Origin of the sequence: Mitsuokella apri (assembly GCF_047974105.1) — a bacterium.
In the GTDB taxonomy this organism is placed as follows: Bacteria; Bacillota; Negativicutes; order Selenomonadales; family Selenomonadaceae; genus Mitsuokella.
Genome location: NZ_JBHYRS010000005.1, coordinates 1 through 115,343, shown reverse-complemented (window position 1 = coordinate 115,343; position 115,343 = coordinate 1). Strand labels below are relative to the sequence as shown.

Here is a 115,343-nt window from a genome sequence, read left to right as displayed (position 1 = left end):
TTTCTTTTGGTAGTGCAATGACTACGTTGATTTCTGTTATTATTATAGCACGAGTCCTTTTTTTCGGCAAGCATTGACGTATTTTATAGGATGTGTTTGGACATAGGTACATTAAGATGATTCCTTTTTATTGCGGGGGGAACGTCAGACTGCTATACTTTAGTTAAGAGCAATTCGTTTTGGAAAGAAGGGGCAGACATGAGCAGAGATCGCAAGGGACAAAGAGGTGCAATCCTTGTATTGACGGCATTCCTGCTGCCTTTTATTATCGCGTTTACCGGCATGGCCGTGGATTTTGGCAGTGCCTATGTACGCCGTGCGCAGCTGCAGAATGCGGCAGATGCGTCCGTCTTGGCTGGTGCTTATCATCTGGATGATAATAAAGCCGATAATGTTGTACTGACTTATCTTCAGGATAATTTGGACAAGCAATTTGCGAAGTATTACAAACAGACGGGAGAGGATTATCCTTCGGATGCAGATACGCTGAATTATAGCACGACTAAATCAAAGGATGAACTTGACGTAACGTTGAGAAGTAGTGTAAATACGTATTTCTTGAAGGTATTTGATATCAATAGCATACCAGTTTTTGCCACAGCAAAAGCAAAAGTATCTGGGGAAGATTCTCCCACAAAAGCTGATGATATTTTTGATTATGGATTAACGGCAGGAAAGACTCCACCATATCAATATCATTATCCAGGTGATCAGTCGAAAGATGATTCATCAATATTAATAGACCATCAAGATGTAAAAATAATAGGAAATATAGCTACTAATGGACGTATTGCATTTAATCAAACTTGTATTGATACATTAACAGGAAAGATATATGCATCATATGATGTATTCAGTGGAATACCATATCCTCCCAAATATTTTAATAATGGAGCCGTATATAAAAAGTATACGCCTGATGTGTGGGGAACGATTAATTGGGTAGATTCAGATGATAAAACATATAGAGTAGAGTCATATTTAACTTTTAAGGATGACTCTGATCCACCTAAACCCTTTACAGAAACACAAGTTTCTCATGGAACATATAGAGATGTTTCAAGGCCTGATAAGGTAGAGTATGTACATCACATTGATGTATCTCGTGATGCAAATTCTGGAATTAATGAATTGATTAGTAAATATGAAAATATGAAGCCAGAAGATCGTATAGCTAATCATGTATATTATAATGGAACAGATAGTCTGAACCCATATTTTTGGACTAGATCAGATGATAATGCGGGATATCCTGGATGGACAGATGAATATACTAGATGGTATCGTGTTATTATTGCTAAGGGGGATATAAGTGTTGGAAGCCAATATAAAAATGATCCAACTGATGATGAATATGCTATTGTGATATCATTGGAAGGAAGTATACATTTTAACAATAATAAACCCTTTAATGGGATTATCTATGCACCTAAGGGAACTGTCACTATCGATGGAAGCGGCCCGGTGACAGGAAGTGTTGTAGCAAATAAGATTATCATCAATCATGATATGACATTGACAGCGAAAAACTTTTTTAAGGGATCATCGGGAGGTTCAAGTTCTACGGGTAAAAAAACAATAAAGTTAATAAAGTAGTAGATAGAAAAAAGCTGCGATGCCTGTGCATCGCAGCTTTTCAAATACAAAAGCGGGAACTACCGAACGTTCCCGCTTTTGCCGCCTCTATACCTTCTGCCACCTACCACATACTAGATGTAGTAGGCCTCCCATGACTATATTACAACAAATGGGGGAGGATTTCAACAAACATTTTTGGTATTTTATAGAAATTTTCTCGGCGGGAGAGAGGGAACGGGCGGGCAGATGACGAATCTTTAAGAAAAGAACTCATTGGCCGTGAACGGCTGACGGCGCCTGAGGGACGCCGATTTGAGGAAGGGGACGATTTGATGTATTTCTATTGTGAAGCATGCAAAAAAGAATATCCATTGAATACACATTCGTACAAATGTGAGTGCGGGGGCATGTTCCGCCTGCACAAGGATCCGCATGAAGAGGGGGCAAAGGGCATTTCGCTCGGGGAGTTTGTGACGCCGCTGCTGCCGTATCAGGCGGGCAAGCTGGACTTTTTGCTCAAGATGGAGCATCTTTTGCCGACGGGGTCTTTCAAGGACCGCGGGGCGTACAGCCTCATCAATGAGCTGCACAATGTCGGCATCAAGAAGATTGCTCTGGATTCGTCGGGCAATGCCGGTGCGTCGGTTGCGGCTTATGCAGCTGCGGCCGGTATGGACTGCACGGTCTATGTGCCGGATGATATCTCGCAGGAAAAAGTCAAGCAGATCGAGGCGTACGGCGCGAAGATTATCAAGGTGGCCAACGGCCGCATGAAGGCCTGCGCTGCCGTCAAGCAGAATCTCGGCGATGCCTACTATGCTTCGCATGTTTACAATCCGCTGTTCTTCGAGGGCATCAAGTCGATGGCGCATGAGCTTTACGAGCAGCTGGGCCACCATGTGCCGGATTACATTTTCATGCCGGTCGGCAATGGCACGATGCTCATCGGCCTGTTCCTCGGTTTCATGGAAATCGGCCGCCTGCCGCATTTTGTCGCCGTGCAGTCGTCGAAATGTGCGCCTCTCTATGAGGCGTTCCACGAGGTGCCGGCTTCGCCGAAGCGCGCGACGATTGCCGAGGCCATCCGCATCACGCAGCCAAAACGCCTGAAAGAGATGCTGCAGGCCGTCAAGGATTCGGGCGGTGATGTCATCACGGTGCAGGATAAGGATATTTTGAAGGCACAGAAGGAGCTCGCACATCACGGCATTTACGTCGAGATGACGTCGGCCGCAGCTCTTGCCGGTGCTGAGCAGTTCTTCGAAAACGGCAAGCCGGACAATTACAAGGTCGTCATCCCGCTGACGGGCAACGGCCTGAAGCGCTGAGCAAAAAAAGAAATCGGAATCAAGGGGAAGCTTATGTTATACGGAATGATTGATATCGGTTCGAACACGGTCCGCATGGCGATTTACCGCATTGAGGGCGCGCATGTCGAGATGCTCATGAAGAAAAAACATACCGTGGGGCTCGCGGCGTATCTTAAAGAAGGTGTCATGCAGCAGCAGGGCATCGACAAGGCCGTGGAAATCCTGCAGGAGTTCAAGGCATTTCTCCTGGCCTTTGATATCACGCATGTCGTGGCCTTTACGACGGCGGCACTGCGCAATGCGAAGAACAGTCAGGCGGCGGTCGGCGAGATCGAGCGGCGCACGGGGCTGCCGATTCGCGTGATCACGGGCGATGAGGAGGCGACTTACGATTTCATTGGGGCCACGCATGACCTCAATGAGGACGCGGGCCTGCTTATAGACATCGGCGGTGCGAGCACGGAGATTGTCTCGTACAGTTCGGGCAAGATTCAGCAGAAAATCAGCCTGCCCATAGGCTCTTTGGCATTCCGTACGAAATACGTCCATGGCATGCTGCCGACAAAGGTGGAATGTCAGGCGATGCGCGGGGAGGCCGAGGCGACGATTCGTTCGGCCACGGCTTTTGCCGGCCTGCGCGAAGCCTCGATTGCCGGCATCGGCGGCACGTTCAAGGGGGCTGCCGCTCTTTACAATGCCCTTTTTGGCAAGCCTCTTGACAATATGAAGATGGAGACGGACAAGATTCCTGAGATTATCCGGCGTTTTGACGGCGGCCACGAGCTCAATGAGGATATGACGGCCATGCTGATGAAGACCGTGCCCGACCGCATCCATACGGTCATTCCGGGCCTCATCATCGCCGAGGTCCTCGCGGAGCGCTTCCACAGCAAGGTCATCACGTACAGCGATTCCGGCGTTCGCGAAGGGTATATCTATGCGGAAGTCCTGAACCGCTGAAATCGCGCTGCAAAAGTCCATCAGCCCTTATGATATGGGGGCTTGATGGACTTTTTGCGTCAGAAATGGTATAATTAAATGCTAAATGATTTTGCAGGAATTCAATTTTTTTGTTTTTTAGATTTTGAGGTGAGATTGTGGATTTTGGTCAGGGAAAAATCGTACCGGTCAATCTGGAACACGAGATGAAGAACTCGTACATCGATTATGCTATGAGTGTCATCGTCGCGCGTGCTCTGCCGGATGTCCGGGACGGCTTAAAACCAGTACACCGCCGCATCCTTTACGCGATGCAGGAAGCGGGCATGGGCTCGAACAAGCCTTATAAGAAATCGGCCCGTATCGTCGGTGAAGTCCTCGGTAAATATCATCCGCATGGCGACTCTTCTGTATACGATGCTATCGTGCGCATGGCGCAGGATTTCTCGATGCGCTATATGCTCGCTGACGGCCACGGCAACTTCGGTTCGGTCGATGGCGACCCCGCGGCTGCCATGCGTTATACAGAGGTCCGTATGTCGAAGATTGCGGAACTCATGCTGCAGGACATCGATAAGGATACGGTGGATTTCGCGCCGAACTATGATGAATCCTTGAAGGAGCCGACGGTGCTGCCGGCGAAGTTCCCGCAGCTGCTCGTCAACGGCACGTCGGGCATCGCCGTCGGCATGGCGACGAATATCCCGCCGCACAATATGTGCGAGGTCATCGATGGCACGCTGATGCTCATCGACCATCCGGACGCGACGATTGAGGACCTCATGAAGGTCATCAAGGGACCGGATTTCCCGACGGCCGGCCTGATTCTCGGTCAGGACGGCATCCGTCAGGCGTACACGACGGGCCGCGGCGTCATCAAGATGCGCGCGAATGCCCGCATTGAGACGCTGTCGAACGGCAAGCCGCGCATCATCGTCACGGAGCTGCCGTATCAGGTCAACAAGGCACGCCTCGTCGAGAAGATTGCCCAGCTCGTCCGCGACAAGCAGATTGAAGGCATCACGGCCCTCAACGATGAGTCGGACCGCGGCGGCATGCGCATCGTCATCGACCTGCGCCGCGACGCGAATGCCAACGTCATTTTGAATCAGCTTTACAAGCACACGCAGCTGCAGGACAGCTTCGGCGTCATCATGCTCGCCCTTGTCGACGGCAAGCCGAAGGTCCTGAATCTCAAGGAAATCCTTCATTATTATATCAAGCATCAGGAAGATGTCATCACGCGGCGCACGCGCTACGAGCTCAAGAAGGCAGAGGCCCGCGCCCATATCTTGGAGGGCTTGACGATTGCCCTCGACCATCTCGATGCCGTCATCACGACGATTCGCGAGAGCCGCACGGCCGATATCGCGCGTGCCGCCCTCGTCACGGGCTTCAAGCTCTCGGAGAAACAGGCTCAGGCCATCCTCGACCTGCGTCTGCAGCGCCTGACTGGCCTCGAGCGCGAGAAGATTGAAGAGGAGTATCAGGAAGTCTTGAAGGCCATCGAAGAGTACAAGGCCATCCTCGCGGACGAAACGCGCATCCTCGGCATCATCAAGTCGGAGCTCACGGACGTCAAGAAGAAGTACGGCGATGCCCGCCGCACGCGCCTGACGGTCGACACGAGCGAAATCGATGTCGAAGACCTCATCGCCGAGGAAGATGTCGTCATCACGCTGACGCACAACAATTACATCAAACGCATCGCGCTTGACACGTACCGCCGCCAGAACCGCGGGGGCAAGGGCATCAAGGGTATGCCGACGAAGGAGAAGGATTTTGTCGAGAATCTCCTGATTACGACGACGCACCATACGATTCTGTTCTTCACGAACCGCGGCCGCGTCTACCACCTCAAGGCCTACGAGATTGCCGAGGCCAGCCGCACGGCCAAGGGCACGGCCATCATCAACTTGCTGCAGCTCGATAAAGATGAGAAAATCACGGCTGTCATTCAGGTCAAGGGCTTCAATCCGGACGCGTACCTCTTCATGGCCACGAAGAAGGGCATTGTCAAGAAGACGAGCCTGGTCGAATTCAAGAACCTGCATAAGGGCGGCCTCAATGCCATCAATCTCGACGAGGACGATGAGCTCATCGGCGTCAAATTCACGGACGGCGAGCGCGATATGATTCTCGGCACGAAGTGGGGCATGGCCATCGTCTTCGGCGAAGAAGATGTCCGCTCGATGGGCCGCGCAGCCCGCGGCGTCAAGGGCATCAGCCTCAACGACGGCGATGAAGTCATCGGCATGGACACGCTTTCGCAGAACGCCGAAGTCCTGACGGTCACGGCCGAGGGCTACGGCAAACGCACGGAAGCCAGCGAATACCGCACGCAGAACCGCGGCGGCAAGGGCCTCATCAACCTCAAGGTCACGGAAAAGACCGGTGACGTCATCGGCCTGCGCGTCGTCCATCCGGAGCAGGAACTCATGCTCATCACGACGGAAGGCCTCGTCATCCGCACGCCAATCAACGAAATCTCGGTCATCAGCCGCAATACGCAGGGTGTCAAGCTCATGAGCACGGCTGAAAATGACATCGTCGCTTCGATGGCGGTTATGGACCAGAAAAACTAAATACTGCTGAAATAAAAGAAGAGCATCCGCGCGGATGCTCTTTTTTGTGTCTTGTTATAAAAAGTCAGCAGGTCTCGCCCTCTTGAAAGGTCATGGGCAGAGGCTTTAAGGAAGGGAGTGCCTCATGGCGGATGCGGCGCACCATGGTCTCGGCAGCCAGACGGCCGAGGGCCGGAAGGGGCTGGACGACGGCCGTCAGTGTCTGGGGGCCGAGTCTCGTCAGATATGTGCCGTCGTAGGCCACAATGGAGAGGTCCTCGGGAACTCTGCGGCCGCGGCGTACGGCCTCGCGCAGGGCGCAGATGGCACCGAGGTCCGCACTTGAGATGGCGTCGACATCGGGATAGGTCTCAAAAATCTCGCGGGCGGCAAGGGCAAAATCCTTTGGCTGCAGGGCATTGGCCGGCATGACAATCGTGTCGAGCCGGACGCCGGCCTCTTTGATGCAATGGGCAAAGATATCCTCGTGTTCGTGGGCGGTCGTGTGGATGGTCGGAGCACCGGTGATTTGGACGACGTGACGCGGCTGGCGGCGCAGCAGGGCCTTGGCGCCCATTTCACCGCCCTGATGGTGGTCGGCGCGGACAATCGGGATTTCGTCGCAGAGATAGCGGTCAAAAGCGATGACAGGCAGTTCGATATGGCGGTAGTTCTCAATGTGCAGGGCATGTGCGCCGATGATCAGGCCGTCCATCGTATGGCGGCGCAGCATGTCGAGGAAGGCGAGCTCCGCATTTTTCTTTTCTCCGGTCGAGCAGACCATCGTCTTATAGCCAAAATCGTAGAGGGCAATCTCGATTTCGTGCAGCAGGGCCGCAAAAAAGGGATGTGCGACGTCGGGGATGATGACGCCGATGAGATTCGTGCGGTTCAGCGAGAGGTTGCGTCCAACCTCGCTCGGGACATAATGCAGTTTTTCGACGGCCGCTTCGACTTTGGCCCGCGTGGCCTCGGATACATATCCCTTGTGATTGAGCACGAGGGATACCGTGCTCGTGCTGACGCCGGCCAGTTTGGCGACATCCTTGATTTTTGCCATACAAAACAATCCTTTCCAGCTTTCCTGCCATTTGTTTTAGTCTATCACAAATGACGGCAGGATGTATATCATGCCTATAATTTATGTTATTTTCAGATAAGTATAAGGAAAGCAACAAGAAAAATAAAATGGATAAAATGATTGACAAAACGAGTGAACATGACTATAATCAAAGTATCGAAACGGTTCGATAAACAAACATCCCGACTAAAATGGCCGTTTCGATTTTATCAGCATGGTTCTCGAACCGATTCGATATACATTATGAGGTGAAGAAAATGACGACGACAAAACAGGAGCAGCTGACGCCGGATGAATTTATCGCGGCTAATGAGGCAAAGGTCAACAAGCGCTGGTATCCGTGCTTCCACATTGCGCCGCGCGTGGGCTGGTGCAATGACCCAAACGGTTTTGCTTATTTTGACGGTCAGTACCATCTTTTCTATCAGCATTATACATACGAGCCGAAATGGGGCCCGATGCACTGGGGCCATGTGACGAGCAAAGACCTCGTGCATTGGGAGCGTCAGCCTGTCGCACTGTTCCCCGACCATCCCTACGACGCCGACGGCTGCTTCTCGGGCTGCGGCATTGAAAAGGACGGCAAATTCTACCTTCTTTATACGGGGCATGTCGACCTTTTGAAAAAGCCGGGCCAGCCGGACCGCATCGAGACGCAGAATCTTGCGGTCAGCACGGACGGCGTTCATTTCACGAAGTCGGACAAAAATCCGGTCATCAAATTGCCTGTTGAGCAGGTCTCGACTGGTGAGGACCATCATTTCCGTGACCCGAAAATCTGGCAGCACGGCGGCCGCTATTATGCGGTGGTCGGCGCGCAGACGGCAGAGGAAACGGGGCAGGTGCTCGTCTTCACTTCGGAAAATCTTGAGGATTGGCAGTTCAAGCACGTCATGGCGAAGGCCGAAGGCAATCAGGGATTCATGTGGGAATGCCCGAATTTCGCGGAGTTCGACGGCCATGAGGCCTTGATTCTCTCGCCGCAGGGCGTCAAGCCGGAAGGCAAGCTCTACCGCAATCTGCATCAGTCGGGCTCGATGCTCGGCAAGATGGATTATACGTCCGGCATTTTCTATCACGATGATTTCAAGCTGCTTGACTACGGCTTTGATTTTTATGCGCCGCAGGTCGCACAGGCGCCTGACGGACGCTGCCTGATGGTCGGCTGGCTCAACATGTGGGAGTCGGCGATGCCGGAACAGGCCGACGGCTGGTGCGGCCAGATGACCGTGCCGCGCGAGCTCCACTACCGCAATGACAAAATCGTGACGCCGCCCGCCAAAGAGCTGACGGCGCTGCGCGAAGAAGCTTTTGCGAAACCGGATATGATATTGACCGAAGAGACCTCTTTTGATGAATGGTCGCAGGAGACCGGCGAGCTCACGGCTGACTTTGACCTCACGGAGGCCAGGGGCCTCGCGCTGCATTTTGCCGCGGGCTTTGACGATGAGGTATCCGTCCGCATCGAGAAGGAAAGCGGTGAAATCGTGCTCACGCGCAAGTCGGCCGCGACGGGACGCGCGGAAGAACGCTTCGCCAAACTTCCCGCAGGTCAGGAAAAAATTTCGGTGCGCGTCTACGAGGACCGCTCCTCGCTGGAGATTTTCTTCAACGGCGGCGAAGTCGTCATGAGCACGCGTTTTTATCCGAAGACCGCAGAGCGCGTCATCGTCTTGGAGCCGCAGGAAGGCTCTGTGCGCATGAAAAATGGCGTATTCTATAAACTCTCATCTATTTTCGCATGAGGTTATGATTTTAGGTATCATAGAAACGATAGAAACAATCGGGGATTTTCGTATTGAAAGGGGAAAAAATCATGGGCAATCTGCTCAAGGCATTTACCAATCCGTTTTACAGGACAAGTTCGCTGGAAATCCTGTTATTCTTCGCCGGCTGGGGCATCTGGTGGTCGTTCTTCCAGATTTGGCTGACAACGAAGCAGGGGTTTTCAGGCGTACAGGTCGGCACGATTTATTCCTTTGGCTGCGCCGTCTCGCTCGTCCTGATGTTCGTCTACGGTTCGCTGCAGGACAAGCTCGGCATGAAGAAGACGCTTTTGAAATTCTTCGTCATTTGCCAGCTCTTCGTCGGGCCGTTCTTCACCTGGGTCTATGTGCCGATGCTCGCAGCAAACTTCTACATTGGTGCGGCGATTGGCGCCGTTTATCTCACTGTTTCGTATCTCGCGGCCTGCCCAGTCTTTGAGGCCGTTACGGAGCGTTTGAGCCGCCGCTATTCGTTTGAATACGGTCAGGCCAGAGCCTGGGGCTCCTTTGGCTACGCCGTTTCGGCCCTCTGCGCCGGCTTCCTCTTCACGATGAATCCTTACCTGATTTTCTGGACGGGCTCAGCCGTCGCGGCTGTGCAGCTCATTGTACTCTTGGCCCTGCGCCCCGAAAATGACGCCGCACTCTGCCAGCAGTATGAGGTCAAGGCCGAAAGCGTCAAGGAGAGCAAGACTCCTTCCTTCAGCGAAATCATCGGCGTGTTCAAAATGCTCGATGTCTGGAAGATGATTGTCTTTGTCGTCATGAGCTGGACGTTCTACACCGTCTTTGACCAGCAGATGTTCCCAGAGTTCTTCACGCGCTTCTTCTCGACGCCGGCAGAAGGCCAGCAGGCTTACGGCGTACTCAACTCCATCGAAGTCTTCCTTGAGTTCATCATGATGGGGCTTGTGCCGATCCTCATGCGCAAAATCGGTGTGCGCAAGGCGATTCTGCTCGGCTGCTGCATCATGATCGTCCGCATCGGCGGCTGCGGCCTCGTGACGAATCCCCTTGGCGTCGCCATCATCAAACTGCTGCATGCACCGGAGACGGCCCTGTTCATCCTCGCGGTTTTCCGCTATTTTACGCTGCATTTCGATACGCGCATCTCGACGACGCTTTACATGGTCGGGTTCCAGATTGCCGCACAGGTCGGCCAGATCATCTTCTCGACGCCGCTCGGCGCCCTGCACGACAGTATCGGCTACCAGAGCACCTTCCTCGTGATTTCCGGCATCGTCTGTGTGGCCAGCATTTACGCCTTCATCATCCTCAAAAAGGATAACGAGAGCGTCGAAGGTCAGCCCCTCTGATAAATTTATTTCCATAGAAAAAAGCCCCGTTCCCAATCGGAACGGGGCTTTTGCCATCTGTTTTAATGAAAGGAAAGATATATGCGGCCGTGCCCGTCAACGCGGCTCAAATGGCGCAGGAAGAAGCGGGCGAAGACGCCGGTCAGCAGGGCGGAAAGCAGTGTGCCTTCGCGGATGCCCTCGATGGTGCCGAGGCTGACCATGGAGACGATGGCGGCGATGATGACGAGACCGACATCATTGCCGACTTTGACCTTACCGAAGTCGATATGGAATTTATGTGCAAAGGTGTAGACGGCACCTTCGCCCGCGAGCATGAGCACGTCGGCAATGCCCTGTCCGGCGACGCCGAGGGCGACAAGGGCCGTGCCGACGATGCACAGGGCGATTTTCAGGGGATAGGCCTCGGGTATGATGGTAAACAGGGCCATGAAAAAGTCAATGCAGAGACCGAAGATAATCGTCACGGGAATCTGCAGCCAGAAGACAGTCGGAAAGCTGCGGCCAAGCATTAAAAGCTCAAAGACGACGAAAACCATATTGACGGCAAAAGTCGTCTGACCAAAAGTAAACGGTGAAATCAGGCTCAGGACATACGGCACGCTCGAAATCGGCGAGGTGCCGAGCAGGCTCTTGACGACGAAAGCAATGCCGGCCGACTGAATCATGACGGCGATGATCAGCAGAATATAGCGTTTTGGCGTAGACAAGCAAATCCCCCTCTTATGATGATGCGATACGTTCTTTCTGTGATATTACTAAAAGTATACTACTGGAGAGCGGGAAAAGAAAAGCCAGATGGCATCTTTTGCGTTAATTGCGGGGGCTCGTGCGTGCAGAAACAGTAAAATGCTCATGGTTATACTATCTTTTTGGGTACTATGCTACAATAAAGTGCATTCTTCACAAAAGGATTCTTTGCGGCTAAAATGAAATCATCAGCTGAAAGAGCCGCTACGGCGAAAAAATTCAAGAACAGAAAAAAGGATTTTATACGTTACGGAGGAATATTATTATGTTAAATGAAATCAATTGGCCGCACGATTACCTGCCGGGCCTGACGGATAACTTCGCTTCCAATGAAGTCATCGTCAAGGGCATCAACGCCGAAGAAGTATTTGCAAATCTCATCGATACGAGCATCTGGCCGACATATTACAGCAATGCCAGTGACATTGAGTTTGACAATACGAAGGGCACGAAGCTTGCGGCCGACACGCGTTTCCGCTTCAAGACGTTTGGCTTCCCGATTGAGGCGGAAATCACGGAATTTGAAGCGCCGCAGGGCGACAAGCCGGGCCGCCTTGCCTGGCACGGCTGGGCTGAAGGCGATGCCGAGCACCGCCTTGACGTCATTCACGCCTGGCTCATCGAAGACCTTTCTGAGGGCCGCGTGCGTATCCTGACGCAGGAATCGCAGAAGGGCAGGCCGGCGGCAGAACTGCATAAAGATCCGAAGGACCCGATGAACATCGGCCATCAGGAATGGGTTCGCGGCTTGGCAGTGACTGTGCTGGCAGCCAAACAGAAGTAAAGTATATTTTATGGAAGCAAAGATGAGGGGGAAACGAAATGGCCAGGAATACCATCTTTCACTGCCCGGTTGAGGCTTCTTTAAGCCTGATTGCGGGCAAGTATAAATGTATTATTCTTTGGCATCTCATGCAGCGCGAGCATCGTTACGGCGAGCTGCACCGTCTGCTGCCGCAGGCTACGCCGAAGATGCTGACGCAGCAGCTTCGCGAGCTTGAGGCCGATGGCGTCATTCACCGCAAGGTGTATCCCGTCGTGCCGCCGCATACGGAATACAGCCTGACGGAGCTTGGCTGGAGCCTTTCTCCCATCGTCAATGCCATGTGCGAGTGGGGCAAAACACATATGCAGGATAAAATCATGCCCTCTGCACAGTCCGGCAAAGAGAAAGATACGGAAAAGAAACAGAATATCAGGAAGTGAGTTTGCATGAAACAGTTATTTTTATTCTGTCTGGCAGCCATCCTCGTACTGCCTTTCTTCAGCAGTCATTCGGAGGCGGCCGCCAGCAAAGGGAAGATTCTCGTCGTGGCCTCAAGCCAGCAGCAGATGGAGCTGGCCGATAAGAGCATCATGAACGTCGGCTTCTTCCTCAATGAATTTGCCGTGCCGACAGAATACCTCGCAGGGCAGGGCTATGAAATTGTCCTCGCGACGCCGAGCGGCGCCATGCCGGTCATGGATAAGGGTTCGAACGACAAAAAATTCTTTGGCGGCGATGAGCAGGCCCGCGCTCAGGCGGTAGAATTTGTCAACGGGCTTAAGCCGATTTCCCTGAAAGATGCGATTGACGGCGGCCTCGGCCAGTATGCGGCTGTCTTCGTGCCGGGCGGCCACGCGCCGATGACCGACCTCATGCAGGATCAAGACCTCGGCACGATTCTGCGTTATTTCCATGAGAAGCAGAAGCCGACGGCCTTTATCTGCCATGGTCCTGCTGCCATGCTCGCGGCCCTGCCAGATCCTGCTGCCTATCGTCAGGCCCTCGTTTCGCATGATGCGAAAGGTGCCATGGCAGCAGCCAAAGGCTGGATTTACAATGGTTATGAAATGACCGTTCTCTCGGATGCCGAAGAATGGCCGGGCGAAGTCGCCAAGGGCACGGAAATGCCGTTCCACGTCGAACAGGCCCTGCAGATTGCCGGTGGCAAAATGCGCGTCGACGGCATGTACGGCAGTCATGTCGTGCACGACCGCGAACTCATTACGGGGCAGAATCCAGCTTCGGATATTGAGCTGGCTAAGGAACTCGCTAAAACCCTGCAGGCAAAATAAATTTTTGTCCGTCTTTTATAGAAAAATCCCGCTGCACTCCTTACTGGAGACAGCGGGATTTTTTCATATATGCAGTTATATGCTGTGCAGCTTCTTAAGAGACTTAGTTGTTGGCATGTTCTTCGGCGAGGAGCTTGCGCGTATGCTCGGCAACGTCTTTGCCGGTGACATTCGTGAGACGGGCGACGCCGCTCTTGATGGCAGCTTCGGCTACGGCAGCTGCGACCTGCGGGGCAACGCGCGGGTCAAACGGGCTCGTGATGACATGGTCTTCCTTGAGCTCGTCGCCTGCGACGAGGCTGGCAATGGCCTCTGCGGCAGCCATCTTCATTTCTTCGTTGATCTTTGTGGCGCGGACGTCGAGAGCGCCGCGGAAGATGCCCGGGAAAGCCAGCAGATTGTTGACCTGATTCGGGAAGTCGCTGCGGCCCGTGCAGACGATGCGGGCACCGGCAGCCTTTGCTTCATCCGGCATGATCTCAGGCGTCGGATTGGCCATGCCCATGACAATCGGGTCCTTCTTCATCGAACGGACCATATCCTGCGTGACGGCACCGGCGATGGAAACACCGATGAAGACGTCGGCATCCTTGATGACATCCGCGAGCTGACCTTCTTCATTCTGCGGGTTCGTGATTTTGGCGATATCGTCCTTGTACGGGTTCATGTCTTCCTTGCGGCCTGCGTAGATGGCACCCATGCGGTCGCAGAGGATGATATTGCGGCCGCCCATGCTGTAAATCAAGCGCGTGATGGCCTGACCGGCAGCGCCGGCACCGTTGAGGACGAACTTGGAATCCTTGAAATTGCGGCCCGTGAGCTTGAAGGCATTGATGAGGGCCGAGACCACGACGATGGCCGTGCCGTGCTGGTCATCGTGGAAAACAGGGATATCGAGCTTCTGCAGGCGCTTCTCAATGTCAAAGCACTCCGGAGCCTTGATATCTTCGAGGTTGATGCCGCCGAAAGTCGGAGCCATGAGCTCGACAGCGCGGACGATTTCATCGACATCCTGCGTATCGAGACAGATTGGCACGGAGTCGACGCCGGCAAAGCCCTTAAAGAGGATGGACTTGCCTTCCATGACCGGCAGGCCGGCACCGGCGCCGATATTGCCGAGGCCGAGAACGGCACTGCCGTTCGTCACAACGGCGACCGTATTGCCCTTGTTCGTGTAATCATAAATTTTATTGTAGTCTTTCTTGATTTCGAGGCACGGTGCAGCCACGCCCGGGGAATAAGCCAGCGTCAGGTCTTTTGCCCTCTCAAGAGGCACCTTGCTCTGCATCTCAATCTTGCCGTGATGTTCTTTATGTAAGGCCAATGCCTGATCGGTTAACTCGCTCATGAATAAAACTTCCTTTCCCGTTTGCCGTGTCTCTTGCTGTGAAGGCTGGCAGATACTATATGTGAGATAAATACAATAGGCTGTAATAAATGTTACACTTTTTTGAAACTTTACATCAAATAAATGTTAAGTTGTAAAACTGTGTTGAGTACTATTATATTATGTTGTGTCCAAAATACAAATATAAATTATTTATAATACCATAAAATTTATAAATAATATAAGCCTCCCTTATGATGAAGGGAGGCTTATATTTATATGGATATCATTGTGTTTTGCTGGTATTGGCAGAGTGCGTCGGTGCGGCTGGTGCCGTACTGGAAGAAGCTGCCGATGATTTGGAGCTGCTGCCCGAAGCTGAATTGGAACCGCCGGCAGAATGGGATTCCGAGGAGGAGCTGCCCGATGTATGACTGCTTCTCGTCGTTGACGAACTGCTGCTCGATGAACTCCTCTGCGTGCTCTTCTGGCTGCTGCTTGACGACGAGGACTTCGCAGACGGAGCCTTGCTCGTGGCATTGGCCGGAATTGAGGATTCGTATTCATGCTGAGCCTTTTCAAGCTGTGCTTTTTCACTGGCGTTCAGCGTGATGCCAAGCGTATCGGCAAGGGTCGTGCGCAGTTTCTGCAGGTCCGGAATCCAGTAGCTGACACCGTCGATGTAGAGCGGCTTGCCCGGGACCATCTCGGTTTTGAGGCCGTTCTTCTGGGCCTCTTTCAGCGTGCCGGCAAACTCGAGCATCTGACGGAACGAAAGGTCAGTTTTGACGGACGACATGACTTCCTTGATGACGGACGGCAGCTTCGGGATGATGGCCGGCGAGGTGACTTTGTCCATGCAGGCCTTCATGAATTTCTGCTGGCGCTTGATGCGGCCGATATCGCCTTCTTCGTCGCGGTAGCGGACGTAGGTGACCGCGGTCTTGCCGTCCATATGCTGCATGCCCGGCTGCAGGTCGATGATGAGACCGCCGTCGTCGTCCCACGGGTCTTCGTAGTACATGCGTTTTTCCACGTCGATATCAATGCCGCCGATGGCATCGATGATTTTCTGGAATGCCTGAATGTTGACGACGACGTAGTGGTCCATGTTGACGCCTAAGAAATCCTCGACTGTGCGCTGGGCGAGTTTTTCGCCGGCCTCAGAACCGCCCTTGGCACTGCCGTAGGCGTAGGCCGCGTTGATTTTGTCCCAGCCGTGTCCCTTGATTTTGACGCGCGTATCACGCGGGATGGACATTAGGGCGGCCTGGTCTTTTTTCGGGTCGAGCGTGGCGACCATCAGGGTGTCGCTGCGGCCGACATCGTCATCGCGTTCATCGACGCCCATAATCATGATGGTCGTCTTGTCCTTGGCAGTCAGCAGGCCATCCTCTACAACGTCGTCAGCCGACTTGTCGAGAAGGCTGTTGGACGCAAAGAGAGCCCCCGCTGCAGCTGCCGCGATGAAAGCGACGGCGAGGAGAACCCAGAGGAAACCTCGGTGCTTGCGGCGCGAACGGCGCGGGGGAATCGGAGTTGTTTGCAAAATGATACCTTCTTTTCTGAAATCATGCATGAATCCCTACTATTGTAGCAAAGTGTATTTACATTTTTATTATAAGGAAAGCTTGATAGATGCGCAATTACTTTATTCGTATCCCGCCCATATTTCAGCGGCATAGTCAATTAGTTTCATGATAACCCCTTTTTATGAAAATCAGGGGGAACAGCGGTGAGTTTTCACTGTTTCACAAAAAATGACAGTAAATCGAGGGCGGTATTAGAGAGGCGATAGTCAGGCATAATGGTAGTCTAATTTTGATTCATAAAAAATGATCGAAAGTGCCACATGACATGTTTTTGAACGCGGTTCTTTGTTAGAATAAGAACCATCCATAGTAAAGCATACAGATTATGCGTAAGAAATGATTTGGGAGGGATTTCAATCTGCTCGGTCTCTTGGTGTTCATCGGGATTGCCACGGCGTTCTCGAAGAAGCGCAAAGAGATCTCGTGGAAAACAGTCGGCGTGCTCGCGCTTTTCAATCTGTTCCTGGCATGGTTCCTGACCTCGTTCTTTGTCGGACGCAATATCGTCCTGTTCTTGGCTGCGGGGTTCCAGTGGGTTGTCGACGTCTCCTATACTGGTATCGCCTTTGCGTTTCCGGACTGGGTCCATGTGGAACGCATGAACTTCTTTACGGACGCACTGCTGCCAATCCTCATGATTGTACCGCTATTTGATATCCTGTCGTACATTGGCGTCATGCCGTTTGTCATCCGCTGGTCGGGCAAGCTGCTCTCGAAAATCACGGGCCATAAACGCGAGAGGGAGCCGTTCTTCTCCTTCCTCGGCAACTCCATCATCAGTTCGGGCCGCCTGATTCTCATCATCGTCGCAATGGTCATTGCCTTTGTCGCTCCTGTTGCACTCATTGACCAGCTGCTGGCGCTCATTAATCCGGCCGTTTCGCTTGAAAAGATGCTTGGCTTTGTGATGTTCCCGTTTGCCTGGCTGCTCGGCCTTGATTTCAGCGAAGCTTTCCAGCTCGCTGAGTACATGGGCATGAAGATTGTCACGAACGAATTCGTCGTCATGGGGCAGGTTGGTCCTATCATGGACACGTTCAGTCATCATATGCAGGCCGTGCTGACCGTCTTCGTAACGTCGTTTGCCAACTTTGCTTCCGTTGGCGTTATCCTCAGTGCTTTCAAAGGCTTCATTGATGAGGACCGCATTTACCTGATTCCGAAAAACGTCGGCTATATGATGCTTTCCGGTATTCTCGTTTCACTGCTTTCCGCAGCCTTTGCCGGCCTCTTCATTTGGTGCTTGCCTATATATGCCGTGTTTTTCTACAGAGAACAGAATGAGAGAGAACTAGGGGGAGTTTTTAACCTAATCCGCCAGAAGGCCTCCACCTCTTAGGTGAGGGACTTCTGGCGGGTATGGCGAATTTACGTAAGTAATTGAGCCATACCATTGCTCTGTAGATAGTTCTGTAGTATAATCAGTCGTAGATGAGAAAGGATTGATTATACTATGAAATTGGATAGCAATAACCATTCAGTATTCTTACTCTATTACCATCTTGTTTTGGTGGTAAAGTGTCGCCGCAAAGTATTCTCTGACCAAATGAGCCAATACGCTAAAGATATTTTTGTCCGCATTGGTTCATCGTATAACATAACGTTGGAGGAATGGAATCACGACCAAGACCATGTTCATATCATGTTTCGCGCTCATCCCAATACAGAACTATCAAAATTCATCAATGCTTATAAAAGTGCCAGCTCTCGGCTGATCAAAAAAGATTTTCCAGAGGTTAGGCGTAAATTGTGGAAAGAAATGTTTTGGTCAAGAAGTTATTGCCTGCTGACAACAGGCGGTGCTCCTATGGAAACCATACGAAAATACATCGAACATCAAGGCAGGTGAGATTATAGTGAATAAGGCATACCGATACAGGCTCTATCCAACAACTGAACAAAAAATTATGTTTGCCAAGACGTTCGGCTGTGTCCGATTCATCTATAACAAGATGCTTGGCGACCGCCTTGACTACTACAAAGAAACCGGCAAGAAACGGAACAATACTCCCGCACCGTATAAGGAAGATTTTCCTTGGCTGAAAGAAGTGGACAGTCTTGCTCTTGCCAATGCACAGATGAACCTGAACAAAGCGTACAATAACTTTTTTAGAAATCGAAAACATTTTGGCCAGTCACGCTTCCAATCGAAAAAGACAGGCCATGTTTCGTATTCTACGAACAACCAACACGGTTCTGTAAGAATCGAGGGGAACAAGGTCAGGCTGCCCAAAATAGGTTTGGTGAAATTGTGCCTGCATCGTCCCTTGATGGAAAACAGTACGATAAAGACGGTAACCATAAGCAAAACATCATCAGGAAAATATTACATCAGCATTTTGGCAGAGTACGAAAACCAAATACTTCCCATCATACCGAAGAAATTTCTTGGCTTGGATTTTGCTATGCACGGACCAATCAACGCCGCGACTTCCTGCATAAAAAAGCCCGCTACTTGGTAGACCACTATGATGCCATAGGTATCGAGGATATCAGCGTCAAAGCGATGGCGAAGTACAAGAAAGGTGGTAAGTTCAGTTTTGGCAAATCTGTAGCCGACAATGGCTGGAATATGTTCACAAACATGTTAGAATATAAGCTGGCTTGGCAAGGAAAACAGCTTATCAAGATAGACAAGTGGTATCCAAGCAGTCAGCTATGTCATGTTTGTGGCTTCCAAAACGATGCAACTAGGGACCTATCTGTAAGGGAATGGGATTGCCCGAAATGTGGCAGTCATCATGACCGAGACAAGAACGCTGCCATAAATATTAGAGAGGAAGCTAGGCGCATATCCGCCGCCTAATGTAACGCATAAAGTACCGTGGGTCGCACGGAAACTTACGCCTGTGGAGAGCGTGTAAGTCGCCACAACTCTTCAGAGTCAGTGGTGCTGTTCTCGCTGAAGCAGGAAGCCCCTGCCTCTATAGGCGGGGGTACGTTCACTGAAAAAAGGTTCGATCTTAGCGATGACAGCCATGACAATGACAGCTGCGCTGATGTGTGGGGAATGCTCCGCAGCTTCTGTCAATCTGTTTGCTGATGTGCCGAAAGACCATTGGGCCTACGATGCAATCGAGACGCTGGCGCAGGATGGCGTGGTAGATGGTTATGGGGATAACACCTACCGCGGGGATAAAGCCATCATGCGCTACGAGATGGCCCGGATGGTCGCCAAGGCCATGGCAAGAACGGATGTTTCGGCTGCGGACCGCAGCGTCATTGATAAGCTCGCCGCGGAGTTCTCGGCAGAGCTCGGGAACCTCGGTGTCCGCGTGGCAACCCTTGAGCGCAATGCCGACAGGGTCAAATGGAACGGCGTCATGGAGTACACGTATACGAGCACGCGTCACGATACGCAGGACCCGTCCCATAAGACGAAGCATAATGATGACGACCTGTTGTTCCGCTTGGAACCGAATGCTGACCTTGACAGCCATTGGTCGGCTCATGCCCGTCTCGATGCACAGACGAAGCTGCAGAAGGATTCGGGCGTGCGCGGCTGCGAAAAAGTCGAGCTCAAGCGCGTCTGGGCCGAGGGACGTTTCCCGGATTGGACGGTCAAAGTCGGCAAGATTCGTCCTGCTGATTGGCAGGTATTTCAAGGGCAAGGATATCGTCGCTGACAGGGATGCTGAAAAGCTGTTCGGCCGCGTGGATTTCTTCTTCTAAGATAAGAAAGAATCAGGCGGAATCGCTGTAAAGGGCACTGCTGCACGGAGAAGCATCGAAAATCCATGACGCAAAGGGGGATTATGATGAAAAAAATCATAGGAGCAGTCTTAGCAGTGCTGCTCGTGCTGGCAGGGGTCTGTTACGATTATATCGGTGAGCATCAAAAGAATAATGCCGCGGGAACGGCGGAAGCACAGCAGTCACAGCAGACTCAGCAGGAAAATGAAGACCTGACAAAGTCACCGCTTGATGGCAAAGCCGCGCCGAAACTCGCGCTCAAGGCATTGGACGGTAGGGACGTGACGATAGACGGGACAAAAGACAACACGATTTATGTGCTGAACTTCTGGGCCACGTGGTGTCCTCCCTGCCGTGCCGAACTGCCGGAAATCCAGAAATTTGCTTCGGCGAAACACGAGCATGTGAATTTCTATGCCATCAATATGCAGGAGAGCCCTGAAAAGATTCAGAGCTTCCTGAAGGAAAATGGCTATGAGCTGCCGGTGCTGCTGGATCCCGAGGACAAGGCGGCTTCGGATTATCTGGTGAAGTACATCCCAACCACGCTGATCATCGATGCGAAGGGCATCGTGCGCTATCAGCAGGTCGGCGGTACGACCCAGGAAAAGCTGGAGTCGGAAATTGAGAAACTGAAGGCAGAGGAAAAATAAACCGATGCAGGAGGTATCTTTCTTTATGGCCGTGCTGGCGGGGTTCATTTCTTTCGCTTCGCCCTGCGTTGTGCCGATGCTGCCGGTATTTTCGATGCTGCTTGTCCAGTCCGATGGGGAAGCGGCAGGACATCGCTATATGATGGTCACGTCTTTTCTGGCGGGCTTTACGCTGATGTTTGTGCTGATGGGAGCGACAGCTTCCTGGCTTGGACAGTTCCTGCTGCTGCATGGTGAGGCCATGCGGCGCATCGGGGCTGTACTGATGATTATCATGGGAGCTTTTATGGCGGGGATCATTCATTCTTCTATCCTCTCACGCGAATGCCGCCCGCTACTCTCGCCTAAGCTCAGGGGGCTCGGTCTCTTCGGCACATTCTTACTCGGTGCTGCGTTTACACTGGGCTGGACGCCCTGCACGGGCCCTGTTCTTGCCGTCATCCTCTTTTACGCCGGACAGACGGCGAAGGTATGGCAGGGGGCATGGCTGCTCTTTGCCTATGCCCTTGGCTTTGCTGTGCCGTTCTTCCTTTTGACGGCCGTCTGGCAGAACTGCCTCGTGCGCCTGCGCGTGGTCTATGCCTGGCTGCCAAAGCTTCAGGCCGCATCGGGCTATGTGCTGATTCTCTTTGGCCTACTCGTCTGGTTCAATGAAATCAATCGGCTGGTTGGCTGGCTTTGGCAGTTCTTCCCAGGTATGTGATGCTAAATTTTCCATTCGTTAAGCAAAAGTCTCTAAAATCTCAACGCAAAAATCTCAATGAAGCGGTGGCTCTTCCTCTGCTTCATTGAGATTTTTGTTTGTGTTTTATTTGCGGGGATAAAAAAAGACCGGAAGCATTTTGCTTCCGGTTCTATGGGGAAAATCAGGACTCAACGGCGAGAATGCCGTAGTCGCGAAGTTTCGTTTTATCAATTTCATCGTTGTAGAAACGGTCGTTGCTCATGACATTGCCGACGCGAATGAGTGTCTTGGCGCCGTATTCCGTGATGAGCTCTTTCGTGTAGATGGAGATGGATGGAATGCCCATGCCCGTGCTCTGGACGGAAATGCGTTTGCCCTTGTAAAGGCCGGTGTAGCCGAGGACGTTGCGGATATTGCTGTAGCATCTTGCGTCGGTCAGAAAGGTCTCGGCGATGTGTTTGGCGCGCAGCGGGTCTCCCGGCAGCAGGACGCGCTCAGCAATTTCTCCTCGTTCGGCGGCAATATGTGGTGTACTCATTGGCGTACGCTCCTTTCTTTTTCTATGTCTTTATTCTATACTGAAAGAAAGGCGCAAAACAGGACGCGTGGCACTTTTGAGAATTATTTCGTAAGGAAGTGATTTGTTTGGAATTGCTGGAAGCACTGAACAACATGTCGGAGGATATCGCACGCTCCGTGCATAAGAAGAAAGTCTCGAAGGGAAACGTCCTCATGCAGAAGGGGGACCCGGTCAAATTCATCTACGTTTTGCTCAGCGGCAAGGTGCAGATCAGTAAGGATTATCTCGATGGACGCCATTACATCTTTGCGACGCGATACGGAGTTTTTCTTCACGGTGGCGCGCATCTTTGCCGATGCCGTCGGCGCGACGATGACGCAGCTCGGCAATATCAAGTACATTCCGGCGCAGGAGCGCCTGTCCTCGTATCTTCTGGCCGAGACGCAGGATATGGGCCGCGAGATGGTCATCAAGACGACGCGCCGCCAGATTGCCGATGAAATCGGCATGAGCATCCGCACACTGCAGCGCTGCATCGACAGTTTTGTGGAACAGGGCTATATCGGCCTGTTCCATGGCAAGATATGCCTGACTGCGGCACAGCGGCAGAGACTGCTGACGGAAATGGCAGAAGCATAGAAAGGGGCAGGAATATGGCAGAAGAAATCGAGCGCAAATTTCTCGTGAAAGAGGGCTGGCGGCCCCAACATAAAGGCGTGCGCATCGCGCAGGGGTACCTTTCGTCGGCGCCGGAACGCACGGTGCGCGTGCGCATCAAGGGGGATAAGGGCTATCTGACCGTCAAGGGACGCAATGAGGGCATCCGGCGGGCGGAGTTTGAGTATGAGATTCCGCTGGCCGATGCTGAGGCGATGATGAAGCTCTGCGAGAAGCCCCCTGTGGAAAAAACGCGCTATCTTGAGGAATATGAAGGTCATACGTGGGAAGTCGATATTTTTGCCGGAGCAAATGAAGAGCTCAGGGTTGCTGAAATTGAACTGCCGGCCGAAGATACCGTTTTTGCGAAGCCGGCGTGGGCCGGTGCGGAAGTCTCAGGGGACGAGCGTTACTATAACTCGAGTCTTAGCCTTCATCCTTATCAACAGTGGGCTGCGGATAAGAAAAAATGAGCCTGGGGATATCCACAGGCAGAAGTGGGAAAAGTCACAGGCTAAAACCCAAGATATGGGAATGGTGGATAACTTTATGCGTATATATGGGGTTATCCACGGACTTATCCACATTATCCACAGATTTTAGGCAAGTTTGGGGAAATATTTAACCACAGTATGCACAAGAGGCTGTATATATTATAGTAGGAAAGTGAAAGGAAAGGAGTGTTCATAAAGAGATATCCACAGCTGTGGATTTCTTTGTGGATAAAAAATTTACATGATATTAACATCGGAAGAACTTCTGCTGCGTCTCGTTTTGTCCTGTATCTTGGGCGGCATCATCGGCTACGAACGTCAGGCCCGCCGCAAATCCGCGGGGCTGCGCACGAATATGCTCGTCTGCCTCGGCTCGTGCCTTGTCATGATTATGTCACAGAGCATCTATGCCGAGGTTGAGGGGCATACGAATGCGGACCCTGCGAGACTCGCGGCGCAGGTCGTCAGCGGCATCGGCTTTCTTGGCGCCGGTGCCATCATGAAGGAAGGGCTGACGGTCACGGGACTGACGACGGCGGCCTGCCTCTGGGTCGTCGCGGGCGTCGGACTCGCCGTGGGCGGCGGCTTTTATCAGGGGGCGCTTTTGACGACGGCACTTGTCTTTGTGACGCTCGGGGCACTGTCACGCCTCGATGAATGGGTCGACCACGAGACGAATTTTTCCCTGTCCGTCCATACCGTTGACAAGCCCGGTCAGCTGCTGCTCATCAATAACTGTCTGGAAGAGATGAATCTTCATATCCGCAGCATTAAGGTGAAAGGCGAGGATATCGAAGAGGGGGAACGCGAGAAAAACAGGCCGCACCTGCTCTATATCGACCTTGAGGTCTACAATCCCAAGGGAATCAAGGGCGTCATTGTTGCTGACGCCGTGCGCAGCCTTGAGGGCGTACAGCGCGTCGACCTTGCCTGAACGCAAAAGGACATAAAAAAGGAACATCCCTGCAAGTATTGGTCTTGCAGGGATGTTCCTTTTTATTAGTTCAATCGTTTATTTGTTTATGTTGCGATTAGGCTTCTTCACCCTTCTTGAGCGGTTTCTTGAGTATCGAGAGGATGATGCAGCCGACAACAGCACCGACGAGAATCGATACGAGGTACATCAGCGGGTTGCCAATGGTCGGTACGACGAAGATGCCGCCGTGCGGAGCACGCAGCGTGCAGTCAAAGGCCATCGTCAGGGCACCCGTGACGGCCGAACCGATGACGCAGGATGGGATGACGCGCAGCGGGTCAGCTGCGGCAAACGGGATAGCACCTTCGGTGATGAAGGAAAGGCCCATGACGTAGTTCGTGACACCGGCTTTGCGCTCGCTCTCCGTGAAGCGGTTCTTGAAGAACGTCGTGCAGAGGGCGATGGCAAGAGGCGGGACCATGCCGCCGGCCATGACCGCAGCCATGACGTGGAATTCACCGGAAGCTAAGAGGCCCGTGCCCGTGACATAAGCAGCCTTGTTGATTGGGCCGCCCATATCGACAGCCATCATGCCGGCGACAATCATGCCCATGAAGATGCGGGCGGACGGGTCCATGTTCTTCAGGGTCTCGACCATCCAGCTGTTGATGGCGGAAACCGGCGGAGCGATGATGAACAGGCTGATGAAGCCCATGATGAGGATACCAAAGAACGGATAGATGAGCATCGGCTTGATGCCTTCAAGCGATTCTGGCAGGCCCTTCGAGATTTTCTTGAGGAAGTTGACGATATAGCCGCCGAGGAAACCAGCAATCAGGGCACCGAGGAAGCCAGAGCCCGTCGTGCCGGCTAATGCACCGCCGACAAAACCTACGGCAAGGCCTGGACGGTCGGCAATCGACATGGAGATGAAACCAGCGAGGACTGGCAGCATGAAGCCGAACGAAGCACCGCCGATATCCTTGAAGAATTTAGCGAGCGGCGTGTTGGAGCCGAAGTTTTTCGGGTCGATGGAGTAATCATCGAACAGGAACGCGAGGGCGATGAGGATACCGCCGCCGACGACGAACGGCAGCATATGGGATACGCCGTTCATCAGGTGTTTGTAGATCTGACGGCCGAGGCTCTCGCCCTGTACGTCTGCGGCGCTCTCTTCCGTGTCGGAGCCCGAAGCGTGGTAAACAGGAGCTTCACCGGCAAGGGCGCGGTCGATGAGTTCATCGGCCTTGTTGATGCCGTCGGCAACTTTCGTGATGACGACTTTCTTGCCGTTGAAACGGGCCATGGCAACGTTTTTGTCGGCAGCGACGATGATGCCGTCTGCTGCGGCAATTTCGTCATCCGTCAGGATGTTCTTTGCACCGCCGGAGCCGTTCGTCTCGACCTTGATGGAAATGCCGCGTTTCTTGGCATGCTGCTCAAGGCTTTCGGCTGCCATGAACGTATGGGCAATGCCCGTCGGGCAGGCCGTGACGGCGAGGACCTGGATGTGGTCGCTCTTCGGTGCTTCTTCAACAGCAGTTTCTTCCGAGGCGTCTGCCTTCGGTGCTTCGAATTTGCCGTCTTCCTTGAGGTCGATGAGGTGCAGGAATTCTTCCTTCGTCTTCGCGGCAATCAAAGCTTCCTTGAAATCCGGGTCCATGATCATCATGGCCAGCTGCTGCAGAATCTGGATGTGCGCGTCGTTCGCGGAATCCGGTGCGGCAATCATGAAGAACAGGCGGGCCGGGTTGCCGTCCATGGACTCAAAGTCCATGCCTTCCGGCACCGTCATAGCGGCGAGGCCGGCTTCTTTGACGCCTTTGCTCTTGGCATGCGGCGTGGCAATACCGTCGCCGAGGCCCGTCGTGCCCGATGCTTCGCGTGCGAAGACATCTTTGAGATACTGATCTTTGTCCGCAAGGTTGCCAGAAGCTGCCATGAGGTCAGCGAGCTGACGGATTGCTGACTCTTTGTCAGTAGGTTTTACGCCCAGAGCGATGCTTTCGCTCTTGAGCAAGTCCGTAATACGCATTAGATTCTCCCCTTATCGTATGCTTAAATTATTGAATTAGATGCATAAAAGCAAATCACATTAACAAATGGTCTTGAGAAGTGCCTCGACTTCCGGACGCGTCGCGAGATTTTCGCTGAATGCGGAAGCAGAGCCCGTGGCTACGCCCATGAAGAAAGCCTTTTCAAGGTCGCCATCGGATTCGAGGCAGCCCGTGAGGAAGCCTGCTACCATGGAGTCGCCAGCGCCGACGGAGTTGACGAGTTTGCCTTTCGGGGCCGGGCTCTTGAAGTGTCTGCCATCGGCCGTCAGCAGGATGGCGCCGTCGCCGGCCATGGAAATCAGGACGTTCTGAGCGCCTTTTTCCTGCAGCTTCTTGGCGTACGTGACAATTTCTTCATCCGTCGTGAGCTTGACGCCGAACATATCGCCGAGTTCGTGGTTGTTCGGTTTGATGAGGAACGGATGGTACTTCAGGACGTTCAGCAGCAGCTTCTTTTCGGCGTCGACGACGATGCGGATGCCGCGGCCTTCAAGGCGTGCCATGATTTTTTCGTAGATGTCATCCGGCAGCGTCTTCGGGATGGAGCCGGCGAGTACGAGCGTATCGCCTTCCTGCAGTTTGTCGAGCTTGGCGAAGAGCTCTTCGCGCTTGGTTTCGCTGATGTCAGGACCCTGACCGTTGATTTCGGTCTCTTTGTCGGCCTTGACTTTGACGTTGATGCGCGTAAAGCCGTTTTCAAGCTGGACGAAGTCATGTTTGACGCCGAAGCCGTCGAGCTGGCGCTTGATTTCTTCGCCCGTGAAACCTGCCGTAAAGCCGAGGGCCGTGCTCTCATGTCCGAGATTGCCGAGGACGATCGAGACGTTGATGCCCTTGCCGCCGCCTAAGACCTGTTCGTAGTTGACGCGGTTGATTTCGCCGGCCGTGAAGGAATCGAGGCGGACGATGTAATCGAGCGACGGGTTGAATGTTACGGTGTAGATCATTTCTTCTCTTACTCTCCTTCCAGGATTGTCGTGCAATCCCGATACTTCTTGTCTCTTAGATGCCCGGTGATGATGGCAGCACTGGAGATGTTGGCAAAGGTGATCGGCGAAATCTTGTTGAATTTCGACTGATCGGCCAGCACATAGGCGTGTTCACAGCGCGAAAGAGCTTCGCTCTTGACGAGCCCTTCGCTCGCATCCGGTGTGGAAAAGCCGGATTTGATGCTGATGCCGTTGACACCGAAAAATCCTTTGGTGAAATTGTAGAGTTCCAGATTGTGCAGAGCCTCAGTGCCGATGACCGCTTCGGTGAGGGATTTGAGTCGGCCGCCTAGGATGAACACCTTGAAACCCTTGAGGGACAGACGTGAGGCATGAGGCAGTCCGTTTGTCACGTAGACGGCCTGACGCTCCTGCAGAAAATCCACCATATGCAGCGTGGTCGAGCCGGCATCGATATAGACAAAATCTTTGCGCGTCACGAGACTTGCTGCCCGGCGCGCAATGGCGATTTTTTCCTCGGTGCACTGGCTGTTCTTCGTCGGCATATCTTCTTCCATAGCGGTGTAGTTGTTGTCGATGGAAGTAGCGCCGCCGTAGACCTTGTAGAGAAGTCCGCGTTTGTGGAGTTCTGTGAGGTCGCGGCGAATCGTGGATTCTGAGGTGCAAAGAGCACGTGTGAGTTCCGGTACCGTCACAGCCCGTTTCTCTTTGAGAATGCGGAGGATAGTGGCATATCGTTCTTCCGTAAGCATGACGTTCACACCTTTCTGTACTTTCATAATATCATCAAAGTCAGTCAAAGTCAATCAAATTCAACAAACAATATGAAGAAATAAGTATAAAGAATCGAAAAGCATGGACGCTTATGCGAATGAGCAATACAGAAGGATTTTTGTAACACATGGAGAAAAATTCATGATAATTTCATGGAGGATTGTATCGTTTTCCTATATAATGGAACTATAATATGAAGAAAGTCAATTGCAAATAGGAGAGAGATAAATGACTGATATCCATCATTTGCCGGGAACAACGGAGGCCAAGGCTGTCATCCGGCAGCACCGCAAGGCTTCGTTCTATGTAAAAAAATACCTGATGATCATCCTCGGTGCGCTGATTGCGTCCATCGGACTGGAGCTTTTCCTGATTCCAAACAATGTCATCGATGGCGGCGTGGTCGGTATTTCCATCATGATGTCATCGATTACGGGGCTGTCGCTCGGCGTGTTCCTGATTCTCTTGAACATTCCGTTCCTTTACCTCGGATATAAGCAGATTGGCAAGAATTTCGCGATTGCCACGACCATTGCCATCTGCATTCTGTCGTTCTGGTCGGCCGTGTTTGCCCCTCTGCCAAAGGTTACGGACGACCCGTTCCTCGCGGCGATTTTTGGCGGCATCATCGACGGTCTCGGCGTCGGTCTCATTATCCGCGCGGGCGGTTCGCTCGACGGCACGGAGATTGTCGCGATCATCATGGACCGCCGTTCCGTCTTTTCGGTCGGCGAAGTCGTCATGTTCATCAATCTGTTCATTCTGTCGAGTGCCGGCCTGCTCTACGGCTGGGACAAGGCGATGTATTCACTCGTCGCGTATTTTGTCATTTCGAAGATGATCGATGTGGTCATCAAGGGTCTTGACGAATCGTATGCCGTCATGATTGTCACGAACGAGCACGAGGAAATCACCTCGGCTTTAAATGACCGCCTCGGGCGCGGCGTGACGCTGCTGCACGGGCAGGGAGGCTACACGGGCGAGGCCAAGGAAGTGCTTTACTGCGTCGTCACGCGCCTTGAAGTCGACAAACTCAAGGAAATCGTGCTCGAAAAGGACGAAAATGCCTTCGTCACGATCAATGCCGTACACGATATCGTTGGGGGACGCTTTAAGAAGAAGGCGATACATTAAATTCAATCGAGGCGCAATGACGAGGGAGCTGCCGACGCTGCGCGTCGTGATGAGCTAAAAATTTTTTCAGACTTTTATTATCCTTGCCGCCGACTTAAACGCGCTGCGCTTGGACGAAAGTCTCTGGCAAGGAAGTGCTGGATGTCTGAAAAAATTTTCTTGACGCTCATCACGAAAGCTTCGCTTACGGCAGCTCCCTCGTCAAAGCTTACTGCTGGTGATGTAACAATATATCTTTTTAGGGAGGTAAGCATCATGAGAAAAATCGTCGCCGTAAGTTGTTTTCTTTTTGTTTTGCTGCTGTCGGTCACGGCGCTGGCGGCGGAGCGGCAGCCGCAGCGCATTGCGCAGTTCCCGATGGTCATTGAGAGCTGGCAGCAGCCGAGTGCGGATGTGCAGGACGAGCTCGAGACGAAGATTGACCGGGCCCTGCATGTGCCGTTGAATGATACCTTGAAGGCCGTTGAATATATTCCGGAAAAGGACTGCGAGGCCGCATGGGATGAAGTGGCAGCAAATATGACGGGCAAGATGCGCATCAAGAATATGGCGAAGCCGATTGCGGAGAAGCTCAATGCGGACCTCGTCGTCATTCCGGTGCTTGCCGGCTATGAGCAGTATACGACGATGAGCTGGTATTGGGATCACGATATGATTCTGCACAGCTACGCCGAAGTCCAGCTCGTCGTTTACGACCGCACGACGGATAAACTCGTCTACAAGAAGTCTTCGGATTTCTACGAAGATGAATATTCGACGACAGGTACGGCCGCCTATCTGGCCCGCGGCTGCATGGATAATGTCATTCGCGATGCCAATCTGCACGGTCTCCTCTGGCCGTTGGACAGAGGTACATCTAACAAGGATACGAAATCGACAAAATCGTGATTTCCCCTTACTTTTCCCTTGACAAGTTACAGTGTTACATTTATAATGTAAACATATTAATCAGATATGTTTACAAGTCACCGTGACTTGCCGATAGAAAGGGGCCGTTATTCATGAGTGAAGAGAGAAAGTATCATTTTGAAACCCTGCAGCTGCACGTTGGTCAGGAACAGGCTGATCCTGCTACGGATGCACGTGCCGTACCAATTTATCAGACGACGAGCTATGTTTTCCACAATGCCCAGCATGCTGCTGACCGCTTTGCACTCAAGGATGCCGGCAACGTCTATGGCCGTCTGACGAACCCGACGGAAGATATTTTTGCCCGCCGCATCGCAGCTCTTGAAGGCGGCGTTGCTGCCGTTGCCGTTGCTTCCGGCGCAGCTGCTGTCACGTACACGCTTGAGGCTCTCGTTCATCAGGGCCAGCACATCGTCGCGGCTACGACGATTTACGGCGGCACGTACAATCTCTTTGAGCATACGTTCCCGAACTACGGCATCGAGACGACATTTGTCGACCCGACGAAGGGTGTCGAGGTCTTTGAGGACGCAATCAAAGACAACACGCGTGCCGTTTACATCGAGTCCGTCGGCAACCCGAACGCCAACCTCATCGACATTCAGGCTGTAGCCGATATTGCTCATAAGCATAAGATTCCTCTTGTCGTCGACAGCACGTTTGCTACGCCGTATCAGCTGCGTCCGTTCGAGTATGGCGCCGATATCGTTGTGCACTCTGCCACGAAATTCATCGGCGGCCACGGCACGACGCTTGGCGGCGTTCTCGTCGACAGCGGCAAATTCGACTGGATTGCTTCGGGCAAGTTCCCGCAGTTCGTTGAGCCGAACCCGAGCTACCATGGCATCAGCTTCGCGAAAGATGTCGGCGCTGCCGCTTTTGCTACGTACGTCCGCACGCTGATTCTGCGCGATGAAGGCGCTACGCTTTCGCCGTTCAATGCGTTCCTGCTGCTGCAGGGCACGGAGACGCTGTCGCTGCGCGTTGAGCGTCATGTCGAGAATGCTCTTAAGGTTGTCGACTATCTCGCCAAGAACCCGCATGTTGAAAAAGTCAACCATCCGTCGCTGCCGAACCATCCGGACCATGAGCTCTACAAGAAGTACTTCCCGAATGGCGGTATCTCGATCTTCACGTTCGAGATCAAGGGCGGTGCTGAGGCTGCCAAGAAGTTCATCGACCATCTGAAGGTCTTCAGCCTGCTGGCAAATGTTGCCGACGTCAAGTCCCTTGTCATTCATCCGGCTTCGACGACGCATTCGCAGATGAACGAGCAGGAGCTCGCTGCTTCCGGCATTACGCCGTCCACAATCCGTCTTTCCATCGGTACGGAACATATCGACGATATCATTTACGATCTCGATCAGGCCTTCAGGGCTCTTGACTGACCGTTTGATATACTTTTCTCTACCCAAGAGAGGGAGCCGCGCAAGCGGCTCCTATTTTTTTGACAAATCTCCCTGTTCGTGCCATCATAAAACATGACGGTACGCGCCGACTCAAAGGGCGCGACTGTACAAGGAGGAAAAAAATGAATAACTACGAAAAGTACCGGCAGGTACAAAAAGAGGCGGCAGCCACGGGGCTGCTGCTCCTCATCCTGATTGGCTTCTGGGTTTTTGCGGGCTTTGGCCTGGCAAGTGTCAGCGTGGAAATCTTCCATCTGCCGCTTTGGGTATGGACCGCAACGATTGGAGTCTGGCTTTTTGCTATCCTTGGCGTCAAGATTTTGACGGCGACCGTTTTTGAGGATATGAGTCTTGAGGATGAGGAGGCCGGACATGATGACAAATGAAGGAAATCTCTCAGCTCTGCTGCCACTCCTCATCTTCATGGGCTTTATGGTGGCCATCGGTTTCTGGGTGCGCCGGCAGAGTGTCGGCAAGAATTTTGTGCAGACGTATTTCATCGGCAACCACGACCTCGGCGGCTTCGTGCTCGCGATGACGACAGTCGCGACGTACAGCTCCGTGAGCTCGTTTGTCGGCGGCCCCGGCATGGCCTGGCAGATCGGCTTTGGCTGGGTCTATATGGCTGTCGTGCAGGTCACGGCCATTTTTCTCGTGCTCGGCATCTTCGGCAAGCACGTGGCCCTGCTTTCGCGCCGTTTTGATGCCGTCACGGTTGTGGACATTATCAGGGAGCGCTTTCAGTCGGACGGCCTTGCGGCTCTTTCTGCTTTCATCATCGTGCTGTTTTTCTGCGGCACGATGACGGCCCAGTTTGTCGGCGGCGCGAAACTTTTCGCGACCGTCACGGGCTACAGCTACGAGATGGGCCTGCTGCTCTTTGGCCTCGTCGTCGTGCTCTATACGAGCATTGGCGGCTTCCGCGCCGTGGCTATCACGGATACGTGCTGCGCCGTCATGATGATGATCGGCATCGCTTTGCTTCTATATTATGTACTCGAAGCGGGCGGCGGCTATACAGCCATTATGGACAATATCCATATGAACCATCCTGAAATGCTCGAACCATTGTCGGCTGGTCATATGCCTGTCGGACTTTATTTGACTCAGTGGCTGCTCGTCGGCATCTGCACCATTGCGCTGCCGCAGTCGGTCGTGCGCGGCATCAGCTACAAGGATACGAAGAGCCTGCACAGGGCCATGCTGATTGGCACGGTCGTTGTCGGCTTTATGAATATCGGCGTCAATTTCACGGGCATTCTCGCTCACGGTGTCTTGACGGGGCCGCTCTCTGAATACGGCGGCGTGGATTACATCATCCCAAAGACCATTGTCGCGGCGCTGCCGCCGGCTCTCGTGGGCTTTGCCATCATTGGGCCACTCGCGGCTTCGATTTCGACGATTTCGGGCCTTTTGATTGTCGCTTCTTCGGCGCTCGTCAAGGATGTTTATCTGCACCATGTGGAAAAGCAGGGCAGACAAGTCACGGAAAAGCGCCTGCGCGTGCTCTCTACGGCGGCCACGGCTGTTATTGGTGTCATCGTTTTCATCATCGCGCTGACGCCGCCGAGCCTTATTTGGATCATCAATATGTTCGCGTTTGGCGGCTTGGAGACGGCGTTCTTCTGGACCCTGCTTTTAGGTCTGTTTTGGCGAAAGGCCAACCGCCTTGGCGCCCTTTTGTCCATGGGCGGCGGTACATTTGCTTACTGCCTGACGCAGGGCATGGGCTTTAAATTCATGGGGCTTCATCAGATTGTCATTGGCATCACAGTGTCGCTGGCGTTCTTTTTGCTCGGTTCTTTCCTCGGCAAACCGCAGGAAGAACGGGTCCTCAATGTATTCTTTCCGCAGCGTCCGCAAAATTGGAATCAAAAGGTGGAAGAGAATGAGATGGAAGCAGTTTGTCCCTTAGGGGGGGACAAAAATACTTGAAATAATGACAGGAATTTGAGAAGCTCCGTCGAAGTCTATAACAGAACGAGATAAAATCTTAAAGAAAATAATTTGTATCCATAAGTTGTAAAAGTCGTAAGCTGCAGTCATGCGCGTGAAATCGTGAAATATCATTTGTGAGACCGGTATCGCCATACTGCCAGCCATGAAGGGGATGCCATGAAGTTATTCTATTCTTTAAAGCGCAAGGTTTTGGCTGTGTGCTTGTTTGGCATGATCCTGATGGCTCTCTGTATGGGAGGCATCAGCCTCGGAACCATTAGCAGCCTGACGTATAGTTACGAAATCCAGAATATGAATCATGTCGTCGATACCAAGACCGCGGAAATCGACGATGAACTGCTGCGTTCGGAAAATATCGTCGAGTATGCGACAAATTCTCTGCAGAGGGAAATCAAGGACCCTGCCAGCCTGCGCAATCCCAATTTTCAGAGACATATGACGCAGCTCGTAGCAGATGACTTCCTCGATGCGAAGTCCGACCTTGGCCTGATCTGCTCCTATTACCTGTATTTTCCTTCCGAGAACAAGTCTACGCTTTGGATGGCATCGCAGGGCAGGGATAAATCTTTTTACGATGTGTTGGCTGAAAGACAGGAAAGCGGCAGTAAAAATGTGCCGCGCCATATATTTTCCCTTGCTTATATGATGGAGCAGGGACAGGCCGCATGGTCGGGACCTTATTACGCGCCGACCCTTGACCGCTATATCATATCGTATATGAGCCCTGTTTACTGCAATGGCATCATGGTGGCCATCATCGGCGTGGATCTGGATTTCAAGACGTTTATGGGGAAACTCTATGACGACAAGCCGGAAGGCGAACACGGCATGATGATCCTCAGCGATGCCACGGGTTCCATGGAATACTCTTTAGCGAATCCCATGGGCACAAAACTTGAGGATAAGAATATCGTCCTGAAGGACCCCACGGAGAAAGTAGGGCAGGCCGGCAAAACGGATGCCGAGATGCTTTCCTATAAGTGGGGCAATGAAGACAGCATTGCCGGCGTCAAGACGCTGCGCAATGGCATGAACCTCATCGATCTGCGTCAAAAAGGGCAGATTTACAGCCGTGCTTATAAGGCGTTCCTGCAGATGGGCATAGGCCTGCTGACGGTATGTTTCCTCGTCTCGCTGCTGCCGCTCTATATCATCAGCAGACTTTCTGCGCGCCTGCAGACCGTCATTGGGGCGGCCCAGACTGTCGGGGCGGGAAAGTACGACGCGGTTCATCTGCAGGATGAAAATCCCGACGATATCGGCGAGCTTTCCCGCAATTTCCAGAACATGGTCGAGAAAGTCGCGGCCTCGCAGGAAAAACTGGAGCATATGTCCTTTTATGACGCGCTTACCGGCATTCTGAACCGCATGGGCCTTGACCGGGAAATCGCGGCGTGGCTCAAGAAGCATCCAAAAGGCAAGGCCGCGCTCATCAGCCTCGACCTCGACGGTTTCAAATTCATCAACGACCTCTACGGCCATATGGCCGGTGATGAGGCCCTGCGCGTGATGGCGAGAGATTTGCGGGAGAATTTTGGCAGCCAGCACATCATTGGGCGCAATGGCGGTGATGAATTCGTTGTTTTCATGACCGATGTGACACCGGAAACGGTGGAAGAGGTGATTCGGACTTTTTCGAAGAAGCTGAAGCAGTTCCAGTTCGCCGGCGAGACGCATGTATTCTCCGTGTCGATTGGCTATGCCCTGTATCAGGGCGATGGCATGCCTCTGGCAAAGCTCTTCCATCAGGCCGATACGGCGCTTTATGCCGTGAAGCTTCGGGGCCGCAATCATTACCGCATCTACGATGAATCGATGGAGCAGCTCAGCAGGAGCTCTTTGGGCTTCAACCTGCAGACCATCACGAGCAACCTGCCGACGGCTCTGCTCGTCAGTGAAGGAAAAATAGGCGGCAAGATTCTGTTTATCAATAAGGCCATGGTCAGCCTCTTTGAATGCAGCAATGTCAGCGAGTTCATGAACTATACGAAGGAAAATGCTGACAATGTCATCTGCCCCTGCGACAGGAAACGCGTGGCGGAGATTGTTTACCGGGAGCTGGCAGAAAATCCGGGCAGGACGTACAGCCTGATTTACCGGATCCGTACGGCGAAGGGAAATAAAAAATGGGTTTCCTCAATCTGGCGCAGGGCTCATAACGTCAACTACGGTGAGGTGTATTACGCATCCATTGTAGAATATGAGTTTATCAAAGACAGTCTGGCTGAATGGCCGGATGAGCTGCCCCCCCCAGTTAGGAACAAGAAAAGGGACGAATGAAGCCGTAAAACCTCGTAAATAGGAGAATATAAAAGAAAAGCCGCTTTCATCACGAAAAAATGATGGAAGCGGCTTTTATATGCAGAATCATGATTTTATAGGGAAGAAGACAATCATTGAATCAGGAAAAGCTCCGTGATAAAGACGATGAGGCAGCAGGCCGAGGCGACTTTAAAGAGGCTTGCGCCAAACCACGCGAGGCCGATGCCAAAGACGAGGGCCAGAGCGCCGCTTACGGGTGTCTGCGTGGCTTGTGTGATGGCCGGAAAGGTCATGACGGCCAGCGTCACATAGGGGACGTAGAACAAGAAGGAACGCAGAAAGGTGTTCTTGATTTGGCCGCGGATCAGAGTCAGCGGCACGATGCGGATGGCGAGCGTCACAGCGGACATCAGCAGCAGATAGATGTAGATATTATGCTGCATCAGGCGTCCTCTCCTTTCTTTGCATCATCAGAATCGGCTTTTTCCGGAATCGGGAAAAAGGCGGCGCCGAGGCCGGCAATCACAATGGTCAGGATGATCGTGCGCGTGCCGCCTGAGAGTGTCGAGAACATGGGCATGACGGAGGCCAGATAGCTCAGGGCAAAGCTCACGAGCACGAGGCCGCCGACAATGCGGTTTTTCTTCGCAGGCGGGATGATGACCCAGAGGAACATGCCGTAGAGCGCAACCGACAGGGCGCTGACGACGGACGGCGGCAAAATGTTGCCGGCGACGACACCGAGAGCTGTGCCGACCGCCCAGCCCGGCAGCGCGAGGGCCATGGCCCCATAATTATAGTAGGGATTGAGCGGTCCCTTGCGGGCAATCGTAATGCCAAAAATTTCGTCCGTGACGTCAAAACCCACGAAAATGCGGTGCCAGATGGAGGTGCCGGCCGGGAATTTCTGCGACAGCGCACAGCTCATCAGCATGTAGCGGGCGTTGGCCACGAGCGTGATCAGGATGATTTCAAGGTAGGGGGCATCGGCGGCGATGACCGTGAAGCCGGCGTATTCGCCGGCCGAAGCGTTGTTGAAGAAACTCGCGAGGAAGCCCTGCAGCGGGTCGAGGCCCGCATTGCGCGCGGCGATGCCGAGCGTGAAGGAAACGACAAAATAGCCGAGTGCAATCGGCGTGCCGTCATGTACGCCTTCGAAGAAAACCTGACGCGTGGTTTTCGTGAGGGTCGGTTCAAATGATTCCGTCATATCCGTGAGAAAAACCCCTTTCCTGCTGCAAATGTTACAAGTATGGTGTTCTTATCATTTTATGACGAAATGCGGGGACTTGTAAAGATGGACAAAAGAAAAACAGCGCCTGTTCCTTTTTTAGAAGCAGACGCTGTTTTATCATATGAGTTTAACGGTCAGAGGAAAGTTCCTTGGCTTTCTTATGACGGTTCATATATTTGTTGGTTTCAGCGACGATGACACCCGAGAGCGCGATGAGCGCAATGAGGTTCGGGATGGCCATGAGGCCGTTGACGATATCCGCGAGAATCCAGATGGCTTCGAGTTTGAGGAAGGCACCGGACGCGATGAGCGCGATGAAGATCAGGCGGTACGGCAGGACGCCCTTGTTGCCGAAGAGGTAGATGCAGGCGCGTTCGCCGTAGTAGTTCCAGCCGAGGATCGTCGTGAAGGCGAAGAGCACGAGGGCAATCGTCAGAAGCTGGCTGCCGAAGAAGCCATAAGCGCTGGCAAAGGCTGCACTCGTCATGGCAGCGCCGGCGGCATCACCCTGCCATACACCCGTCAGGACGAGGGCAAGACCTGTCATGGAGCAGATGATGATTGTATCGATGAACGTACCCGTCATGGAAATCAGGCCCTGCTCAGCCGGCCATTTCGTCTTGGCGGCAGCAGCGGCAATCGGCGCGGAGCCGAGGCCGGATTCGTTCGAGAAGACGCCGCGCGCGACGCCGTTCTGCATGGCCATCATGACGGTCGAACCGGCAAAGCCGCCGGCAGCGGCCGTGCCCGTGAAGGCACTTTCAATGATCATGCCCAGAGCTGCCGGAACCTGGTCGATGTTGATGATGATGAGGCCGAGACTGATGGCCACATAAGTAAGAGCCATGAACGGCACAATGCCCGAAGCGACTTTGGCGATGCTCTGCAGGCCGCCGAGCGTGATGGCCGCGATGAAGACCGTCAGGATGACGTCCGTCGCAACTTTTGGGAAACCAAAGGAAATCTGCATGCTGTCGACGATGGCGTTGACCTGCGGGAACGTGCCGATGCCGAAGTACGCGACGCCGATGCAGGCGAGTGCAAAGAATGTGGCGAGCGGCTTCCATTTTTCACCCATGCCGTTGCGGATGTAGAACATCGGACCGCCGGCAATGGCGCCCTTCTCATCGACGGAACGGAATTTGACGGCTAAGAGACCTTCCGAATACTTCGTGGCCATGCCGAAGAAGGCAGCGACCCACATCCAGAAAATGGCGCCCGGGCCGCCGACTTTGACGGCTGTAGCAACACCGACGATATTGCCCGTGCCGACCGTGGCGGCGAGGGCGACGCAGAGGGCCTTGAAGCTCGAAACATCGCCGCGGCCGTTATTCTGAGCCTTGAAAATCAGCTTGAGGGCTTTCGGCAGGCGAAAAACCTGCAGGAGCTTCAGGCGGATTGTCAGGTAGATACCCGTACCGACGAGCAGTGTAATCAGCGGCGGACCCCACATGAAGGAGTCGATGGCATTGAGTATAGGGATTAATGATTCCATTACAGCCTCCTAGTTCTGTCCTTGTTAGATGTACATGTGTATGTGATAGACTTTATAATACCATATAAAAGGACATTTGTCTCGTATTTTTTGTAAATTTTTATATAGAACAGGAAAATTTTGTGGTCAAAATGCATATTAAGTGACTTTTTATCTGATTGTGTCGCTATTGCAACAGAAATATGCATCATTTCTTCCTATAATAAAGGCGAAAGGTGAAAAGAAAAATATATACATACTGTTGAAAACGAATCTCAGTTATGTTATATTGGACATGTAAATGAGAACGTATATCAGGAGGTATTCCCATGAAAGACTATTTAAAGATTATGCAGGTCATCGGTCGTGAAATCATTGATTCGCGCGGCAATCCGACGGTCGAAGCGGAAGTCACGCTCGCGGACGGCTCGGTTGGCCGTGCCGCAGCTCCTTCGGGCGCTTCGACGGGCGAGTTTGAGGCTCTTGAGCTTCGCGACGGCGATAAGACGAAATTCGGCGGCAAGGGCGTATCGAAGGCCGTGGCCAACGTCAATGAAAAGATTGCACCGGCCCTCATCGGCGCGGATGCATCGGATATTTACGCAGTCGATGGCATCATGCTCAAGCTCGATGGTACGGAAGACAAGTCAAATCTCGGTGCCAATGCTATCCTCGCGGTCTCGCTCGCCGCGGCTAAGGCAGCAGCCAAGGCGCAGGATATCCCACTTTACCGCTTCCTCGGCGGCCTCAACGGCAACCGCCTGCCCGTGCCGATGATGAACATTCTGAACGGCGGCGCTCATGCGACGAACTCCGTCGATACGCAGGAATTCATGATTATGCCGGCCGGGGCACCGTCGTTCCGTGAAGGCCTGCGCTGGGCTACGGAAGTCTTCCATGCACTGCAGGCCCTGTTGAAGAAAGAAGGCCAGACCACGGCCGTCGGCGATGAGGGCGGTTTTGCACCGAACCTCAAGAGCGATGAAGATACGATTGAGCACATCCTCACGGCGATCCGTAACGCCGGCTACGAGCCGGGCCGCGATTTCGTGCTGGCCATGGATGCCGCTTCTTCTGAGTGGAAGAGCGAAAAGGGCAAGGGCTTCTACAAGCAGCCGAAGTCCGGCAAGGAATTCACGTCGGATGAGCTCATCGCGCATTGGAAGAGCCTCATCGAGAAATATCCGATTTACTCCATCGAGGATGGCCTCGATGAAGAGGATTGGGAAGGCTGGCAGAAGATGACGAAGGAACTCGGCGATAAAATACAGCTCGTCGGCGATGACCTCTTCGTCACGAACACGAAACGACTGAAAAAGGGCATTGAACTCGGCTGCGGCAACAGCATTCTCATCAAGCTCAACCAGATCGGCACGCTCTCTGAGACGCTCGAAGCCATCAAGATGGCACATAAGGCCGGCTATACGGCCATTGTCTCGCATCGTTCGGGCGAAACGGAAGATACGACGATTGCGGACCTCGCCGTGGCACTCAACACGAGCCAGATCAAGACGGGCGCACCGTCCCGCTCTGAACGCGTGGCGAAGTACAACCAGCTGCTGCGCATCGAAGAAGAGCTCGGCGAAAGTGCCGTCTATCCGGGCAAACAGGCCTTCAATATCAAGAAATAAGCATCCAAAGATCAAAACATCTTAAAACATCCTATACACTCCTATAACACCAGAAAAGCTCCTGCCGATTTTTGGCAGGAGCTTTTTGTATGAGGCAAGAGCGGGCGGGGCATATATTTCGGCTTCGTCGCTCCGTTAAATGGGACCCATGGCAGGTTTTTGCTTTTAGGGACTTCGCCGCCTGCCGCGGCGTTCTTACATCGCAGTGTTTCGCGGGGAATTGTTTGGGCCCCACCCTGCGGGCAGACACTGCGCTCCTGCAGGCGAAATATATGCCCCGCCCTTTACGGCAGCAGCTGACGAGATTCTTTTTTGTACAAGAGGAAGAGTGATCAGGAGAGGATGCCGGCCATTTTCAACAGGTATTTGGCGTTGGTCGTGTGGCAGCGGTCGGGCTTGATTTTAAAGTCGAAGTGGATTTTGTCATCTTTGTAGTATTCTTCGAAATGATAGTTCTGGATGGGCAGATGATTCGAGGATTTGAGGTCGCAGAGCTCAAAGTCGTGGGTTGTGACGAGGGTGATGGCGTGCGGCGCGGTCAGGCGCTTGATCGCGGCAGCCGCTCCGGTGATGCGGTCGGCGGAGTTCGTGCCCTTGAAGATTTCGTCGATGCAGAGGAAGAGGGGAATATCTTCTTTGCAGGCCTCGACCATCTGGCGGATGCGCAGGATTTCGGCGTAAAAGGTCGAGATGCCCTTCGAGAGGTCATCGCTGACGTGAATCGAGGTAAAGACACGCATCGGCGTCAGCGAGAAGGAAGCGGCGCAGACGGGGGCGCCGGCGTAAGCGAGAATGGCAGAGGTGGCGAGCGTGCGCATGTAGGTGGTTTTGCCGCTCATATTCGAGCCCGTGATGATGCCGGTGCCGGCTTTGAAATCTGCATCGTTTGGCACGGCTTTTGTTTCTTCTATCAGAAGAGGAGTGATATTTTTGCCCTGCAGGCAGGGAGAGCCATCAAGGAATTTTGGCCAGCAGACTGTTGCTCTCGTGACAGCGGCGTTGGCAAGGGAGAGCAGAGCCTCAAGTTCGGACCAGATTTGCAGCCAGCGGCGCAGTTTACAGCCTGACTGCGCCTGCCAGTGAAATGTTTTTGCCGTGCAGTGCAGGTCAAAGAGAACGGCCGTATTGGCAGTGAGAAAGAAAAAGATGTTGCGCCGCATGACGGCTTTGTCGGCAAGGGCGGCAAGCTGCTGCAGGCTTTCTGCCGCCTGTCCGCCGCGCAGTTCTTGCTGATATTCCTGCAGCAGGGGGCTTTGCCAGTCTGTATGGGTGAAGGCTGTAAAAATTTTTTCGTAGAGGGCAAATTCCTGCGGCAGGGCCATGAGCGGTGCGAGCAGGGCCTGACTGCGCCGCAGCAGCAGGAAGGTCAGCAGGAGCTGCAGGGAAAAAAGAAGTCCCGGAATCGTGAGGCCGAGATATCCTGCAAGGGCAAGTCCCAGCGACAGAAAGGAAATGATTGGCAGGATGAAGGAGAGCAGGCGCAGTGCGGCCCGCGGCTGAATGGCCGTATGTTCCATCATGGTACAGAATTCCGCAAAATCTGCCTGCCGGGGCAGCAGATGGCCGAGGGCCTCAAGTTTTATCATCTTTTCCGGCGCGCTGCTGAGCTCTTTGACGGCCTGCTGCCGCTGCAGAATCCGGTCAGGCGATTCCGGATATGGGGAGAGCAGGGAGGCAAGCTGCCGGCGTCCTGCTTTTGTGCGGGCTGCCACCAGATATTGATAGAGGGAGGCCGGACCAAGAAGGGGCAGGTCGGCTTCCTGCGGCCGTCCTTTTTGCATGAGATCGCGGCCGTCATCGGGAAAATCGCGCCATTTGCCGCTAATGCGGTCAAGGCAGGCCTGCAGGCAGGCAAGACGGCTTTCGGTCAGCAGCATGGCGAGGCCGAGTTTTTGATGGCGGCGGATAAAGAGGAGAAAGGCAGTGAGCATCAGAAAGCCGAGCACAAGGCCGAAAATATGGCCATCCCAGCCTGCTGCAAAGGAAAAGATCATGATGAGGAAGGATGATGTGCGCAAAAGAACGAGCTGCTGCTGCTTTTTTTTCAGCTGCTGCAGTTTCTGCAGGCCCTCTTTTCGCATATTTTTGAAATCGAGCATAAAATCACCTCAGTGCAAATAGATCGGTCATGGGTCCTGATTGTATTATAAGTATTATAACATGACAGCTCTGACGGCGGGCAGAGCCCTGCCATTGTCGCTGACGCTGTTTTCCTGTATAATGAAATCGTATGGAATCCGATAAAGTCATAAAGACTGGAGGTGTAAGGGATGGCAGAAAATGAAGCCATAAGGAGGATTCAGGCCAGTATCGATATGCTGAAAGAACGCATGCGCATTGATTCGAATGATTTGGAATATGAGACGCATTTAAGGCAGAAACGCCATCTGCAGCGCATCTTAGACCGCATTCAGGCGCGTGAGAAAGAAGAAGAGACAAAAAAATCCTGATTTTTAGCAGCTTTTCAGGAAGTATTCAGCGTGTATCATTAAAATAAAAAACATCAAAAAGTCAAAAGAGAGGATGACGATTATGTCACAACGCATGACCATGGACGAGGTGCTCAAGGAATACGGCGTGCCGCAGATCAAACTCGATATCCACGCCACGCGCAGCGAGCTTTTGAAGCTCCGCGAAAAGCTCATGGCAATCCGCGATTTGTCGAATGGCCGTGAACAGGGCTATCTTGACATTGACTGCAAGCTCTACATCGATGTCGATGACATTGACCGCTATTTGTCGGGCGAACTCGATACGGTCGGTGAGATTTACGCCTTCCCTGAGGATATCAAATCCTATAAGGAAGAATAATCGTTCTGTGTATATAAGGTAAGGAGAATCTATATGAATTTCAAGAAGACAATGGCGGCGTTTATGGTCGGTGCCATGGTGCTCTCGGCAGCTCCGGTGCTGCCTGAGGCTCCGGCCTTCCTGAATCCCGTTAACACCGCTTATGCCGCGAAGGGCGGCGCGAAAATGAGCGTCCCGAAGGCGGCTCCGGCTGCACCAAAGGCGCCGGCAGCCAGCACGGGCAGTACGTCGCAGAGCAAGTCCGTCTCGGGCAATGGCTCGTCGTACGCACCGTCGAAAGATGCCAAGAGCCTTGAGAAGAATGCGCCGGCGTCTAACACCAATGCAAAGGCCAATACGGCGGCAAACACGAATACGCAGAGCTCGAGCCGTCTCGGCAGCATCATGCGCGGCATCGGCCTGTTCGCGGGCGGCATGCTCTTAGGCTCCATGCTTTCGCATTTCTTTGGCATGGGCAGCGGCATGTTTGCCGACATCATGGGCCTTTTGATGAATGGCATCATGATTGTTGCGGCCGTCATGATCGTGCGTTGGCTCTGGAACAAGTTCCGCGGCAATAAATCCGCGCGCCGTGAGAATACGGCTTACCATCAGCCGCTCGAGATGCGTCAGCAGGACAACGCATCGGCCCCGCAGGCTCATAAGCCCATCCAGGATATCAAGCCGCGCGAAAACGATTACGATGCCAAGTCCACGGCGGACCGCTACCGCAATCGTTAAAATATGAAATTTTGTCGGTCCGGCCGATTTTTGCCAGACCTCAATGTGTACTGGAAAGAAGTGTCTATATGCCAAAAAAGTCAACTCTCGACAAAGTCGATGACCTCATCGCGCGTTATCCGGCGCTGGCCGTCTGCCGCGAAGATCTCATCGAGTCCGTCAAGGCCATCTGCGCAAGCTATGCCGCAGGCCATAAACTCATCGTCTGCGGCAACGGCGGCAGCGCGTCGGATGCTGAGCACATTGTCGGCGAGCTCATGAAGGGCTTTTTGCTGCCGCGCAGGCTCGGCCCTGAGATGGAAAAGAAAATGCGCGAGGTCTGCCCTGAAGAGGCCGATTACTTCATGAAGAATCTGCAGGGGGCGCTGCCGGCCCTCTCGATGGTCAACCAGGTTGCTCTGAACACGGCCTTTGCCAACGATCAGGCTCCGGACCTTTCGTTTGCCCAGCAGCTTCTGGGCATGGGCAATGAAGGCGATGTGCTCCTCGCCATCTCGACTTCGGGCAATTCGACGAATGTCATCTATGCCCTGCAGATGGCCAAGGTCAAGAACGTGCGCACGATTGCCCTGACGGGCAAAAGCGGCGGCAAGATTAAAGCCCGCGGCCTTGCGGATATCACGATCTGCGTGCCGGATGATGAGACGTTCCGCATTCAGGAGCTCCATCTGCCCGTCTACCATATGCTCTGCATCGCAGCAGAAAACGAGTTCTTTGGGGAAGACTAATACTTCCTGTTCGGACAAATAGAAGGAGTCCGTCCTCAGAATTTATGAGGGCGGGCTCTTTGCTTTTCCCGGATTCGGTGCTAAGATAAAATCATCTTAGCAAGTTCAGGGGGAGAGAAGAGATTTATGATTACAGCGTATCTCATGGGCGTGGAGGGCCATCTCTGGCCGGCCGTTGTCATTTTTCTGTCGGCTGTCCTGCAGTCCATCACGGGCTTTGGACTCGTAATTGTCGCGGCCCCGCTCTTAATGCTCTTTTATGACCCGAAACTCACGGTGCCCGTCATGCTTCTTCTGGCCTGCTGTGCGAATTTTGCCCAAGGGCTCTTTTCCCTGCGCACGGCAAATCTGAAGCTCGTTTTCTGGCTTTACCTCGGCGTGCTCCTCGGGCAGCCCCTCGGTTTTTGGGCTTTTGACCATGCTGCGAGTGCGACGCTGAAGATTTTCATCAGCGTCATGGTCCTCTTTTCGCTCGGCATTATGCAGGTTCTGCACCTGCACGTCAAAGAATGCCGCCGGAACTCCTGCATCACGGGCATTTTTTCAGGCTTCACATCCATAACGGCCGGCATGGGCGGTCCGCCTTTCCTCATCTATATGGCACACAGCCGCATGACGGTTGATGTCATGCGCGCGACGTGTTTTGTGTTTTTCTTCCTCTGCAATGCGACCTCGCTGACGAGCTACACGCTTGGCGGGCTGTCACTTGTGCCGGCCTGGGGCGAATTCATCTACCTGCTGCCGGCGCTGGCCATCGGCATTTTTGTCGGTCATGCGATTTTTCCGTATGTGCCGAAGATGCTCATACGCCGGCTCATCTATGTTTTGCTTTACGTTACCTGCATTTATACGATTGCTTCGGTCCTGCTGTCCTGAGTGGCAGCAGGCTTTTTTATGCCGATTGTATACAGAAAATTTTGTTTACAGCGTAAAAAAATATGATATAATGGAGTTTGTGATTGTGCGCCTGTGGTGCACAAAAATAAAAATTCCTTTAAAGGAGCAATCATCATGAAACAAGAAGAGAATGAGTTCATGCGGCACGAACTGCGGCTGCCTGAGCTCACTGTCCGCGGCATGCTCCTCGGTGCTGTTTTGACTGTCATCTTCACAGCGTCGAATGTCTACCTCGGACTTAAAGTCGGCCTGACGTTCTCGTCAGCCATTCCGGCTGCAGTCATCTCGATGGCTGTGCTCAAGATGGCGAAGAATTCCAATATTCTCGAGAACAATATGGTACAGACGCAGGCTTCGGCTGCCGGCACGCTGTCGGCCATCATCTTTATCATTCCGGGCATGCTGATGATCGGTTACTGGCAGGGCTTTGAGTTCTGGCAGACTTTGATGGTCTCGGCCTGCGGCGGCTGCCTTGGTGTTCTTTTCACCATCCCGCTGCGCCGCGCCATGGTCGTGCACAGCGACCTCGCTTATCCGGAAGGCGTGGCTGCTGCAGAAATCCTTAAAGTCGGCAGTCAGTCGCGTAAAGATGATAAAGAGGGCAGGAAGAGTGCCGAAGGCTCCGGCGTCAAGGAAATCGCTTCGGGCGGTGTCCTCGCCGGCATCATCGCGTTCTGCTCGAACGCCCTGCAGGTCCTCGGTTCGCAGTTCTCTCTCTGGATTCCTGTGGGCCGCGGCATGACACAGCTGCCGCTCGGCTATTCCACAGCTCTTGTCGGTGCCGGTTACCTCATCGGCATCGCTGCAGGCCTTGCCATGCTCGTCGGCATCCTGATTGCCTGGGCTGGCTTTGTGCCGTATTACACGATTACGAGTGCCCTGCCTGACGGCATGACTCTGCAGAAATTTGCCGGCTCTGTCTATCAGGAGCGCGTCCGCCTCATAGGTGCCGGTGCCATGGGTGTGGCGGCTGTCTGGACGCTCATCATGCTTGCACGTCCTGTCATCGACGGCGTCAAGGAATCTCTGGCTGCCCTGCATACGCCGGATTCCGAAAAAGGCAAACATCGCATGGATATCGATATGAGCATCCAGAGTGTTGCCATGGTCTTTTCCCTGACGGTGGCCGGTCTGCTCGTCATTTTCTATATGTTTGTCAGCCCGGAAGGTCTGCCGGCTTCTGAAAATCTGGCCTTTACCTTTATCGGTGTCGGCGTTGCCGTGCTCATGGGCTTCTTCGTTGCCGCTGCCTGCGCTTACATGGCAGGTCTCGTCGGCACGAGCTCGAGCCCGATTTCGGGTATCGGTATCTTAGCCATCATCGTCGCTTCGCTCGTCATGTACGCGCTCTGCTCTTCGTTTGGCATCTTTGCGCTGCCGGGCGGCGAAAAATTTGCGACGGCTACGGCCATCTTCACGACGTCCATCATCGTCGCCATTGCCTGCATTTCAAACGATAATATGCAGGACCTCAAGACGGGCTATCTCGTCGGCGCTACGCCGTGGCGTCAGCAGGTCGCACTGCTCCTCGGGTGCATTGTCGGCGCTCTCGTCATCGCGCCGGTCCTCAATCTTCTTTATCAGGCCTACGGCTTCCCGGGGGCTCTGCCGCGTCCGGATATGGACCCGAATCAGGCTCTGGCCGCTCCGCAGGCTGCCCTGATGACGACGATTGCCCAGGGCATTTTCTCGAGCACGCTGGCTTGGAATTACATTTATATCGGCCTTGGCCTCGGCGTCGTCCTCGTCATCGTTGACCAGCTCCTGAAGCGCAATACGAGAAATCTCAGCCTGCCGCCGCTCGCGGTCGGCATGGGCATTTATCTGCCGCCTTCTGTACAGACGCCGCTCGTGGTCGGTGCTGTCCTCGGCTATTTCCTGCGCAAACACATGAAGGAAAAATGGGGCGAAGAAAAAGCGAAGGCTGGAGCCCGCCGCGGCACGCTCTTTGCCTCAGGCCTGATTGTCGGTGAATCGATTGTCGGCGTCGTGCTGGCCGGTGTCATCGTCGTTTCCGTCACGAATGGCGGCTCGGAAGCACCTTTGGCCATCGTGGGCAAGGATTTTGCCGATACGGCAGAATACCTCGGCCTGGCTGTCTTTGCTGCAGCCCTCGTGATTTTCTCAAAAGTCGTACTGGGCGGCAAAAAAGACTGATCCACTTTATAATATGAAGAAATAAATGGGAATTGCCCCACAGGCGGCGATTCCCATTTTTCTATGCCTTGCAGGATTTTCTTCCTGAAGTATGGAATAAAGATAGGTACCAATATAAAGGAACGCATCAATCTTGCAGGGGGGTAATCCTATGCCAATATCCGAAAAAAATCTGTTGAAACTGGCCAATGGCAGCGATGTGCGCGGTGTTTCCATCGAGGGCGTTGCCGATGAGCCTGTGACGCTCAATGCCGAAGCGGCCAACCGCATTACGAGTGGTTTCCTCGATTTCCTGTCTCAGAAGACGGGCAAGAAAATCAAGGATCTGCGCATTGCCGTAGGCCATGATTCGCGCCTTTCCGCGCCGATGCTCAAGGAAGCCGTGCTTGAGGCCCTGACGTATGCCGGTGTCGTGACGGTCGACTGCGGCCTCGCGTCGACGCCGTCGATGTTCATGTCCATTGTTTTCCCGGAGACGAAAATGGACGGTTCCATCATGATCACGGCCAGCCACCTGCCCTTTAACCGCAACGGCCTCAAGTTCTTCACGAAAGACGGCGGCGTCGAGCACGAAGACATCCTCGCCATCCTCGAAGCGGCAGCCCGCAATCCGGAGGTCACGGGCGATTTGACGAAGGTTCAGAAATACAACCTCATCGACCGCTACTGCCACCATCTGCGCAAGAAAATCCGCGCGGCGCTCAATATGGGCGATACGCCGCTTCGCGGCATGCATGTCGTCGTCGATGCCGGCAACGGTGCGGGCGGCTTTTTTGCGACGCAGGTGCTCGGCCGCCTCGGCGCCGATACGTCGGGCAGTGTTTTCCTGGAGCCGGACGGTCATTTCCCAAATCACATCCCGAATCCGGAGAATAAGCAGGCCATGGCCGCTATCCGCAAGGCTGTGCTTGACAGTCATGCAGACCTCGGCCTGATTTTCGATACGGATGTCGACCGCATGAGCGCTGTCCTGAAGAATGGCAAGGAAATCAGCCGCAACGCCCTGATTGCGATGATGGCCGCCATTATCGCACCGGATTATCCGGGCAGCACGATTGTCACGGACTCCGTCACGAGCGATGAGCTCACGGAATTCCTGCAGGGTGAGCTCGGCCTCAAACATCTGCGCTATAAACGCGGTTATAAAAATGTCATTGATAAGTGCATCGAACTGAACAAAGAGGGGACGGTTTCGCCTCTGGCCATCGAGACGAGCGGTCACGGTGCCCTTTCCGAGAACTATTACCTTGATGATGGCGCTTACCTCGCTGTCAAACTGCTCATCGCAGCTGCTAAGGCCAAGGCCAAGGGACGCCATCTTGCTGACCTCGTCAAGAATCTCGGCGAACCGGTCGAGAGCCGCGAATTCCGCATGAAGATCATGGGCGAGGAAGATTTCCGCGGCTACGGTGCCAATGTCCTCACGGTATTTGAAGAGCGCGCAGCCGAGGCCGGCATTCGCTCGGCCAAGCCGTCTTATGAGGGCGTGCGTCTGGTATTCCCCGATGGCTGGGCGCTTCTGCGCATGAGCCTTCATGACCCGCAGATGCCTCTGAACATCGAAAGCCGCAAAAAAGGCGGTGTGGCTGAGATTGCCGCCAAAGTACAGGAATTCCTCAAGGGCTTTACAAGCCTCGATATGAGTGTTTTCAAAGACTAAAACAAAGTTCTGCATACAAAAAGAGACTGCCCCGCGCAGTCTCTTTTATATTATGGAAGAATCTTATGCTTTGCCTCAGCCAAGCAGGACATCCTGGTGGTCGAGGACGAATTTGCCGTTCGTGCAGGCCGGGCAGAAGCAGGTATCACCGCCGGCAGCCTTGACTTCATGGGCTTTTTTGCTCATGGCAGCGGCCTGCTCCGCGCCGAAGGCTTCTTTTGCCTTATCGGAATCAAAGAACGGAATAACGTCATCGATGCTGCAGACACATTCCTTGAGTGCAGCGATAAGGGCCTGTGCCTTTTCTTTTTCATCGGCTTTGCCGACGGAAGCGAGGTAATCCTCAGCGACTTTTTTAAGGCCGGCGTAAACGCTCGGAGCCTCGACGACACCTTTGACATGCTGCAGAACTTCTTCTTTTGTCATAGCAATCTTCCTTTCCATAAAATGTTGTACTCAACTAAATTACAACATAAGAATAACACTGTTTGGAGAGCTTGTCAATGACTGCGAATTTTCAAAGAAGATAAGGTGCAGAGAAGAAGCCTTCTGCATCATGGCATAAAAAAAGCAGGCCTCTGCCTGCTGTATATCCTGTTTGGTGGAGACGAAGGGGATTGAACCCTCGACCTCTCGGATGCGAACCGAACGCTCTCCCAGCTGAGCTACGTCCCCAAGACAAAATTCAGTATACCGCGTTTGCCGCGTATTTTCAAGTTTTTTTGCCTTTATTCAGAATTTCTATCCGTGCCATGCGGAAAAGGAATAAAAAAACGGGATGCAGAGCAGGAATTCATGAGCATAACCGCGAACATAAACACAATTGCCAAACAATATATATGCTGAATAAATATGATTTATCAATATATTTATTCTTACTATTCCTCATGATATATCAATAAAATTTATCATGATTAGATGTGAGAATAGATGTGGATATTTCTTCGTATTCAGCGTATAATAAAATAAGATAAGCCACACTAACGCGTCTGCCTTCTGCCGACAGAGGAAACGAGCCGCCACTGTCAAGGGAGTCGCAACGGAATCCGCAAGGATTAATGAGGAGGTAAAAAAGTGGACAAACGGGAGAGTATGTGGGATGTATATCTCAGAAAAGGCATGAGCCGCCGCAGCTTTGTCAAGGGCTGCGTTGCACTGACGTCTCTGATGGGCCTGAGCACGGATAAGCTTTCCAAGGTCGTCGAGGCTGCCGAGAAAAAACCGCTTCCAGTCGTCATCTGGATTCATGGACACGAATGCACGGGCTGTGATGAGTCCTTCATCCGTTCCGGTTCTCCGTATGCTTCGGATGTCATCCTGAGCCAGGTTGCTCTCGAGTACGATCATCTGCTTTCTGCTGCCAGCGGTGAGCCGTTCGAGGCCCACCTCGAGGAGACGATTCAGAAGTATAAGGGTCAGTATATTCTGGCTGTCGAAGGTGCTGCCTGCACGAAGGACAATGGCGTTTACTGCATGAGCGGCGGTCATCCGTTCACGCACACGCTGCAGCGCGCTGCCGAAAATGCCGCTGCGGTCATTGCCTATGGCACCTGCGCCGTTTCGGGCGGCATCCAGGCCGCTAAGCCAAACCCGACGGGCTCTTCGGGCATTGCGCATTTCACGGGCAAGACGCCGGTCGTCAATGTACCGGGATGCCCGCCAATCCCGGAGGTCATGACGGGTGTCATCATGCATGTCGCTCTCTTCGGTACGGTACCGCCGCTCGATGGCGAGGGCCGTCCGAAGCAGTTCTACGGCAACCGCATCCATGATACGTGCTACCGCCGTCCGTTCTTCGATGCCGGCATGTTCGCTGAGAGCTTCGATGATGAAGGCTCGAAGGCCGGCTGGTGCCTCTATAAGCTCGGCTGCCGCGGACCTGAGACGTACAACTCCTGCGGCAATATGCGCTGGTTCCAGGGCATGAGCTATCCGATTCAGTCGGGGGCACCGTGCATCGGCTGCTCGAATGCCAACTTCTGGGATGAGGGCAACATGAGCGAGCGTCTGCCGAAATTTGCACCGCCGCTCGGTGATGTCGATAAGATTGGTGCCGGCCTCGCTGCCGTCACGGCTGTCGGCGTAGCCGCACATGCCGCTGCCAGCGTTGTACAGAAGAAAAAACGTGAAGCCGCTAAGGAAGAGAACGGGGAGCAGGTGAACAAATAAATGAAACACGTAGTAGTAGATCCAATCACACGAATTGAAGGTCATCTGCGCGTTGAAGTGCAGGTCGACGAGAGCACGGGCAAAGTAACCGATGCACTTTCCTCTGGTACGGCATGGCGCGGCCTTGAGCTCGTCATGAAAGACCGTGATCCGCGCGATGCCTGGGCTTATATCCAGCGTATCTGCGGCGTCTGCACGAGTGCCCATGCACTTGGTGCCCTGCGTGCTGTTGAAGATGCTCTCGGCATCAAGATCCCGAAGAACGCCAACTACATCCGCAATATCATGGCCGCCACGCTGACGGTCCAGGACCATATCGTCCATTTCTATCATCTGCATGCGCTTGACTGGGTCAGCCCGGTTGAGGCCCTTGCAGCAGACCCTGTTGCTACGGCTAACCTGCAGAATACGGTGCTCAATGCTTATAAACTGCCGTTCCGCGCTCCGGGCGCTTCGGTAACGGAAGCATACGACCACGATTTCCCGGCTGCTACGCCGCAGTATTTCGCTGAAATCAAGAACAAGGTACAGGCCATCGTCGAGAGCGGCCAGCTCGGTATCTTCTCCGCCAACTGGTGGGATCATCCGGACTACAAGCTGCTGCCGCCTGAGGTTCATCTCATGGCCATTGCTCATTACCTCGAGATGCTCGATAAGCACCGCGACCTCGTTACGCCGCAGGTCATCTTCGGCGGCAAGAACCCGCATCCGCACTATGTTGTCGGCGGTATGCCGTGCTCCATTTCGCTGGAAGATGGCAACGCTCCGGTCAACACGGCCCGTCTTGGCATCGTTGACCGCGCCATCAACCTCGGCCGCACGCTGGTCAATAACTATTATGTTCCGGACGTCCTCGCCATCGGTGCAGCTTATGTCAAGGCTGGCCGCGTAGACGGCGGCGGACTTGCCAAAGAACGCGTCATTGGCTACGGTTCTTATCCGATTGAGCCGTTTACGGGCACGTCGAATGGCGACTTCTTCAAGAACCTGCTCATCCGCACGAACGGCGTTGTCGAAGACTTCGGCAAGGGCATTGACGCGGCAAAGGTCTATGAGATTAATGAAGAAGACCTCAATGACCCAGAGGTACTTACGGAAGGCGTTGAGCATTCCTGGTACGAGTATCCGTCGGGCGGCCAGAAAGACCGCAATCCGTGGGATGGTGTCACGGCACCGAAGTTCACGGGCCCGAAGGAAGGTACGCCGACGGACTGGAAAGCCCTCAATGAGAACGGCAAATACTCCTGGCTTAAGACGCCGAAATGGCGCGGCAAAGTCTGCGAGGTTGGTCCTCTCGCCCGTTATATCATCATTTACACGAAAGCCAAGAAAGGCATGCTCGGTGAGCCGACCTGGGCTGAGAAGATGATGCTCGACCAGATCGATGCAGTCTCGAAGGTCCTGAACCTCGCACCGGAAGTCTGGCTGCCGACGATGGTCGGCCGTACGGCTGCCCGCGGCCTCGACTGCCAGCTCAATGCTGAAATCAACAAGTTCTTCTTCGACAAACTCATCGCCAACATCAAGTCGGGCGATACGAAGACGGCGAACATGGAGAAATGGGACCCGTCGACGTGGCCGAAAGACTGCAAGGGCGTTGGCCTCTACGAGGCTCCGCGCGGTGCTCTTTCCCACTATGTCGTCATCAAGAACGGCAAGGTTGACAACTACCAGGCCGTCGTACCGACGACGTGGAACGCCTGCCCGCGTGACGATGAAGCCGGTCATGGCGCTTATGAGAAGGCCATGATGGACACGCAGGTCAAGATTCCTGACAAGCCGCTCGAGATTGTCAAAGTCGTTCGTTCCTTCGACCCGTGCATGGCCTGCGCAACGCATATGTTCAATGCCAAGGGCGAGAAGATCAATGTCATCACTACGGATCCGTATTCCGGCACGCACGTTGAGAAGTGAGCCGGGATTCAGCTGGAAAAGAAAGGAATAGTAGAATGAAAGAAGAAAAACGAAAAGTCTACTACCTGTTCAGTCCGTTCCTGCGGATGTTCCATTGGATCATGGTGCTGGCCATCGTTACGCTGTTCATTACCGGCTTGCTCATCACGAAGCCAGTGACGGTACTGGGCATTGAGCCGACGTACACATCCATGTCCATGGACTGGGTAAGAAACATTCACTTCATCGCAGCGTTTGCCTTCTGCGCAGCTTTCATCCTGCGCATTTACGGCTACATCCGTTATCCGGGCGACCGCCTGTTCCCGCGTGTCTGGAAGGGCCATTTCTACCGCGATACGATTGACGTGGCACTGCATTACATGCTGCTGAAACCGGGCCATGACCCGTATCTGCGCAACCCGCTGGCACGTACGTCGTATGCAGGACTGTATGCCATGGTCCTCATCGAGATCCTCACGGGTTTTGCGATGTACTACATGACGGAGCCGAATGCCATCGGCGGCACGCTGTTTGGCTGGGTCAACGTCGTGCTCGGCGGCGAGATGGTCACGCACTGGGTCCATCACATCGTTGCCTGGCTCATCATCGTCTTCGCCATCGGCCATGTCTACATGGTCCTGCGCGCAGACCTCATGGAAGCCGAGGGCGAGGCATCCTCGATGTTCTCCGGCGTGAAATTCCTCGAGCATGTACCGCTCGATGCACCGGAAATCAATGAGGAAGGTCCGAAACCAAAGAAAAAGAACTGATTGTATCCCTTTGGGGATAAAGGAGTATTGACTATGTGTAAAGAATGCGGCTGCGGCGAGACGAACGGCAATACGCGTCTCCAGTTCACGGTCAAAGGCTATACGGAAGAAAGTGCCAAGGAAGTAGAGAAGGCTCTGCTCGGTCTGCCGGGTGTGCTCTTCGTCCACATCCACGCACATGATGGCGAGACTACGGTAGATTACAGCCCTGCCAAGACGAAGCTCATGGATATCCTGGGTGTCCTGCAGGCACGCAATCTCGAAGCCGCGTTATAATTGAACGAGTAGTTTCATGGAACGCCTTTCCGGCTGTCAGGTAAGATGGCGGGGAAGGCGTTTTTGTATGAGACAGTTTCTGTCTGTCAGGAGATGAATTATGCATGAAATGGCGATTGCCGAGGGCGTGCTCGACATTGCTCTTGACTATGCGAAGAAGAATGATGCGAGCCGCATCCGCGAAATCGGGCTCTTGATTGGCGAAATGTCGGGGGTTGTCGTGGATTCCCTGACGTTTTCCTTTGACATGATTGCCAAGGGCACGATAGCCGAAGGCGCGAAAATCAAGGTGAAGCATGTGCCGCTTATCGGGCGCTGCGTCAAATGCGGCAAGGAATTTCACATCGAACATTACGATTTCTGGTGTCCTGAATGCAAGGACGGAGTCCTAAAGACTATTTCAGGACGTGAGATGCAGGTGGAATATCTGGAGGTGGATTAAATGGCTGAGATTCAGGTCATGAAGAATATTTTAGGAGAAAACGACCGCGTAGCGGCCGAAAATCAGGCCCTTTTTGCTGAAAAAGGCGTCTATGTCATCAATCTCATGGGTTCGCCGGGCGCCGGCAAGACGTCGGTGCTTGAAAAGACCATGGAAAAACTCAAGGACAAGGTGCGCATGGCTGTCATTGAAGGCGACCTCTTTACGAGCAAGGATGCGGACCGCATCGAAAAACACGGTGTGCCGGTCATCCAGATTAACACGGCCGGCGGCTGCCACCTCGATGCGCCGATGGTGCAGAAAGTCGCCAAGCAGCTCGACCTTGACCATCTCGACCTGCTCATTGTCGAGAATGTCGGCAATCTCGTCTGCCCGGCAGAATTTGCCGTCGGCGAAGACGACAAGGGCGTCGTTCTCTCCATCACGGAAGGCGACGATAAGCCGATGAAGTATCCTTTGATTTTTAAGGAGTCGGCCATTGCGCTCCTCAATAAAGTAGACCTTGTGCCGTACTGCAACTTTGACATGGCTGCGGCCCGCGAGGACATCACGACGCTGCATCCGGGCATGACGGTAGTCGAAGTCTCGTGCACGAAGAATCAGGGCATTGACGAATGGTGTGACTGGCTGCTCGGCCGCGTGGCGGCAAAGCAGGGAAAAGGAGAATAACATGGCTGACGTATTTGGCAACGGCAGTGAAAAATCCTCGATGATTGACGATGTGCTGCATCCGGCCGAGGTCACGATCCTCGGCGTCGGCAATGTCATCCTGCGCGATGAGGGGTTTGGCGTGCGCACGGCGGAATATCTCGATGCACATTATGATTTCCCTGAGAATGTGCAGGTCGTCGATGGCGGCACGCTGGGCATCGAGCTCACGCAGTATGTGACGGGCACGAAAAAGCTCCTCGTCATTGACTCCATCAATGGCGGGCAGGAGCCTGGCACGCGTTTTCACTTCCATAATGATGCCATCATGGAGCATTTTCAGGACAAGCTCAGTGCCCATGAAGTCGGCATTCAGGATGTCCTCGCGTTGCTGACGGTCACGGGGCGCAAGATTCCGGAAGTCGTCGTGCTCGGCGCACAGCCGTATGACCTCGAGGCTGGCGTGGAGCTCAGCCCTGAGATGAAAAAGCTGCTGCCGCTCGTCGCACAGGAAGCCGTGAAAGTTCTCAAGGATTGGGGCGTTGATGTAAAACCAAAGGCTAAAGAAGGTGCCGTCAACTACGGCATCGTCGCTGAGGAATCCGTTCGCGAAGAAATGGAATAAACGCTATATTATAGAAAGCTTTAGAAGCGGAGGTAAGAGATATGTGTTTGGCAGTTCCTGCTAAAGTAGTAGAAGTCCGCGATGCCATGGGCAAAGTGGACATTTCCGGTGTAGAGCGTGACATCAGCCTGATGCTGCTGCCGGAGACGCAGGTCGGCGATTATGTACTCGTGCATGCCGGCTTTGCCATCCAGAAAGTCACGGAAGAAGAAGTCGCCGAGACGAATGCGCTGCTCGCCGAGATGAATGGCGCTGAGCGCACTGTCACGGATATTCCGGAAGAAGCGGGTGGTATGCAGTTATGACAAAACAGGAAGAGCGCGAGCTCGCCAAGAGACTCGTCGCGGAAATCGGCCGCATGGCAGAAAAAGCTGACCACAAGCTGCGCTTCATGGAAGTCTGCGGCACGCATACGGTCGCCATTTTCCGCGCCGGCCTGCGTCAGATGCTGCCGGAAAATGTCGAGCTCGTCTCGGGCCCCGGCTGTCCTGTATGCGTGACGCCGGATGATTATATGGATAAGGCCATTGCCTATTCCCTGCGTGATGATACCATCATCACGACGTTTGGCGATATGCTCAAGGTGCCGGGCTCGCAGTCGAGCCTCATGGAGGCCAAGGCGCAGGGCGCGGATATCCGCATCGTCTATTCACCGCTCGACAGCATCCAGATGGCCAAGGACAATCCGGATAAAAAAGTTATTTTCCTCGCTGTCGGCTTTGAGACGACGGCGCCGACGGCTGCGGCGACGGTCATTGCCGCGAAACAGCAGGGGCTGCACAACCTCTATATGCTTTCCGCGCAGAAACTCGTGCCGCCGGCCCTGCGCGCCCTGCTCGACGACCCCGATGTCCGCGTGGACGGCTTTATCCTGCCGGGCCATGTCTCGGTCATCACGGGCACGGAGGTATTTTCATTCCTCGCTTCCGAATATCATATGCCGGGCGTAGTCACGGGCTTTGAGCCCCTGCAGATTCTCCGTTCTCTCTACCGGCTCATGCAGCAGGTCACGGAAGGCGCGGCCCGCATCGAGAATGAATACGGCAGTGTCGTGCACAAAGATGGCAGCCCTGCGGCGAGAAAGGCGACAGAGCTCGTCTATGAACCGGCTGATGCTGCCTGGCGCGGCATCGGCATCATCCCGATGTCGGGGCTTCACATGCGCCAAGCGTTTGCAGACTACGATATCGAACAGCTGCTGCCGCTCGATGTGCCGATGGGCAAAAACAAGCCGGGCTGCCGCTGCGGCGAGGTGCTGCGCGGCATCGTGACGCCGAAGGAATGCCCGCTTTTTGGCAAAGCCTGTGTGCCGACACATGCGGTTGGCCCCTGCATGGTCTCGGTCGAGGGTGTCTGTGCGGCTTGGTATAAATACGGTCAAGGGAGATTTTCATATGGCAGATGAACGCATAACGATGGCGCATGGCGCCGGCGGCAAGATGAGCCAGCAGCTCATGCAGGAGGTAATCCTGCCGGAGTTTACCAATCCATATCTCAATGAACTTCACGACGGCGCGGCCGTCAATATGGGCAGCCATGTTGCCTTTACAACAGATTCTTATGTCGTGCAGCCGCTGTTCTTCAACGGCGGCAACATCGGCAAGCTCGCGGTCTGCGGCACGGTCAACGACCTTTCGATGACCGGCGCTGTGCCGCGCTATATCTCGGTAGGCATGATTCTCGAAGAGGGCTTCCCCATTGCCGACCTTAAGAAAATTGCCCACACGATGCGCCAGATGGCCGATGAAGCCGGCGTAGCCATCGTCACGGGCGACACGAAAGTCGTCGAACGCGGCAAGGCCGACGGCATCTTCATCAATACGGCCGGTATCGGCGACATCATCGCCGGTACGGATATCTCGCCGAAGCATGTGAAGCCGGGCATGAAGGTCCTGCTTTCGGGCTTCATCGGCGACCATGCGGCAACGGTACTCGCCGGCCGCCACGGCCTCGAGCTGCCCGATACCATTAAGACGGACTGCGCGCCGCTGAACTCGCTGACGCGTGCCATGCTCGAAGCGGCTCCCGACATCGCCGTCCTGCGCGACCCGACGCGCGGCGGCGTGGCAGCCGTGCTCAATGAGATTGCCGAAGCTTCGCAGTGCGGCGTGCTCATTGACGAAGATGCCCTGCCTATCCGCGAGGAGGTTCAGGGGGTCTGTGATATCCTCGGCTTTGACCCGCTGTATCTGGCCAACGAGGGCAAGTGCATCGCGTTTGTGCCGGCAGAAGAAGCCGACAAGGTACTTGCTGTCATGAAGGAGAACAAGTACGGCAAAGATGCGTGCGTCATCGGCGAAGTCACGGCCGAAGCTCCGGGACAGGTCGGGCTCAGGACGGCCATCGGCGGCATCCGCATCGTCGATATGCCTCTGGGCAATCTCGTGCCGCGCATCTGCTGAGCCTATATAAATAGAAGCGATAAGGTACCTCAGAAATCTTTTTGGCCGTCAGCTGTGCTTGACGTGCCAAAAAGATTTTTTTATAATAGGGAAGATAGTAAATGATATAGAAAAGCAGTATAGCTTCAGGAAAGGACGATAGATTGATGAATATCCGGAAGATCGGCTGTCTGCTCGTTGCCTGTCTGATGGTCTTCGTGAGCCGTGTCTATGCCGAGAATATGCAGTTTGTCGATGCTAATGGCTCGACGGGCTATTATGTGGATACGGATTCGATTTCCTCGGATCAGGTCGTAGAGAATGATGTGCAGAAAACGCTGTGGACGGCGCGTGTGGCCGTCGTACGGGCCGACCTTAACCGGCGTTATATCTATCTCATGCAGTTTGACCCCAGCAAGCGGACGTATCAGATCTTTGCGTCGGAAGTCCAGCGCTACGATACGAAGGCTGTGCTGCAGTCAAGCGACCAGGCGGAGCCTGTGAGGCCTTATCTGGCGACATCACCGATGAACGAGATCGTGCAGTTCATCATGACGGCGCCATCATCAGACAGTGAATAAAAAGAGCCTGCCCTTTCGGGCAGGCTCTTTTCAGAAGGCGGAGTATCTGCAAAGGATTCTTGTTTGCAGATTTTTGCACCATTTTGCGTAAAAAAATAGGACGCAGCCGCGTCCAGAAAGCAAGAACAAATATGAATTATAAGTGCTTTTGAGTATGTCGATCTCTCGACAAGTTCATTATAGCGGGGCGGATTTGCTTTGTCTAGCTATTTTTCATTTTTCTCAGAAGAAAATTTGAAGGAGGAGTCAATATGTCAAAAAACGCTGCGCTGAAGCAGCGGACAGCATATTTGTCCATCTTTTCCAATACGACACTCGTACTGCTGAAACTGGCCGTTGGCATTTTTGTCGGTGCGGTCAGTCTGATTTCCGAGGCCCTGCATTCCGGCGTTGACCTCATTGCAGCGCTCATCGCCTTTTGGGCCGTGCGCAAATCCGTGACGCCGCCGGACCTCGAGCATGATTACGGCCATGGCAAGTACGAGAATCTTTCGGCAGCGGTTGAGGCCGTGCTCATTGTCGGCGCGGCTCTCGGCATTGTCTACGAGGCCGTGTCGAAATTTCAGGAATCGGCCGTGCCGGAATTTCTCGGCTATGGTATTGCCATTATGGTCATTTCGATTGTCATCAACTTTTTTGTCTCGCACCGCCTGATTGTCGTGGCCAAGAAGACGGGCTCGCAGGCACTTGAGGCCGATGGCCTGCATCTGCGTGCCGACATCTGGACGTCCGTGGGCGTACTCACAGGACTCGTGCTCATGCAGGTCACGGGCTGGGCCTGGCTCGACCCCGTCATCGCTATCTTTGTGGCCGGCATCATCTTCCGTGCCGGCTGGCGCATGATTGTCGATTCGACGATGCAGCTGACGGACGCGAGCCTGCCGGAAGATGAAGAGGCGCGCATCCGCAAAATCATTGAGAGCGTGCCGGAAGTCAAGGGCTGCCACTGCCTGAGGACGCGCCGTTCCGGCTCGTACAAACTGCTGGATGTACATGTGCTGTTTGACGGCAACATGCATCTCTCACAGGTTCATGCCATCTGCGATGAACTGGAACAGCTCATTCGCAGAGAATTTGGCACGTTTGACATCATGATCCATCCGGAGCCGGCGGGCTATCACGATGTCGAGACGAAAGTCAGCCTTTACGAGGAATCGCAGGGCAGCGTGCCTTCGGGGACGAAGGTATAATGGTGCGATTTATAATTTGCGGCTTTCCTTGCGTTTTTCAAGGAATTATGACAGAATAGACTCAGTATAAGAATCGTAGGAAACGAAAGAGGGGCTGGACCATGAAATTCCGCAAGCTTTTCAGCGTGCTCCTGAGCGCTGTATTTCTCGTCTCGTCGATGGGCATCACGGCAGCGGCCACGCCGGAGACCGTACAGGATAAACTCGGTGCCATCGAGAAGGATACGTATGGCACGGTGCAGACGGGGGCACTTGTCGACCGCATCAATAAATTGGAAAAGGATTATGATGGCACGCACCGCAGCGGCAGCATGATGGCACGCGTCAATGCTGTTTATAATGAAGTTTACACGAACAGCACGAAGCCGTCGCTGCTCGCGGACCTCAATGCGGTGGAATGGAATATCGGCCACGAGGTCAGCATGGACCCCGTGGATTCGCGCATGGCAGACCTTGAAATGGACATGACGGGCAAGACGGGGACCGGTACATATAAGGAAAGACTGGCCACGCTTTCGAAAGCATCCTTTGGTTCCGCCACGCTGCCCCTTGACCAGGTGCGCGTGCCGGCGGATACGCTCATCAAGGTTGCTCTCGTGACGCCGGCCAATTCGAATAATCTCAAGGTCGGCGACACCATCCAGTACAAGATTGCCGATGATGTCATCGTCAATGGCAAGCTCGTCTTTGCCAAGGGTCTGCCGGGCGAAGGCACGGTGACCAAGGTCAAGCAGGCGCGCAACTTTGGCCGCAATGCCGAAGTCTCGATTGACTTCAATAAGACGAAATCCATCGACGGCACCTATGTCGATACGTACATCGGCGAAGCTGCCAAGAAAGAGATGAAGAGCCTTGCGATGGCCGCTGGCGCAAGTCTTGCCGGCATTGCCATCCTCGGTCCTATCGGCATTGTCGCCGGTGCCTTTGTCCATGGCAAGGATGTCAATCTGCCGGCCGGCACCGAACTTTACATTCAGACAAAGGCCGATACGACGCTCTATGGCGTGGTAACGACACAGGCTCAGTGACGCGATTCTGCAAGCTGATGAAGGAGACCTCCCGCTCAAGGCGTGGGGCCTTCTTTTTATCTTATGATTATCTTCTGTCAGTAAGGAATGATTAGTACCTGCTGGCAAGACAAGGCGATATTCTTCTGATATAATGAAAGATAGTCTTTTTGAGACAGTTTCTTTTTCATTTTCAGGTTTTCCGATTTTCTGGAAAGGATGAAAGAATGACTTCACATAGAATTACGCCGCTGACGGAGAGCGGCCTGCTCTCCGCCCTGACGGTCATCCTGGCACTGGCTGCGGTCTATCTGCCGGTAATCGGCATGGTGGCAGCGCTGGTCTGGGCCCTGCCCGTGGTCGTACTCGTCGTGCGTCATGGGCTGCGCTGGGGCATGATGGCAGTGCTGGTCTCCGGCATCATCATGGCCCTTCTCATCGAGCCGACGCTTTCCCTGCGCATGGTCCTGTCATTTGGTCCGACGGGACTCATGCTCGGCTATGCCTTCCGCCATCGCTGGTCGGGAGCCAGGGCTTTTGGCATGACGCTCATCGCGTCGGTTGCAGGCAAGCTGCTGACCTTTGGCCTACTGTTCCTCATTACTTCAGTCAATCCGCTCAATCTGCAGATGGATGTCATGCGTCAGAGCTTTGACCAGACGTTTGCCGTTTACGAGCAGATGGGGCTCAATGAGCAGGCTATTGAAGAAAGCCGCGGCCAGATTGAGCAGGCTCTTACGTATCTGAATCTGCTGCTGCCGTTCATCGTGGGGGTCATGGGGCTTTTGGATGCTGCTGTGGCCTACATTGTCAGCAGCCGCGTCCTGCGCAGGCTCGGCGAGAATGTACCGCAGCTGCCGCCTTTTGCGGAGTGGCGTCTGCCGCAGTTTTTCCTGTATCTCCTGGGCTTTGCCCTCGTCGGTATTTACTGGGGCGGGTCGCGTGAAATTCAGCCGCTTTATCAGGCTGCGTTCAATCTCAATATGGTGGCGATGGGGGCCGGCATCATACAGGGACTTTCCCTGATGAGTTATGCCATGGACCGTTTCCGCGTGGGGAAACTCATGCGTGTCTGCCTTTATGCCTTTGTGCTGCTGGGCGGCGTACTCGTGCAGATTTTGGCCTTTACAGGACTTTTCGATATGCTTTTCGATTATCGGCGCCGCTTTGGCCAGAAGAAGCAGTGAGGCTGTAAGAGGAATGAGGTGAGAAAATGCCGCGGAATCTCTCGGCATGGATCGATCTTTCGATACATTTGTTCGTCATATTGCTGCTCGTCGGCGTCCTGTCGTGCTATAATCATTTTGTAGCTGCCATTGCTTTTGTTGTCTGGCTCTGCCTGGTCCTTTTTGCCAGGGAGCGCTGCCGCGACCGTTCGCGCCGTTTTGAACGGTACTGCCGCAATGTCGTGCGCAATCTCAATGAGATGATGAATTATGCCATTGAGGACCTGCCGCAGGGCATCCTGATCGTCAATGAAGAAGGCCGCATCCAGTGGTGCAATGAGCGCCTGGCGGAATATGTCGGCGAAAAGCCCGAACAGGATACGGATATCAAGGATATTTGGCCGTCCATCATTGTCGGCCCCGTTTGGGGGACATCAGGCGAATACGTCTTTGCACACGAGGAACACTATTATCAGGCGCGCTACCGCCCCGTGCCCGTGCCGCCGCATCAGCAGCCGCTGATGGCGTTTTATGTTCAGGATATCACGGGGTTTGAGACGCTGCGCAATTCCTACAAGCTCAGCCGGACGGTCCTTGCCTATATCCAGATTGACAATTACGATGAGGTCATTCAGGGCCTCGATGAAGCTGCCCGCACGGCGCTGCTGCTGGCCGTCAATCAGCAGCTCGATGCCTGGATGAAAAATCTCGGCGGTTTCATGCGCCGCGTCTCAGATGACCTTTATGTGGTCATTCTGGAGCGCAGGGCCCTCGATAAGGCGATTGCGGCCCGTTTTGACATTCTTGACAAAGTCCGCCAGCTGCACAGCACAAACAGGCTGCCCGTCACGCTTTCCATGGGCGTGGCCGTGGCCGACTGTCAGAGCATGGCAGACCTTGGCACGCAGGCACAGGCCGGGCTTGACCTGGCACTTGGCCGCGGCGGCGACCAGGTTGCTGTGCAGATGGGCGGCAAGACACAGTTCTTTGGCGGCCGCGCCAAGGCCGTCGAGAAACACACGCGCGTCAAGGCACGCGTCGTCGCCCATGCCATCCGTGAAATCATGGATGGCGCAGATGCCGTCTTTGTCATGGGTCATCATAATGAAGATTTTGACTGCTTTGGCGCTTCGATGGGCGTCGCGAAAATGGCGCGTCAGCTCGGCAAGCCCGTGCACATCGTCCTGTCGGATATGAATGAAGGCATTGGTAAGTTTGCCGATATCCTCAGGGGCAAGGAAGAATATCAGGATATCATCGTGCGGGCTGATGAACTCAACAACATGACGGCCCTCAATCCGGTGCTCGTCGTTGTCGATACGCATATCCCGCATCTCGTCGCAGACCCGTCTCTTCTCGAACGCATTCACCGCGTCATTGTCATCGACCATCACCGCCGCAGCGAGCATTTCATCAAGAATCCGCTGCTCGTCTACATCGAGCCGGCTTCGAGTTCTTCAAGTGAGCTCGTCACGGAGCTCTTGATGTATTTCAGCGAGAACCTCGTGCTTTCGCGCATCGAGGCCACGGCCCTTTATTCGGGCATTGTCGTCGATACGAAAAACTTTGCCGTGCAGACGGGCGTCAGGACATTCGATGCTGCGGCCTATCTGCGGCGCAGCGGTGCCGACCCTGTGATGGTGCGCCATCTTTTCCGCACGGATTACGAGACGACCGTGGCCCTTGCCAAAGCCGAGGCCCGTTCGGAATTTTACGAAGGTGGCCTCATCGTCTCGACCTGTCCGGAGCTCATCTCGAACGGTCAGGTCATTGCCGCGCAGGTCGCTGACTCTCTGCTGCGCATCGAGAATGTGCGCATGAGCATCGTAGTCTTCCAGCTGACAGCGGATACGGTCGGCATCAGCGCGCGCTCGACCGGCGAACTCAATGTGCAGGTCATCATGGAAGCCTTTGGCGGCGGCGGTCATCAGAATGTGGCCGGTGCGCAGGTCAAGGACGGAAATGTGGAAGAAATCAAGAAAAAGGCAATCGAGATTGCCCAAAAATACATAGAGGAGTATGATCAAGATGAAAGTAATCTTACAGCAGGACGTTAAAAAACTCGGTAAAAAAGGCGATGTCGTCGAGGTATCGGAAGGCTACGGCCGCAATTTCCTGCTGCCGCGCAAGGCAGCAGTCCTGGCCACGGCGCAGAACCTCAATGTAGCGAATGCTCAGGCTGGCTCAAAGGCCCGCAAACAGGCCATGGCTGCCGACGAAGCCAAGCTCATGGCCAAGCAGCTTGAAAAAGTCGAAGTCAAGATTCCTGTGCGCATCGGCGATGGCGGCAAACTCTTCGGCAGCGTCACGGGCAAGGATGTGGCAGAAGCGCTGAAGAAGCAGAACATTGACATTGATAAGCGCAAGATCACCATTCAGGGCGAGGTGACGGGTACAGGCGTTTATGAAGCTGTCATCAAGGTTCATCCGACTGTCACGAGCAAGATCAAGGTCAGCGTTGTTGCTGAGTGATTTTAAGGCCTCCTCGCAAGAGGGGGCTTTTTGTTTCAGGATATATAGATAAGGAAGGCATATGAGTTTTTTAGACCGGTTCTTTCAGCATAAAGAAAAGGAAGAACAGCAAAAACAGCCGGCAGAACAGGCACCTGTAGAAGTCCTGCCCATCGACCGCGAAATCGATGCACTCTATCAGGCCCTTGTCGACCTCATTGGCACGGATGCTCTTGTCATTCAGGCGGGGCGGCTCAATGCGATGAAGCTGCTGCGTTCCACGGACCGCTGCGAACGCGTTCTGGCCCTGCAGCGCATCTTAGACGAGGACCCGCTGATTCATCCGGCTCCGCGGGAAAAGGATTTGCCCGAGATTCTGCAGCTTTTGACGGAGCGCATCGCCGAGAAGCGCGCGCGCAAGGATGTGGAAGAGCGCATCGAGAAAAAAGTCAATGAAAAGCTCGAAAAAGAGCATCAGGAATACGTTGAAGATATCCGCAAGCAGGTCATCAAAGAGGAGAAACCTGCTGCTGAGTCCCCGCAGGACGCCATCAAGCGCGAAAAATTAGAGAAACTCGACAGCATCCATTTGACGCAGTCTGTCATGGAGCTCTTGCGGCCCAGGGATTTCAGCGAAATTGTCGGTCAGGAACGCGCAGTAAAATCACTGCTGGCGAAATTGAGCTCGCCGTATCCGCAGCATCTGCTGCTTTACGGCCCTCCGGGCGTCGGCAAAACGACGGCCGCCCGCCTTGTGCTTGAGGCTGCGCGCAAAAAGTCATCTTCGCCTTTTCGCGAGGATGCGCCCTTTGTCGAGACAGATGGCACGACCCTGCGCTGGGACCCGCGCGATATCACGAATCCCCTGATCGGGTCGGTTCATGACCCGATCTATCAGGGCGCGCAGAAGACACTGGCGGACAGCGGCATCCCGGAACCAAAGCCGGGACTCGTCACGGAAGCACATGGCGGCATCCTCTTCATCGATGAAATCGGCGAGATGGATGAAATGCTGCAGAATAAGCTCTTAAAAGTTCTTGAGGATAAGCGGGCCTATTTTGAGTCGGCCTATTACGACCCGACGGACCCCAAGGTGCCGCCGTACATCCGCAAGCTCTTTGAGGAAGGCGCACCCGCAGATTTTGTGCTGATCGGTGCGACGACGCGCGATGCCAGTCATATCAATCCGGCCCTGCGTTCGCGCTGTGCAGAAATCTATTTCGAGCCGCTGACGCCAAAGCACATCGAGCAGATCGTCCGCAACGCGGCGGCCAAGCTCAAGGTCAGTCTGGCTGACGGTGTGGCCGGGCTCATTGCCGAATATACGATTGAGGGCCGCAAGGCCATCAACATCCTCGCCGATGCTTACAGCCTTGCCCTTGAGAAGGCGGGAGGAAGCTCTGAAAATCTGACGGTCGGCCTCGATGAAGTCTACGAAGTGGCACAGGTCGCACGGCTTTACCAGTTTGTCACGAAAAAGGCCAAACACACAGCCGTGCAGGGGCATATCTTCGGCCTCGGCGTGGCAGGCTTTTTGGGTTCGGTCATCGAGATTGAAGCCGTGGCGTTCCCTGCTCACGAAAAAGGCAAAGGGACCGTGCGCTTTAACGAGACAGCGGGCAGCATGGCCAAGGATTCTGTCTTTAACGCAGCTTCCGTCATGCGTCAGCTCACGGGCCGGGATATCCATGACTACGATATCCACATCAACGTCATCGGCGGCGGCAATATCGACGGTCCGAGTGCCGGCACCGCTATTTTGGCCTGTATCGTCAGCGCCGTGACGGGCCGCAAAATCCGTCAGGATGTAGCCGTGACCGGCGAAATTTCCCTTTCGGGGCGCGTGCGTCCGGTCGGCGGTGTTTTTGAAAAGGCGTATGGCGCACGTCAGGCCGGCATCAAGACCCTTGTCATCCCGAAGGAAAATGAACGCGATATCCCGGAAGACCTTTTAGGGCTCGATATCCACGCCGTGACCACAGCCAAAGAAGCCTTTGCGCTGATTTTTGAGGAGGAATAAAGAAATGGCATTACCAGAGCGTGTGCCGCCTCAGAACATCGAAGCCGAACAAGCGGTTCTCGGTGCGATGATGATCAAGAAAGAAGCAATCGTTGAGGCACAGGAAATCCTGCAGCCCGATGATTTTTACCGGGAGGCACATCGCCGCGTCTATGCGGCCATGCTGAAGCTCTCGGAAAACAATGAGGCCGTAGACCTCGTCACATTGACAGAGCAGCTTCGCCGCGACGGCGACCTCGAAAAAGTCGGGGGCATTCCGTTCATCACGACCATTGCCAATGTCGTGCCGACAGCGGCGAATGTCAGCTACCATGCCAAGATTGTCAAGGAGAAGGCCGAACTGCGCCGTCTCATTGATGCGGCAACCGAGATTGCCGGAGCGGCCTATGAAGATGCAGAGCCCGTTGAGAACATCATGGATGCGGCCGAACAGAAAATCCTCGCCGTAGCCGGCACGCAGGTAAACAATGGCTTTGAACCGCTCAAGAGCATCCTCATGCGCACATTTGAACACATCAATATGCTCTACGAGTCAAAAGGCGGGATTACGGGCCTGCCGACTGGCTTTAAAGACCTTGACAGAATCACGAGCGGCCTGCAGCCCTCAGACCTCATCCTCGTGGCTGCACGCCCTTCGATGGGCAAAACGGCCTTTACGCTCAACATCGCTTCCTATGTCGGCCTGCACGGCGGCAAGGTCGCGTTTTTCTCACTCGAGATGAGCAAGGAACAGCTCATGCAGCGCATGCTCTGTTCCGAGGGACAGATTGATTCCCAGCTGCTGCGCACAGGCCAGCTCGATGATGACGGCTGGAACCGCCTTGTCACGGTCGCCGATCAGCTCAACCGCGCTCCTATTTACATCGATGATACTGCGGGCATCACCGTCATGGACCTGCGCTCGAAGGCCCGCAGACTCAAGGCAGAGCACGGCCTTGACCTCATCGTCATCGACTATCTGCAGCTCATGCAGGGCCGTCCGAGCCGGAATGGCGACAACCGCCAGCAGGAAATTTCCGAGATTTCGCGTTCGCTGAAGGCGCTGGCCCGGGAACTCGATGTGCCGGTCATTGCACTTTCCCAGCTCTCGCGCTCGGTCGAGGCACGCCAGGTCAAGCGGCCGATGCTTTCCGACCTGCGTGAATCGGGTTCTCTCGAACAGGATGCCGATATTGTCATGTTCCTTTACCGCGAGGATTATTACGATAAGGATACGGAGCATAAGAATATGACGGAAGTCATCATTGCCAAGCACCGTAATGGCCCTGTCGATACAATTCAGCTGTACTTCCAGAAAGAATTTACGAAGTTCCGCGATATGCTGCAGCAGTAAATTTTCATGTGCTTTTTTGCTTGACAAATGGCAAGTGACGTAATACACTTTAAGTATGAAAACGGTCTCATAAAGAAGAATCACACGGAAGCGAGAGGAAAAAAGAAAAGGGGGAAATCTTCATGAAAGAAATTCGCTTGGACAGTCCGCTCAACGGACAGCTCATCGAATTGAAAGATGTCAAGGATCCGGCTTTTGCCAGCGGCGCAATGGGAAAAGGCGCGGCTGTCAAGAATCCGGACGGCAAGGTTTATTCGCCGGTCGATGGTACCGTCACGGTACTTTTTGGCACGAAGCATGCCATTGGCATTCATGCAGACGACGGTGCCGATATTCTGATTCACGTCGGCATTGACACGGTCAACCTCGGCGGCAAGCATTTTGATGCCAAGATCGCGCAGGGCGATGCGGTCAAGAAAGGGCAGCTCCTTTTAGAGTTTGACCCGGAAGCCATCAAGGCAGAGGGATATGACACGACGACGCCGGTCCTCGTGACGAATGCCTTTGACTACGACAAAATCACGGTAGCCCTTGGCGACCAGGAAATCACGACGGTCACGGCCGAGCCGGAAGAGACGAAGGACGAGGCCCCGTCTGCTTCTGCAGAAGCTGCATCTGAACCTGAGGAAGATTACAGCAATCTGCCGAAGGAAGAGCGCGTAGCCAAGCTCATCTGGAAATATGTCGGCGGCCGTGACAATGTCCGCAGCGCTGAGCACTGTGCAACGCGCCTGCGCCTCATCATCAACGATAAGTCCAAACTGAACGAAAAAGCAATCGAGAATATCGATGGCGTCAAAGGCCAGTTCTTTGCAGCAGCCCAGTACCAGATCATTCTCGGCACGGGCTTTGTAGACAAGGTCTACGATGCTTTCACGGCCGGCACGGATCTTGCCGGCGCCAGCAACAACAAGGCTGAGGCCTATGCGCAGATGTCGATGGCCCAGAAGATTTCCCGCACGCTCGGCGATGTCTTCGTGCCGATCATCCCGGTTCTCGTTGCTACCGGTCTTTTCATGGGCCTGCGCGGCGCCTGCCTGAGCATGGGCGTCCAGTTCAGTGACAACGTCCTGCGCATGAGCCAGATTCTCACGGATACGGCCTTTGCCTTCCTGCCAGCCCTTGTCTGCTGGTCCACGACAAAGCGCTTTGGCGGCACGCCGGTCATCGGCATTGTCCTCGGCCTCATGCTCGTCGCCCCGCAGCTGCCAAATGCTTATGCGATTGCCGCTGGTGAAGCCCAGCCAATCATGATGAATTTCCTCGGCATTGAAGTGCCGGTCGTCGGCTATCAGGGTTCTGTTCTGCCGGCGCTTGTCCTCGGCATCTTTGCCGCGAAGCTGCAGAAATGGCTCAAGACTTTCATCCCGGATGTCATCGACCTCATCGTTACGCCGTTCCTGACGCTCTTTATCTCCATGATCCTCGGCCTGCTCATCGTCGGCCCGATCATGCACTGGATTGAACTCGCTGTCTTCGGCGCTGTTCAGGCGTTTCTCGCTATGCCGTACGGCATCGGCGGTTTCGTCGTCGGCGGCATTCATCAGGTCATCGTCGTCTTCGGTGTCCATCATGTCTTCAATGCCCTTGAAGTCCAGCTGCTCGCCACGACCGGCGTCGACCCGTTCAATGCCATCATCACGGGCGCCATCATTGCCCAGGGCGGTGCCGCAGCTGCTGTCGCTGCCCGCACGAAGAACAAAAAGAAACGCGCTCTCTACGTTTCTTCCATCGTGCCGGCTTTCCTCGGCATCACGGAGCCTGTTATCTTCGGTATCAATCTGCGTCTCATGAAGCCGTTCCTCTATGCACTGGTCGGCGGCGCCTGCGCAGGCGGCATTGCCGGTTTCCTGCATCTCGCCGGTACGGGCATGGGCATCACGGTTCTTCCAGGTACGCTTTTGTACCTCGACCATCTGCCGCAGTACATCCTCGTCAATGTAGTTGGTTTTGCCGTAGCGTTTGCTCTGACGTTCACGCTGTTTAACCCGGAAAAAGAAGACGAAGCGTAAGAAACGTACGGGCTGCCTTTACGGCAGCCCTTTTTCTTTCCTTATAAGTAATAGTAAAGAGGGGAATCGTCATGGAACATTTTGATAAAAAGGCCATCGACAGTAAAGTCGCAGCAGGCCTGCCGTTTACGGACCGCTGGCACAATCGCTTTCATCTTGAGATGCCGTTTGGCCTCATCAATGACCCAAACGGTCTGACTTATGCGGATGGTGAATATCATATTTTTTTCCAGTGGAATCCGCTGGGCTGTGAGCATAAGAACAAATGCTGGGCCCACGTCCGCACGCGTGATTTCGTACATTATTCACTGCCGGAACTTTCGCTTTGGCCGAGCGATGAGCACGATAAAGATGGCTGTTATTCGGGCTGCGGCTTTGCGGAGAAGGGCAAAGTACGCGTCTTTTATACCTGCAATGCCAAAAATGACGGCGTCCGCACGCCGGCGCAGCGCCTTGGCACGCTGCAGGAAGATGGCTCGGTACGCAAAGACGAAATCGTGATTCCCGACAGTCCGGAGGGTATCACGGGCCATTTCCGCGATCCGTATCTCTTTCATCGTCATGGCAGGCGCTATTTTGTCATCGGCGCACAGGCGGACGGTGAGAAGCCGCGCGGCACGGTCCTCATCTATAAAGAAGGCAAGGATGGCTGGCAGAATCTCGGTGAGCTCCATACGCGCCTCGGCGATTTCGGTTATATGTGGGAATGCCCGAATATGCTCCATTTCGGCAGCTACGATGCCCTGATTTTTTGCCCGCAGGGCCTTGAGGCACGCGAGTTTGACCGTCAGAATCTCTATCAGGCCGGCTATATTGCAGGCCATCTGTCGCTTGACAGCATGGATATGATGCAGCATACGAAATTCCAGGAACTCGACCATGGCTTCGATTTTTATGCATCGCAGGTTTTCCAGCACGAGGGGCGCCATATTCTGCTCGGCTGGATGGGCATGCCCGACAGGGATGATGAGTATCCGACGCGTGAAAAGGGCTGGATGTACAGCCTGACGATGCCGCGCGTGCTGACGCTCCGTCAGGGCCATATCTTCTCGCGGCCGGCTGCCGAGCTCAAGGCACTGCGCATCGAGGACACGGCCCTCGATATTGACAGCGATATGGAAGACAAACTGTCGACCCGTCTCTTCGATGGCTCGGAAGTTCTCATGGACATCACACTCGGCAAGGCAAAAAAAGTGGAACTGACTCTTGTTTATGGCCTTGAGAAGACGGTGTTCTCCTATGACCATACGACCCAGGTCATGACGATTGACCGCACGGGCATGAAAAATGGCGGCCGCGGCGTGCGCCGCTTCAAGATGTTTGTCGACCGCGTGCTTTCTCTGCAGCTTTTTGTCGACCGTGCAGCCGTCGAGGCATTCTTCCAGCATGGTGAAGAAGCGGCCAGCTTCCTCGTCTTCCCTGAGAAGAATATCCGTCCGGAACTCCGGGTGACGGCAGATGCCCCGCTCGAGACCGTTACGGGCCGCGTTTGGGAGCTCGACTCTTTCCGCTTTAATCCCTAATCCCTGAAATCTGCCAAAAGGAATAGACAGCAAAAAAGCCCCGAAACAGATAATCTGCTTCGGGGCTTTTCTGTAAACCGATATATAACATACAATCAGTTATTCACAGCACGTTTTTCTGGTGGGGCCGCCAATGGCACTCGGCGGATGCGCTCAAATGGAATCTCTGCAAAGGAATAGCGGATATCCAGATAAGTATCGGAACGTGTAAATGTAATTTTTTTCAATGTGAACTTCGTAGTAGCTTTGATACGTTCGATATAATACTGCGCGTCTTCCGCGGAGAAGGGACCCTGTTCGATGATAACGCGAATGTTGTCGATCATCATGGGAAACACCTCCAACAAAACCGACGGCATGACTTTGAGAAATTCAAATATCATGCATTGAAAACTTGCGGGCTGTTGTAAGCGATGAGAGGGATAGGGGCGTATCCTTCACAACTTACGGTTATTATACTACAGATTGGAATTGATGTTAACCTGCATTTTACGTCTAATTTATGGAAATTCCATGATTTTGTGGAATTAATCCCATTAAGATAACGTTTTCTATATAAATAATGGCGGAACATGCATATTTTTGCGCAAAAGATACGGCAGAACGAGGAAATCATCGACGTTCTGCCGTTCTTTTGCTGGATTTATTTGCTTAGAGAGGTCAGATAAAGTACATGAGGCTTTCCGTTGACTTCTCCTTGTCGATGGCCGTGAGGATATCATCGAGCGATACGGAGGCAAGTGTCTGCTGGATGGCCTTATCGAGCGGGTCAAAAACGCAGGAAGCCAGTGCGCGGTCGAGTTCCGGCATCTTTTCCTGAGCAGCCGGGGCTGTTTTTTCCATGAGTGACAGCTCGATGGACGCAAGAATGTCATAGGTCGTGATGCTGCGCGGCGCGCGGGCCAGCTGATAGCCTCCCTGGCTTCCTTTTATGGAAGTGACGAGCTGAGCTCTCTTTAATAAGGAAAAGACCTGTTCCAGATAGATCTTCGAAATGCCGAGTTTCTTCGAGATATTGACAATGGTGATAGGCGTATCTGCAGCATAATTGCGGGCAAGATAGGTCATGGCAGCAAGGCCGTAACGGCCCTTGGCAGAAATCTTCATCTATATTCCCTCGTTTCTACAAATATTCATACCAAAACGATATGTCATTCTAGTATACTATAGTATATATCATAGTAAAAATAGAGGAAAAAGTCAATCCCCGCAGAATTGCTATTGACAAGCCGGATAGCCTGTGCTAATATATAAACATATTAATCATATATGTTTTCAATTAAGCGTTTAAGCAAGAAGATAACAAGAAGATAAATGGAGGTATTCACCATGGCTAAAGTTTACAACAGCGTTACGGAACTGATTGGCGGCACGCCGCTTCTGAAGGCCAATAATTTCATCAAGGCCAACGACCTTAAGGCAAACATCTACGTCAAGCTGGAGTATTTCAATCCGGCTGGTTCCGTCAAGGACCGCATTGCCAAGGCCATGATTGAGCAGGCTGAGAAAGATGGCAAGCTCAAACCGGGTGCTACGATCATCGAGCCGACTTCCGGCAACACGGGCATCGGTCTTGCCAGCGTCGCAGCTGCACGCGGCTACAAGGCCATCCTGACGATGCCGGAGACGATGAGTGTGGAGCGCCGCAACCTCCTGAAGGCTTACGGTGCCAAGATTGTCCTTACGGACGGCTCCAAAGGCATGAAGGGTGCCATTGCCAAGGCAGAGGAGCTCGCCAAAGTCACGCCGAACTCGTTCATTCCGGAGCAGTTCAACAACCCGGCTAACCCGGCTGCCCATGAAGCAACGACGGGCCCGGAAATTTACAACGACCTCGACGGCAAAGTAGATGCTTTCATCGCCGGTGTTGGCACGGGCGGCACGCTGTCGGGCGTTGGCCACTACCTCAAGAAGCAGAACAAGGACATCCATGTTGTCGCTGTTGAGCCGGCAACGAGCCCGGTCCTCTCGAAAGGACAGGCTGGCCCGCATAAGATTCAGGGCATCGGCGCAGGCTTTGTGCCGGAAACGCTCGATACGAAGGTTTACGATGAGGTCATCGCTGTTGCCAATGAAGATGCCTTCAAGTATGGCCGTCAGTTCTCGCACGTCGAGGGCGTGCTCATCGGCATTTCTTCCGGTGCTGCCCTTTCGGCAGCCATCGAGCTCGCAAAACGTCCGGAATTTGCAGGCAAGAACATCGTTGCTCTGCTGCCGGATACGGGCGACCGTTACCTCTCCACGGAGCTTTTCGCAGAATAAGCAAAGACAGATCCCTCTTAAATCACACAATTTCGGGCAGGAGCTATCAGGTTCCTGCCCGTTTTCTGTGTCCGGATTTGTTTGCAAATAGCAGAGATGGTATAATAACAGCAAAAACGTCTTATTTTTTTACGATAGAAAAGTCCGGACAGGGGAGGTCGTCAACTTGCGTATCGTTGTAGTAGGAGCCGGCAAGCTCGGGTACAGCATTGCTTCGCTGCTTTCTAAGGAACAGTTTGATGTGACTGTCATCGACCACGATGAAAGCCAGCTTGAGGCAGTCAAGAATACCCTCGATGTACTGACTATCTTTGCCAACGGTGCAAGCCCTATCACGATGAATGATCCTGACATTCGCGGCTCGGATATCCTGATTGCCGTGACGGCCAGTGATGAAGTCAACATGGTGGCCTGCATCCTTGCGAAAAAACACGGCATCAAGCACACAATTGCGCGCATCCGCGATATGCAGTTCATGAGTGAAGCAAAGGATTATCTCAAGGAAAATTTTGATATCGACCTCATGCTCAATCCGGAGCTCATTACGGCCAATGAAATCAACCGCATTCTCATGACGCCGGCCGCACTCGATGTCGAAGATTTTGCCCATGGCAAGATCCGCCTGTTCGAGACGAAGGTCCGGCGTTCATCGCCGCTGGCTGGCATTCCCTTCAAGGATATTGATTTCCCGAAGGGCGTGCTCGCGGGCATGATTTTTCGCGATCACCGCATGATCATCCCGCACGGCGATGACTGCCTGCTGCCGCATGACAATGCGTATTTCATCGGCATTCCGGAGGAAATCGAGAAATTCAGTCAGACCTTCGTGCAGCGCGATGCGCGCAAACTGCACCGCGTCATCATCATCGGGGCGGGGAGAGCCGGCCGCGCTCTGGCGCCGATGCTCGAAAAGCAGGGCGTGCGCGTCAAGGTCATCGATAAAGATCCGGACCGCTGCCGCCTCATGGCCGATAAACTCGTCGACGGCATTGCCATCTGCGGGGACGGCACGGATATCGACCTTTTGACGGAAGAGGGCGTGGCTGAGGCCGATGTCGTCGTCTGCCTGACAGAGGATGATAAGCTCAATCTGATGCTGGCTCTCTTGGCCCGCCATATGTCGCATAATAAGACCAAGACCGTCGTGCGCGTTGCGCGCAATGAATACGTCGAGCTCATGGAGAAAGTCGGCGTCGATATCGTTCTGTCGGCACGCCTGCTGTCTGCAAGTGAGGTCCTGGCCTTTGCCAGACGCGGCGGCGTCGTTTCGGTCTCGCTGCTCGAAGGCGCGAAGGCCGAGGCCGTCGAAGTCATTGTGCAGGAAGGCGCACCCGTGGCGGGCAAGCCTTTGATGGCGGCCAAGCTGCCGCGCGAATGTCTCGTCTGCGCCTATGTGCGCGATGGCGAAGCCGTCATTCCAAATGGTTCTACGGTCCTGCAGCCTGGGGACCGTACGATTCTCTTTATCCAGACACAGTTTTCGAAAAAGGTCATGAAGTATTTTAAGGGCAAAGAATGAGAAGGCGGAGGAAGAGTCCATGTTGAAGTTGAGGCAGAGCAGTCGGCAGCTCGATATCTTCTGGCTGCTCATGGGCGGCGTGTCCGAAATCATCGGGCTCTCTATGTTTGCGCCCATGGCTGACAGCCTGCTCGGGCAGGAAGGGAAATACTGGATTTATCTGGTGCCGGCTGTCCTGTCCATGATGCTGGGACTTGGCTTTATCTGGCTGGGCCGCGACCATAAAAGACAAATCAATGTCTGGGAAGGTGCCCTTTTCATGGTGCTGGTCTGGCCGCTGCTTTCCATGCTGGGCATGATGCCGTATGTGCTGTCGGGTATTTTGCCCCATCCCGTCGATGCTTTTTTTGAAAGCGCGGCCGCCATCACGACGACGGGGCTTTCGTGCCTTGATTATGCGCGGCCAGATATGCTGCCAAGCATGATTCTCTGGCACAGCATCATGAACTGGCTGGGCGGTCTCAATTTCATCATCATCCTTTCCACCGTGCTGCCGCAGGTCAGCGGCTGCTTTGGCCTGACGCTCTCGGCGCGGCAAAGTATTTTTTTCAGTCCTGTCTGGCACAAGATGGCAGAATCGGCGCGGCAGGGCTTTGGCGTTTACGCGAGTCTGACGGCCCTGTCGTTCTTCCTGTATCTTTTGGCCGGGCTGGAGCCGTTTTCGGCGCTGACGCGGGCCATGGTGACGCTATCTTCAAGCGGTTCGGCTGAGACGACGGCCTTTGTGGCCTACGACAGTCCCAATCTGGAACTGGCTGCGGGCATTTCGATGTTCATGGCTGGCCTCAATCCCCTGCTTTGCTGGAAGGCCTGGGACAGGCTGAGTTTTCGCCTGATGCTCCGCGATACGGAGCTGCAGGCTTATACGGCGCTGCTCTTAGCAAGCGGCGGCCTCATTGCCTGGAACCTCTGCCGTACTGGTGTTTACAATATTTCAGACAGTCTGCGCTACGGCTTTTTTCAGACCATGTCCTTTTTGTCGACCAGCGGCTTTGTCTCGGCGCCGTGCTGGGACTGGCCGGATTTTTCGCGCCTGCTGCTCTTTGCACTCGTCTTTGTCGGCGGCTGTATCGGTTCGGCGGGCGGCGGCCTCAAGGCCATGAGGCTTCTGGTGCTCATGCGCATGGCCGTGACGGAAGTGCGCCATACCCTGCACCCGCACATGGTCGTGAGCATCAAGATCGATGGACTGCCCGTGCCGATGAAAATTGTCGGGCGCATCCTGACGTTCTTTTTTCTGTTCATGAGCCTGTTCATCGTGTCTTCCCTGGTCATCTCGCTGGCGGGCATGAGTCTCATGCAGGCCATGGGCGTGGCCGCAGGCTGCCTGACGAGCGCGGGTTCGACGGCGGACCTCTTCGGCATAGCGGATTTCTCTGCGGCGCCTGCCTGGCTCGAGCTTTTCTGCTCGTTCATCATGATCATCGGCCGCATTGAGATTTTTTCATTCTTTGTGCTGCTCGATGGCGGCATCCGCTCGCTGGGACGGCATTGGTAAGCGTATTTTACGGATAAGGGGGGTGACAGCGTGAACTGGAATATCATCTATTATGTACTCGGACGGCTTGTTTCAGCAGAAGCTGTCATCCTGATGATTCCTTTTTTGATGGCTGTTTACGGTCAGGAGGCAAGTGCACCGGCTTTTGCCGTGTCCATCCTCATTTGCGTGCTCATCGGCGCAGCGCTGCGCGTACAGGGCAGGTCGGGAAATGAGCAGCTGACGATGCGCGAGGGTGCGGCCATCACGGGGCTTGGCTGGATGCTCGCGACTTTTTTAGGCATGCTGCCGTATCTTTTGAGCGGTTCGCTCGGCTTTCTTGACGGCCTTTTCGAGAGTATTTCGGGCTTTACGGGTACGGGTGCGACGGTTATGACGAGCATCGAGTCGCAGCCTTTCAGCATTTTGTTTTGGCGCATGATGACACATTGGTTCGGCGGACTCGGCATTATCGTCATTTTCATCGCGCTGCTGCCGCAGGCCGGCCAGAGCACGATTTACATGTACAACGCGGAGACGACGGGGCCGACGCGTGACCGCGTGCTGCCGCGCCTGCGCGAGATGACGCGCTCTCTTTTTGTCATGTACATGGTCTTCACGACGGCGGCCTGCATCATCTATCTGGGCTGCGGGCTCACATTCCTCGATGCCATCGCGCATGCTATGAGCACGCTCGGCACGGGGGGATTCTCGCTCTATGATGACAATGCCATGCATTTTGACAATCCGGCTCTCGAGAGCTGGATGACTTTTTTCATGATTCTTGCGGGCGGCAACTTCGGCCTTTACTACCGCGTCTGGAAGAAGGGGCCGCACGTTCTTTGGCGCAATACGGAGTTCAAGGCGTATCTCGGCATCCTCGCGGCAGCGATGCTTTTTATCACCTGGAATCTTGTCGCTGCAATGGGCATGACGCCCTCTGAGGCCTTCCGCTATGCGAGTTTCCAGGTGGGCTCTTTGTCGACCACGGGCTTTGTCTCGGCTGATTTTGACCAGTGGCCGGCTTTTTCAAAGGGCATCTTGATGATGCTGATGATTGGCGGCGGCTGTGCAGGGTCGACGGCCAGCGGCGTCAAAATTTCGCGCGTCGTGCTGCTCGTGAAGAGTGCCTGGGCCGTCGTGCATCAAAAGCTCAGCCCGCGCCGCGTCATCCGCGCGCGCATGAACGGCGTAGAAGTAGGAAACGATATTCTGCTGCGCGTCGGACAGTTCTTCTTTCTTTACATCTTCTGCATTGTCTTATGGGCGCTGCTTTTGACTTTTGACGGCATCGAGGCATTTGACGCCATCGGCATCAGCGTTACGGCACTCGGCAACGTCGGTCCGGCCTTTGGCATTGCGGGCGCGACCTGCACCTTTGCGGGGCTGTCGGACTTCACGAAGAGCATTCTCTGCGTGGAAATGCTCTTAGGCCGCCTCGAGCTCTTCACTTTGCTCGTCATGCTGAGCCCTGAATTCTGGAAACTTCGCCATCGCTGGTAAGAATTTTCATATGCAAAGGGAGCATCTGTGACATTTTACACAGATGCTCCCTTTTGTGTTATACTGAAACCATAACTCTGTTTTATGGATGAATTAAGTATTGGATTTATTTATTGAAAGAAAGCTGGGAATCCTATGATAAGCAATTTGATCGTGGCGATTGGTGCGGTCATTCCTTTGTTCTTCCTGATGCTCATTGGTGTAGCTGTCAAAAAGATGAAATTATTGACGGAGCTGGAACTCGCGCACGTCAACCGCATGGTCTTTAAGATTTTCTTCTTCTTCATGATGTTTTACAACATCTACACCACGGATATTGCCGAGACGTTTAAGCCGCATCTGATTTTATTCGGTGCCCTCGGCGTCCTCGCGTCGGCCATTATCGGTGGCATCGTCATTTGCCTGATTGAAAAGTCGAATAAACGCCGCGGGGCGATGATTCAGGCCATTTTCCGCAGCAACTTTGTCATCATGGGCATTCCAATCATCAGCAACATCTTCGGCGACGACCAGCTGGCCATTCCGACGATGATGATTGCCATCATTGTGCCGATGTACAATATCATTTCCGTTTTTATTCTCGAGACGTTCCGCGGCGGTCATTTTGACGTTTGGGGCATTCTCAGGAATGTGCTTAAGAATCCGATGATTCTCGGTGCTATTCTCGGTTTCGCGCTCCTGCTGCTCGGTATTCCTCTGCCCAAGGTCATCCTGAAGCCAATCAGCCAGATTGCCGCGGCAACGACGCCGATTGCCCTGATTATCCTCGGTGCTTCGTTCAAGGCTGGTACGTACCATGAGCATCTGCCGCAGCTCATTGGCTGTATCTGCGGCCGCCTCCTCATCGTGCCGGCCATCATGCTGAGCCTCGCAATTTTCCTCGGCTTCCGCGGCATCGAGCTCGTGACGCTCATGGCGATTTTTGCGACGCCGTGTGCCGTCGCCGGCTTTGCCATGGCCCAGCAGATGGGCAGCGATGCGGATCTTGCCGGCAACTGTGTCGTCTATACGACGGGGCTTTCGTGCTTCACGATTTTTGGCTGGGTCTTTGTGCTGAAGACACTCGGCATGTTCTGATTGCCTTCAAAAAATATCTCTAGGCGAACACCTTGTCGGCTTTCCCTGCAGATGGTATCATTTAGGGAATAGGGAAATAAGAAAGTACTCTTAGGGGGAATAGAGCATGCGACTTGATGAACTCATCAACACCCATCGTCAGGATCTCAATGATACGGACATGGTCATCTGGAAATACATCCTGCAGCACAGGGATGCTGCGCGCCATATTTCCATTCATGAACTCGCGAAGGCCTGCTGTGTCTCGAGCACGACGATTGTGCGCTTTGCGCAGAAACTCGGTCTTGACGGTTTTGGCGAGCTAAAAGCCGTACTCAAGATGGAGGAGCCGGAACAGCCGCATTACAATACCGATGTTGTGGAAGACCTCAAAACGTTTTATCTGAAAACCGGTGAAAAAATATTCAAGCGCAATTTCGACAGTGCGAGCCGTCTCATGCATGAGGCCAACCGCGTCTTTGCCTTTGCTTCGGGATACGTGCAGGCCAATGTCCTGCAGGAGCTAAAGCGCCTGTTTTTCTACGACCACGTTTTCATCTGCGAGATTCCGGCACGTGAAGAATTCTATTCGGCCCTCGAGACGGCGACGAAGGATGATATTTTCATCGTGATTTCCCTGTCGGGCGAAACGCCGACCGTCGTCGAGGTCGCACGCGAGCTCCAGCTTCGTGACATCCCGCTGATTTCCATCACAAAGCTGCACGACAACACGCTGGCAAGCCTTTCGACGGTCAATCTATACATATCGCCAGCCGAGTTCCAGCTCTACGATGCCGATGACGGCAAACATATTTCGTTTAAGTCCATGATGCCGTACTTCATGCTCATCGAAGTCTGGTATGTCAGATACCGCATGTACGTGCATCGCCTGAAACAGAAAAACATTCAATCAACAATATAAACGAATAGAAACAATAAAAGCCCTTGAACCCTTGCCATGCCTTGCATGTATCAAAATACGCGAAATGTACCATGGTACACGACAGGGGCAATGTGCCTGAAACCCGCGAAACTATTGCGTTCGCGGGCTTTTTTTAGTATTCTTTAGTCACAGGGAATCCAGAGAGATGGATCGGGGGATTGCAATCCTCCCTCTGGATGACAAGCCAAATCGATAAGAAACGAATCGAGGCGGCAGGGTTTTCAAACGTTATTATATGTAAGGGTAATGAAGATTTAGGGGGAATGAACATGTCGATCAAGAAAGATCGCGTCATGCAGGAATTGCAGCGGTTTGGCGGCGCAATGTACACGCCGGTCATTCTGTTCGCATTCTTCGGTCTCACGGTCGCCATCTCGATTGTCTGCAAGAACACCATGCTTCTCGGCAGCATCGCAGATAAAGGCACCGTCTGGTATGATTTCTGGTTTGTCGTAGAACAGGGTGCCTGGACGGTATTCGCCCAGATGCCAATCCTCTTTGCCATTGCGGTGCCAATCGGCTTCGCAAAGAAGGAACCGGCGCGCTGCGCAATGGAATCCTTCGTCATCTACATGTGCTTCAACTACTTCATCTCCGGTTTCCTGACGCTGCACGGCAGCTTCTTCGGAGTTGACTACAGCCAGGCCGCTGGTGCCGGCACGGGCCTCGCGATGATCGCGAACATCAAGACCCTCGATATGGGCATGCTCGGTGCTATCTTCATCGCCTGCTGCTCCTCGTGGCTGCACAACCACTTCTACGATACCGAGATTCCTGATTGGCTCGGTATTTTCAAGGGACCTGCTTTCGTCGTCGCCGTTGGCTTCGCCGTCATGATCCCGATGGCACTGCTCTTCTGCTTTGTTTGGCCGGCTGTCCAGCATGCAATTGAACAGTTCCAGTTCTTCCTGAAAACAAGCGGCATCGTCGGTGTCTGGTGCTACACGTTCTCCGAACGTATCCTCCTGCCGGCTGGTCTGCATCACTTCATCTATCTGCCGTTCATCTTTGGTCCGGCTGTCTGCGATGGCGGTATCCAGGCTTACTGGCTCCAGCACCTCAATGATTTTGCCACGAGCGCTCATTCGCTGAAAGAAATGTTCCCGGAAGGCGGCTTCGCCCTCCACGGTATGTCTAAGGTCTTCGGTCTTCCTGGTGCTGCTCTTGCCATGTATATGTGCGCAAAGCCGGAGAAACGCAAAAAGGTCGCAACGCTCCTGATTCCGGCAACGGTCACGGCCGTTCTCTGCGGCATCACCGAACCAATCGAATTCACGTTCCTCTTTGTCGCACCGCTCCTTTACGCAGTGCATGCCGTTCTCGCAGCTACGCTTTCCGCAACGCTGTACTTCTTCGGTCTTTCCGGTAACTTTGGCGGCGGCCTCATCGACTGCTTCGTCCAGAACTGGATTCCACTCTTCAAATATCATGCAGGCACCTACATCATGCAGATTGTCGTAGGCCTCTGCTTCACCGCAATTTACTTCTTCGTATTCCGTTATCTCATTCTCAAGAACGACTATAAGACGCCGGGCCGCACGGATGACGATGAAGAGGATAAGCTCTTCACGAAAGCCGAGTACAAGGCCAAGAAAGAAATGGAAAAGAAAGGTCTTGCCAATAATCCGGAAGCCCTCAAAGCTCAGGTCTTCCTCGATAACCTCGGCGGCCCGTCCAACATCAAAGAAGTCACGAACTGTGCAACGCGTCTGCGCGTCACGGTCGCAGATCCTGATAAAGTCGCTGCAGCCAGCAAGTTCACGAAGGCCGGTGCCTTTGGCCTTGTTAAGAACGGCCATGCCATCCAGGTCATCGTCGGCCTCTCTGTGCCGAATGTCCGCAGCTACTTCGATGCTCTCCTTAAAGGCGATATCGCCGATGTTCCGGTAGAAGCGAAAGCTGCTGCCAACCCGAGTGAACCCGTCAAGACGGATCTTTCGATGAAGCTCAATGCCTTTGCTTCCGGCAAACTCATCGACATGACGGAAGTTCCGGATGATGTATTCTCCCAGAAGATGATGGGTGATGGCGTTGCCATCGAGCCGACGACGGAAATGGTCGTAGCTCCGGCAGACGGCGAAGTCACCATGATCATGGAAGGTTCCTATCATGCCATCGGCCTGCGCCTGACGAACGGCGCTGAAATCCTCATCCATATTGGCCTCGATACGGTCAAGATGGGCGGCAAGGGCTTCCGCTGCCTGACAAAACAGGGTGCAAAAGTCAAGGCTGGCGACGAACTCATCGGCTTCAGCCGCGATGCCATCAAGGCTGCCGGCTACAAGGATACGATCATCCTGGCCGTCACGAACAGCGCCGACTATCCGCAGATGAAGAAAGCTGCTGATGGCGAAGTTGTAGTCAACGAAACCCCGATCATCTCCTTCTGATGTGTCATTCATAAAAAGAGGGTGGAGCGTGGAGAACTCCACACTCCACCCTTGCTTTTTATGATAGGATGATATTCGGAAGAAAGGAGTACTTATTATATGAAAGAATTGAAATGGTGGCAGAAATCCATCGTCTATCAGATCTATCCGAAAAGCTTTCAGGATACGACGGGGACGGGCGTCGGGGATATCCCGGGCGTCACGAGCCATCTTGATTATTTAAAATCCCTCGGCACCGGAGCCATCTGGCTCACGCCGGTCTATCCATCCCCAATGGTCGACAATGGCTACGATATCTCGGACTACTGCGGTATCGACCCGTCGTACGGCACGATGGAGGATATGGAAGAACTCATCGCCGAGGCCAAGAAACGCAATATCCGCATTGTCATGGACCTCGTGTTTAACCACAGCTCCGACCAGCATCCGTGGTTCCTCGAATCCAAGAAGGACCGCACGAATCCCAAGGCCGACTGGTACATTTGGCGCGATGCCAAGCCGGACGGTTCGGCCCCGACCAACTGGCGCGCGATTTTCGGCGGTTCGGCGTGGAAATGGTGCGAAGAACGCCAGCAGTACTATCTGCACACGTTCGCCGAGGCGCAGCCGGACCTCAATTGGGAGAATCCGGAAGTCCGCAAAGCCCTGTTCGATGCCGCCAACTTCTGGCTCGACAAGGGTGTCGGCGGTTTCCGCATTGATGCCATCGTCTACATCAAGAAGCCGGAATTCAAGGATGGACCTGTTGACGGCGCGGATGGCCTTTCGGGCATCCACGAGATGACGGCCAATACGCCGGGCATTCTCGATTTTCTGCATGAGTTCCGCCGCGAAGTCTTCGACGGCCACGATATCTTCACGGTCGGCGAGGCCAATGGCGTCAGCCCGGAGGAGCTGCCGCAGTGGGTCGGCGAAAATGGCGTGTTCTCGATGCTCTTTGAGTTCAGCCATCTCGAACTTTCCTATCCGGAAGGCGAGATCTGGTGCAAACGCTTCCCGTGGAAACTCGGGCAGCTCAAATCGGCCCTGACGGCCAGCCAGCAGGCGACAGCCAAGGAAGGCTGGTATCCGATCTTCTTTGAGAATCACGACCAGAACCGTTCGATGCACCGCTATTTCCCGGAAGGAACGGACCCGAAAACCGCGGCCAAGGCACTCGCGACCATCCTCTTTACGCTGCGCGGCACGCCGTTTGTCTATGAAGGCGAAGAAATCGGCATGACGAACGTGGCTTTCCCAAGAATCGAGGATTACAATGATATCTCGACGCACGGGCAGTATGAATACGCCATCAAGGAAGGCCTGTCGCCGGAAGAAGCCTTGAAGGCCGTACAGTTCCAGAGCCGCGACAACGCGCGCACGCCGATGCAGTGGACGCATGATACGAATGCAGGGTTCACGACGGGCACGCCGTGGCTGCCGGTGCACAAGGATTTTGACCGCTGCTGTGTAGAGGCGGAAAGCGAAGACGGCACGTCTGTTCTCAGCTATTACCGCATGATGAACCGCCTGCGCACGGAAAGCGAGTATTCTGACATCCTGCTGCAGGGCCGTTATGAAGAAATCCTGCACGAAGATGAACACGTATACGCTTTCAAGCGCGTGCTCGGCGAACATACCGTTTATACCATCGTCAATTTCACGAATGAATCTGTAACATACGATGCAGCATGCCTCGAAGGAGCCAAGCATGTACTTGGCAATTACGAGGACTCGAAACAAGGAACGCTCAGACCGGCGGAAGCCGTTGTCTATGCCAAATAAGGAGGATCCGAGATGAAAGTAGCCGCTAGTGATTATGATGGAACACTCTTCCGTCAGGATGTAATCGCGAAAAGTGATGCGGAGGCAATCAAAAAATGGCGTGAGGCCGGACATAAATTTGGGGTGGTCTCGGGCCGCGACCATGGCATGCTGGTGCCGCAGCTCCAGCATTATGGCGTTGGCTACGATTATCTGGCCTGCAATAATGGCGGCATCATCTGCACAGCTGAGGGCAAGGTCCTTTGGGAAGCGGAAATCGCCCCGAAGATGCTCGCCGAACTCACCAAGCTGCCGAAGGTGCGCAAGTCCTTCCATTTTGCCCTGTCCGCTGCGGACCGCACGTATCTCTGCCATGCGTCAGAAGGTACCTGGGTCATCCGCGAAGCGAAACAGTGGGATTTTCCGATTGTCCGCATTGAAGAGAGCGATGTTGACCATCTGCCGCAGACCATCCACCAATTTGCCCTCGGCTTCACGAATCCTGAGGATGCCTTCGCCGCGAGCGACGAAGTCAATGCGAAGTTCGGGGATGTGGTTCACGCTTATCCGAACCGCTGCGCCGTCGATATCACGCCGAAGGAGATCAGCAAAGAACAGGCCATCACCCATACCCTATCACTTATGGGCTGGCAGGATGCCGAAATCTTCGCGATTGGCGATGAAGTCAACGATCTGCCGATGATTCAGGCCTTCAACGGGTACACAGTAGATACAGCCCGTGACGCCATCAAGGCAGAGGCCCGCGCTTCCTACGAAAGCGTCGGTGCCATGCTGCTCGCCAACATTTAAATCAGCCCCTCGCGCATTTTGCGTGTTATAAATTTCCCCTTTGCCTGACAACATAGATACCATACAGGCAGATGATTTTTTGCAAACGGCCTCAACTCTATCACAACGAGGCCGCTTACAATCCTTTTTGAATTTATTGGATGAGACCTTCGCATCGGAACAAGGATAGATCGGGGGCTCTCACTCTTATAAAGATGAATATTCCGAATCTTTAGAGGGAAAGGAAGTCTATCACATGAAAATCAACAAGAAAGCTCTTGCCATTCTCGCTGGTCTGACAGTCGGAATGTCCAGCACCGCTTTTGCTGCTACGGCGGACAGCTTTACGGATGTCCCGAAGGACCACTGGTCCTATCAGGCACTTGACTATCTCGCCAAAGAGGGCGTCATCGAAGGTATGGGGGATAGCACCTTCCAGGGCGGCCGCACCATGACGCGTTATGAAATGGCCTCGATCGTCGCCAAAGCCATGCAGAAGACGAATTTGAACTACGGCGATCAGACCGTCCTCGAAAAACTCGAAGGTGAGTATGCAGGTGAAATTGATACGCTGAAAAAACAGGTCAGCCAGAATACCAAAGATATCAATGACTTAAAGAATGGTATAGCTGGTAAGATGGAACTCAACGGCTTTATTCGTGTTCAGTATGACCATGACAAGTATAATCATCCAGTACAGAATGGCAGCGAGCTGAATAAAGATAATAACCGCTTCTATATGAATCTCAATGGTTCTTATAAGGTTAATGACAATTGGAAAGCAAAATTCCAGCTCGAGAAAAATTCTTTCTATAATGGTGGCCATGATCATGAGAATGAATCTGGTTCATGGGCAACGGATGGCAAAGATGCGGGCCGTGCAAAGCGTTGGTCCGGTCATGACGGTGACATTCAGCGTATTTGGGTTGAAGGATATAATTCACATTCTGGATCTTGGATCAGTGTTGGTCGTGCATGGCGTGGCTTGGGACAGCAGAATGTTCTGTTCGGCACGGAATCGGATGGATTCCAGTTTGGTGTTCCTTTAAAAAATACGGGCCTGACGGCCAGCGGCTTCTGGTTTAGTTCTACAGGTGCCGGCAATCATGAAAGCTGGTACGGCGTTGGTACTTGGGGCAATGTGGGCCATAGTGCAGGCATTAATCTTGCTTATGCACAAAATTCTAAGAATAAAGGCGATGTATACGAAAAGGATACGACACACCTGGTATCTTGGGGAGATCAGACCGTTAATTATGACAAAGCCTATGTACTCAGTGGTTGGGCAGATCTTTGCAAAGACGTTCGCTTCATTACGGATTATGTAAAAACCAATGCAGATTATCAGAACAACAGCTTGTTCCTGCGCTTGAATTATCGTAATACGGATTTGCAGAAGCCAGGCTCTTATCAGACATATGCTCGTTGGTACCGTTATGGTACGAATGGTACGATTGCCGGTGATGATGAGTGGTCGTCGCTGTTCTACAATGGCAGTGCCGGCAGCAAGGGCTGGATTCTCGGTGTTAAGTACGTACCATGGCAGAATGTTGAATGGGAGACGCTTTTCTCGAAACAGCAGCAAATTTCGAATTCCAACAATAAACGTACGCTCGTCCGCACGCAGATGGATTTCCATTTCTGATATTTCCCTGACAGCTTAATGAGAACGATAAATCGGAGTTCATACCCTCCGGTTTATCGTTCCTTTTATATGGAGGCTTATTCATATGGAACGGAAAAAGATTTTAGCGCGTGCGATTGGCATGTCATTGACGTTAGGACTGTTGACGGTGCCGTTTGTTCCTGCGCAGTCCACTGTATTTTACAGCACGGTGGAAGCGGCTGCTCAGACAAAGGCAGCAGCACCGGTCAAGGCAGCAGCAGTGCAGAAAACGGATGTGGTGCTTGTCGGTTCTTTGCAGGATGAGCTTGGCGCTGCAAAAGAGTGGGATCCTGCCGATGCCAAGACCGTCATGAAGTCCGACGGTGCGGGGCATCATGTCCTTACGGGCCATCTGCCGAAGGGCAATTACGATTTCAAAGTCGCAGTCGGCGGCTCCTGGGACGTCAATTACGGTGCAAATGGCGAGGCCAACGGCAAGAATATCCCGCTGCGCCTGCTCGCGGATCACGATGTCACGTTCACGTATGACGATGCGACGCATGCTGTCACCTACGATTATCAGGGTAAAGATGCCGAGCAGAAGGCATTGGCCGCTGACGGCCGCAGCATCGTCCTGACCGGCACGGTCCAGTCGAAGGCCGGGGCCAAGAAGGACTGGGACCCTTCAGACCAGACGACGCGCATGAAGGCCATTGGTCATGATTTTTACGCGTACAAGATGAATCTGCCGGCCGGCACGTATTACTACAAGATTTCCGTCAACGGCAGCTGGGCCGAGAATTACGGCCTTGGCGGCAACTTCGACGGTGCAAATGTCCAGCTGACGCTGCCGAAGGCACAGGAAGTTACCTTCTATTATAATGATAAGTCGCATCACATCGCGAACAGCACGGACTACAACTTCCTCGCGGACAGTCAGCTGCCGGTCCTTTCGGGCAGTTTCGGCGACGTCAAGGACCCTCTGATGCGCGATCAGATGCTCGATAATTTCTTCCAGAAGACGATTCCGCTCTCTAAGGGCGATTACACGGTGACGGTTGCGATGCCGGGGCATGATGCCCTGACGCAGAACGTTCATGTGTCGAAAGATGGCGATGTCACGTTCTATTATGACAGCAAAGTCCAGAAGCTCATTGCCGATGATGGCAGCATCCGCGAGGATAAGGTCTATCACGACAGCTGGAGCACGGCTTACCGCGCTCCGTTTGAGGCCGTCAAAGAGGGCACGCCGGTAAAACTTTCGCTCGCGACGGGCGCCGGTGATGTCACGAATGCCAAACTCGTCGTCTGCAGGGCCAAAATTACGGCCAACGGCGGCGATGAGTACAATCCGGACTACACGGCCGGTACGGTGGAATCTTATCCGATGACAAAAACCGCCACGAAGGATGGACAGGATTTCTGGTCCGTCACGTTCACGCCGCAGACTTACGGCCTTTACGGCTACAAATTCCTGCTTAACGACACGAAGGAATACGGCGATGACGCCAAGCCCGGCCATACGGGCGAACTCAAGCTGCGCGGCGTCAAGCCGTACCAGCTGACGGTCTACAGCAAGGACTTCAAGACGCCGGATTGGGCCAAAGATGCCGTCTGCTACCAGATTTTCCCGGACCGTTTCTTCGATGGCGACAAGAGCAACGACTATGCGCGCAAAAATGCCCGCGGCTTCCAGCCGGTCCAGCACCGCAAATGGAATGCCCTGCCGGCCAACTACAGCAAGACGCCGGCAGCCGATGGCGATAAATGGGAGTGCAATGACTTTTTCGGCGGCGATATCGCCGGCATCACGAAGAAGCTCGACTATCTGCAGGGCCTCGGCGTCACGGCCATTTACGTCAACCCGATTTACAACGCCTGCTCGAATCACCGCTACGATGCCGTCGACTATGGCACGATTGACCCGTTCCTCGGCACGGCGAAGGATCTCGAGAAACTCACGGCGGAAATGCAGAAACGCGGCATGCACCTCATCATGGACGGTGTTTACAACCACGTCGGCGACGATTCCATCTACTTCGACCGCTATGGCAAATACAAGACGGTCGGCGCTTATGAATATTGGAGCCGCATCTATGACCTCATGAATGATAAGCATTTGACGGAAGAGCAGGCCAAGGCCGAGGCGAAAAAAGAACTCGAGGCCGAAGGTCAGGTCTTCAGCCCGTGGCATTGGGAGAACTGGTTCGAAATCAAGAACCAGAAGACGCAGGATATGATGGGCAAGAAATACGCTTATCACGATTGGCAGGGCTATGACAGCCTCGTGCCGTTCAAGGATGCCGATTATCCGGGCTCCGAGCAGGGCACAGTCAAGTCGGACCTCGGCGACTATCTGCTCTACGGCCGCAATAACGAGAAAGGCGTCATCATGAAGTGGTTTGACGAGGGCCTTTCGGGCTGGCGTCTTGATGTCGCCAAGGAGGTGCCGCCGGGATTCTGGGCCGATGTACGTAAGGAAGTCAAGTCCATCAAGACGAAGAATGGCGACGACCCGCTGCTGCTCGGCGAGATTTGGCAGGACGGCTCGCAGTTTTTCACGGGCGATACGTTTGACTCTGTCATGAACTACAAGCTCTCATTTGCCCTCGGCGACCTCTTCCTCGATAAGGGCGATGCCAAGGCTGCGGACGATGAATTGACGATTCTGCGCCAGAACTATCCGAAGGAAGCTCTGTACGATCTCATGAATATCGTCGACAGCCACGATACGGTCCGCGCCATCTATAAATTCGGCGGCGGCGCAGAAAATGTCGCGCAGGCTACGAAAAAAGACTTCAATTACAATCTCGGCAAGGCCCGTCTCAAACTCGCCGCGACGTTCCTCATGGGCTATCCGGGCATGCCGACCATCTACTACGGCGATGAAGCCGGACAGTTCGGCAGCGCCGACCCGGACTGCCGCCGCACGTATCCGTGGGGCAAGGAGGATAAAGACCTCATTGCCTACTATAAAAAGGTCATCGGCGTCCGCAACGCGCACAAGGATATCTTCGCGCGCGGCGATGTCAAGACACTCAAAGCCGAGGGCGATATCTACGCCTTCAGCCGCACGGCCGACTCCGGCAAATCCGGTGTTGTCGCCCTCAACCGCGGCAAGGCACAGCAGGTCGTCCTGCCGGTCTCCTTTGCCGACGGCACGGTCTTTACCGATGAGCTGACCGGCACGAAAGTCACCGTCAGCGGCGGTAAGCTTACGCTGAACCTTGGCGAGAACCAGGGGATGATGCTCGTGGAAGCCTGAAGCGGGCATCATAAATCCCTCATTTCTCTATTTTCCCTTTCAAACCCGCAGCAGTCCCCCGACGCTGCGGGTTATTTTTATGCGCGTCATGCGTACCTCGACAAAACCTGATATAATGATAAAAAACAGTCTGACAGCCATGGCTGTCGAAGAAAGGGGAAGCCTATGAAGAAAATACTGGCAGTGCTGGCACTCGTCTTTACCTGCCTCTGGAGTACGGCGTTTGCGGCGGATTTTTCGCATCTCGTCATCATGCATACGAATGATACGCATGGATACGACCAGCGTGCCGACGGCGTCAACGGCATGGTGACGGTCGCGGCACTCAAGAAAGATTATGAGGCCAAGGGCTATCAGGTCCTGCTCGTCGATGCCGGCGATGCCATTCAGGACAACAACCTTGTCAATTTCAGCAAGGGCAAGACGGCCATCGACTTCATGAATGCGGTGGGCTACGATGCCATGACGCTCGGCAATCACGAATTTGATTATGGCTCTGATGTGACGCTGGCGCGCATCAAGCAGGCGAAGTTCCCCGTCATGTCGGCGAACATCATCGTCGAGTCGACGGGCAAGTCCTTTACGCCGAAAACACATACCATCATCAAAAAGGGCAGTCTCAAGATTGGCGTCTTCGGCCTGACGACGCCGTCGACCATCACGACGGCCAATCCGAAGAGCACGCGCGGCCTTACGTTCCTCTCGAAAGAGGAAATGTACAAGGCGGCACAGAAGGAAGTCGACGCTCTTAAGGCAGCGGGCTGCGACCTCATCGTCGGTATTGGCCATCTCGGCAGCGAGCCGGATGCCGCTGGCGACCGCTCGAATGATGTCCTCGAAAATGTCAAAGGTATCGATGTCTTCATCGACGGCCATGACCACACGGTCAAGAATCTTTACGTCAACGGCACGCTGCTGACGGAGACGGGCGCACATCTCGCCAACATCGGCGTTGTGCAGTACAAAGACGGCAAATGGCAGGAAGACCTGCATGCCTATGGCCGCTTCAACAAGGAAGATGCCCAGGTAAAGGCTATGGTCGACAAGGCACAGGCTGATATCGACAAGCAGCTTTCGACACCTCTCGGTACGACGTCTGTCGAGCTCAATGGCTCGCGTGACCCGGGCGTGCGCACGGAGGAAACGAACCTCGGCGACTTTATTGCCGATGCGTATCTCTGGCAGGTCCGTCAGGCCACGGTCCTTGACCATGTCACGATTGACGGCGCTGTCATGAACGGCGGCAGCATCCGCGCGGGCATTAAGCAGGGGACAGTCACGCAGGCCGATATCCTGCGCGTCCTGCCGTATCACAATGATCTGCAGTATGTCACGCTCAAGGGCTCGACGCTTCTCGAGGTCCTCGAGGCTGCTACGTGCACGACGCCGACGGCACTTGGTGCCTTCCCGCAGGTCGCCGGTATCGAGTACACAATTGATACGGCGAAGCCCTTTGTCAAAGGTGAGCTCTATCCGCATTCCGTCTACTATCAGCCGGCCAAACCGGGCACTCGCGTGACGATCAAGAGCGTGGGCGGCAGGGCCTTTGACCCGAATGCGGTGTATAACATCGCGGTTCCCGACTTCCTGACCTCGGGCGGCGACTCCTACTACGTCATGCAGGATCCCGAAAAGGTTCAGGTACACGACGTCGACTATCTCGATGCAGACGCCGTGCGCAACTACATCAAAGAACTTGGCGGCACGGTCGGCAGCCAGTACGCTGCGCCGCAGGGCCGCATTACCATCCTTAAATGATGATATATAAAAAGTAAAAATGGAGAGAAACTCGTTGGTGAGGTTCTCTCCATTTTTTGTATAAAGAAAACATCTGGTGCGGGTAATCTGAGGCCTTATAAGCCGTACATTTAAAAATTTTGGCTATGCTGGGGAATATTTTTCAATGAGTAATGGATGATATTTTTTCTTATTATAAAATTTTGTTCATTTTATTATTTACATTCGTTCAAAGTAGTGCTATTATATGAACTGTCAGAAGAAATAAGAAACAATCTGGAGGTATACAAAATGGAACTTGCAAAGTATATTGATCACACATATCTCAAACCGGACGCGCAGAAAAAGGACATCGACAAGATCCTGAAAGAAGCTAAGGAATATCACTTCGCTTCTGTATGCATCAGCCCGATTTGGGTATCTTATGCTCATAAAGAACTTGCTGACAGTGGTGTGAACGTTGTAACGGTCATCGGTTTCCCAGAAGGTGCAACGCCGACTTCCGTCAAAGTCTTTGAAACCAAGCAGGCTATTGCAGACGGAGCCGATGAAGTCGACATGGTTATTCCCATTGGCTTCCTGAAAGATGAACAATATGAGTATGTAGAAAATGACATTCGTTCAGTAGTTGAGGCCGCTGACGGCAAAGTAACGAAAGTCATCATCGAGACCTGCCTGCTGACAGACGACGAAAAAGTCAAAGCCTGCGAAATCGCTAAGAAGGCTGGCGCTGACTTTGTAAAGACCTCGACCGGTTTCTCGAAATGGGGCGCAAAAGTCGAAGATGTTAAGCTCATGCGTCAGGCCGTTGGCAAGGATATGGGCGTCAAGGCATCTGGCGGCGTAGCAAACAAAGAAGAAGCTGAAGCTATGATTGCCGCTGGCGCAAACCGCATCGGCACCAGCCATGGTGTAGAAATTATGCAGGGCTGATTCGTCAGCCATTATCTCTGAAAATAGGAGGAAAGAGATATGAGTTCAAAATGGATTCAGTACGACAACGGATATCTGAACAAAACCCCGATTTTCCAGTTCATTCTTCTTTCCTGCCTGTTCCCCCTTTGGGGAGCAGCAGCAAGCTTGAATGATGTTTTGATTACACAGTTCAAGAGTGTTTTTGATCTAAGTGACTTTGCCAGTGCCTTGGTACAGAGTGCTTTCTATGGTGGCTACTTCCTCATTTCCATTCCAGCATCAATGGTCATCAAAAAAACGACTTATAAGACCGCCATCCTCTGCGGCTTAATCTTCTATATCGTAGGCTGCTCACTTTTCTTCCCGGCATCTCATATGGCAACGTATACGATGTTCCTGGCAGCTGTCTTCGCTATTGCAATTGGTCTTGGTTTCCTTGAAACGGCATCGAACACGTACAGCACGATGCTTGGCCCTGAAAAGTATTCCACGCTTCGCCTGAATATCAGCCAGACGTTCTATCCAATTGGTGCTGCCGCAGGTATTCTGCTTGGTAAATATTTAATCTTCGAAGATGGTCAGAGTATGGCCGCACAGATTGCCAGCATGACGGCAGAAGAGGCACATGCTTATCGCCTTGATATGCTGATGAATACATTGGAACCTTACCGTGTTCTCATCGTTGTTCTTCTCGCTGTTCTCGCCCTGTTTGCTTTCACAAAATATCCGAAATGCAAACCTGTGGTTCCCGAGAATTCCAAAGAAAAAGATCCTGGCATCATCGAAACGTTGCATTACCTTGCAGACAACACAAAATTCAAAAAAGGCATTCTTGCCGAGTTCCTCTATGTCGGTATGCAGGTTGCTGTTTGGTCATTCACCATCCGTCTGGCTTTGACGATGGATGCCTCCATTAACGAACGTATGGCTGCGAACTTCATGGTAATCAGCTATGCATGCTTCTTCGTTGGTAAGTTTATCGCAAACTTCCTTCTTGCCCGTTTCTCAACGAATAAAGTACTTGTCGCATATTCCATCATCGGCTGCCTGCTTGTTCTTTATGTATCCTTCATGCCGAGCTTCACGGCAGTATATGCCGCTGTAGCAATCAGCATTCTTATGGGACCCTGCTGGGCAACGATTTACGGCGAAACGCTGAAGACGGTTGATAAAAAATACACGGCTACGGCTGGTGCAATCCTTGTTATGTCTATCATTGGTGGTGCTGTTGTTCCGGCCATCCAGGGATATGTTTCCGATGTGTCTGGCTCGATGCAGTTCTCGTTCATCGTTAACTTCTTCTGCTTCGCTTATGTCGGCTACTATTTCTTTAAAAAGTATCGCACGGAAAAAGTTGAAGATGCCATTCCTACGGCAGAACATTAATGTTCTTTATTCTCTAGATTCTTAAGCATCTTGTTTATTTAGGAGGTCCATAGTGATGTCTACAAAGATTTTTCTGAATCATAGTTATTTTACAGATAGTCATAAGACTCTGCTGGAAAATGATGATTTTAAAGTTACATCGTTTCGGTATCCATCCGGCATTGAATCGGTAAAAATCCAGAACAGCAAAGGCTATGTAGAGCTTCTTCCGTACATGGGACAAATCATTTGGGACGCTGCTTTTAATGGAATCAGCCTGCGCCTGAAGAATATCTTCAAACAGCCGAAACCTGCAAAATGCATTGTTGATACCTATGGCTGCTTTGCATTCCATTCCGGACTTCTGGCGAATGGCTGCCCAGGGCCTGAAGATACGCATCCAATGCATGGTGAATTCTCCTGCGCAACGATGGATGAAGCTTGGTTAGAGGTCACTGCAGATTCTGTAGCTTTGGTCAGCAAGTACGAATATTGCCAGGGCTTCGGTTATCATTACATCGCAGAGCCAAGCGTAACACTGACAAAAGATGCTACGCGTTTCAAGATCCACATGGAAGTTACAAACCTTACCTGCACGGAAATGCCGCTGCAGTACATGTGCCATATGAATTACGCATATGTTGATCAGGGACGCATCTCGTCGAACATCCCGGCAACAGCTTTCAAACTGCGTGAATCGATTCCGTCGCATGTTCATCCGACCGAGAAATGGCTGGCTTATAACGAAGAAATTAAAAAGCTGCAGAAGGAAGGACGCAGCATGGAAGTCCTCGACCAGCCAGACATGTATGATCCGGAGATTGTCTTCATGGCAGACCACATCGATCAGTATGCACCGGATGTGACGGTAGAGATTGATTCCCCGAAAGGCTATGGCTTCAAGACGGAATTCTCGACGAAGGATTTCACGAGTGCTACTCGCTGGATTATGAAGAACGATGATCTGCAGGTCGCCGCTTTTGTCCTGCCAGCAACCTGCCGTCCGGAAGGATTCCTGGCTGCCAAGAAAGCAGGCACGCTCCTTTACCTCCAGCCGAACGAGAAAAAGACGTTTACTGTTATGACTGGTTTAAAGTAAGACATTGATTATTTCCAGCATCATAGAAAGGATGCATTTCCCATGAAAATTGCTGTTATTGGGTCGAACATGGTCGACCTCACCTCGTATATCACGCGTATGCCAGTTCTTGGCGAGACATTAGAAGCTCCAGACTTTTCAATGGGCTGCGGCGGTAAAGGCGCCAACCAGGCTGTCGCCGCTGCAAAATACGGTGCGGACGTTCTGATGGTAACCAAAGTCGGTGATGACTTTTTTGCCGACAATACCATTGCTAACTTTAAAAAGAATGGCATCGACACCAAATACGTTCAGAAAGTTCCTGGTGTTTCCAGTGGTGTAGCACCGATTTTCGTTGATAAAAACGGACAGAACAGCATCTTGATCATCAAGGGGGCTAACAATGATTTAAAACCGGCTGATATCGATGCAGCAGAAGAAGATCTGAAAACCTGCAAGTTGATTATTCTGCAGCTGGAAATCCCCCTTGAGACCGTATATTATGCCATCGATTTCGGTAAAAAACATAATATCCCGGTTCTGCTGAATCCTGCTCCGGCCACAAAGGAACTGGATATTGCTAAGGTATGCCAATGCGACTTCTTTATGCCAAACGAAACAGAATTGGCTATCTTAACCGGTATGCCTGTATCCAATCAGGAAGAGATTGAAGCTGCTGCTAAATCGTTATCCGCTCGCGGCTTGAAACACGTTATCGTCACGATGGGCTCGCATGGTTCACTCTTGGTAGATGAAAACGGCACTCAGCTTGTAAAGCCGTTTAAAGTAAATGCAGTAGACAGCTCCGGCGCGGGAGATGCCTTCATCGGCTGCTTCGCATGCTGCTATGTAGAAAATCATGATATCATCGCAGCGATGAAGACGGCCAGTGCCTTTGCAGGTCTTAGCGTAACCAAACGCGGTACGCAAAAATCGTATCCTGAAAAGGAAGAGGTATTGAAACTTTTGAACGCTTAAACGCTTAAGTGGAACGCAGAAAAAAGACGGCATCCTGCCTTAAGGATGTCGTCTTTTTCATAAAATATATGGTTTCCATTGAATATAATTCTTGCGTTTTGTTATAATAAAAATGATAAAAAGTTCTTTGAGAGGGATGACAGATATGGAACCGGATAGGGATAAAGACAGGCTGAGCATCGATGCAGCCCGATTATACTACGAATCGGATATGAGCCAGCAAAAAATAGCGAATGAATTGGGGATATCAAGACCATCCGTCTCCAGGTTGCTGCAGCATGCCAAAGATCAGGGCTTTGTGCAGATCAGGATTATTGATCCCATTGATTTAAAGGCATCTCTCAGTGGTGAACTTTGTAAAAAATATCATTTAAAAGATGCAATCGTAGCCAATGCTCCTCTTGACAATGACCGTGAGCTAAAAAAGGCCATAGGCGAAGCTGCTGCATCCTATTTATGGAAAACCGTCAAAGACAATGACATTATCGGCATGGGTTGGGGGTCTTCCTTATACCAGATGGCGCTTCATCTAAAATCAAAACCTGTCAAGGGCGTACAAGTGGTGCAGTTAAAGGGGGGCATCAGCTATTCTAAGGCCAATACGTATGCCCATGAAATCGTAACACTTGTCGCCGCTGCATTTTCCACCACAGGCGTTTTCCTGCCAATCCCAGTCATGTTCGACAATATGGAAGTAAAGCGTCTGGTCGAACACGATAAGTACGTCAAACATATACTGGATATGGGCAAGAAAGCAAATATTGCCGTTGTAACGGTAGGAACAGCTTCCAATGAATCTATCCTGTTCCACTTAGGCTATTATATTAATGAAAAGGATAGGGAACTGCTCAGTCAGAAAGCTGCTGGAGACCTGTGCTCACGTTTCTATGATGATGATGGTAAAATCGTAGATGAAGAACTGAATGCCCGGACGGTAGGGATCCAGTTGGACGAATTCAAGAAAAAAGAAACGCGTATTCTGGTTGCCGGAGGTAAAGAAAAAATTCGGGCAATCCATGCTGCTTTGAAGGCAGGTTATATGAATATCTTGATTACAGATCGATATACCGCAGTGGCCTTAAAAAATTTTGCATAATGTGTTTCAGAACTCGGAGTACCTATGGATGTTTATTTTTTTATCAACTGTTCGATCTCATTTTGCAACAGATCCATTTCTCTATTTTCCTTTTCGCACCCGCAGCAGTCCCTAACGCTGCGGGTTATTTTTATGCATTTTTTGAACATGCCTTTGTTCGTATAGAAAAATCCCGTGAATCCAAACGGACTCGCGGGATTTTTTATGTACGGTCAGTCACTTAAGCGGCTTAGAATGCCGGAACGACTGCACCTTTGTATTTGTTGTTGATGAAATCCTTGATTTCCTGGCTGTTCAGGACTTTCATGAGAGCCTGGATTTCCGGACGGTTCTGGTCGCCGTCACGTACGGCAACGATGTTGACATACGGGCTCGTCTTATCCTCGATGAAGAGGGAATCCTTCGTCGGGTCGAGCTGAATCTGCATCGCGAAGTTGGAGTTGATGATGGCAGCATCGACATCGTCAAGCGTACGCGGAACCTGAGCTGCTTCGACTTCCTGGAACTTGAAGTTCTTCGGATTCTCGGCAATATCCTGCAGCGTAGCCTTTTCGTTGACGCCGTCTTTAAGCTTCAGGAGGCCAGCCTTCTGGAGAAGGAGCAGGGCGCGGCCGCCGTTGGTCGGGTCATTCGGGATGGAAATCGTAGCACCGTCTTTGAGCTCCTTGAGGTCTTTGACTTTCTTGGAGTAGATGCCCATCGGCTCGATGTGGACGCCGCCGGCGCTGACGAGCTTGACTTCCTTGTGCTCGTCCATGAAGTTCTTGAGGTACGGCTCATGCTGGAAGAAGTTGGCATCGAGCTCCTTGTCGTTGAGGGCAAGGTTCGGCTGTACGTAGTCGTTAAACTCGACGATATCGAGTTTGATGCCTTCTTTCTCGAGCAGCGGTTTGGCGGCTTCGAGGATTTCAGCATGCGGGACGGCCGTAGCGCCGACTTTGAGGGTTTTCGTGCCGCTCGTAGCTGCAGCGCTCGAGGACGAAGAAGAGGATGAGGACTGGCTGCCGCCGCAACCGGCGAACGCCAGCGTCGCGAACACGAGGGACGCGATCAGGGCGAGTACTTTTTTCATAGGATGACCTCCTTAGTTTTATAAGCTCCTTTGGCTTACGCCAAAGGAGGAAAATGCATAGGATGCTTTTGCTTCGCAAAAGCGGAAACACGTAGGTTATCGTTTATCCAGACGTTTGGCAATGGTGTTGCCGACGAACTGGACGAGCTGGACGAGGACGATGAGGATGACGACGGTGGCAATCATGATTTCCGGACGGAAACGCTGATAGCCGTAGCGGATGGCGAGGTCGCCGAGGCCGCCGCCGCCGACAGCACCGGCCATGGCGGATTCACCGACGAGGCTGATGATGACGGTCGTGAGCTGCGCGACAATCGAGGACATCGACTCAGGCAGCAAGACTTTCCAGATAATTTGCGCCGGCGTGGCGCCCATGGACTGGGCTGCTTCGACAAGGCCGAACGGAACTTCCTTGAGACTCGTCTCGACCTGACGGCCGATGAACGGAATCGCGGCGATGACGAGCGGGACCATGGCAGCTGTCGTACCGATGGCCGTGCCGACGAGCAGACGCGTGAACGGGATGATGGCGACCAGTAAAATGATGAACGGAATCGAGCGGACGGCGTTGACGATAGCACCGACGATGCGGTTGACGGCCGGTGATTCGAGAATCTGTCCCTTGCCCGTCGTATGAAGAAGCACGCCGAGCGGTACGCCGATGATTGTGGCAATGATCATCGAGACAACGACCATGTAGACGGTTTCGCCGAGGGCTTTAGTCAGAAGGGGCATCATGTCTGCGGACATAACCGATCACCTCCTCTTTGAGATCCTGTTTGCGCAGGTAAGCAATGGCTTCCTGAATTTTTGCTTCCGGCCCCGTGAGACCGATGATCATGCGGCCGAACGGCGTCGACTTGATCTGGTCGAGGTTGCCGAAGAGCATCGAGACTTCGACTTCAGGGAATTTGCGGATCATGCCGGCAAGCACCGGATCGTCGGCGGATTCGCCGATGAACGTCAGGCGCAGCAGCAGATAGGCTCCGGGAACCGGCGTCTTCGAGATCTCGCCGCCGCGGAAGGCTGCCGGCAGGTCATTTGAAAGCAGGACGCTGATGAATTCCTTCGTGATGGGCTTCTGCGGATTCGTGAAGACATCGAGCACCGTGCCCTGCTCCGCGATGACACCATTTTCGATGACGGCGACCTTATCGCAGATCTCCTTGATGACCTGCATTTCGTGCGTGATGACGACGACGGTCAAGGAGAGTTTGCGGTTGATATCCTGAATGAGTTCGAGAATCGAGCGCGTTGTCTGCGGGTCGAGGGCACTTGTTGCCTCATCGCAGAGCAGGACCTTCGGCTCGCTCGCGAGCGCACGGGCGATGCCGACACGCTGCTTCTGGCCGCCGGAGAGCTGCGACGGATACTGTTTGGCCTTATCGGCAAGGCCGACGAGCTCCAAAAGGGGCTCTACTTTTTTGCGGATTTCGCTTTCCGGCGTATGCGAGAGACGCAGCGGAAAGGCGATGTTGTCGTAAACCGTGGCCGAGCTCAGCAGATTGAAGTGCTGGAAGATCATGCCGATATTCTTGCGCGCTTTGCGCAGTTCTTTTTCGCTCATGGCCGTCATGTCCTGTCCATCGACAATGACTTTGCCGGCTGTCGGCCGTTCGAGCATATTGATGCAGCGGATCAGCGTGGATTTGCCGGCACCGCTGAGGCCGATGATGCCAAAGATCTCGCCGCGGGCAATCGTCAGGTCAATGCCTTTGAGCGCTTTGACGGGACCAGAGGGGCTGTCATACGTTTTTTCGATATGAGACAGCTGGATCATATAGCGCGTTACCTCCTAATCATATTAGTATGATATGTTTTGATAGTAGCATATCGACGAAGCCTTGTCAATACAACTTGACACTTTCAGGCTATGCTAATGTTCATTATAGCATTAAACCGTATTCCCTCATAGACGGACAGACGCAAAATTGAAAAATATTGCGAATGACGCTTGTAATTGAGAAACATTTTCGATATAATGAGTCTGGAACATATATGATAATGATTTTCAAATATGAGGTGATGGATTTGGGACGAGAGAGTTTTGAGCAGCTCATGGGCTTTCATGCCGCACCGATGCTCGTAGGACTGCGTCCTGCGAGCCTGCTGTCCTTTCGCAAGGACAAGTTTGCGGACTTTGATGCGTTGCTCGAAGATTATCGGCCCTGCTTTTCCTGCAAGGGCATCGAGATTTTTCCTGTGGCCCAGGGCGAAGTATATGTCCTGCTGCTGTTTTATCGTGCGGAGCTGCTGAAGCAGCAGTTTCAGGATGAAGCAGTGCAGAAAGTCCTGAGGCAGTACGGCTATCCCTGTGAGGAGGGCCTGACGGCGTGCCTGCATTACCTGCAGCTGCGCATGCGTCTGAAGAAATCGTTTCCTCATGAAATTGGGCTTTTCCTCGGTTATCCCGTCGCGGATGTTGTAGGATTTATCACGCACAAGGGACAGGATTTCTGTTATAGTGGTTACTGGAAAGTATACGCTAATGAAGAGGAGACTCGCGCTCTCTTTGACTGCTATGCCCACTGCACCGAGGAATTCTGTGCAAAGCTTGAAGCAGGCTGTTCTTTCCCGGAACTTGTCAGAGCTGTCTGATTTTGACAGAGGGACATGACCAAATTTGAAATGTCATATATTATTATAGTAGGAAATGACTGGAGGAACTATTATGAGCAAGATTGCAATCATTTACTGGACCGGCACGGGCAACACGCAGGAAATGGCGCAGGCCATTGAGAAGGGCGCAAAGGGCGCCGGTGCGGATGTCGAGGTTTTTGAGGTAGAGTCCTTTGGCGGCGTGGATAAGCTCAAGGACTATGATGGCGTGGCGTTTGGCTGTCCTGCCATGGGCGATGAAGTCCTCGAAGAAAGCTCGTTCGAGCCGTTTTTTGCTGAGGCAGAGAGCCATCTTGCTGGTGTCCCCGTAGCTCTCTTCGGCTCGTACGGCTGGGGCGGCGGCGCCTGGATGGAAGAATGGGCGGAACGCACACGCAATGACGGTGCCAAGCTCTTTGGCGACGGTCTTGCCGTCGAGAATGCGCCGGATGACGATGCCCTCGCAGCCTGCGAGAAGCTCGGCGCCGACTTTGCTGCTTCTCTTTGACCTCTGTAAAATATTCCATAATCAATCTGCGGATATAAAAACACCTTCCCTGAACTAAGGGAAGGTGTTTTGCTACTATATTATCTTCTATATTATATAGTAGGTTTTGGAAACATTAAGCCTCTGCTTCTTCCATTTTGACGTCAGCAGCTTTGTCCGCAACAAAGACGTTTTTGCGCTGGCCGTTGAGCTTGTACTGGAGGGTCAGGACGAGCAGGCCGGAGAGCAGCATAAAGGCACCCATGATGTAGTAGCCGAGAGCGAAGGAACCCGTATTGACTTTGACCCAGGCCATCATGTTCGGGCCGACCCAGCCGCCGAGGTTGCCGCAGGAATTGATGAGGGCAACGGAACCAGCTGCAGCCGGACCCGTGAGGAACGTCGTCGGAATCGTCCACCAAACGCCCATGGCAGCGTGGATGCCGATAGCGGAGAGGCAGACAAGGCCGAGGGCGACCGGCAGGCTGTGAGCAAATGGGGAAAGGCCGAGGCCGAGAGCGCCGACGAAGAGTGTGAGGGCTACATGCCAGACTTTATCACCCGTTTTCGTAGCCGTTTTGCTGATGATGAGCTGGACAACGAGGGCGGCTGTCATCGGGATGGCGATAGCACCGCCGAGCAGCGAAGTCGAAAGGCCGGAGAGTTCTTTGAGGACAGTCGGCATCCAGAAGTAGAAGCCCCAGAAACCAACGACCCAGAGAAAGTAGATCAGGCAGAGCTTCAGGACTTTCGGATCACGGAAGGCCTGAAGGACCGTGTATTTTTTGCGGGACTGCATGGCAGCCTGTTCGCGGTTGAAGTTTTCCGTCAGATACTGTTTTTCAGCGTCCGTAAGCCAGTTGACCTGACTCGGGCGGTCTTTGACGCAGAAGAAGAAGAAAGCGGCGAAGGCGAGAGCAGGGATAGCTTCGAGGATGAAGAGCTCCTGCCAGCCGTGCATGCCGAAGAATGAAGTTTCAAGCAGGACGCCGGCAAGCGGGGCACCGATGATGTTGGAGAGCAGCAGCGAAGTCAGCATGAGGCTCGTAGCGCGGGCGCGCTCACCAGCCGTAAACCAGCGCGGGAACAGGACGGAATAGATGACCGGATAAAGGCTGGCCTCTGAAGCACCCAAGAGAAAGCGGCAGAGGAAGAATTGGAATTCCGTCGTGACAAAGGCCATGAACACGCAGACAAGACCCCACGTGAACATGATGCGGGCAATCCATTTCGTCGCGGAGAAATGAGAAGCGACGAGCGAGCCCGGAATCTCGAAGATCAAATAGCCGACGAAGAAAATGCCTGCGCCCATGCCGAAGACCTCTGGCGTAATCCACGGGAGATCCGCAGTCATCGTGAGTTTTGCATAAGCGATATTGACGCGGTCGATACAGGCGATGATCGAAACGAGGAAGACCGGCAGAATGATGCGCCAGTCGCGTACTCGTTTTAGACGGGCAAAATCGACGTTTGCTACATGTTCCATAATGATACCTCCAAGATGAAATGAAAAATAAATGCTGTTTGCTGAAAATAAAAAATCCGTCCCTCTAAAAGGGACGGATTTGATTTCCGCGTTACCACCCAAGTTCCGTGCAAAAGCACGACGCTCTGACGTACTCAGGTATTCGTAAATTACTACGTACCATCATACGCGGCTCCTGTAACGGGGAGCACCCGTGGCCACTTACTTCTGGTTCAGCGCCATGCCTCGAGGATGATTTTCGGCTTCCCGCTCATCACCGGCTTTCACCAATCCCGGCTCGCTATGCATCAGCAGTGGAAACGTACTCTTTCCTGTCGTTGGCTGTGTTCGTTATGTGAACTGTTGTTTTTAATTACGGATATTATAATAACGCCGGCATGTAATCTTGTCAACACTTTTTTAAACTTTTTTCTGCTGTAAGTGGACAATCTTGAGAGAGTATAAAAATCTTTGCATGAAAATTTTGGTTTTTTCTTGATGACAGCAGATTTTGACCTGAATTTATAGTATAATAAGAACAAGCAGAAAGGAACGATGAACATGATTTTTGAACGGGAAGCCGTTATTCACGATGAAGGCGGCATCCATGCGCGCGTCGCGGCGATGATCGTGCAGCGGGCACAGGAGCTCTGCAAGCGCTACGACTGCCATCTCTATTTGCGCAGCGAGCGCAGTGAGCGCTGCGAAATGCACAGCCTCATGAAGCTCGTGGCCCTGAAGGTCGCGCAGGGGGAGTCGGTGTTCGTTTCCTCGGAAGGGGATAACGGCCGTCAGGCTGTCCTCGAGATGGTCCGTTTCCTCGAAAGTGACTTCATTATGAATGAAGCCGAGGAAATTCACGGCGTTGATAAGCTGCTGCACGAAAATGCCCTGATGCAGGAACGCCTGCAGATGATCCTCGAAGCCGTTCAGGACGGCATCTGCGTGGTCGACCGCAGCGGCGAAGTCACTTACGTCAATCCTTCCTATCTGCGCATCGTCCATAAAACGCCGGAAATGGTCGTCGGGCAGAACGTCTTTGAGAAGGCGGCAGACGGCAACCGCTGTGCCGTGCTGCGCTCAGGTATTGCCCGCATCGGCAGCATCCGTCATAAAAAAGACGGCACGACGATTGTCGCCAATGTCAATCCGATTTTTGTTGATGGTGAAATAGCCGGTGTCGTCTCGGTCATCAAGGACATCACGGAAATCCAGACACTTATGGAGCGTCTGTCGCAGGTTTCGGCCAAGGCAGAATACCTTGAGCAGGAGCTCCTGCGCACGAAAAAAACGGCCCAGGCTTTTGCCAATTACATCGGCAAGAGCGGCAAGGTTGTCGACGTGCTGGCCCTCGCGTCAAAGGCGGCGGATTCTGCGGCCAATGTCCTCATACGCGGCGAGAGCGGCACGGGCAAAGAGGTCATTGCCGAGGGCATACACTATGCGAGCGGCCGGCGCCGCGGCCCATTCATCCGCGTCAACTGCGGCGCGATTCCCGGGGCCCTTTTGGAGTCCGAACTTTTTGGCCACGAAAAGGGTGCCTTTACCGGCGCCGTGCGCCGCAAGCTCGGTAAGTTCGAGCTCGCCAATCACGGCACGATTTTCCTCGATGAAATCGGCGAACTTGACAAGAATCTGCAGGTCAAGCTGCTGCGCGTGCTGCAGCAGAAGGAATTTGACCGCGTGGGCGGCGAGGAGACTATCCACGTCGATGTGCGCATCATTGCGGCGACAAACCGCAACCTCGAGGAAATGGTCCGTGAGGGCACATTCCGCGACGACCTTTACTACCGCTTAAATGTCATTCCCATCATCCTGCCGCCTCTGCGCGACCGTCCCGATGATATCCCGCTTCTGGTGGAACATTTCATCGAGAAGATCAGCAAGGAAAATAAAAAAGACGTGCGCAGCATTACGCCGGAGGCCATGCAGATGTTCATGCATTACCGCTGGCCGGGCAACGTCCGTGAACTCGAAAATGTCATCGAACGCGTCATCACGCTGATGGACAGTGATATCATCACGGAGGCGATGCTGCCTTCCTATATAAAAGGAGATATTGCCGGACGTGAGGTTGACAGCCTTGCCACTGATACCGTACTGCCTTGGGAGGAGTACGAGAAAAAAATCATCGCCAATGCCCTGCGCCAGGGGACGAGTTTCAATGGTGCGGCGAAGCTCCTGCGCATCAGTCATAAGACGGTAGCCGCAAAAGCAAGGAAATACGGCTTGGTATAAATTACCAACTGTTGGTAAAATTTACCAGACAAAATCGTGATTTTGGTAAAAATTACCAAGATTATCATGCAAAAAATCCGGATAAAGGAAAAACAATCCTAAAGAGAATTGCTGCTAAGCCCGAAAGGCCTGCTACATAAGGCTTTTCGGCTGTGTATAATTTTTTTCTGACGTGAGGAAAAGTTGGCACGCATCTTGCATAATTAATAAGTGCTGATTATGTTCCTGTAACGACAGGAAAAGTAAAATTAATGGTTTTAGGTTTAGATTGGAGAGGTTCAAATGACTCAGGAAACGATTACGATTGAAAACAAGACTGGTATCCATGCACGCCCGGCTTCCATCTTTGTTCAGACGGCTACGAAATTCAAATCCAAGATCCAGCTGCAGGCAAAGGGCAAGACGATTGATGCTAAGAGCATTCTCATGATCATGAGCATGGGTCTCGTTAAGGGCACGGAAGTCACGATCATCGCTGACGGCCCGGATGAAGCAGATGCAGTCAAGGCTCTGAAAGACCTCATCGCTTCCAAGTTCGGCGAGGAATAATTTTCAGTTCGGAAAAGCTCAATAAGAGGTAAATGACCTTCCTCCGGCTTCGGCGGGAGGAAGGTCATTTCCGTAAGTGCACAGAATGCACGCGAATGCAGGGAATTTTTCAGGGGGAAATAAAAATGTCAGAAATCATTCGTGGTAAAGGTGTCATCTCCGGCATCGCCATGGGTAAGATCATGCTTGCCGGCCAGAATCTCGACGGTTATCTGGTCAACTATGAGCCGGAAGACAAGGAGAAGGAAAAGGAAAAAGCCAAGGCTGCACTGACGGCCGTAGCAGAAATCCTGCGCGAGAGCATCGAGAAGCTCAAGAGCAAGGACATGAAGGAGCAGGCTGCCATCATGGAAGCACATCGCATGATGGTGCAGGACCCGATGATGGCGGACAACATCATGGCCAAAATCGATGAACTCGGCAATGCTCCGCAGGCCGTTCTCAAGGCAGCAGAAGAGCAGGCTGTCATGTTTGAGCAGATGGAAGACGAGTACTTCGCTGCCCGCGCTGTTGACCTGCGCGATGTCGGCAAGCGCGTTGCCAAGTACATCCTCGGCGTCAAGGAGCCGGAAATCGGCGATGAGAAAGTCATTCTCTGCGGCCGTGAAATCGAGCCGTCGGTCATCGCCGGCATGGAAACGGAAAAAATCGCCGGTGTCCTGCTCGGTTCGGGCAGCACGACGGCACACGCTGTCATCATCGCGAAGGCCCGTGCTATCCCGACGATTGTCGGCCTCAACAAGGAAGACCGCATCGACAAGATCTCTGATGGCGACCGCGTCATCATGGATGGCGAGCGCGGCGTCATCGTCGTCAATCCGACGGCTGAAGATGTTGCCAGCTACGATGAGAAAATCAAGAAGCAGAAAGAGCTCGCTGCTCATTATGCAGAACTCAAAGATCTGCCGGCTGTCACGACAGATGGTGTCAAGGTTGACCTCATGGCCAATATCGGCACGCACATGGACGTCGACAACGCTCTGAACTACGGTGCAGAAGGTGTCGGCCTGTTCCGCTCGGAATTCGTCTTCATGGGCCGTCAGGATATCCCGACGGAGGAAGATCAGTTCAAGGCTTATAAAGAAGCCATTGAGAAGTGCAAGGGCAAGCTCTGCGTCATCCGCACGATGGATATCGGCGGTGATAAGCCGCTGCCGTACCTCAATATTCCGGAAGAGGAGAATCCGTTCCTCGGTTACCGTGCTGTCCGCATCAGCCTGCAGCGCCGCGACCTCTTCCTGCCGCAGCTCAAGGCCATCCTGCGTGCCGGTGTTTTCGGCAAAGCAGCCATCATGATCCCGATGATCATCAATGTAGCGGAATTCAAGAAGGTCAAAGAGTTCATCGAAGAGGCCAAACTCGAGCTCACGCATGAGGGCAAGGCTTATTCCGACGATGTTCAGGTTGGCATCATGGTTGAGACGCCGGCAGCTGCCATCATGACGCCGGTTCTCGCAAAATATGTTGACTTCTTCTCCATCGGCACGAACGACCTCGTTCAGTACACGCTGGCAGTCGACCGCGGCAATGCGAACATTTCGTACCTTTACAACCACTTCAACCCGGCTGTGCTGCGCCTCGTACAGCGTACGATCACGAGTGCCCGCGAGAACGGTATCTGGGCCGGCATGTGCGGCGAGATGGCTTCGGACCCGAACGCTGCCGTCCTGCTCATGGCTATGGGCATCAACGAGCTCTCGATGAGTGCTCCGTCGATTCCGCGCGTCAAGGAAAAAATCCGTTCCATCAGTTCGGTCAAGGCCAAAGAAGTCCTCGCAGACGTCATGGCTATGGAAGACGGCGACGAAATCAAGGCATACCTGCAGAAGGTTCTCTAATTTCTAATTGAGATTCTGGCAGTTTCCTGCAAAAGGCCTCCCTCCGGGGAGGTCTTTTTTTGTGTGATGCCTCTGACTGGACAAGAATCGTCCTGTAGAGTAAACTATATGAGTATATATTATAAAAACCGTATCCCTGTAAAGGGAATCTAGGAGGGAGAATTTTGGAAAAGAGAGGAAGTTTCTCGACGCGCCTGGGATTTATTCTGGTCTCGGCGGGCTGCGCCATTGGCCTCGGCAATGTCTGGCGCTTCCCGTATATCACGGGCCAGTATGGCGGCGCTTCATTCGTACTCATTTATCTGGTGTTCCTCGCCATTCTCGGCCTGCCCATCATGGTGGCCGAGTTTGCCGTTGGCCGCGGCAGCGTCCGCAGTGCGGCCATGTCGTTTGACGTGCTCGAGCCGAAGGGAACAAAGTGGCATCTTTATAAATATGGGGCCATCGCGGGCAATCTGCTGCTCATGATGTTCTATACGACGGTCTCGGGCTGGATGTTTTACTATCTGTACAAAATGGCAACCGGTGCCTTCGACGGCATGGATGCTGCGGCCGTGGGCGGCGTCTTTGGCGGCCTGCTCGCGGACCCCGTGACGATGGCATTTTGCATGATTCTTGTCGTCGTGCTCTGCGGCGGTGTCTGCTACTTAGGCGTTGAGGCCGGCGTTGAGCGCATCACGAAATGGATGATGGTGGCCTTGATGCTGATGATGATTGTGCTGGCCATCAACTCCATCATGCTGCCGAACAGTGAAATCGGCCTGAAGTATTATCTCTATCCGGACTTCAGCAAAGTCACGGAATACGGTGTGCAGGAAGTCGTATTTGCCGCCATGGGGCAGGCGTTCTTCACCCTGAGTCTCGGCATCGGTGCTCTCGCCATCTTTGGCAGCTACATCGGCAAGTCGAAACGCCTGACGGGTGAGGCCATCTGGGTCATCGTGCTCGATACATTCGTCGCCATCATGGCCGGCCTCATTATCTTCCCGGCCTGCTTCAGCTACGGCGTCAACCCGGGCAGCGGCCCGAACCTGCTGTTTGTCACGCTGCCGAACGTCTTCAACCATATGCCGTTCGGTCATTTCTGGGGTGCGCTGTTCTTCCTGTTCATGGCCTTTGCTTCGATGTCGACGGTCATTGCCGTCTTCGAGAACCTCATCTGCTGCTTCCTGGAGCTCCTGCATAAGGACCGCAAGATCATCATCCGCTGGGGCATGCTCGTCATCATCCTGCTCTCGCTGCCGTGCGTGCTCGGCTTCAATGTCTGGAGCGGCTTCACGCCGTTTGGCCCGGGTTCGAATGTGCTGAGCCTTGAGGACTTCCTCGTCAGCAACAATCTGCTGCCGCTCGGCAGCCTCGTTTACCTGGCTTTCTGCACGAGCCGCTACGGCTGGGGCTGGGATAACTTCATCAAGGAAGCTGATACGGGCAAGGGCATCGCTTTCCCGAAGTGGATTCGTTTCTACGTAACCTGGATCCTGCCGCTGATTGTACTCTACATCTTCGCGGCCGGGTACTATGCGCTGTTCTTTAAATAAAATTTTATGCGTGTGAGCAAAAAGCTCCGGTCTGCCGTTATCTGGCAGCCGGAGCTTTTTTATGCAGCTTTGCGGGAATCAGGATTTTGTATGCAGCAGTTTGGCCTTGACGATGCGGTGTACGGATTCATTGATGCGTTCCATCGGAATCGTGCCGTCGTTGACGGCATCGAGCAGGCCGAGGTAGACGTCCGTCTCATGCGGGTATTCGTGGCAGACGAGCACGATGTCGGAACCGGCTTCAACAGCGCGCACGCCGAGTTCGCGGAAGCTGTAATGCTTGGCTAAAGCGCCCATCTCGACGTCATCGGTGATGATGAGCCCGTGATAGCCGAGCTCGCCGCGCAGAAAATCCGTCTGGATGGCCTTGGAGAGGCTCGCGGGATTCTGAGCATCGAGGGCCGGGTATTTGAGGTGCGAGACGAGGATGAAATAATCCTCGGGCTGGCGCTCTTCGATGATGCTCTTGAACGGCACGATATCTTTGGCCAAGAGGTCCTCTTTTGAGGCGTTAATGGCGGAAATGTCGTCATGCGAATCGACCGTGCCGCGGCCGATGCCGGGGAAGTGCTTGAGGGCGTACATCATATGCGCCTCTTCATAGCCCTGCGTGGCGGCTTGGACAAATTTTGCCGCCTGCTCTGCATCGGGACTGAAGGAGCGTTCGTAATTGCCGACATCGGCGACTGGGGCAAAGTTGACATTGAAGCCGAGCTTTTTGAGCTGTTCGCCGGTCTGGCGCGCGGATTCTTCAGCCCTCGGGACTTTGCCCGTCTGGCCGATGGCCTGCTCGGACGCCGGCGGCTTGATAAAATCTTTGCCGCGCACGACAGGACCGCCCTCTTCATCGACGCCGATGAAGAGCGGTACTTTTTGTTCGGCCTGTCCCTGCAGGTCCGAAATGAGCTTCTGCGTCTGCTCGGCCGATTTCATATTGCGGTCAAACAGGATGACGCCGCCCATATGATATTGATGCAGCATGTAGAGGCTGTCATCGCTGACTTCCGTGCCCTGAATGCCAATCATGACCATCTGGCCGACTTTTTCGGTTGTCGTCATCGAATCGACGATTTCATCGACCTGCTCGTCAAGCGTTTTTTCTTTAGGAGCGGCGGACTGCTGGGCACTGCTGCCGCAGCCAAGGCTCAGGAAGCAGAGTGCTGCGGTCAGCAGGGCCAGACTTTTTTTCCATTTCATCATATCAATCCTCATCTTCTTCTATTTTTCATGCTTTAACTGCGCTGGACTTTGGCAAACTCGATTTCCGGCACATGGTCGATGAGGTTCATCTTGTGAGCCAGTGAATAGAAGGTCTTGAGGCCTTCGAGGTATTCGTCCGTGAGATTCCAGCGGATGATGGGGCCGAGGTATTCGTCGAGCTGTTCGTAAGTGAAGGCCTTTTTCTTCGGCAGAATCTCGCGAATGGCGGCATCTTTATGCTCATGGGCAGAGAGGAAGGCGTTGTGGATGCGGTCGTAAACGAGCTGCAGGTCTTCCGGGTGATTTTCGGCGAAACGGCGGCTGGCGACCCAGAGGGCATAGACCATTTTCTGGCCCGTCATTTTCTTCCATTCGAGGCCGAGGTCATAATAATAGAAGCCTTCGCGCGGATGATGGTAGAGCCAGAGCGCGTCGTCGCCGATGAGCAGCGAAGCCGTGGCATCCTCAGGAATCGGGTCTTCCGGTGTGATATGGCGGACGTAATAATTCGGGATGGCGCCGTAGGCGAGGCGCAGGATGATTTTGAGCAGGCAGTGAGACGTGGCCGACTTGGCCGTCAGGATGATCTTGTCATCTTTGAGCGATTCGATCGGCTTGCGTGAGGCGAGCAGGATGCTCTCGACATCGCCATCCGTGGAAACGCAGACGTCCGGCAGCACGACGAGTTCTTCGCTGTGGCGCGCGTAGATGATGGACGAGACGTTGCTGACATCGAGGCGGTGATTGACGATATCGCTGTTGAGCTCTGCAGGCACGCCGCGCGTCAGATGAAGTCCTTCGGCAGCCCCGTGGGCATAGCTCCAGGTGAGTGGCAGTACGTTCAGGAAATTGATGTGTCCGACTCTTGGACAGGTCATAAAATATCCCCCTTTTTCTTTCGTTGTCTCTCTCATTATACACGCTGTGCCCTCGAAAATACATGACGTTCCTCATGTATACCGTATTTTGCCGCTAAATTTAGAGAGTTTGTTCGCAAAAAGCGGCAGGAATTGACATTTTTGTGAAATATGGTAAAATTTTGTTTGATAAAATCAACTTATTTTGTTCAAATTAGTCAAAAGAAATCATTTTTTCACATGAGATTTTCTTCATCGCTGGAGGGGATACAAATGGATGAATACATCAACATTGGCCGCTGGTTTTCGATTTTATACCGCCGTTCGCAGATTTTTGTCGTGGAGGCCTGTGAAAAGCTGCATCTGACGTATTCGGAATATGTCATGCTGCTGCGCATCTACGACCATGAGGGCGCAAGGCAGGATGAACTGGCCGCGATGCTTTATCTCGATAAGGCCGTCGTGACGCGCACGATGAATATGCTCGAACAGAAGGGACTCGTTTACCGCGAGCAGGACACGCGCGACAAGAGGGCAAAACATGTCTATCTGACGGATTTTGGCAAGGAGCAGCACGCGTATCTGCGCAATGTCATCAAGCGCTGGGTCGATTATCTCGTGGAGGATATGGAGCCGCAGGATGTGGAAATCATTGTCAAGGGCATTGACCATCTTGTCGAACGCGCCTGCCAGGCCGATATTTACAAACTCGCGAAGGATATACCGGAAAAAGAGGCTGCAGGAGGGGAGCCCGATGAAACGAAATAAGGGATTGGCATTCGTGATGGCGCTGCTCCTCATGACCTCTGCGGCTGCCGGCTGCGGGCAGAAGGCCCAGACAACGGAAAAAGCGCCACTCGTCAAGACACAGCAGGCCGGCAGCGGCTCCGAGACCGATACGGGGACGTATTCGGGCACCGTGCGCGGCCGCTATGAGACGAATCTCTCGTTCCAGGTCGGCGGCCAGATTCTCTCGCGCAATGTGCAGGAGGGCAGCCGCGTCAGCGCCGGGGATACGCTGATGGTCATCAACGCTAAGGATGTTGTGCAGCAGGCCAATGCCGGCGACGCGCAGGTCGCGCAGGCACGCGCCCAGATGGACCTTGCCCAGCGGAATCTCGCGCGCTACAGCGAACTCTACAGTCAGGATGCCGTGGCAGCCTCGGTGCTCGACCAGTATCAGGCCAATTACGACGCGGCTTTTGCGACGTATCAGCAGGCTCTGGCGCAGGCCGCACAGGGGCATAACGCCCTCGGTTATACGAATCTCGTCGCCGGTGCCGATGGCGTTATCTCGAAAATCAATGCCGAGGAAGGGCAGGTCGTGGCAGCCGGGCAGACCGTCATGACGCTCGTGCAGACGGATGAACTCGAAGTCGAGATTGCCGTGCCGGAAAACCGCATTCAGGATGTGGCCGTCGGCACGCCCGTAAAAGTGTCGTTCTGGGCTCTATCACAGACCGTCGATGGCACGGTCCGCGAGGTTTCACCGATGGCGGACAGCACCTCAAGGACCTACCGCGTGCGCGTCTCTATCCCCAACCCGCCGGAGGGCATGGAGCTTGGCATGACGGCCAGCGTCGCCATCGCCCATGCAGACGGCACGAGCTCTTCAGGAGCTGTGCTGCCGCTTTCGGCCATTTATCAGACGGGCGATACGCCGCAGGTCTGGGTCGTCACGGATGACAGTACCGTCGAACTCAGACCCGTCACGGTCGAGAACTTCGGCGACAATACCGTGCTCGTACATGGCCTCGACGCCACAGACACGGTTGTCACGGCCGGTGTTCATAAACTTCATGAAGGGGAGACTGTGAGGACGGGGGCGGATTCATGAGAAATTTAACCGAAATTTCGCTGAAGAACCGCGTGCTCGTCTGGTATTTCATCATCGTCACGGCGATTGGCGGCATTTTTGCCTACAATAAATTAGGCCGCATGGAAGATCCGCAGTTTACGATTCGCCAAATGGTCATTTCGGCGGCGTGGCCGGGAGCCACGGCACAGGAAATGCAGGAACAGGTCACGGACAAGCTCGAGAAAAAGCTGCAGGATACGCGCGGCCTCGACAATATCAAGAGCGAGACGCGCGACGGCCAGACCGTCATTTATGTCGAACTCAGCGACGAGGTCGACAAGGCCAAAGTACGCGATACCTGGAAGGACGTGCGCAATCTCTGTGAGGATGAAAAAGTCAATCTGCCGGAGGGCGTCTACGGCCCGTATTACGACGACCGCTTCGATGATGTCTACGGTTCCGTCTACGCGGTGACGGGCGATGGCTATTCGTACGAAGAAATGCGCCAGCAGGCCGAAAAGACGCGCCGGCTGCTCTTAAATGTCCCGAGCGTGCAGAAAGTCGAGCTCATCGGCGAGCAGAAGGAAAAAGTTTACATCGAGATGGACCGCGCCAAGCTCGCGGAACTCGGCATCAGTCCGCAGGTCATCACAAGTGCTTTGGCACAGCAAAATGACATGACGGCCACGGGCATGGTCGAGACACAGACGGATAATGTCTATGTGCGCGTCTCGGGCCAGTTCGACGATGTCGACGCCATCCGTCAGATGCCGATTAACGCGGGCGGCAGAGTGCTGCGCCTCGGCGATATCGCCAAAGTCGAACGCCGCTATGAAGAACCGGCCGAGCCGAAGATGTACTTCAACGGCGAACCGGCCATCGGCATCGCCGTTTCGATGGAAGATGGCGGCAATATCCTGAAACTCGGCGATGACCTCAAGTCGCTGATTGGCAAGATTCAGCAGGATATGCCGGTCGGCCTTGAGATTCATCAGGTCTCCGACCAGCCGAGTGTGGTCAATGAATCCATTCACGACTTCGTCAAGACTCTGTTTGAGGCCATCGTCATTGTCCTCGCTGTGAGCTTCCTGTCTTTAGGATTCCGCACGGGCCTTGTCGTCGCGGGCTGCATCCCGCTCGTGCTCTGCGGCGTCTTTGTCGTCATGTACGCCTTTGGCATCGATTTGCACAAGGTCTCTCTGGGCTCTTTGATTATCGCACTCGGCCTGCTCGTCGACGATGCCATCATCGCCGTCGAGATGATGAGCGTCAAGCTCGAGATGGGCCTCAATCGCTTCGATGCGGCCTGCTATGCCTTCAGGGCTACGGCCAAGCCGATGCTCACGGGCACATTGATTACCTGCTGCGGCTTTATCCCCGTCGCGTTTGCGAAGGGCATGGCCAGCGAGTTCTGCAGCGCCTTGTTTCCGGTCATCGCGACGGCCCTGCTGCTCTCGTGGATTGTTTCGGTCATGGTTGCGCCGCTTTACGGCTATTATCTCATCCGCGTCGAGGTCAAAAAAGATGCCGATGGCAAGATTGACCCGTACCAGAGCCGCTTTTATACGTATTTCCGCAAACTTTTAAATCTCTTCCTGACGCACCGCAAAATTGTGCTGGTGGCGACGGTCTGCGTTTTTGCGGTTTCGCTCTTTATGATGAAATTCATCAAGCAGGAATTCTTCCCGCCGTCTTTGAGGCCGGAAATTCTCGTCGAACTCAAACTGCCGGAGGGCTCTTCGATGGCGGCTTCGCAGGAAGTCTGCGACCGCATGTCGGATTTTCTGCAGGAACGTCAGGACAAGCTTGAAAACTACTCGTATTATGTCGGCCAGTACGCGCCGCGCTTTGTACTGACCGTCGACCCGAAAGCCTCGGCTGACAACTGTTCACAGTTTGTCATCGTGGCCAAGGACACGAAAGCGCGCGAAGAACTCGCGAAAGAGCTGCAGGATGCCTTTGACGGCGAATTCTCCGATGTCAGCGGCAATATCCAGTTCATCCAGACGGGACCGCCTGCTGACCATCCGGTCATGCTGCGCGTTTCGGGTTACACGGTCGAACAGGCCAAGAAAGCGGCCGCCGAGGTCAAGGATATCCTCGCCAAGGACCCGAATAATTACAACATCCAGACGGACTGGGGCGAAAAGAGCAAAGTCGTGCACCTCGAGCTTGACCAGGACAAGCTGCGTTCCATGGGCGTGACGAGTCAGGCCGTATCGCAGACGCTCTATACGGAAATCACCGGCGCGAAGGCCGCAGAATTCTATACGGGCGACCGCACGATTGACATCGACCTGCGCCTGGCCTCTGTTGACCGCCAAAACCTCGCAGAGCTCGAAAATCTGCCCATCTACCTCGGTTCGGCCGGCTATGTGACGCTCGGGCAGGTTGCCAAGATTTCCTACGATGCGGAAGACGGCCTGATTAAGCGCTATGACCTCATGCCGACCGTGACCGTCAGTGCCGATGTCCACTCGGGCACGGCCAACGATGCGACGGCCAAGGCCTATGACGCGACGAAGGAGCTGCGCGATGATCTGCCGCTCGGCTGCTCGATTGAAGAAGCCGGCACGCTCGAAGACAGCGATAAATCCGTCGGCTTCCTCGTCAAGCCGATTCCGGTGATGATCTTCCTCATTATGACGCTTTTGATGTTTCAGCTCAGGAGCTTCAAGGATATGGTACTGACCATCCTGACGGCCCCGCTCGGCATTATCGGCGTGACGGCCGGCATGCTGCTGCTCGATAAAGCGTAAGCGCTTAACCATCAGGTGTATAACATAAAATGATCCCGGCTGCGTCAGCAGTCGGGATCATTCATTATTT

Annotated in this window: 99 protein-coding genes, 1 tRNA gene, 2 pseudogenes and 1 other annotated feature; of the genes and pseudogenes, 80 read left to right on the top strand and 22 right to left on the bottom strand. The window is 53.4% G+C overall.

All coding sequences use genetic code 11. The features are described 5' to 3' along the window. The first annotated feature begins 198 nt into the window (after window positions 1-198). The 4 genes from ACE419_RS08050 (at window position 199) to gyrA (ending at window position 6,412) form a co-directional block, all read left to right on the top strand. Window positions 199-1,596, top strand: coding sequence for a pilus assembly protein TadG-related protein (locus ACE419_RS08050; RefSeq protein WP_435721643.1), 1,398 nt, complete (start codon window positions 199-201; stop codon window positions 1,594-1,596). A 314-nt stretch (window positions 1,597-1,910) separates the two neighbouring features. Continuing rightward, on the top strand, window positions 1,911-2,906 hold the full coding sequence (locus ACE419_RS08045) for a pyridoxal-phosphate dependent enzyme (protein WP_435721704.1): 996 nt from the start codon (window positions 1,911-1,913) through the stop codon (window positions 2,904-2,906). 33 nt (window positions 2,907-2,939) lie between these two features. Beyond that, window positions 2,940-3,848 (top strand): Ppx/GppA phosphatase family protein, encoded by a 909-nt coding sequence (locus ACE419_RS08040; RefSeq protein WP_435721642.1) that lies wholly within the window; start codon window positions 2,940-2,942, stop codon window positions 3,846-3,848. Window positions 3,849-3,985: 137 nt separating this feature from the next. Further along, complete coding sequence (gene gyrA / locus ACE419_RS08035) at window positions 3,986-6,412, top strand: DNA gyrase subunit A (protein ID WP_435721641.1); 2,427 nt, start codon at window positions 3,986-3,988, stop codon at window positions 6,410-6,412. Between the two features lie 64 nt (window positions 6,413-6,476). Here the strand turns inward: gyrA and ACE419_RS08030 are convergent, their stop codons facing one another. After that, a complete protein-coding gene (locus tag ACE419_RS08030; protein ID WP_435721640.1) occupies window positions 6,477-7,451 on the bottom strand; it encodes a LacI family DNA-binding transcriptional regulator in 975 nt (324 codons plus the stop codon). A 278-nt stretch (window positions 7,452-7,729) separates the two neighbouring features. Between ACE419_RS08030 and ACE419_RS08025 the strand changes: the two genes are divergently transcribed. Both ACE419_RS08025 and ACE419_RS08020 read left to right on the top strand, forming a co-directional pair. After that, complete coding sequence (locus tag ACE419_RS08025) at window positions 7,730-9,217, top strand: glycoside hydrolase family 32 protein (protein WP_435721639.1); 1,488 nt, start codon at window positions 7,730-7,732, stop codon at window positions 9,215-9,217. Between the two features lie 71 nt (window positions 9,218-9,288). Continuing rightward, window positions 9,289-10,554, top strand: coding sequence for an oligosaccharide MFS transporter (locus ACE419_RS08020; RefSeq protein WP_435721638.1), 1,266 nt, complete (start codon window positions 9,289-9,291; stop codon window positions 10,552-10,554). A 62-nt stretch (window positions 10,555-10,616) separates the two neighbouring features. On the opposite strand, the gene ACE419_RS08015 is transcribed toward ACE419_RS08020, so the two are convergent. Further along, on the bottom strand, window positions 10,617-11,264 hold the full coding sequence (locus ACE419_RS08015) for a YczE/YyaS/YitT family protein (protein ID WP_435721637.1): 648 nt from the start codon (window positions 11,262-11,264) through the stop codon (window positions 10,617-10,619). Window positions 11,265-11,569: 305 nt separating this feature from the next. Between ACE419_RS08015 and ACE419_RS08010 the strand changes: the two genes are divergently transcribed. Genes ACE419_RS08010 through ACE419_RS08000 form a run of 3 tightly spaced genes read left to right on the top strand, consistent with a single transcriptional unit; the run spans window position 11,570 to window position 13,362 of the window. Beyond that, on the top strand, window positions 11,570-12,088 hold the full coding sequence (locus tag ACE419_RS08010; RefSeq protein ID WP_435721636.1) for an SRPBCC family protein: 519 nt from the start codon (window positions 11,570-11,572) through the stop codon (window positions 12,086-12,088). 38 nt (window positions 12,089-12,126) lie between these two features. After that, complete coding sequence (locus ACE419_RS08005; RefSeq protein WP_432647543.1) at window positions 12,127-12,510, top strand: winged helix-turn-helix transcriptional regulator; 384 nt, start codon at window positions 12,127-12,129, stop codon at window positions 12,508-12,510. Window positions 12,511-12,516: 6 nt separating this feature from the next. Beyond that, window positions 12,517-13,362 carry a type 1 glutamine amidotransferase domain-containing protein gene (locus ACE419_RS08000; protein WP_435721635.1) on the top strand — a complete coding sequence of 282 codons (846 nt, stop codon included), beginning with the start codon at window positions 12,517-12,519 and terminating at the stop codon, window positions 13,360-13,362. A 103-nt stretch (window positions 13,363-13,465) separates the two neighbouring features. On the opposite strand, the gene ACE419_RS07995 is transcribed toward ACE419_RS08000, so the two are convergent. Next, a complete protein-coding gene (locus ACE419_RS07995; RefSeq protein WP_435721634.1) occupies window positions 13,466-14,710 on the bottom strand; it encodes an NAD(P)-dependent malic enzyme in 1,245 nt (414 codons plus the stop codon). Between the two features lie 265 nt (window positions 14,711-14,975). Continuing rightward, window positions 14,976-16,238 carry an LCP family protein gene (locus tag ACE419_RS07990; protein WP_435721633.1) on the bottom strand — a complete coding sequence of 421 codons (1,263 nt, stop codon included), beginning with the start codon at window positions 16,236-16,238 and terminating at the stop codon, window positions 14,976-14,978. A gap of 416 nt (window positions 16,239-16,654) precedes the next feature. On the opposite strand from ACE419_RS07990, the gene ACE419_RS07985 reads away from it, so the two are divergent. The 7 genes from ACE419_RS07985 to ACE419_RS07955 all read left to right on the top strand — a co-directional run bounded on the left by ACE419_RS07985 (window position 16,655) and on the right by ACE419_RS07955 (window position 21,330). Beyond that, window positions 16,655-17,620, top strand: coding sequence for a nucleoside transporter C-terminal domain-containing protein (locus ACE419_RS07985; protein ID WP_435721632.1), 966 nt, complete (start codon window positions 16,655-16,657; stop codon window positions 17,618-17,620). 114 nt (window positions 17,621-17,734) lie between these two features. Continuing rightward, window positions 17,735-18,130 (top strand): IS200/IS605 family transposase, encoded by a 396-nt coding sequence (tnpA, locus tag ACE419_RS07980; RefSeq protein ID WP_302609393.1) that lies wholly within the window; start codon window positions 17,735-17,737, stop codon window positions 18,128-18,130. 58 nt (window positions 18,131-18,188) lie between these two features. Beyond that, window positions 18,189-18,743 carry an RNA-guided endonuclease InsQ/TnpB family protein gene (locus ACE419_RS07975; protein ID WP_435721631.1) on the top strand — a complete coding sequence of 185 codons (555 nt, stop codon included), beginning with the start codon at window positions 18,189-18,191 and terminating at the stop codon, window positions 18,741-18,743. After that, on the top strand, window positions 18,737-19,087 hold the full coding sequence (locus tag ACE419_RS07970; protein ID WP_435721630.1) for an RNA-guided endonuclease TnpB family protein: 351 nt from the start codon (window positions 18,737-18,739) through the stop codon (window positions 19,085-19,087). Before ACE419_RS07975 ends, ACE419_RS07970 begins: the two co-directional genes overlap by 7 nt. A gap of 163 nt (window positions 19,088-19,250) precedes the next feature. After that, window positions 19,251-19,907, top strand: coding sequence for an S-layer homology domain-containing protein (locus tag ACE419_RS07965; protein WP_435721629.1), 657 nt, complete (start codon window positions 19,251-19,253; stop codon window positions 19,905-19,907). A 132-nt stretch (window positions 19,908-20,039) separates the two neighbouring features. Continuing rightward, window positions 20,040-20,627 carry a TlpA family protein disulfide reductase gene (locus tag ACE419_RS07960; RefSeq protein ID WP_302489526.1) on the top strand — a complete coding sequence of 196 codons (588 nt, stop codon included), beginning with the start codon at window positions 20,040-20,042 and terminating at the stop codon, window positions 20,625-20,627. Window positions 20,628-20,631: 4 nt separating this feature from the next. After that, the gene (locus tag ACE419_RS07955) at window positions 20,632-21,330 is read left to right on the top strand and encodes a cytochrome c biogenesis CcdA family protein (protein ID WP_435721628.1); all 699 of its coding nucleotides are present in this window, start codon (window positions 20,632-20,634) and stop codon (window positions 21,328-21,330) included. A 169-nt stretch (window positions 21,331-21,499) separates the two neighbouring features. Here the strand turns inward: ACE419_RS07955 and ACE419_RS07950 are convergent. Then, window positions 21,500-21,850, bottom strand: a pseudogene (locus ACE419_RS07950) (purine-nucleoside phosphorylase); the annotation flags it as partial. A gap of 134 nt (window positions 21,851-21,984) precedes the next feature. Here ACE419_RS07950 and ACE419_RS07945 point away from each other — a divergent pair. From ACE419_RS07945 to ACE419_RS07930, 4 genes and pseudogenes are all read left to right on the top strand, one after another. Next, window positions 21,985-22,083 (top strand): annotated as a pseudogene (locus ACE419_RS07945) (hypothetical protein); the annotation flags it as partial. Window positions 22,084-22,120: 37 nt separating this feature from the next. Next, on the top strand, window positions 22,121-22,471 hold the full coding sequence (locus ACE419_RS07940) for a helix-turn-helix domain-containing protein (protein ID WP_295713169.1): 351 nt from the start codon (window positions 22,121-22,123) through the stop codon (window positions 22,469-22,471). A gap of 14 nt (window positions 22,472-22,485) precedes the next feature. After that, a complete protein-coding gene (locus tag ACE419_RS07935) occupies window positions 22,486-22,962 on the top strand; it encodes a CYTH domain-containing protein (RefSeq protein ID WP_435721627.1) in 477 nt (158 codons plus the stop codon). 262 nt (window positions 22,963-23,224) lie between these two features. Further along, entirely contained in the window at window positions 23,225-23,917 is a 693-nt protein-coding gene (locus tag ACE419_RS07930; protein ID WP_435721626.1) for an MgtC/SapB family protein, read from the top strand. Between the two features lie 97 nt (window positions 23,918-24,014). Here the strand turns inward: ACE419_RS07930 and ACE419_RS07925 are convergent, their stop codons facing one another. From ACE419_RS07925 to ACE419_RS07915, 3 genes are read right to left on the bottom strand one after another with little or no spacing between them, the layout of a single operon-like run. Continuing rightward, window positions 24,015-25,934: a PTS fructose transporter subunit IIABC gene (locus ACE419_RS07925; protein ID WP_435721625.1), complete on the bottom strand. Its 1,920-nt coding sequence runs from the start codon at window positions 25,932-25,934 to the stop codon at window positions 24,015-24,017. A 60-nt stretch (window positions 25,935-25,994) separates the two neighbouring features. Then, window positions 25,995-26,903 (bottom strand): 1-phosphofructokinase, encoded by a 909-nt coding sequence (gene pfkB, locus ACE419_RS07920; RefSeq protein ID WP_435721624.1) that lies wholly within the window; start codon window positions 26,901-26,903, stop codon window positions 25,995-25,997. A gap of 8 nt (window positions 26,904-26,911) precedes the next feature. Beyond that, on the bottom strand, window positions 26,912-27,685 hold the full coding sequence (locus ACE419_RS07915; RefSeq protein WP_503128871.1) for a DeoR/GlpR family DNA-binding transcription regulator: 774 nt from the start codon (window positions 27,683-27,685) through the stop codon (window positions 26,912-26,914). Between the two features lie 223 nt (window positions 27,686-27,908). Here ACE419_RS07915 and ACE419_RS07910 point away from each other — a divergent pair, with 223 nt between their 5' ends. The 6 genes from ACE419_RS07910 (at window position 27,909) to ACE419_RS07885 (ending at window position 35,371) form a co-directional block, all read left to right on the top strand. Then, window positions 27,909-28,814, top strand: a complete 906-nt coding sequence (locus ACE419_RS07910; protein WP_435721623.1) for a YitT family protein — start codon at window positions 27,909-27,911, stop codon at window positions 28,812-28,814. A gap of 255 nt (window positions 28,815-29,069) precedes the next feature. Beyond that, window positions 29,070-29,702 (top strand): hypothetical protein, encoded by a 633-nt coding sequence (locus ACE419_RS07905; protein ID WP_432647831.1) that lies wholly within the window; start codon window positions 29,070-29,072, stop codon window positions 29,700-29,702. Window positions 29,703-29,815: 113 nt separating this feature from the next. Beyond that, on the top strand, window positions 29,816-31,111 hold the full coding sequence (locus ACE419_RS07900) for an O-acetylhomoserine aminocarboxypropyltransferase/cysteine synthase family protein (RefSeq protein ID WP_435721622.1): 1,296 nt from the start codon (window positions 29,816-29,818) through the stop codon (window positions 31,109-31,111). A 143-nt stretch (window positions 31,112-31,254) separates the two neighbouring features. Beyond that, window positions 31,255-31,518, top strand: a complete 264-nt coding sequence (locus ACE419_RS07895) for a YhdT family protein (RefSeq protein ID WP_432647833.1) — start codon at window positions 31,255-31,257, stop codon at window positions 31,516-31,518. Beyond that, a complete protein-coding gene (panF, locus tag ACE419_RS07890) occupies window positions 31,508-33,067 on the top strand; it encodes a sodium/pantothenate symporter (protein WP_435721703.1) in 1,560 nt (519 codons plus the stop codon). The genes ACE419_RS07895 and panF overlap by 11 nt, the downstream gene beginning before the upstream one ends. A 180-nt stretch (window positions 33,068-33,247) precedes the next feature. Beyond that, entirely contained in the window at window positions 33,248-35,371 is a 2,124-nt protein-coding gene (locus ACE419_RS07885; RefSeq protein ID WP_435721621.1) for a diguanylate cyclase domain-containing protein, read from the top strand. Window positions 35,372-35,484: 113 nt separating this feature from the next. On the opposite strand, the gene ACE419_RS07880 is transcribed toward ACE419_RS07885, so the two are convergent. The 3 genes from ACE419_RS07880 to ACE419_RS07870 all read right to left on the bottom strand — a co-directional run bounded on the left by ACE419_RS07880 (window position 35,485) and on the right by ACE419_RS07870 (window position 38,082). Further along, the gene (locus tag ACE419_RS07880) at window positions 35,485-35,796 is read right to left on the bottom strand and encodes an AzlD domain-containing protein (RefSeq protein WP_435721620.1); all 312 of its coding nucleotides are present in this window, start codon (window positions 35,794-35,796) and stop codon (window positions 35,485-35,487) included. After that, a complete protein-coding gene (locus ACE419_RS07875; protein WP_435721619.1) occupies window positions 35,796-36,563 on the bottom strand; it encodes an AzlC family ABC transporter permease in 768 nt (255 codons plus the stop codon). The genes ACE419_RS07880 and ACE419_RS07875 overlap by 1 nt, the downstream gene beginning before the upstream one ends. Window positions 36,564-36,714: 151 nt before the next feature. Then, a complete protein-coding gene (locus ACE419_RS07870; protein WP_432647521.1) occupies window positions 36,715-38,082 on the bottom strand; it encodes an alanine/glycine:cation symporter family protein in 1,368 nt (455 codons plus the stop codon). A 308-nt stretch (window positions 38,083-38,390) separates the two neighbouring features. Here ACE419_RS07870 and eno point away from each other — a divergent pair, with 308 nt between their 5' ends. Then, a complete protein-coding gene (eno, locus tag ACE419_RS07865) occupies window positions 38,391-39,692 on the top strand; it encodes a phosphopyruvate hydratase (protein ID WP_435721618.1) in 1,302 nt (433 codons plus the stop codon). A 332-nt stretch (window positions 39,693-40,024) separates the two neighbouring features. Here eno and ACE419_RS07860 read toward each other — a convergent pair whose 3' ends face one another. Continuing rightward, on the bottom strand, window positions 40,025-41,791 hold the full coding sequence (locus ACE419_RS07860; protein ID WP_435721617.1) for a MutS-related protein: 1,767 nt from the start codon (window positions 41,789-41,791) through the stop codon (window positions 40,025-40,027). Between the two features lie 171 nt (window positions 41,792-41,962). On the opposite strand from ACE419_RS07860, the gene ACE419_RS07855 reads away from it, so the two are divergent. The 7 genes from ACE419_RS07855 (at window position 41,963) to ACE419_RS07825 (ending at window position 48,665) form a co-directional block, all read left to right on the top strand. Next, a complete protein-coding gene (locus tag ACE419_RS07855; RefSeq protein ID WP_432647518.1) occupies window positions 41,963-42,142 on the top strand; it encodes an aminoglycoside phosphotransferase in 180 nt (59 codons plus the stop codon). 82 nt (window positions 42,143-42,224) lie between these two features. Continuing rightward, entirely contained in the window at window positions 42,225-42,503 is a 279-nt protein-coding gene (locus ACE419_RS07850) for a hypothetical protein (protein ID WP_432647517.1), read from the top strand. 33 nt (window positions 42,504-42,536) lie between these two features. After that, window positions 42,537-43,223: a hypothetical protein gene (locus ACE419_RS07845; RefSeq protein ID WP_435721616.1), complete on the top strand. Its 687-nt coding sequence runs from the start codon at window positions 42,537-42,539 to the stop codon at window positions 43,221-43,223. 68 nt (window positions 43,224-43,291) lie between these two features. Then, window positions 43,292-43,951, top strand: a complete 660-nt coding sequence (locus ACE419_RS07840) for a D-sedoheptulose-7-phosphate isomerase (RefSeq protein ID WP_435721615.1) — start codon at window positions 43,292-43,294, stop codon at window positions 43,949-43,951. 126 nt (window positions 43,952-44,077) lie between these two features. Continuing rightward, window positions 44,078-44,827: a sulfite exporter TauE/SafE family protein gene (locus ACE419_RS07835; protein ID WP_435721614.1), complete on the top strand. Its 750-nt coding sequence runs from the start codon at window positions 44,078-44,080 to the stop codon at window positions 44,825-44,827. Window positions 44,828-44,962: 135 nt separating this feature from the next. Continuing rightward, window positions 44,963-47,005, top strand: coding sequence for an OPT family oligopeptide transporter (locus ACE419_RS07830; RefSeq protein WP_432646988.1), 2,043 nt, complete (start codon window positions 44,963-44,965; stop codon window positions 47,003-47,005). 151 nt (window positions 47,006-47,156) lie between these two features. Further along, entirely contained in the window at window positions 47,157-48,665 is a 1,509-nt protein-coding gene (locus tag ACE419_RS07825) for a phosphohexomutase domain-containing protein (RefSeq protein ID WP_435721612.1), read from the top strand. A 75-nt stretch (window positions 48,666-48,740) separates the two neighbouring features. Here ACE419_RS07825 and ACE419_RS07820 read toward each other — a convergent pair whose 3' ends face one another. Both ACE419_RS07820 and ACE419_RS07815 read right to left on the bottom strand, forming a co-directional pair. Further along, window positions 48,741-49,091, bottom strand: a complete 351-nt coding sequence (locus ACE419_RS07820) for a heat-shock protein Hsp90 (RefSeq protein ID WP_432646986.1) — start codon at window positions 49,089-49,091, stop codon at window positions 48,741-48,743. Between the two features lie 173 nt (window positions 49,092-49,264). After that, window positions 49,265-49,340 (bottom strand) — tRNA-Ala (locus tag ACE419_RS07815). 399 nt (window positions 49,341-49,739) lie between these two features. Between ACE419_RS07815 and ACE419_RS07810 the strand changes: the two genes are divergently transcribed. The 20 genes from ACE419_RS07810 to ACE419_RS07715 all read left to right on the top strand — a co-directional run bounded on the left by ACE419_RS07810 (window position 49,740) and on the right by ACE419_RS07715 (window position 71,152). Continuing rightward, window positions 49,740-50,834: a hydrogenase small subunit gene (locus tag ACE419_RS07810; protein ID WP_435721610.1), complete on the top strand. Its 1,095-nt coding sequence runs from the start codon at window positions 49,740-49,742 to the stop codon at window positions 50,832-50,834. Next, window positions 50,835-52,748, top strand: coding sequence for a nickel-dependent hydrogenase large subunit (locus tag ACE419_RS07805; protein WP_295713088.1), 1,914 nt, complete (start codon window positions 50,835-50,837; stop codon window positions 52,746-52,748). 35 nt (window positions 52,749-52,783) lie between these two features. Continuing rightward, on the top strand, window positions 52,784-53,497 hold the full coding sequence (gene cybH / locus ACE419_RS07800; RefSeq protein WP_295634263.1) for a Ni/Fe-hydrogenase, b-type cytochrome subunit: 714 nt from the start codon (window positions 52,784-52,786) through the stop codon (window positions 53,495-53,497). A 33-nt stretch (window positions 53,498-53,530) separates the two neighbouring features. Further along, complete coding sequence (locus tag ACE419_RS07795; protein ID WP_005840792.1) at window positions 53,531-53,773, top strand: heavy-metal-associated domain-containing protein; 243 nt, start codon at window positions 53,531-53,533, stop codon at window positions 53,771-53,773. Between the two features lie 100 nt (window positions 53,774-53,873). Continuing rightward, the gene (gene hypA, locus ACE419_RS07790) at window positions 53,874-54,215 is read left to right on the top strand and encodes a hydrogenase maturation nickel metallochaperone HypA (protein WP_295634258.1); all 342 of its coding nucleotides are present in this window, start codon (window positions 53,874-53,876) and stop codon (window positions 54,213-54,215) included. Next, window positions 54,216-54,884 carry a hydrogenase nickel incorporation protein HypB gene (gene hypB, locus ACE419_RS07785; protein WP_435721606.1) on the top strand — a complete coding sequence of 223 codons (669 nt, stop codon included), beginning with the start codon at window positions 54,216-54,218 and terminating at the stop codon, window positions 54,882-54,884. A 1-nt stretch (window position 54,885) separates the two neighbouring features. Then, complete coding sequence (locus ACE419_RS07780; protein WP_435721604.1) at window positions 54,886-55,488, top strand: HyaD/HybD family hydrogenase maturation endopeptidase; 603 nt, start codon at window positions 54,886-54,888, stop codon at window positions 55,486-55,488. A gap of 41 nt (window positions 55,489-55,529) precedes the next feature. Next, complete coding sequence (locus tag ACE419_RS07775) at window positions 55,530-55,793, top strand: HypC/HybG/HupF family hydrogenase formation chaperone (protein WP_435721602.1); 264 nt, start codon at window positions 55,530-55,532, stop codon at window positions 55,791-55,793. Then, the gene (gene hypD, locus ACE419_RS07770) at window positions 55,790-56,893 is read left to right on the top strand and encodes a hydrogenase formation protein HypD (RefSeq protein WP_435721600.1); all 1,104 of its coding nucleotides are present in this window, start codon (window positions 55,790-55,792) and stop codon (window positions 56,891-56,893) included. The genes ACE419_RS07775 and hypD overlap by 4 nt, the downstream gene beginning before the upstream one ends. Then, the gene (hypE, locus tag ACE419_RS07765) at window positions 56,883-57,890 is read left to right on the top strand and encodes a hydrogenase expression/formation protein HypE (RefSeq protein ID WP_435721598.1); all 1,008 of its coding nucleotides are present in this window, start codon (window positions 56,883-56,885) and stop codon (window positions 57,888-57,890) included. Before hypD ends, hypE begins: the two co-directional genes overlap by 11 nt. A 146-nt stretch (window positions 57,891-58,036) precedes the next feature. Beyond that, window positions 58,037-58,450 carry a hypothetical protein gene (locus tag ACE419_RS07760; RefSeq protein WP_435721596.1) on the top strand — a complete coding sequence of 138 codons (414 nt, stop codon included), beginning with the start codon at window positions 58,037-58,039 and terminating at the stop codon, window positions 58,448-58,450. 251 nt (window positions 58,451-58,701) lie between these two features. After that, the gene (locus tag ACE419_RS07755; protein WP_435721594.1) at window positions 58,702-59,640 is read left to right on the top strand and encodes a cation diffusion facilitator family transporter; all 939 of its coding nucleotides are present in this window, start codon (window positions 58,702-58,704) and stop codon (window positions 59,638-59,640) included. A gap of 101 nt (window positions 59,641-59,741) precedes the next feature. Then, complete coding sequence (locus ACE419_RS07750) at window positions 59,742-60,668, top strand: hypothetical protein (protein WP_435721593.1); 927 nt, start codon at window positions 59,742-59,744, stop codon at window positions 60,666-60,668. 206 nt (window positions 60,669-60,874) lie between these two features. Then, window positions 60,875-61,834: a YybS family protein gene (locus ACE419_RS07745; protein WP_432646973.1), complete on the top strand. Its 960-nt coding sequence runs from the start codon at window positions 60,875-60,877 to the stop codon at window positions 61,832-61,834. A gap of 26 nt (window positions 61,835-61,860) precedes the next feature. After that, window positions 61,861-63,870, top strand: a complete 2,010-nt coding sequence (locus ACE419_RS07740) for a DHH family phosphoesterase (protein WP_435721591.1) — start codon at window positions 61,861-61,863, stop codon at window positions 63,868-63,870. Next, window positions 63,842-64,285, top strand: coding sequence for a 50S ribosomal protein L9 (rplI, locus tag ACE419_RS07735; RefSeq protein WP_432646971.1), 444 nt, complete (start codon window positions 63,842-63,844; stop codon window positions 64,283-64,285). Before ACE419_RS07740 ends, rplI begins: the two co-directional genes overlap by 29 nt. Window positions 64,286-64,346: 61 nt before the next feature. Beyond that, window positions 64,347-66,284: a Lon family ATP-dependent protease gene (lonC, locus tag ACE419_RS07730; RefSeq protein ID WP_435721589.1), complete on the top strand. Its 1,938-nt coding sequence runs from the start codon at window positions 64,347-64,349 to the stop codon at window positions 66,282-66,284. 4 nt (window positions 66,285-66,288) lie between these two features. Continuing rightward, window positions 66,289-67,617, top strand: coding sequence for a replicative DNA helicase (gene dnaB / locus ACE419_RS07725; RefSeq protein WP_432647437.1), 1,329 nt, complete (start codon window positions 66,289-66,291; stop codon window positions 67,615-67,617). Between the two features lie 122 nt (window positions 67,618-67,739). Continuing rightward, window positions 67,740-69,629 (top strand): glucose PTS transporter subunit IIA, encoded by a 1,890-nt coding sequence (locus tag ACE419_RS07720; RefSeq protein WP_435721586.1) that lies wholly within the window; start codon window positions 67,740-67,742, stop codon window positions 69,627-69,629. Between the two features lie 71 nt (window positions 69,630-69,700). After that, the gene (locus ACE419_RS07715) at window positions 69,701-71,152 is read left to right on the top strand and encodes a glycoside hydrolase family 32 protein (protein WP_435721584.1); all 1,452 of its coding nucleotides are present in this window, start codon (window positions 69,701-69,703) and stop codon (window positions 71,150-71,152) included. 95 nt (window positions 71,153-71,247) lie between these two features. Here ACE419_RS07715 and ACE419_RS07710 read toward each other — a convergent pair whose 3' ends face one another. Continuing rightward, on the bottom strand, window positions 71,248-71,481 hold the full coding sequence (locus ACE419_RS07710; RefSeq protein ID WP_432647434.1) for a ferredoxin: 234 nt from the start codon (window positions 71,479-71,481) through the stop codon (window positions 71,248-71,250). Between the two features lie 331 nt (window positions 71,482-71,812). Beyond that, window positions 71,813-72,259 carry an RrF2 family transcriptional regulator gene (locus ACE419_RS07705; RefSeq protein ID WP_432647433.1) on the bottom strand — a complete coding sequence of 149 codons (447 nt, stop codon included), beginning with the start codon at window positions 72,257-72,259 and terminating at the stop codon, window positions 71,813-71,815. Window positions 72,260-72,481: 222 nt separating this feature from the next. On the opposite strand from ACE419_RS07705, the gene cysK reads away from it, so the two are divergent. From cysK to deoR, 17 genes are all read left to right on the top strand, one after another. Beyond that, a complete protein-coding gene (cysK, locus tag ACE419_RS07700; protein ID WP_432647432.1) occupies window positions 72,482-73,414 on the top strand; it encodes a cysteine synthase A in 933 nt (310 codons plus the stop codon). Between the two features lie 166 nt (window positions 73,415-73,580). Further along, window positions 73,581-74,933: a Trk system potassium transporter TrkA gene (trkA, locus tag ACE419_RS07695; protein WP_432647431.1), complete on the top strand. Its 1,353-nt coding sequence runs from the start codon at window positions 73,581-73,583 to the stop codon at window positions 74,931-74,933. A gap of 19 nt (window positions 74,934-74,952) precedes the next feature. Beyond that, on the top strand, window positions 74,953-76,431 hold the full coding sequence (locus ACE419_RS07690; protein WP_432647430.1) for a TrkH family potassium uptake protein: 1,479 nt from the start codon (window positions 74,953-74,955) through the stop codon (window positions 76,429-76,431). Between the two features lie 30 nt (window positions 76,432-76,461). Continuing rightward, complete coding sequence (locus ACE419_RS07685; RefSeq protein ID WP_435721582.1) at window positions 76,462-77,913, top strand: TrkH family potassium uptake protein; 1,452 nt, start codon at window positions 76,462-76,464, stop codon at window positions 77,911-77,913. A gap of 135 nt (window positions 77,914-78,048) precedes the next feature. After that, on the top strand, window positions 78,049-78,990 hold the full coding sequence (locus ACE419_RS07680) for an AEC family transporter (RefSeq protein WP_435721580.1): 942 nt from the start codon (window positions 78,049-78,051) through the stop codon (window positions 78,988-78,990). A gap of 106 nt (window positions 78,991-79,096) precedes the next feature. Then, complete coding sequence (locus ACE419_RS07675) at window positions 79,097-79,891, top strand: MurR/RpiR family transcriptional regulator (protein WP_435721578.1); 795 nt, start codon at window positions 79,097-79,099, stop codon at window positions 79,889-79,891. A 290-nt stretch (window positions 79,892-80,181) separates the two neighbouring features. Next, entirely contained in the window at window positions 80,182-82,302 is a 2,121-nt protein-coding gene (locus ACE419_RS07670; protein WP_435721576.1) for an alpha-glucoside-specific PTS transporter subunit IIBC, read from the top strand. A 99-nt stretch (window positions 82,303-82,401) separates the two neighbouring features. Further along, window positions 82,402-84,066, top strand: coding sequence for a glycoside hydrolase family 13 protein (locus tag ACE419_RS07665; RefSeq protein WP_435721574.1), 1,665 nt, complete (start codon window positions 82,402-82,404; stop codon window positions 84,064-84,066). 12 nt (window positions 84,067-84,078) lie between these two features. Then, window positions 84,079-84,855, top strand: a complete 777-nt coding sequence (locus tag ACE419_RS07660; RefSeq protein WP_435721572.1) for an HAD-IIB family hydrolase — start codon at window positions 84,079-84,081, stop codon at window positions 84,853-84,855. A 235-nt stretch (window positions 84,856-85,090) separates the two neighbouring features. Then, the gene (locus ACE419_RS07655; RefSeq protein WP_435721571.1) at window positions 85,091-86,479 is read left to right on the top strand and encodes an S-layer homology domain-containing protein; all 1,389 of its coding nucleotides are present in this window, start codon (window positions 85,091-85,093) and stop codon (window positions 86,477-86,479) included. An 85-nt stretch (window positions 86,480-86,564) separates the two neighbouring features. Beyond that, window positions 86,565-89,705: a pullulanase X25 domain-containing protein gene (locus ACE419_RS07650; RefSeq protein WP_435721569.1), complete on the top strand. Its 3,141-nt coding sequence runs from the start codon at window positions 86,565-86,567 to the stop codon at window positions 89,703-89,705. A gap of 165 nt (window positions 89,706-89,870) precedes the next feature. Further along, the gene (locus ACE419_RS07645; RefSeq protein ID WP_435721567.1) at window positions 89,871-91,463 is read left to right on the top strand and encodes a bifunctional metallophosphatase/5'-nucleotidase; all 1,593 of its coding nucleotides are present in this window, start codon (window positions 89,871-89,873) and stop codon (window positions 91,461-91,463) included. Window positions 91,464-91,733: 270 nt separating this feature from the next. Next, complete coding sequence (gene deoC, locus ACE419_RS07640; protein ID WP_435721565.1) at window positions 91,734-92,375, top strand: deoxyribose-phosphate aldolase; 642 nt, start codon at window positions 91,734-91,736, stop codon at window positions 92,373-92,375. A gap of 39 nt (window positions 92,376-92,414) precedes the next feature. Beyond that, window positions 92,415-93,743, top strand: coding sequence for an L-fucose:H+ symporter permease (gene fucP, locus ACE419_RS07635; RefSeq protein WP_432646913.1), 1,329 nt, complete (start codon window positions 92,415-92,417; stop codon window positions 93,741-93,743). Between the two features lie 55 nt (window positions 93,744-93,798). After that, the gene (locus tag ACE419_RS07630; RefSeq protein WP_432646914.1) at window positions 93,799-94,821 is read left to right on the top strand and encodes an aldose 1-epimerase family protein; all 1,023 of its coding nucleotides are present in this window, start codon (window positions 93,799-93,801) and stop codon (window positions 94,819-94,821) included. Window positions 94,822-94,863: 42 nt separating this feature from the next. After that, window positions 94,864-95,778, top strand: coding sequence for a ribokinase (rbsK, locus tag ACE419_RS07625; protein WP_432646915.1), 915 nt, complete (start codon window positions 94,864-94,866; stop codon window positions 95,776-95,778). Between the two features lie 136 nt (window positions 95,779-95,914). Further along, window positions 95,915-96,874, top strand: a complete 960-nt coding sequence (deoR, locus tag ACE419_RS07620; protein WP_435721564.1) for a DNA-binding transcriptional repressor DeoR — start codon at window positions 95,915-95,917, stop codon at window positions 96,872-96,874. Window positions 96,875-97,103: 229 nt separating this feature from the next. On the opposite strand, the gene ACE419_RS07615 is transcribed toward deoR, so the two are convergent. The 3 genes from ACE419_RS07615 to ACE419_RS07605 form a co-directional block, all read right to left on the bottom strand. Beyond that, complete coding sequence (locus ACE419_RS07615) at window positions 97,104-97,946, bottom strand: MetQ/NlpA family ABC transporter substrate-binding protein (protein ID WP_435721562.1); 843 nt, start codon at window positions 97,944-97,946, stop codon at window positions 97,104-97,106. Between the two features lie 96 nt (window positions 97,947-98,042). Continuing rightward, window positions 98,043-98,696: a methionine ABC transporter permease gene (locus tag ACE419_RS07610; protein WP_435721561.1), complete on the bottom strand. Its 654-nt coding sequence runs from the start codon at window positions 98,694-98,696 to the stop codon at window positions 98,043-98,045. Next, complete coding sequence (locus ACE419_RS07605) at window positions 98,665-99,726, bottom strand: methionine ABC transporter ATP-binding protein (RefSeq protein WP_435721560.1); 1,062 nt, start codon at window positions 99,724-99,726, stop codon at window positions 98,665-98,667. The genes ACE419_RS07610 and ACE419_RS07605 overlap by 32 nt, the downstream gene beginning before the upstream one ends. A gap of 245 nt (window positions 99,727-99,971) precedes the next feature. Between ACE419_RS07605 and ACE419_RS07600 the strand changes: the two genes are divergently transcribed. Together ACE419_RS07600 and ACE419_RS07595 are read left to right on the top strand one after the other, a co-directional pair. Further along, entirely contained in the window at window positions 99,972-100,544 is a 573-nt protein-coding gene (locus tag ACE419_RS07600) for a DUF3793 family protein (RefSeq protein WP_435721559.1), read from the top strand. A gap of 73 nt (window positions 100,545-100,617) precedes the next feature. Beyond that, window positions 100,618-101,052 carry a flavodoxin gene (locus ACE419_RS07595; RefSeq protein WP_432646920.1) on the top strand — a complete coding sequence of 145 codons (435 nt, stop codon included), beginning with the start codon at window positions 100,618-100,620 and terminating at the stop codon, window positions 101,050-101,052. A 115-nt stretch (window positions 101,053-101,167) separates the two neighbouring features. On the opposite strand, the gene ACE419_RS07590 is transcribed toward ACE419_RS07595, so the two are convergent. Continuing rightward, window positions 101,168-102,517: an MFS transporter gene (locus ACE419_RS07590; protein ID WP_435721557.1), complete on the bottom strand. Its 1,350-nt coding sequence runs from the start codon at window positions 102,515-102,517 to the stop codon at window positions 101,168-101,170. Between the two features lie 66 nt (window positions 102,518-102,583). Further along, window positions 102,584-102,844 (bottom strand) — a binding site (T-box leader). A 213-nt stretch (window positions 102,845-103,057) separates the two neighbouring features. Between ACE419_RS07590 and ACE419_RS07585 the strand changes: the two genes are divergently transcribed. The 4 genes from ACE419_RS07585 (at window position 103,058) to ACE419_RS07570 (ending at window position 108,659) form a co-directional block, all read left to right on the top strand. After that, window positions 103,058-104,734 carry a sigma 54-interacting transcriptional regulator gene (locus ACE419_RS07585; RefSeq protein ID WP_435721556.1) on the top strand — a complete coding sequence of 559 codons (1,677 nt, stop codon included), beginning with the start codon at window positions 103,058-103,060 and terminating at the stop codon, window positions 104,732-104,734. Between the two features lie 282 nt (window positions 104,735-105,016). Beyond that, the gene (locus ACE419_RS07580) at window positions 105,017-105,283 is read left to right on the top strand and encodes an HPr family phosphocarrier protein (RefSeq protein ID WP_432647716.1); all 267 of its coding nucleotides are present in this window, start codon (window positions 105,017-105,019) and stop codon (window positions 105,281-105,283) included. Window positions 105,284-105,408: 125 nt separating this feature from the next. Further along, window positions 105,409-107,121 (top strand): phosphoenolpyruvate--protein phosphotransferase, encoded by a 1,713-nt coding sequence (gene ptsP, locus ACE419_RS07575; protein WP_432647715.1) that lies wholly within the window; start codon window positions 105,409-105,411, stop codon window positions 107,119-107,121. A gap of 164 nt (window positions 107,122-107,285) precedes the next feature. Next, entirely contained in the window at window positions 107,286-108,659 is a 1,374-nt protein-coding gene (locus ACE419_RS07570; protein ID WP_432647714.1) for a sodium-dependent transporter, read from the top strand. 78 nt (window positions 108,660-108,737) lie between these two features. Here the strand turns inward: ACE419_RS07570 and ACE419_RS07565 are convergent, their stop codons facing one another. Both ACE419_RS07565 and ACE419_RS07560 read right to left on the bottom strand, forming a co-directional pair. Beyond that, entirely contained in the window at window positions 108,738-109,859 is a 1,122-nt protein-coding gene (locus tag ACE419_RS07565) for a glycoside hydrolase family 3 N-terminal domain-containing protein (protein ID WP_435721554.1), read from the bottom strand. 32 nt (window positions 109,860-109,891) lie between these two features. Continuing rightward, on the bottom strand, window positions 109,892-110,737 hold the full coding sequence (locus tag ACE419_RS07560; RefSeq protein WP_432647712.1) for a menaquinone biosynthetic enzyme MqnA/MqnD family protein: 846 nt from the start codon (window positions 110,735-110,737) through the stop codon (window positions 109,892-109,894). A gap of 252 nt (window positions 110,738-110,989) precedes the next feature. On the opposite strand from ACE419_RS07560, the gene ACE419_RS07555 reads away from it, so the two are divergent. The 3 genes from ACE419_RS07555 to ACE419_RS07545 are packed head-to-tail and all read left to right on the top strand — an operon-like array spanning window position 110,990 to window position 115,273. Further along, window positions 110,990-111,484, top strand: coding sequence for a MarR family winged helix-turn-helix transcriptional regulator (locus ACE419_RS07555; protein WP_432647711.1), 495 nt, complete (start codon window positions 110,990-110,992; stop codon window positions 111,482-111,484). Further along, a complete protein-coding gene (locus tag ACE419_RS07550) occupies window positions 111,471-112,553 on the top strand; it encodes an efflux RND transporter periplasmic adaptor subunit (RefSeq protein WP_435721553.1) in 1,083 nt (360 codons plus the stop codon). Before ACE419_RS07555 ends, ACE419_RS07550 begins: the two co-directional genes overlap by 14 nt. Further along, window positions 112,550-115,273 carry an efflux RND transporter permease subunit gene (locus ACE419_RS07545; RefSeq protein ID WP_435721551.1) on the top strand — a complete coding sequence of 908 codons (2,724 nt, stop codon included), beginning with the start codon at window positions 112,550-112,552 and terminating at the stop codon, window positions 115,271-115,273. Before ACE419_RS07550 ends, ACE419_RS07545 begins: the two co-directional genes overlap by 4 nt. The last annotated feature ends 70 nt before the right edge of the window (window positions 115,274-115,343 follow it).

Excerpts from the sequence above, each read along its gene's own strand:
- ACE419_RS08050 (WP_435721643.1), top strand. The coding sequence starts at position 199 with ATGAGCAGAGATCGCAAGGGACAAAGAGGTGCAATCCTTGTATTGACG.
- ACE419_RS08045 (WP_435721704.1), top strand. The coding sequence starts at position 1,911 with ATGTATTTCTATTGTGAAGCATGCAAAAAAGAATATCCATTGAATACA.
- ACE419_RS08040 (WP_435721642.1), top strand. The coding sequence starts at position 2,940 with ATGTTATACGGAATGATTGATATCGGTTCGAACACGGTCCGCATGGCG.
- ACE419_RS08030 (WP_435721640.1), bottom strand. The coding sequence starts at position 7,451 with ATGGCAAAAATCAAGGATGTCGCCAAACTGGCCGGCGTCAGCACGAGC.
- ACE419_RS08025 (WP_435721639.1), top strand. The coding sequence starts at position 7,730 with ATGACGACGACAAAACAGGAGCAGCTGACGCCGGATGAATTTATCGCG.
- ACE419_RS08020 (WP_435721638.1), top strand. The coding sequence starts at position 9,289 with ATGGGCAATCTGCTCAAGGCATTTACCAATCCGTTTTACAGGACAAGT.
- ACE419_RS08010 (WP_435721636.1), top strand. The coding sequence starts at position 11,570 with ATGTTAAATGAAATCAATTGGCCGCACGATTACCTGCCGGGCCTGACG.
- ACE419_RS08005 (WP_432647543.1), top strand. The coding sequence starts at position 12,127 with ATGGCCAGGAATACCATCTTTCACTGCCCGGTTGAGGCTTCTTTAAGC.
- ACE419_RS08000 (WP_435721635.1), top strand. The coding sequence starts at position 12,517 with ATGAAACAGTTATTTTTATTCTGTCTGGCAGCCATCCTCGTACTGCCT.
- ACE419_RS07995 (WP_435721634.1), bottom strand. The coding sequence starts at position 14,710 with ATGAGCGAGTTAACCGATCAGGCATTGGCCTTACATAAAGAACATCAC.
- tnpA (WP_302609393.1), top strand. The coding sequence starts at position 17,735 with ATGAAATTGGATAGCAATAACCATTCAGTATTCTTACTCTATTACCAT.
- ACE419_RS07975 (WP_435721631.1), top strand. The coding sequence starts at position 18,189 with ATGTTTGCCAAGACGTTCGGCTGTGTCCGATTCATCTATAACAAGATG.
- ACE419_RS07965 (WP_435721629.1), top strand. The coding sequence starts at position 19,251 with ATGACAGCCATGACAATGACAGCTGCGCTGATGTGTGGGGAATGCTCC.
- ACE419_RS07960 (WP_302489526.1), top strand. The coding sequence starts at position 20,040 with ATGAAAAAAATCATAGGAGCAGTCTTAGCAGTGCTGCTCGTGCTGGCA.
- ACE419_RS07955 (WP_435721628.1), top strand. The coding sequence starts at position 20,632 with ATGCAGGAGGTATCTTTCTTTATGGCCGTGCTGGCGGGGTTCATTTCT.
- ACE419_RS07940 (WP_295713169.1), top strand. The coding sequence starts at position 22,121 with ATGGACGCCATTACATCTTTGCGACGCGATACGGAGTTTTTCTTCACG.
- ACE419_RS07935 (WP_435721627.1), top strand. The coding sequence starts at position 22,486 with ATGGCAGAAGAAATCGAGCGCAAATTTCTCGTGAAAGAGGGCTGGCGG.
- ACE419_RS07930 (WP_435721626.1), top strand. The coding sequence starts at position 23,225 with ATGATATTAACATCGGAAGAACTTCTGCTGCGTCTCGTTTTGTCCTGT.
- ACE419_RS07925 (WP_435721625.1), bottom strand. The coding sequence starts at position 25,934 with ATGCGTATTACGGACTTGCTCAAGAGCGAAAGCATCGCTCTGGGCGTA.
- pfkB (WP_435721624.1), bottom strand. The coding sequence starts at position 26,903 with ATGATCTACACCGTAACATTCAACCCGTCGCTCGATTACATCGTCCGC.
- ACE419_RS07915 (WP_503128871.1), bottom strand. The coding sequence starts at position 27,685 with ATGAAAGTACAGAAAGGTGTGAACGTCATGCTTACGGAAGAACGATAT.
- ACE419_RS07910 (WP_435721623.1), top strand. The coding sequence starts at position 27,909 with ATGACTGATATCCATCATTTGCCGGGAACAACGGAGGCCAAGGCTGTC.
- ACE419_RS07905 (WP_432647831.1), top strand. The coding sequence starts at position 29,070 with ATGAGAAAAATCGTCGCCGTAAGTTGTTTTCTTTTTGTTTTGCTGCTG.
- ACE419_RS07900 (WP_435721622.1), top strand. The coding sequence starts at position 29,816 with ATGAGTGAAGAGAGAAAGTATCATTTTGAAACCCTGCAGCTGCACGTT.
- ACE419_RS07895 (WP_432647833.1), top strand. The coding sequence starts at position 31,255 with ATGAATAACTACGAAAAGTACCGGCAGGTACAAAAAGAGGCGGCAGCC.
- panF (WP_435721703.1), top strand. The coding sequence starts at position 31,508 with ATGACAAATGAAGGAAATCTCTCAGCTCTGCTGCCACTCCTCATCTTC.
- ACE419_RS07885 (WP_435721621.1), top strand. The coding sequence starts at position 33,248 with ATGAAGTTATTCTATTCTTTAAAGCGCAAGGTTTTGGCTGTGTGCTTG.
- ACE419_RS07880 (WP_435721620.1), bottom strand. The coding sequence starts at position 35,796 with ATGCAGCATAATATCTACATCTATCTGCTGCTGATGTCCGCTGTGACG.
- ACE419_RS07875 (WP_435721619.1), bottom strand. The coding sequence starts at position 36,563 with ATGACGGAATCATTTGAACCGACCCTCACGAAAACCACGCGTCAGGTT.
- ACE419_RS07870 (WP_432647521.1), bottom strand. The coding sequence starts at position 38,082 with ATGGAATCATTAATCCCTATACTCAATGCCATCGACTCCTTCATGTGG.
- eno (WP_435721618.1), top strand. The coding sequence starts at position 38,391 with ATGAAAGACTATTTAAAGATTATGCAGGTCATCGGTCGTGAAATCATT.
- ACE419_RS07860 (WP_435721617.1), bottom strand. The coding sequence starts at position 41,791 with ATGCTCGATTTCAAAAATATGCGAAAAGAGGGCCTGCAGAAACTGCAG.
- ACE419_RS07855 (WP_432647518.1), top strand. The coding sequence starts at position 41,963 with ATGGCAGAAAATGAAGCCATAAGGAGGATTCAGGCCAGTATCGATATG.
- ACE419_RS07850 (WP_432647517.1), top strand. The coding sequence starts at position 42,225 with ATGTCACAACGCATGACCATGGACGAGGTGCTCAAGGAATACGGCGTG.
- ACE419_RS07845 (WP_435721616.1), top strand. The coding sequence starts at position 42,537 with ATGAATTTCAAGAAGACAATGGCGGCGTTTATGGTCGGTGCCATGGTG.
- ACE419_RS07840 (WP_435721615.1), top strand. The coding sequence starts at position 43,292 with ATGCCAAAAAAGTCAACTCTCGACAAAGTCGATGACCTCATCGCGCGT.
- ACE419_RS07835 (WP_435721614.1), top strand. The coding sequence starts at position 44,078 with ATGATTACAGCGTATCTCATGGGCGTGGAGGGCCATCTCTGGCCGGCC.
- ACE419_RS07830 (WP_432646988.1), top strand. The coding sequence starts at position 44,963 with ATGAAACAAGAAGAGAATGAGTTCATGCGGCACGAACTGCGGCTGCCT.
- ACE419_RS07825 (WP_435721612.1), top strand. The coding sequence starts at position 47,157 with ATGCCAATATCCGAAAAAAATCTGTTGAAACTGGCCAATGGCAGCGAT.
- ACE419_RS07820 (WP_432646986.1), bottom strand. The coding sequence starts at position 49,091 with ATGACAAAAGAAGAAGTTCTGCAGCATGTCAAAGGTGTCGTCGAGGCT.
- ACE419_RS07805 (WP_295713088.1), top strand. The coding sequence starts at position 50,835 with ATGAAACACGTAGTAGTAGATCCAATCACACGAATTGAAGGTCATCTG.
- cybH (WP_295634263.1), top strand. The coding sequence starts at position 52,784 with ATGAAAGAAGAAAAACGAAAAGTCTACTACCTGTTCAGTCCGTTCCTG.
- ACE419_RS07795 (WP_005840792.1), top strand. The coding sequence starts at position 53,531 with ATGTGTAAAGAATGCGGCTGCGGCGAGACGAACGGCAATACGCGTCTC.
- hypA (WP_295634258.1), top strand. The coding sequence starts at position 53,874 with ATGCATGAAATGGCGATTGCCGAGGGCGTGCTCGACATTGCTCTTGAC.
- hypB (WP_435721606.1), top strand. The coding sequence starts at position 54,216 with ATGGCTGAGATTCAGGTCATGAAGAATATTTTAGGAGAAAACGACCGC.
- ACE419_RS07780 (WP_435721604.1), top strand. The coding sequence starts at position 54,886 with ATGGCTGACGTATTTGGCAACGGCAGTGAAAAATCCTCGATGATTGAC.
- ACE419_RS07775 (WP_435721602.1), top strand. The coding sequence starts at position 55,530 with ATGTGTTTGGCAGTTCCTGCTAAAGTAGTAGAAGTCCGCGATGCCATG.
- hypD (WP_435721600.1), top strand. The coding sequence starts at position 55,790 with ATGACAAAACAGGAAGAGCGCGAGCTCGCCAAGAGACTCGTCGCGGAA.
- hypE (WP_435721598.1), top strand. The coding sequence starts at position 56,883 with ATGGCAGATGAACGCATAACGATGGCGCATGGCGCCGGCGGCAAGATG.
- ACE419_RS07760 (WP_435721596.1), top strand. The coding sequence starts at position 58,037 with ATGAATATCCGGAAGATCGGCTGTCTGCTCGTTGCCTGTCTGATGGTC.
- ACE419_RS07755 (WP_435721594.1), top strand. The coding sequence starts at position 58,702 with ATGTCAAAAAACGCTGCGCTGAAGCAGCGGACAGCATATTTGTCCATC.
- ACE419_RS07750 (WP_435721593.1), top strand. The coding sequence starts at position 59,742 with ATGAAATTCCGCAAGCTTTTCAGCGTGCTCCTGAGCGCTGTATTTCTC.
- ACE419_RS07745 (WP_432646973.1), top strand. The coding sequence starts at position 60,875 with ATGACTTCACATAGAATTACGCCGCTGACGGAGAGCGGCCTGCTCTCC.
- ACE419_RS07740 (WP_435721591.1), top strand. The coding sequence starts at position 61,861 with ATGCCGCGGAATCTCTCGGCATGGATCGATCTTTCGATACATTTGTTC.
- rplI (WP_432646971.1), top strand. The coding sequence starts at position 63,842 with ATGAAAGTAATCTTACAGCAGGACGTTAAAAAACTCGGTAAAAAAGGC.
- lonC (WP_435721589.1), top strand. The coding sequence starts at position 64,347 with ATGAGTTTTTTAGACCGGTTCTTTCAGCATAAAGAAAAGGAAGAACAG.
- dnaB (WP_432647437.1), top strand. The coding sequence starts at position 66,289 with ATGGCATTACCAGAGCGTGTGCCGCCTCAGAACATCGAAGCCGAACAA.
- ACE419_RS07720 (WP_435721586.1), top strand. The coding sequence starts at position 67,740 with ATGAAAGAAATTCGCTTGGACAGTCCGCTCAACGGACAGCTCATCGAA.
- ACE419_RS07715 (WP_435721584.1), top strand. The coding sequence starts at position 69,701 with ATGGAACATTTTGATAAAAAGGCCATCGACAGTAAAGTCGCAGCAGGC.
- ACE419_RS07710 (WP_432647434.1), bottom strand. The coding sequence starts at position 71,481 with ATGATGATCGACAACATTCGCGTTATCATCGAACAGGGTCCCTTCTCC.
- ACE419_RS07705 (WP_432647433.1), bottom strand. The coding sequence starts at position 72,259 with ATGAAGATTTCTGCCAAGGGCCGTTACGGCCTTGCTGCCATGACCTAT.
- cysK (WP_432647432.1), top strand. The coding sequence starts at position 72,482 with ATGGCTAAAGTTTACAACAGCGTTACGGAACTGATTGGCGGCACGCCG.
- ACE419_RS07690 (WP_432647430.1), top strand. The coding sequence starts at position 74,953 with ATGTTGAAGTTGAGGCAGAGCAGTCGGCAGCTCGATATCTTCTGGCTG.
- ACE419_RS07680 (WP_435721580.1), top strand. The coding sequence starts at position 78,049 with ATGATAAGCAATTTGATCGTGGCGATTGGTGCGGTCATTCCTTTGTTC.
- ACE419_RS07675 (WP_435721578.1), top strand. The coding sequence starts at position 79,097 with ATGCGACTTGATGAACTCATCAACACCCATCGTCAGGATCTCAATGAT.
- ACE419_RS07670 (WP_435721576.1), top strand. The coding sequence starts at position 80,182 with ATGTCGATCAAGAAAGATCGCGTCATGCAGGAATTGCAGCGGTTTGGC.
- ACE419_RS07665 (WP_435721574.1), top strand. The coding sequence starts at position 82,402 with ATGAAAGAATTGAAATGGTGGCAGAAATCCATCGTCTATCAGATCTAT.
- ACE419_RS07660 (WP_435721572.1), top strand. The coding sequence starts at position 84,079 with ATGAAAGTAGCCGCTAGTGATTATGATGGAACACTCTTCCGTCAGGAT.
- ACE419_RS07655 (WP_435721571.1), top strand. The coding sequence starts at position 85,091 with ATGAAAATCAACAAGAAAGCTCTTGCCATTCTCGCTGGTCTGACAGTC.
- ACE419_RS07650 (WP_435721569.1), top strand. The coding sequence starts at position 86,565 with ATGGAACGGAAAAAGATTTTAGCGCGTGCGATTGGCATGTCATTGACG.
- ACE419_RS07645 (WP_435721567.1), top strand. The coding sequence starts at position 89,871 with ATGAAGAAAATACTGGCAGTGCTGGCACTCGTCTTTACCTGCCTCTGG.
- deoC (WP_435721565.1), top strand. The coding sequence starts at position 91,734 with ATGGAACTTGCAAAGTATATTGATCACACATATCTCAAACCGGACGCG.
- fucP (WP_432646913.1), top strand. The coding sequence starts at position 92,415 with ATGAGTTCAAAATGGATTCAGTACGACAACGGATATCTGAACAAAACC.
- ACE419_RS07630 (WP_432646914.1), top strand. The coding sequence starts at position 93,799 with ATGTCTACAAAGATTTTTCTGAATCATAGTTATTTTACAGATAGTCAT.
- rbsK (WP_432646915.1), top strand. The coding sequence starts at position 94,864 with ATGAAAATTGCTGTTATTGGGTCGAACATGGTCGACCTCACCTCGTAT.
- deoR (WP_435721564.1), top strand. The coding sequence starts at position 95,915 with ATGACAGATATGGAACCGGATAGGGATAAAGACAGGCTGAGCATCGAT.
- ACE419_RS07615 (WP_435721562.1), bottom strand. The coding sequence starts at position 97,946 with ATGAAAAAAGTACTCGCCCTGATCGCGTCCCTCGTGTTCGCGACGCTG.
- ACE419_RS07610 (WP_435721561.1), bottom strand. The coding sequence starts at position 98,696 with ATGTCCGCAGACATGATGCCCCTTCTGACTAAAGCCCTCGGCGAAACC.
- ACE419_RS07605 (WP_435721560.1), bottom strand. The coding sequence starts at position 99,726 with ATGATCCAGCTGTCTCATATCGAAAAAACGTATGACAGCCCCTCTGGT.
- ACE419_RS07600 (WP_435721559.1), top strand. The coding sequence starts at position 99,972 with ATGGATTTGGGACGAGAGAGTTTTGAGCAGCTCATGGGCTTTCATGCC.
- ACE419_RS07595 (WP_432646920.1), top strand. The coding sequence starts at position 100,618 with ATGAGCAAGATTGCAATCATTTACTGGACCGGCACGGGCAACACGCAG.
- ACE419_RS07590 (WP_435721557.1), bottom strand. The coding sequence starts at position 102,517 with ATGGAACATGTAGCAAACGTCGATTTTGCCCGTCTAAAACGAGTACGC.
- ACE419_RS07585 (WP_435721556.1), top strand. The coding sequence starts at position 103,058 with ATGATTTTTGAACGGGAAGCCGTTATTCACGATGAAGGCGGCATCCAT.
- ACE419_RS07580 (WP_432647716.1), top strand. The coding sequence starts at position 105,017 with ATGACTCAGGAAACGATTACGATTGAAAACAAGACTGGTATCCATGCA.
- ptsP (WP_432647715.1), top strand. The coding sequence starts at position 105,409 with ATGTCAGAAATCATTCGTGGTAAAGGTGTCATCTCCGGCATCGCCATG.
- ACE419_RS07565 (WP_435721554.1), bottom strand. The coding sequence starts at position 109,859 with ATGATGAAATGGAAAAAAAGTCTGGCCCTGCTGACCGCAGCACTCTGC.
- ACE419_RS07560 (WP_432647712.1), bottom strand. The coding sequence starts at position 110,737 with ATGACCTGTCCAAGAGTCGGACACATCAATTTCCTGAACGTACTGCCA.
- ACE419_RS07555 (WP_432647711.1), top strand. The coding sequence starts at position 110,990 with ATGGATGAATACATCAACATTGGCCGCTGGTTTTCGATTTTATACCGC.
- ACE419_RS07550 (WP_435721553.1), top strand. The coding sequence starts at position 111,471 with ATGAAACGAAATAAGGGATTGGCATTCGTGATGGCGCTGCTCCTCATG.
- ACE419_RS07545 (WP_435721551.1), top strand. The coding sequence starts at position 112,550 with ATGAGAAATTTAACCGAAATTTCGCTGAAGAACCGCGTGCTCGTCTGG.